Raw genomic sequence first — 101,988 nt, forward strand, 5'->3', positions numbered from 1 at the left:
GGACCTTGAGCAATATCTGGAAACCATTGAACGCCAGGCCATTGAGAAGGCCCTTGAGGCGACACGATGGAACAAGACCGCGGCCGCGAAGCGACTGGGAATCAGTTTCCGGGCTTTGCGGTATCGGTTGAAGAAGTTGGGGATGGAGTAACTGCGAGATTTCTCACAGGCAGGATAGCCGGACTCTTATAGGCAAACAGGCCACCTAAACCGAGAATCATCAAGACTGGAAACACTGACAAAATCGCAGGAACAGGCAGGTAGCGTTCAGGATGAACACGCTAAAAGCCCGCATGGGCTATACACTTCTCGAAATACTGATAGTCGTCATTCTGCTGGCCATATTGACAACCTGGGCTCTGAACTCATGGTCGTCCCTGGTTGGCAACGCCCGTCAGAAAACAATGGTTAACGACTATCACACGTTATTCAGCTTTGCCCGATGGCAAGCGGCCAGCATCAGTGGAATAGTAACCATTTGCCCGCTGAATCACAGCAACCGTTGCACCGATGACTGGTCGCTACCCGTTCAGGTCTTTGCCGATATGGACCGGGATGGCAGACCTGACGACGGCATATACAGAACCATGCCGTCTCCTGGCGATTACATCACGGTTCGATCAAGAACCGCTGACACAGGCTATCTTCGATTTTCCGCCAACGGCATGGTGCATGGGCGAACCGGTGGCCTGATTCTCTGCACCAGGGGCGCTACAACCGAGTTGGTCTACGTTGCTGTTAACAAAGGAGGCCGCTTCCGTGCGGAGTATGACCGGGATGGAGACGGTCAAATTATTACCGCCTCCGGTGATGCATTAAGCTGCTGATTCGCGGGCAGCCCACCAGAATGTCCTGTCCTACTCTTCCCAGGTGTTTTCCCCGGCGTCAATCGCGCCATTGTCGTTCTGGTCCCACCTCCTGACGCCTGTCGAAGTCAGCTCCAGGTAGCCGTCTCCAGCGTGCACACCTTTGGGGTCGGCCCGCAGTGTAAAAGACGTTGCATCGGCAGCTTCAATCGTGAGGTCGTAGAATTTGTTACTGCTATCAAGAGGAGCCTCATCCGGGAAAATCTCTGGAGAGCCTGTATCTCCCCCACCGGTTGCGGCGCCTTCATAACTGCTGTTCGTGGTGTAATGCCTTTCCATAGCCCCAGCCAAGCCCGACAAAGCCGACTTGCCGTCGGTCCTGCGGGACTTGTCCACGGAGTTTTGATAGCTGGGATAAGCTATGGCGGCCAGAATGCCGATTACCGCAACCACAATCATCAACTCGATAAGGGTAAAACCGCTTTCCCTCTTAGCAATTGATGCCATGGGAATCATTCCTCATACCAATAGGTTTCGACGACACCGGTCAGGGAGTCCACAGTCATACACTCAGCGCCGACACAGACAATGTCTGTATCATCGACACGCATGCGCTGAGCATCCGGCGGAAGGCCAATGGTGCTGAGCTCTTTTTCACGGTCTTCAGATGTCAGATTTTCATCGTCTGAATTGTCAGCGGTATAGTAATTCCTGACTGCCCGGCCGTCCGCAGCCGAAATGTGATACAGACGGGAGGTACCGGCAGCCGGCGTACAGGGGTTTTCACTTGGGGTTGGTTCATAGGTCGTGATAAATACTTCATTGTTGATCGTCTGACTGGTCGACAGCACCTTCTCACCATCACGCTCAAGGCGAATAAACCAACCTTTACTGTCTCTCAGAGCGTCGGCTGCATCGGAACGCTCAGTTTCAGTGCCCTGCTGTATGAGATTGTCGGTTGCATCATACAGATCCGCCTCAGTAATGGCGGTATAGGAGGGATCGCCATCCGCATCGAGCGGGGGAGCAGTGACATCCGGCATTCGCATCATGTAAATACGGTCTTCAATGGTTTCGTTCAACGGATGAGCCTGGTAGCCAGAGCCGATAATAAGGCCCAAGTAACGTTTTCCGCCGACTTTCATGCCGAACAGGTCCGGCGCATGATAGAACCTGCGTGTCTCAGCCGGGTCGTTATCCTCAGCAAAATCAGCAATGCGTCCGCCAGTCACCAGATCTTCGGCCTTCTTGGCACCGTTGACGACATCAAAGCGGAAAAGCTGTCCGCCCATATCTCCAATGTAAATCTGGTCGATCCAGCCATTACCAGTGACGTCCAGAATTTTGGGCGCGGACGGAACACTGTAATGCATCTCATCAATCTCAAGGTCTGCACCGCTGTCTTTCGGGCCAGCCCACCAAAGCAGATCACCTGTCTCTGCGTCTACGATATATAACGCCCTGCCAGAGGTGTCACGGGTGGCTTCTTTTCGTTCCTCTACAGTGTCCTGGTTGGTGTCATAGCCACCTCCAAATACCAGCACATCATAGATCTTGTTATTGATCTTGATCTTCGACTTGGCCGGGGTCGACCAGGTTTGCGCCAACTCTTCAAAGTCAGAGCCATCCACACCGCCTTGAATCTTCCAGAGCAAACCTGGAGAGGCAGGATTAGTCACATCCAGTGCATAGTAGCCTTTGCCACCACGTCGCATTCCGGCATAGATATAAGCGTGGTCATTGGCGCCACTTATCTCGCCATCGCTGTTGTCATCGTAAACCCAGCTGGTAACTTTCCCGTCCATGCCGTAACGCTTTGGCTCTGAAGTGGAACCACCCATTAAGACAGCCTGGTTCGCCAGAAACTTTTCAGGCATGAAGGAGAAATAGGTTTCACCGCTTGAGCCATTGATACCGTGGATGAACCCTTGATTATCTCCAAAGTAAATAGCTGTATCCGGTGATGCTTCCGTGCCCCCATACACAATCAGGTGTGGTACTGAATGAAGGGGATCAGAAACAAACTTGCGCGACCGGGCCGGGTCTTCGCCATCGATATCTGCGCCCCTTATCCAGTTAATCAGGTCTTTATGATCGTCATCGCTCATTGCAGCATCGCCAAGCAGTGTCTTGGACAGATTGCCAATATTGGCGACGGAGATTTCATTGTCCTCATCGGTAAGGTCGGTATCCGACCCCAGGTAGGTGTACACCTCACGGTTGGCGTGGTAAGTGTCATGCTGAGAAGCAGCTCCCCCTTCCTTTACATTTTTGCCATCAGCACTGGGACTCCACCAGCTACGTGCACCATCCTTAAAAAAGCCCGTCGACGGATCGACCGCTTCGTCCCCGTCCTGATCCAGTATGACCGCCTGTCTATTGCCGTCAGCGTCAACATTGACACCAAGCTTGTAGCGCTTCAGGTTGCCAGCCCACTGAGGTGTAGCCGCTGGTTGAAAAACCGCAAAATACAGGGAGTCAAGGTGATTCAGGCGATCAAAGGTGTTTACTGCGATACCGGGTGCAGAAAAGGTTGTGGATTGCGCCAGAACCTGGTCAAAAAGTTCACTGAACGCATCTTCCAATGAGCTTGCATCGTTAGCCTGAACGTAAGAACCGTTACCGTTGGAAGCGGTGTTCTCCAGGAGTGTTTGGCTGGTTTGAAATCCTACCGTATGAGTGACGATCTTCTGGTCACCGGAAAAGCCGGTGTGCATATCACCAGACCACATATAATCTGCGATTTCATCCAGGCAATTACCGCTGCACGTAGTGCCAATCTCACTCTCTATAGTGGATTTGTAATTAGTATCCGAAGTAGGTTCGCCATCGGTCAACAATACCACATTATTAGGCTGGCATTCGTATTTTATCGGGCTTATAAAACTACCTCCGGAACTTACGCCGTCCACATCGGACTGAGGTAACCTTGCGTAATCAGGCCACGCAACGTAGTCTCCTCCATCTTTGTCCCGGATGAAGATATCTTCTCCCTGATAATACCTCATGGCTTCAAACAGGGATTCAGAAAGTGGCGTATTACCTCCCCCACTCATTTCGTCTACTTTATTCTTTAGAAACGTTCGATGCGCGTCGTCCATTGGCTTAATAGGAGCCTTGAAATACGCACCATCATTACCTCCAAAAAACATCAGTCCGACATTGGCATCAGAAACCGAATCCAAAAGGTTCTTGGTGGCTTCCTGCATGACCGCCAGACGTGTCTCATCACCGATCTTGTTGGATGTCATACTCCCCGACGCGTCCAGTACCAGCATAACATTGGGCTTTACAACTGCGTCTACATCAGTAAAGAAAATCTCAGTATCATCTGCTATCGCGGCAGAGCCGAGCATGGTAAAAAAGGCCGTGGATAGCGAGATTCGCGTAACCTTGCTGAATATGTTCATCGGTTATTCTCCGTCGACCGGGCGCCCCAATAGTAAACCCCAAAAACCATGTAATCCTTCTCGTTATACACGATTGAACCAGGCCTTCCGCTGTATACAGAGAAGTCTTCCTCTGAGATGTCTTCTCCTGAAATCTCAACCTCAAGATCGCGTCGGGGCAAATACGAGGTGCGATCACAAAGCTCGCAATCAGCGACCCTGACCTCAACAACACTGCCGCTGTCGTTCTGAACTAACTCGACTAACCCTGCCTCCAGACTTCGTTCAGCCGGATCACCAAACTTCTGAGTGGGTTCATCAGCATGGCTCACCCCAGCAGTGGCGAGGAACACCCCGATCAATGCTGCAACGGCCCTATAAACGATTAATCTGCCCATCATTTGTTCCTTAACCATCATTCAGTAGTATTCAATGCCCTTGAACACGGTCGATGCGGCGCCCGTGTTATCCATGGTCGCGGATCCCCGCAGCTCGTATCGATAACCTTTCAGCAGTGTTGAGCTTTCATTAGCATCCATGGAACTACCGCTGGTAATGATAATCTCGCCCAGATAACGTGCCTGATAGGTGCCATTAATGCCTTCACCGGGATCAACAGAAAAGCTCTGTTCGGGGCTGAGGTCATTGGCATCCTGCATGGCATCACGGAGCATGCTGAGGTTGCTGTTATAAAGTTGATCCAGCAGGGCGCCAATGCTACTTTCCGCAGCCTGGAACGTCCGGTTAGCGTTCTGGGCATTAGCGGCCATGCGTTCCTGCATCACGGAAGAGTTCATTCCTGCCACACCGATCAGTGTGATAACCAGCAGTATGACCAAGCTGATCACCAGCACAGCACCCCTTTGTTGACAGAAGTTCGCTTTAAGTCTGAATCTGGATACGCGTCGGTTCATAGGGTTAATCCCGGTTACGCAAAGTCACTGTTGTCTCGAATGTCCGCCGGAGCCTACGATCCTCGGGATGCGTTACGCCCCCGCCGGAGGCAGGACCAATGGTCTCTCCCGGCAAGGAGTAGGACCCTGTATCCGAATCGTCCCGGACTTCTTCCGCATCACTCAGCAGCAAACCAAGCTGCACCGCCGCCACGGCTGTGAAATCAAGGCCTGCCTGGTCTGCGGTACGGTACCGCAGGTTGCCGCCAGGGAGCTTTTCGCCCAGCAGGACTTGCATGTTTTCGACACCTTCAACCAGCTCATCAATCTGGAAATTAGGCGTTCCTGAGTTCAGCAGATTATTGCGGGCCCGATACAATGCGCGGATCGGATTTCCAAAATTGTCAACCCGGCCCGTATCGCGGACGAAGTAAACGTTGGAAGAAAACCGAAAGATATTCGCCTTTTCGTTATAAGCCTGACTCAGCCGGTTATCGCTGTTGACACCCTCTGCATGAGCCCAGGTATCTGACTCCGGTTGGCTCGAAATCCGAAACAGGTCAGCATTTTCACAGTCAGAAATGAGCACGATATCATTCTGGTTGAAAAGTTCGGTCTGACCCGTAACCTGAATATTGGCGTTACTGGTTTCCATGTTACCGGTGATCTCGATCGGAACCGTTTCACCACGCTGAACGGCGATTACGTCGCTACCGACGACCGCATCCGATGCAATAGAGGTGCCCTCAAACTCTGTACCGTCCGCCCAGTTCGCGCCATCGACTTCCCAGACCCGGAGCGTGCTCTGCAGAAAGTCTCCGGTTGGCGGATTATCCGCGATGATGTTCATACTAACGGCATAGGGATCTGCACATCCCTGAAATCCGACCATGCGAAGATCTCTTGCCAGAATGTCGACAGCAATCCGGCTAGACTCCTGAATTCTTGCCAGGGAATTACTGAGCCGTCCCGTTTTGCTTGAGTCCAGATAAACCGTGAAAATGCCCAGAATCAATGCCGAGCTTAACGCCAATGTGATCATCAGCTCGACAAGCGATAACCCCTTTTGAGCCAGGTGAGACCGGAGTGATGTCAATGAAAGACTTGCCATGACCTTTCCTTTTAAAGTGTAAATCGCACGGTATAACTTCCATCACCGGCAATATCCTCACCAGCATCCCCGTCCCTGGAGCGTTCCTGCCAGCTCACCGTGATAACAAATGCATTATTCGCCGCGTCATAATCGATCTCCCCCTCGCCACCCGGCAACAGTGGTATTCCACTCCCTACGCCCTGAATCTGCCGGGTCCACTGAACCTTGTCCACGGTCACCTGTTGTTCGGGCGTACAGCCAGCACTGGCGGTATAGCAGTTGGGAAGTGTGGTACTGGCACCGTCCGTCGAGAAGCCATCATAATCTCCACCATTTTCGGCCCGCTCCTTGTTGAGCCGAATCCGGTCCGCCATATCGTAGGCAAGTGTACTGGCCTGGGTCCTCAGGTACGCGCCCTGATTATTTCGCATTCCATCAACCACTAATGCCGCCAGGCCCAGAAGGCCTATGGCGAGGATGAACATGGTTACCATAATTTCGATTAGCGTGAAGCCTGCAGTACGGTTGCGACTTGCCGCGAGGTTAAGTGGTCTGTTTTTTGGTTCATGGTTCACGGGCATGTCACGTCCAGCTGGTCATGGTCATTTAAAATACCGTTGTTATCGAGATCCCTCGCAAGGCGAGTTTGGCCTGAAACATTCACAACAACCGCCCGGGCGCTACCGTCACCGCGGTCATCACACACAGTTATCGTTCCCGCCGCCGAGGCGCCCAACGAGGGCGGCACCGGAAAACCATTGCCTTCGAACTGGATCAGTGAGCCATCATTGCTGCTCAGACCAGCGACGGTCATGGTGTTGCCCCCACTCAAAGGCTGGTACAAACGCAGCAACCGGTCCCCATCAGCCGCGTCGATATCGCCGTCGCCATTCACATCCAGAATAACGATCCAGCCAGCAGACCATGCGGTGCCACCACTACAATCCGGATTGGCAGCTTCCGGATCGTCGACCGGGCAAACGGTGATTGTTTCGTCCTGGACCTTCGCTGCTTCGCTGCGGGCGAAGTTAATAACGCTGGAAACCTCGTTCACCTGGGAAGTCAGCCGGTTCTCGGCAATCAACGTCCTGAACGACGGGATGCCAATCAGCATTACGATGGACAAGATGACCACCGTTATAATCAGCTCCAAAAGGGTAAATCCAGAGTTTGCCTTGCGTTGCATAGGACGACTTCCATCATGACTTACTTGAAGATTAACCAGCGTCCATTGTGCCATCTACAGCAACGCGATGAGCGGTTTTAGTTGGCGGATAAGCGGTTGGGGTGATGGTTTGGGCGTGATGGGGATCACAGGTTGGAGGTTTGGGGGTAGGGCCAAGTCGCGCTGAAGGCTGGTTCGGGGAGTCGTTCCCCCCTCTCCCCAACTCCTCTCCCACGATGGAGGGTGTCGCGAAAGGGGTGCGCAGATATACTGGAACCCGAAACGTCAGGGATAACTCGAGGAGACGATGGGATCGACAAACCGCAAGCTCACTAAAGTGACCGGGGGCAAGCGACGTGACTTGTTTGGTGGTGGCAGTGACGCTGACACGCAGGCCAGTCCCCGGATTCGGTCAGGGCAAGGTCGAGTTTTCGTGGCGCCGGAGCCTCGTGATATTTATCTGGGTAGCCAGCCCCTGGAGGTTCACCTTCAGGAAGCCGGCATTGATGAGCCTCTGACGGTACGTCGTTTGCTGCAGGAGCAGGACTGGTCGGCGTTTGAGTCACGGTATGCCACCACGGGGCGGCCCCCCTATGCGCCCAGCGCCATGATGGGGCTGGTGCTTTACGGCATCTTGCAAGGTGTTACGTCACTGCGAGGACTGGAGCGGCTGGCCCGCCGGGATCTCGGTTGTATGTGGGTAACAGTGGTATCTGTCCGGATCATGCCAACATTGGCCGATTCATCGCGCTGCATGATGATCTGATCGCTGGCCCCTTTTTCGAGGCCCTGACCCGCAGCGTACTGCGAGAGACGGGGTCAGCAGGCGAGTGTCTGGCGGGCGATGGCACGGTGGTGGAAGCGGCAGCCTCGCACTATGGCTTGCTCAAGGTGGAGGCGGCACAACAGAAAGCCGAGGACGCTCAGCGACAGGCGCAAGACGATCCGGACGATCTGGACAAGCAAGGCCGGGCAGAACAGGCCCAGCGGGTGCACCATACCCTGGAGCGCCGCAGTCAACGGCGTCAGGCTCGGGGTAAGTCATCCGGACAGTTACGCATCAGCCCTCAGGAGCCCGATGCCCTGGTTCAGCCCCTCAAGCGGGGGCGTGGTATGGCGCCGGCCTACAAGCCCTCGATTCTTGCCAACGAGTCACGGGTTGTAGTTGGCCATGTGGTGGACCCATCGAACGAAGTCGCTGTCTTGCCGGGCCTACTGACGCAGAGTCGGAAGGTGACTGGCGCGATGCCTGGTGAGCTGTTGCTGGATGCGGGCTATTGGGCAGACGCCGTCATCGAGACCAGCCTGACTCATGACATCAGTTTACTGTGTCCTGAAGGACGTACGGGCGGCAAGAGGTCTGCCGGAAGCCGGCTTTATCCGAAAAGTGACTTCTGCTATAGCGAGTTCGATGACAGCTATCGCTGCCCCGCCGGAGCCCGGATGGTCGTTATCGGGCGCTGGGCCGGCAACGAAAAATCACCGGCTTATACCTTGTATGGCACACCCGCCTGCAATGGCTGTGAGCATCGGGCTCAGTGCACCCGCAACAAGAAAGGACGCCGCCTCAAACGTTATGACGGGGATGAGGCCAAGGAAGCGCTGAGACAGGTGATGTGCCACCCTAAAGCCAAACGTCGGTTCAGCCGGCGGCCGGCGATGGTTGAGCCCGTCTTTTCAGTAATGCGGGGCCTTCAGGGTCTGAACCGCTTTCGCCGCAAAGGACTAGCGGCGGTCAGAACAGAGTTCGCCCTGCACGTACTGGCCTACAACCTGGGGCGGGCCCTTGCCTGTCGCCTTTTTGTGGCGCCGTTCTCAGGCCACACGGTCGTGTTGGCGCTGTTGAAGCAGTATTTTGCGCACCACCAATTTATTGCAATGATGATGAACATAAACAACCCCAACCCCGGGAAGGTCGCTCACGCCGAGCTGAACCTGTTGCTGGCGTGAGCAAAGTTGCTTTTGCAACACCCTCACGATGGGGAGAGGGGCTTTACTTGGGGGCAGGTGATACTTCGGGCTTTTAAACGTTTACGGCGTCGATTCTCAGCTCTTTGGGCATGGAGAACACGATATTCTCCTCGCGCCCCGCGATTTCTTCGGGTGCTGTGCCGCCCAGGTCCTGAAGGCGTTTGATAACGTCGTTGACCAGCACTTCCGGAGCGGAGGCGCCGGCGGTTACGCCGACCACGTTGCAGTTTTCCAGCCACGTCGGGTCGATCTGGGCGGCCTCGTCGATGAGGTAAGCCGGTGTGCCCATGCGTTCAGCCAGTTCCCGCAGGCGGTTGGAGTTGGAACTGTTGGGGGAGCCCACCACCAGCATGAGGTCGCAGTCACCGGCCAGCTGTTTGACGGCGTCCTGACGGTTCTGGGTGGCGTAGCAGATGTCGTCCTTGCGGGGGCCTTCGATCTGCGGGAACTTGTCCCGGAGGGCATCGATGACCCGGGCGGTGTCATCCATGGACAGGGTGGTCTGGGTGACGAAGGACAGTCGCCCGGGGTCTCTGACCTCGAGGCTGGCCACGTCTGCCTCGTTTTCCACCAGGTAGATGTCGCCACCGTTGCTGCGATCATACTGGCCCATGGTGCCCTCCACTTCCGGGTGGCCCTGATGACCGATGAGGATGCACTCGCGGCCGTCACGGCTGTAGCGCATGACTTCCATGTGGACCTTGGTAACCAGGGGGCAGGTGGCGTCGAAGACTTTGAGGCCACGGTCGGCAGCTTCTTTCTGGACCGCCTGGGAGACGCCATGGGCGCTGAATATGACCAGGGTGTCGTCGGGAACTTCTTCGAGCTCGTCCACGAAGATAGCACCACGGTTGCGGAGGTCGTCCACCACGTACTTGTTGTGGACCACTTCGTGACGTACGTAGATGGGGGCACCGAAGACTTCGAGGGCCCGGTTGACGATTTCTATGGCTCGGTCTACCCCGGCGCAGAAGCCGCGGGGATTGGCTAGTCTGATTTGCATATCGTTTAGTTACTCGGGCCTTCAGGCTTTTGGAGTCAGGCTCCGCTGCGGGATGTCTTTCGCCGGGACACGCCGTGAATCCATCCATGGAGGCTCTTCAAAAACGTCCCTGTTTTTGAAGGTCCCGGCGAAAGACATCCCACACCGGATCCCCCAGCTTTATGCTGGCCTCAGCTCAATGAGTGGTCGCAACCGGCTCAACATCAATGATTTCCACTTCAAACACCAGTGTACGCCCCGCCAGCGGGTGATTGAAGTCCACGTCCACCTGGTCACCTTCCACGCGGCTGACCACACCGGGCAACTCGCTCTGGCGGGCGTCGGCGAAGGAGATCATTACGCCGGGTTCAAGCACCATGTCGGCGCTGAACTCATGGCGCTTGAAGGTCTGCACGTTGCTGGGGTTGTGCTGGCCGAAGGCTTTTTCCGGGGGGACCTCGAAGGTTTCCCGGTCGCCGGCCTTGAGACCCATCAGGTAGGCCTCGAAATTCTCCGGCAGGTTTTCGTCGCCGATTTCCAGCTTGGCCGGCTCTTTTTCAAAGGTGGAGTCGATGACCTGGCCGTCGGTGAACTTGAGGGCGAAGTTAAGGGTCACCCGGGTTCCCTGGTCGATGGGCAGTTCTTTCATGTCTATCAGTTGCTCCCGTCCGCCGCCTTGTCGTCGGGCTTGCGGAACATATCGAGGATCATCATGCCGGCACCGATGGTGATGGCGGTGTCGGCCAGGTTGAAGGCCGGGAAGTGCCAGTCCTGCCAATAGAAGTGGAGGAAGTCCACTACGTAGCCGTGGACTACCCGGTCATAGACATTGCCGATGGCTCCGCCGAGGATCAGGGCGATGGCTATAGCCGTCCAGGTCTCGTGGCGCTTGAGACCTTTCAGCCAATAGGTCAGCACTCCGCTGACTACCACCGCCAGCGCCACGAAAAACCAGCGTTGCCAACCGGCCGCGTCTGCCAGGAAGCTGAACGCGGCACCCGTGTTATGCAGCAGGGTCAGGTTGAACATGGGCACCACCGGCACCGGCTGACCGTAGGTCAGCATGGCTGTGGCCATGGCCTTGGTGCCCAGATCGATAGCAATCACTGCCACGGCGAGCCATAGCCACTTCAGTTTGGTGCCGGTCTGTTCCCGGGTCATGGCAGCGTCCATCAGGTATTGGCTCCGTCAGGCAAAGGAGCGGGTTTCACCCGGGCCTTCCACGTTGGTGACACAACGGCCGCAAAGATCAGTGTACTTCTCGTGCTGGCCAACGTCTTCCCGGTGGTGCCAGCAGCGTTCGCACTTGGCGCAGGCCGCCGGGGTTACCTTGACCATCAGGCCTTCGTGGCCAGTCTGCTCGGCGCCATCGGCCTCGGAGATCGGACGTACGGTGGCTTCGGAGGTGATCAGCACAAAGCGAAGCTCGTCACCCAGATGCTTCAGCCGGTCAGCCAGTTCGCCTTCACAGTACAGGGTGACTTCTGCACTGAGGGAGCCCTTGATTTCTCCCCGACCCCTTGCCTCTTCCAGGCACTTGTTTACGGCTTCCTTGACGCTATAGATTTCACGCCAGTAGTCGCGGCCCAGCTCAGCATTGTCCGGCAGCGCGGTGAGGCCTTCGTACCAGGTTTCATAGAACACGGTCTCGCTCCGCTCACCCGGCAGGTGCTGCCAGATCTCATCGGCGGTGAAGCTGAGGATCGGCGCGATCCAGCGCACCAGGGCTTCGGCCACGTGGTAGAGCGCGGTCTGACAGGAACGGCGGGCCAGGCTGTCAGCCGGGGTGGTGTACTGACGGTCCTTGATGATGTCCAGGTAGAAGCCACCCAGGGTAGCCTCACAGAAGTTATAGACCTTCTGGTAGATTCGCAGGAATGCGTAGTTGCCATAGTCCTCGTTCAGCTCATTCTGCAGCTGCAGGGCGCGGTCTACCATCCAGCGATCCAGGGCTATCATGTCCGCCGGCGCCACCATGTGCTCCGCCGGATCGAAGCCGGTGAGGTTGCTCAGCAGGAAGCGGGCGGTGTTGCGGATACGACGATAACCGTCAGCGGTCTGCTTGAGGATGTCCTTGGACACCGTCATCTCGCCGCTGTAGTCAGTGGCAGACACCCACAGGCGCAGGATATCGGCGCCCAGCTCGTTCATGACCTCCTGGGGCGCAATGACATTGCCCAGGGACTTGGACATCTTGCGACCCTTGCCGTCCACGGTGAAGCCGTGGGTGAGCACCTGCCTGTAAGGCGCCACGCCGTTCATGGCGATGGAGGTCTTCAGGGAGGACTGGAACCAGCCCCGGTGCTGGTCGGAGCCTTCCAGGTACATGTCCGCCGGGAACTGGCCCAGCTCCGGCCGTGGCCGCAGGACGGATTCGTGGGTGACACCGGAGTCGAACCAGACATCGAGGGTGTCGGTGACCTTCTCATAACGGTCGGCGTCGGCACCCAGCATGTCGTTGATATCCAGGTCATACCAGGCATCGATACCGTCCTTCTCGATGGCCTGGGCGGCCTTTTCGATCAGGGCCTGGGTGTCCGGATGCAATTCCTGGGTTTCCTTGTTCACGAACAGGGTGATAGGCACACCCCAGGTACGCTGACGGGAGATACACCAATCCGGGCTCTGCTCGAACATGGCTTCGATACGGTTCTGGCCCCAGGCGGGCACCCAGCGTACTCCCTTGATGGCTTCCAGGGCATCCGCGCGAAGGTTTTCCTTCTCCATGCTGATAAACCACTGGGGGGTGGCCCGGTAGATCAGCGGGGTCTTGGTCCGCCAGCAATGGGGGTAGCTGTGCTGGAACTTTTCGGAGCGCACCAGCTTGCCTTCCCGCTCCAGTGCGGCGCAGACCGGCTCATCAGCCTTGTACACGTGCACACCGGCAAATTCGCCGGCGGCTTCGGTGTAGGTGCCATCGGCACGGACCAGGTTGATGGTGCCGATGCCGTAGGCCTTGCCCACTTCAAAGTCTTCCATACCGTGATCCGGCGCGGTATGGACCGCGCCAGTACCTGCGTCGGTAGAGACGTGGTCACCCAGCACAACAGGCACCTGCTTGTCGTAGATTGGGTGGTGCAACTCAAGCCGCTCCAGGGCCTCGCCCTTGCAGGTGGCCAGCACTTCAAACTGCTCCACACCCCAGCGGCTCATGATGCCCTCGACCATTTCAGCGGCCAGGATCATCCGCTCCGGGCCATGGCCCACATCGGTCTGTACCAGGGCGTACTCCAGCTCGGCGTGAAGGGACACCGCCTGGTTGGCCGGGATGGTCCAGGGGGTAGTGGTCCAGATCACGACTGAGACATCGCCCTGCCCCTGGTCGGTCCCGAAGGCCGACAACGCCTCGCTCTGATCCACGGCGGTGAAGCGTACGTCGATCTGGGTGGAGGTCTTGTCCTGGTACTCGACTTCCGCCTCGGCCAGCGCGGACTGACCGACCACGCTCCAGTAGACCGGCTTGAAGCCACGAACCAGGTGACCCTTGGCCACGATCTTGCCCAGGGCACGGACGATACCCGCTTCCACCTTCGGGTCCATGGTCAGGTAGGGCTTGTCCCACTCACCCATGACACCCAGGCGGATAAAGTCCGCCTTCTGGCCTTCAATCTGTTTGGCAGCGTAGTCACGACAGGCCTGGCGGAAGGTCTTGTAGTCCACCTTGACCCCGGCCTTGCCGATTTCCTGCTCCACCTTGTGCTCGATGGGCAGGCCATGACAGTCCCAGCCGGGCACGTAGGGCGCGTCGTAGCCCATGAAGCTGCGGGACTTGACGATCATGTCCTTGAGAATCTTGTTGACCGCGTGACCGATATGAATACTGCCGTTGGCGTAGGGAGGGCCATCGTGGAGGATGAACTTGTCCCGGCCTTCCCGCTGCTGGCGCAGGGTGCCGTACACATCCAGGTCCTGCCAGCGCTTGAGCATGTCCGGCTCGCGTTTGGCCAGGTTACCGCGCATGGGGAAGGCGGTTTCAGGCAGATTCAGCGTGTGCTTGTAGTCGCTCATAATCTCTCGGTCAGTGTTGGTTGGCGACCGTGCCGTGGTCGGCGATCCACGCCCGGGCATTCTCGAAATCCCGGGCGATCTGGTCTTTGAGTTCGTCAATGGAATCAAACTTGGTCTCGTCCCGCAGCGGGTGGCGGAACGTGACAGCAATACGCTGGCCATAAAGTGTGCCAGCAAAGTCCAGCAGGTGCACTTCCAGCGACGGCTGACGCCCGTCTACCGTGGGCCGCAGGCCGATATTGGCCACGCCATCACAGCGGGAGCCATCCGGCAGCGCCACGTCAACCACGTACACACCCCGCAGGGGGGCCAGCCGGCCCAGCATGATGTTGACGGTGGGTGCGCCGATGGTACGCCCCAGCTGCCGGCCATATACCACCTTGCCACGAATCGTGTAAGGGTGGCCAAGCAGGCGCCCGGCCAGCTCAAGCTGGTTTTCCTGCAGGGCGTTGCGTATACGAGTGCTGCTGACCCGCTCACCGTCGATGGTGACGGTTCGGGTATTCTCCACAGAGAAGCCTTCCTTCTCCCCCACCTCGCGAAGCAGTTGGAAGTCTCCGGCCCGGTCGCAACCAAAGCGGAAATCGTCCCCGACGACCAGATGGTGAACTTTGAGGCCGTCGATCAGCACGTCTTCGATAAAGCCCATACCGGAATAGCTGCGGAAGTTCTCGTCAAACTTCAGGCACAGCACACAGTCCACCCCGTGGGACAGGATGGCTTCGAACTTCTGGCGAAACCCGGTCAGCCTGGGCGGGGCATCATCCCCCTGGAAGAACTCCCGGGGCTGGGGCTCGAACACCATGGCGACCGACGGTACGCCGAGTTCGGTGGCCTTGTCCTTGACCTGGTCAAGGATGGTCTGATGCCCCAGGTGCACACCATCAAAGTTGCCCACGGTGGCCACACAGCCCCGGGACAGAAAGGTATTCTCCTGGTGTGACAGTAGCTTGAGGTTGGTCAGCCCCCGGATCAGACGCATGCGTACTGCGAACCCTCTGTTGAATGCCTGCCAGCGACCCGATGGTGCTGGTGAGAAAACGCGCGATTATAACCTATCGACGGCGGAAATGTCTTACCCTCACGCCGACCAGGGCAAGCGCCAGGAAGTAGGCTGCCACACCAGCAACCACCAGCACGGCCATCTCAAACGCACGATCCATACCGCCATACGCCAGCCAGGTGGGTACCGGCTCATTGAGCAGCAGGATGACTGCCGCCAGAACGCCGTTGGCCGCCGCCAGCTGAAGCAGGAACTTCATGGCCCCCGCCTGGGCCTTCCACGCCCCCTCCTTCGCCAGCCCACGCCATAACAGGAAGGCGTTCAACCAGGCGGACAATGAGGTGGCCAGGGCCAGGCCGGCGTGGGCCAGGGGCAGGATTAACGCGAGATTCAGGATCATATTGGCCACCATGGCAATCACACCGATCTTGACCGGGGTTTTGGTATCTTCCCGGGCGAAGAAGCCCGGTGCCAGCACCTTGATCAGCATGAAGGCCAGCAAGCCCAGGGAATAGGCCCGCAGGCTCTGGGCCGACATGGCCACGTCCCGGTCAGTCACCTCGCCGTAATGGAACAGGGTGGCAATCAGCGGCTCGGCCAGCAGCACCAGTGCGACCGCTGCCGGCAGACCAATCAGCAGTACCGCCCTTACTGCCCAGTCCACAGTGGCAGCAAAGTCATCGCGGGACTCAGCGGCATGCTTGCGGGACAGGTTGGGCAGGATAACCGTACCGATCGCAATGCCGAAAACCCCGAGAGGCAACTCCGACAGCCGGTCGGAATAATACAGCCAGGACACACTGCCGGTCTGGAGAAACGAGGCCAGTACAGTATCCAGCAACAGATTGATCTGACTGACGGATACGCCAAACAGTGCCGGCGCCATCAGTTTGAGAATCCGCCGGACACCCTCATGACGGTAATCCACCCGCGGCCTGGGCATCAGCCCGAGGCGCATCAGAAACGGCAACTGGAAGAACAGCTGCAACGCACCGGCGATGAACACGCCCCAGGCCAGGGCCATCACCGGCTCGTCCATCAGGGGAGTCATGAAGATAGCCGCACCGATCATGGCCAGGTTCAGGAGCACCGGCGTGAACGCAGGCACCGCAAACCGGTCATAGCTGTTGAGAATGGCACCGGCGAACGCCGTCAGAGAGATCAGTAATAAATAAGGAAAGGTGATGCGCAGCATATCGCTGGCAAGGCCGAACTTGACCGCGTCATCCGTAAAACCCGGTGCGAAGATGGCTGTCAGCACCGGTGAGCCGGCCATGGCCACCACCGTGACCGCCAGCAGCACAAGCCCAAGGGAGCCGGCCACCGCATTGATCAGCCGCCGCACCTCGGTAATATCGCCCTGCTCACGGTAGGAGGACAGCACCGGCACGAACGCCTGGGAGAAAGCCCCTTCGGCGAACAGGCGGCGCAGAAAGTTGGGAATCTTGAAGGCTACAAAGAAGGCGTCCGCCCCGGCGCCCGCCCCGAAATAGCGGGCAATCACCATATCCCGTACCAGCCCCAGCACCCGGGAAAGCATGGTCATCACGCCCACCACGCCAGAGGATCGCAACAGGCCGGGCACTTTAGGGGGTTGTGGCGGGGCTTCCCGGGACTCCGACTGGCTCATTCAGACCGCTTCCTGTGGTAATGGTGGCCGGAGTTTATCACAGGCCTCCCGGGCGTCGGGAGGTACGCCCTGCCCTTGACATTGGCGGCATCTGAAGGCATGATTCCGCGTCATTTATTTTGACGCGTCGAATGCAGTGGGCGCGACTACGATTGTCGGGGCGACTTCCGCGAAGGCGCTCTCAGCGAATTCAGATTTTCACACAGATTTTTCAGGAGTTACACGGTGGCAAATACCCCGCAAGCCAAGAAGCGCGCACGTCAGAACGAGAAAAACCGCAAGCACAACGCCAGTCTGCGGTCCATGGCGCGCACTTACATGAAGAAGGTTCAGGCCAAGATCGACGCCGGCAACTACGAAGAAGCCCAGAAGGCCTTCCAGGAAGCCCAGCCGATCATGGACAGCATGGTCAACAAGGGCATCTTCGCCAAGAACAAGGTTGCTCGCCACAAGAGCCGTCTGACCACCAAGATCAAGGCGCTTAAAGCCTGATGGGTCAGATCGACTGAAAAACCCCGCCACGGCGGGGTTTTTTATTGGCCGCAATCCGCCCCCATACTGGCCACTGATACCACCCAAAGGGTTATGATGCTCACACCCATCCAATAACAAGGTGCGAGCTATGGCCGACAATATTCACTTCTATGAACCCGCCAATGGGCACGGACTGGCCCACGATCCGTTCAACGCCCTGGTGGCACCCCGTCCCATCGGCTGGATCTCCTCCCGGGATGGCCGCGGTAACCTGAACCTTGCGCCCTACAGCTTCTTCAATGCCTTCAATTACCACCCGCCTATCGTTGGATTCGCCAGCATCGGCTACAAGGATTCTGTACGAAATGCCCAGGAAACCGGTGAGTTCTGCTGGAACCTGGTTACCCGCCCGTTAAGTGAAGCCATGAACGAGACCTGCGCACCTGTCGGTCCGGAGGAGGACGAATTCACCCTCTCAGGCCTGACGCCGAGGCCATCGCGGGTCATTTCAGCGCCCCATGTGGCCGAGAGCCCGGTTGCCCTGGAGTGCCGGGTGTCGCAGATCCTTCAGCTTACGGGGGCCGATGGCCAGGCGGTGGAAACCTGGATGGTGTACGGCGAAGTGGTCGGGGTGCATATCGCAAAACACCTGTTAAAGGACGGCATCTACGACACCGGCGCCGCCGAACCGGTGATGCGTGGCGGTGGGCCTGCGGACTATTTCAGCGTCGGGCCGGAGCAGAAATTCCGGATGCATCGCCCGGGCTGAGATGGCGGGACTGCGCGGCGCCCCACCGTGCAATGGCGGGGGGCTATAGCTCTTCTATATCCGGACGGCGCCCGATGGAGACATCCCTGATGCGCTCGGAGGCAAATCCTCGTAGCAAGGCAAACATCATGGCGAACACCAGGATGAACATGGGCAGGCCAACCACCGTAATGACCTCCTGAAGTGCCGTCAGCCCGGCATCCCCGGCAAGAACAATCAGCATGACCGCGAGCAGACCCTCTGACACACCCCAGAATACCCGTTGATGCCAGGGGCCCGGGTCCGGGGTGCCGGTGCACAGCATGTCCACTACCAGCGAGGCGGAGTCCGATGAAGTGGCAAAGAAGATTGCCACGATCACCACCGCCAGCCCCTGGATCAGGGTTGCGAACGGATAGTTCTCGAAGAAGGCGAACATGGCCAGCGGAATACTCTCTTCCACCGCCGCCGACAGTGAGCCGGCCTGGGCCCCCAGCGCCGCCCTCGCCTGCTCACCGATACCATCAATTTCCATGGCAGACCAGCCATAGATGGCAAACCAGATCAGGGTGAAGATGGACGGCGCAAACAGTACACCCAGCACGAACTCCCGGATGGTACGCCCCCGGGAGATACGGGCCACAAAAATACCGATGAAAGGCGACCAGGTCACCGTCCAGGCCCAGTAGAATACGGTCCAGCTACCCTGCCAGCCCCAGCCACCCTCCTGGTGAGTGTATTGCGCCAGCGCGTCGTTCCAGAATGCCATGGGCAGCAGATTGGTGATGTAGATGCCGAAGGTTTCAACGATGGCCCGCAGAAGAAAGACAGTGGAGCCGGCAAACAGCACGAACAGCATCAGGCCTACCGCCATCCCTATGTTCAGGTTTGACAGGAACTTGATGCCCTTGTCGAGGCCCGCCACGATGGAAGTCACGGCAACCGTGGTCAGCACCAGAATGATGGACACCTTGGTTGTGACATCATCCGGAAGCCCCAGCAGCTCACTGAGCCCCGCATTGATCTGCTGGGTACCCAGGCCTATGGAGACGGCCACCCCGAACAGGGTTCCGAGAATGGCAAAGATATCGAGCGCCTTGCCAAGCGGGCCATAGATACGGTCACCGATGAGCGGGTAGAACACCGAGCTGAAACGCATGGGCAGGTCGTACCGGTAGATAAAGTACGCGAACGCGAGTCCCGGAAGGGTGAAGATAGCCCAGGTATGAAGCCCCAGGTGGTAGATCGCGAAGCCCATGGCATCGTCCGCCGCATCCACGGTGAACGGCTCAACCTCCGGGCGCGGTGGATTGGCAAAGTGGGAGATGGGCTCGGCAACACCCCAGAACATGAGTACGGTACCGATACCGCCAGCGAACAACATGGTGAACCAGGAAATATTTCCGTAATCCGGCCGGGCATTGTTGCCGCCAAGGCGAATGGAACCATGGCGACTCAACGCCGCCCACAGGAGAAAGGCCACCCAGCTGGTCACGCCGAAGATAAAGAACCAGCCCAGGTTGGTGACGACCCATTCCCGGCCACGGCCGAAAGCAGTTCCAATCGGCTCAGGGGCCACCAGCAACGCGACCAGGAAGACTACCATGATACCGGCTGACCAGAAGAATATGGTGGTATCAGTCCGTAGCCTCAGGGTTCTTGCCAGCTTTTCCATCATAGTGTCGTCCTCCCTGCCTGAAAGGTAGGAGCAAACGACAGGCCCGGCCAACGTATTGCAAATATTTCATGCGCGAAACAGCCGTGGCCGGGTTCCTTTTACCTGCCAGCGCCAGAGCCACTCAAGGGGCCCCTGGGTGAACAGTCGGAGCCACGCTGCGCTGACCATCAGCTGAACCATGAACAAGGCCAGCGAAAACACCATAAGTGCCGCCAGCGAGAGGGACGCAAACCGGTCCCCGCCGAAGCCGTAGAAAATACTGATGCACACCACCGACTGCAGTATATAGTTGGTCATGGCCATACGACCTGCAGGGGCAAACGCTGAGCGCACCGAGCGCGCAAGAAGGCCGTCACCCCGCCACCACAACAGCAGGAGAGCACCGTACCCTATGGCAACCAGAGGCGGTGCAGCCACTTCTGCTGACAGGGCAAGCATCTCCTGGCGGGCAGTCTCCGCATCAACGCTTACCTCCACCCAGGCCAAGCCTGTCCCGATAACCAGCCCGACAAGTGCTGCGGCCACCAGCAGACCGATGTGCCCACTGCCCCGCTCAGCCAGCCGCAACCGCGCCGCCGCAGCCCCGAGAAGAAACATCGCCAGCACCCGCAAGGGCCGCAGGTTTTCAATCCGGTCCAGAAACACACTGACGCTCAGCCTGATGTTGGCATTCACCACCTCGGCGTAGCTGCCCCCGCTCAGAGCGGGAACGTTCTCCTGCAACAGCCGGCCACCCAGACCATTGTCCAGCCCCGCCAGCCCCAGCTGCGGCGAGAACCAGAGCGCCACGCCAGTGATCACCAACAGACCGAAGCCCCCGGCAGCCAGTATGGAGGCGCTGACGTTCAGAAGCGCTCCCAGGCACATCCCCATGACCGCATACAGCATCAGGATGTCCCAGGGAGAAAACAGCACCGAGTGCGCCGTACCCACCACCAGTAGACCGACCATTCGCCGGAGATGATAACGCACGGGGTTCTGCTCCACCCGCTGCACCAGCATCATGAAACTGTAACCGAACAGCAGCGAGAACAGACTGTAGAACTTGGCGCGGACCAGAATGTCCAGCCAGGTGGCCACAGTCTGGTCCCACTCAGACCAGGGCAACTGCTGCCTTGTCTCCAGGGCCACAAAGCCCCAGCCGGAGAAGACCTGAATGTTGATCAGAAGAATGCCGAAGATCGCAAAACCCCGGAGTGCATCCAGGCTGTCGATCCGGCCGCCGCCTGTGCTCGTCATTGTCCGCTTCCTGTGGTTGGGTATGACCAGAACTTAGCCGCAACCGAGAAGAATCGCTACAAAGCTAACGCCTTGTAATGTGGGCCTCATTGACACCTCGGCCGGGAGAACCACAGCATGGCAGCTGGTACATTCCCAGCCTGAAGCCAAAGGAAGAGGCCATGAGAAAGCGACATGCCCTGCGTCATATACTTCCCCTGACGTTCGGTCTCCTGATACTGGGCAGTCACGCGATCGCCGGCGGGCAGTGGCGCACCGATCTGAAAAATGACATCGAAAGCATAGACAAGGTGTTTTCGGGGGAGCTGGGCGTCTATGTCCGCCCACTTGCCGGCAAAGAGGCGGTCACCCACAACGCCGAGCAGGACTGGTACCTTGCCTCCACCATCAAGGTTCCCCTGGCCATCGTGCTGATGCAACGCGCAGAAACAGAAGGGCTGGACCTGGAGCAAAAGCTGACCCTGCGCGCCTCGGATTACGTCGACGGCACCGGGGACCTGCTCTGGGTGACACCCGGCGCCCGTTACAGCCTCAACGAACTCAACAGACGGTCCATCGTCGACAGCGACAGCACCGCAACCGACATGCTGATACGCTTTCTCGGCGAGGAAGCTTTCAATCAGGAGGTTTCCGGCATGGTACCGGAAGGGCTCGGCCCCATTACCACTATCCTGCAGGTTCGTTATGACGCCTACCGCGAAATCCATCCCGGCGTTTCGGAGCTGACCAACCGGGACTTCATCGAGCTCAAGACCGCCGATACCCATAAGGCAAGATATGACATGTTGCTGAAGAAGCTCGACATCAGCCCCGACGAGGCCGATGCCGCCAGCGTCACTGAAGCGTTTGACCGCTATTACCAGAGAGGCCTCAACACCGGCAGCCTGGAAGCGTTTGGCACACTGCTTGAGAAGCTGGTACGGGGAGAACTGCTGAACGAACCCCATACTGACCAGTTGCTGGGCTATCTGTCCGCGATCACCACGGGTGACCGCCGTATCGCGGCCGGGCTGCCGCAGGATACGGATTTCGCCCACAAGACCGGCACCCAGGTCGCCCGATCCTGTGACATCGGGGTGCTCAACCCCCGCACTCCGGAAGATGCAGTGATTGTCGCCGTATGTGCCCGCAACTACGAGCGCCTGGGCGAAGCAGAAAAAGCCTACCAGGCGATCGGCAGGGCCTTGAACCGCACCGTGCTGTAACACCCGACCCGCGCCAGCTTCAATCAAGGCGCCGGAGGTGTACTCCCTGAACGTCTGAAACGGCCAAACGTTTAACAGTCAGCGGCCAGGCAGAGTCACCTCAACAGTCTCTCCTCCGTAGCCGTACTGTTGGTCCCTGCCCTGAACGACAACCCTGGAAACACCCTCTGGCACCGCAACATTCGGAAGGCTACGGGTAAACGGTTGCTCGTTGGCATGATGATGAAGCAGCTCTCGAACGCCCAGAGAGTCCCCCTCCGGGGTACTTATCCGAAAAGCGTCCGCGTAACGCTCATGGGTGTCATAAGGCGATGAAAGAGTCACGTCGAAACGATAGCGGCCGTCACCTTCTTCAGTCACGGCGACATCGACCACATCGGGATATTTCTGGGTTTCAGCCGCCTGGGCTGTCGCAAAAGCGGCCAATATCAATAGTAATGACAGAGGGGCGGTCGGGTAACGCATGGTTCTCCTCCTGAAAACGGTCTCCGAAGAAAGATATTCTCCGGCAGTACCAGCTTAGCAGGCAGAACACCCGGCTGATGCCATTCCAGCGTCAGAAAATGGCTCCAAAGTTACCCAATCAGGAGCCGCACCACGGCTGCTGCGAGAATACCTGCTGCTATAGCCGGCAGGGCTCGCCGTGTGACGAGCATGGTTATGGCCGTGGTTGCCAGAGCCGCCAGCGCGCCAGCATCACCGCTGAAGGCCATTGGCACGATAATAGCAATCAGTACCGAACTCGCCATGGTATTGATGAAGCTTTCAATACGAGGGCTGATCCGCACAAAAGACATGACGAAAGCGCCGCCGTAGCGGGTAGCCAGTGTCACCAAAGCCATTAGCACAATAATGAAGAGGATCCCTGCCGGTGTGGTCTCGACACTCATGACACCTCCTGATCACGACGGGATTGACCACCCTGCCCCGGCTCCAGCCAGAAGAAGCCAACGACCCCGCCAGCGAGAGCGCCCACCACTACATGAATATTGGGCGGCAGCCAGCGCCAGGCCGCCAGCGCAGCAACCGACGCGACAGCCCAGGCCACCAGGGTGCGAGTGGACTTCCTGCCCCCCAGGGCCATGGCCAGCAAAAAGCAACCCAGCACCATGTCCAGGCCCAATGCCTGGGGATCCTTCAGCAGGCCGCCGAAGTAAACCCCCAGGATGGTGCCGATCACCCAGGCCAGCCACAGCACCAGGCCGCCACCAACGATCACTTCCAGGTTCTTGCGGCCGTTCTGGTAATCCTGGGCGGCAACCGCCCAGTTCGCATCCGTTAACAGCAACAGCACGCCATAGCGCTTTACCGGCGGCAGCTCCCGTAGCACCGGGTACAACGAGGCCCCCATCAGCAGATGCCGGGAATTGATGGCAAAGACCACGGCCAGTAACGGCACCAGCGACACTTCTGTTCCCCACATATCCACCGCGGCAAACTGGGAGGCACCTGCAAAGACGGTGACGCTCATTAGCAGAGCCTGCAGCGGCTCCAGCCCTTCCTGCACCGCAGCCAGACCGAAGGCCGCCCCAAAAGCGACGACAAACAGAGAGATTGGTAGCAGCCGGAAGAATTCTGCACGGACTCTGGCCGGCTGCCACTGGTAGGGATAGGGAGTGGCAGACATGAAAGGAACCTAACAGAATTTGCGGCCTCTGGCACGCGATTCAGGCGTCACCAGTCCTCACGACCCGAGTACCCGCTTTTCCTTCGAGGATCGCCAGTGCATCCTCCAGCCTCCCGATACCGCTGAGGCCTCCCCCTTCTGCAAAGACCCGGGCGGCGGCCAGCTTGGGTCCCATGGAGCCGGCCGGCAGGTTGAGGCTGTCAGCCTCAGCGATGGTCAGCCGATGAAGGGGAGTGGCAGTGTCCTTACCGAAGTCACGGTAGACAGCCTCCACGTCAGTGAGCAGCAGGAGCACATCGGCCTCCAGCTCGGTGGCCAGGAGCGCGCTGGCGGCGTCCTTGTCGATGACCGCCTCCACCCCGACCAGACTGCCGTCGTCACGGCGCAGCACCGGAATACCGCCGCCCCCCGCACAAATAACCACAACGCCCTGGTCCAGCAGCAGTTTCAGTACCCGCATGTCCGGGATTTCCAGGGGCTTCGGCGAGGGCACGACCCGGCGCCATTTGTCCCCGTCACGGGCAATCTGCCAACCGGCAGCTTCCGCCCTCGCTTCGGCCTCCGCCTTTTCATACACCGGACCGACAAACTTGGTGGGGTTGCGAAACGCCGGGTCGTCCCTGTCCACCCGGACCTGGGTCAGCAGGGTAGCGACCGGGCGATCGTGGCCGAGGGCATTTTCCAGTTCCTGCTCGATGATGTAACCGATCATGCCTTCGGTTTCCGCCCCCAGTACATCGAGGGGGTAAGCTTCGTCGGGCTTGTAGGCGGCACCCTGGAGGGCCAGCAGGCCAACCTGGGGCCCGTTGCCGTGGGTGATGACCAGTTGGTGCCCGGCACGGACGATGTCGGCCAGGGACTCCGCCGCAGTCTTTACGTTGGCCCGCTGGGCCTCGGCGGTCAGGGGCTCGCCGCGCCGCAACAGGGCATTGCCACCAAGGGCTGCAACCACACGCATGGCAGACTCCATTTGTCAGGACCCGAGGGTGGCGACGAGTACCGCCTTGATGGTGTGCATCCGGTTCTCCGCCTGGTCGAAAACGATCGAAGCCGGGCTTTCAAAGACCTCTTCGGTGACTTCCATGGCCTCGATACCGAACTCCGCCTGTACCTCCTTACCCACGGTGGTTTCTGCATTGTGGAAGGCCGGCAGGCAATGCATGAACCGGACCCGGGGGTTGCCCGTTTTCTCCATCATCGCCGCGTTCACCTGGTAGGGTTGCAGCAAGCGGATTCGTTCTGCCCACTTTTCCTTTGGTTCGCCCATGGATACCCAAACGTCCGTATAGACAAAATCCACGCCGGCCACCGCCGCGTCGATGTCGTCGGTGACCATGATCCTCGCGCCCGTTATGCCGGCAATCTCCGTGGCTTCCTGCTGGATCGATTGGCCGGGCCAGCAGGCTTGCGGGGCGCACAGGCGAACATCCATGCCCATCTTGGCGCCGCCGATCAGCAAACTGTCGCCCATATTGTTGGCGGCATCGCCCACGAACACGAACGAGACTTCCCGCAGGGGCTTCTCCACGTTCTCCTGCATGGTCAGGAAATCGGCCAGGATCTGCGTGGGGTGGAATTCGTCGGTGAGACCGTTGTAGACCGGCACGCCCGCATACTCCGCCAGTTCCTCCACCACCGCCTGGCCAAACCCGCGGTACTCAATGGCATCGTATACCCGGCCCAGCACCCGGGCCGTATCCCTCACCGATTCCTTGTGGCCGATGTGGGTGCCGGTGGGCCCCAGGTAAGTGACCCTGGCACCCTGATCGAACGCAGCGACTTCGAAGCCCACCCGGGTGCGGGTGGAGTTCTTCTCAAAGATCAGGGCAATGTCTTTCCCCACCAGGCGAGGCACCTCTGTGCCGGCGTACTTGGCTGCTTTCAGGTCGGCGGCCAGTTTAAGCAGAAACGTGATCTCCCTGGGGGAGTAGTCCCGCAGTGTCAGAAAACTGCGGTTCTTGAGATTGAAGGCCATGGTTGAACTCCTTGCCTGTCAGACGGCGTCGCGGATGGTCGGACAACTCATGCAGCGCCCGCCACCCCGGCCCCGGCCCAGCTCTGCGCCGGGAATGGCCAGCACCTTAATTCCGGCCGCTGTCAGCGCTGCATTGGTGTCATCGTTACGGTCGTAGCCGATAACCACTCCGGGGCTCAGGGCGAGCACGTTATTGCCGTCGTTCCACTGTTCGCGTTCCCGCTCCGCCGGGGTATCACCGCCGGTGGCAATCACCTCCAGTGAGGAATAGCCAAGCACTTCCGCAACCACATCGAACAGCGGTCGCCGATCCTGGCGGAAGGCCAGGTGCTTGCTGCCCTCCCCCGGGCGGAGGTCGTAGCAGACCACTTCATCGGCAACCTCCTTGAAGGCGGTAACCACATTGCCGCCACAGAAGGTGAATACGGTATCCAGATGCATGACAGAGCGGGCTCGGGGCAGCTGGCAGGCAATGACCCGCTGAGCCGCTCCCCGTTCGAACAGGGCACTGGCCAGCTGACCGATAGCCTGGGGGGAAGATCGCTCGCCCATACCCACCAGCACCACACCGTTACCCACGGGCATGATGTCTCCGCCTTCCAGGGACGCCAGGCCATGGTCTTCCAGAGGGTCGCCCCAATAAACATCGACCTTGCCCGCGAATGCCGGGTGGAACCGGTAAATAGCAGTGGTGAGCAGGGTTTCCGGCCGGCGTGCGGCCCAGTACATGGGGTTCAGGCTGACGCCACCATAGATCCACGCGCTGTTGTCCCTGGTGAACAGGAAGTTTGGCAAGGGGGGCAGCACGAACCCCTGGGAACCAAGGTGATTTCCGAAGAGCCCTGTCGGGTCGAAAGGCAGGTCGCTGACCTGCAGCCCGCCGATCAGAAACTCCGCCAGGATGGCTCCTGGCAGCTCGTCCATCCAGGCCCGGAGGTCGGATACCATGCCCACGCCGATGTGGTTCCAGGTAATCCGGTGGTCCAGAATCCACCGCCGGGCGTCCGGGATGTCGAGAGTCTGCGCAAGGAGCTCGTTCATATCCAGTACATCCACCCCCCGGTTCCGCATAACCCCGGCAAAGACATCGTGGTCCTTCTGGGCCTGCTTCACCCAGAACACGTCGTCAAACAACAGCTCATCGCAGTTCGACGGGGTCAGCCGGCGATGGGCAAGCCCCGGCCGGCAGACGATCACCTGTCGCAGGGTGCCTGTTTCGGAGTGTACCCCGAGAGCATGTTCAGTCATGTGGATTCCCCTTTACCGATGGGTCACAGAAGCGCGCCGATGCTGATTACGACCGAAATGAATACGGTGAGAATCAGCAGCAGGGGCCAGATAAAGGCGAGCCAGCGGTCATAGGAAACACGACCTATGGCCAGGCCACCCACCACCACCGCGAAGGTCGGGTTGATCAGGTTAACCAGGCCATTGGCTGACTGGTAGGCAGTAACCACCAGATCCCTGCCCACATCCGCAAAATCCGCCAGCGGTGCAAGAATCGGCATGGACAGCACGGCCAGGCCGGACGAGGATGGCACGAAGAAACTCATGCCGACTTCCAGCCAGAACATCACATTGATAAACGCCAGCTCCGGCAGGCCACCCAGGGTGGTTTCGGCACTATGAAGGATGGTGTCGGCAATCATGCCCTGCTCCATGATCACCACAATTCCCCGGGCCAAACCCACCACCAGAGCGACGCCCAGCAAATCCCGGGCGCCGTCCACAAAGCTGCCGGTCAGCTGTTTCTCACCCAGACGGGCGATCAGGCCGATGATGATGGCCGAACCAAGGAACAGCGCGCCCATCTGAGCCATCCACCAACCCTGGGAGGACACGCCCCAGATCATTACCAGAAAGGTTAGCGCAAAAATGACCAGGGCGATTTTCTGGATGCCGGTCAGCGTAAAGTCATCCATCTCGTCATGGCCGCGCAAAAACAGACGTCGGTGAGCATCCCATTGGCCGGCGACAACGGAACGGGACGGGTCAGCCTTGACCCGCCTGGCATAACGCATCACATAAGCGGCGCAGATCACCAGCCCGCCAACCAGCAGCACCAGCCGCAAGGCCAGCCCGTCGGTGAAAGGAATGTCGGCAGCGTTAGCCGCAATGACTGTCGCGAAGGGGTTGATGGTGGAACCCAGAACACCAATGCCGGCACCCACCAGAATAATTGCAACACCAGTGACCGCGTCATAGCCGGCCGACAGCATCACCGGAATCAGGATGGCATAGAAAGCCAGCGTCTCCTCGGCCATACCGTAGGTGGTGCCACCCAGAGCAAACAGGGTCATCAGGATAGGGATCATCCAGATCTCCCGCCCCTCCAGCCGGTGCATGGCACTGCGTATGCCGGTATCGATGGCCCCGGTGGCGTTCATTACGCCCAGGAAGCCACCCAGAAAGAGAATGAACAGGGCCACGTCGATGGCGTTGGCGGCGTAGCTGTCAGGGTCATAGAAGCCGGCAGTCGGCGCCAGCATCACATCGACAAAACCCTGTGGGTTCGGGTCGACAGTTTCATAGGTTCCGGGCACCGCCACCTCACGGCCGACGTCGTCGTTCATGGCCCGTTCGTACTGGCCGGCAGGAACGATCCAGGTCATCGCTGCCATCAGGATGATCAGCAGGAACAAAATGGTATAGGCGGTGGGGAATCGGGTTTGCAGCTCTGATTCGGGGTTTGAGGTGGGCTGATCTTCAGACATGGGGCATCTCCTGTCCCTGGTGACGAATAATCGAGCTTTACGTGAAACCGAGTATCCCGCCTATCCCCAGTATAAAAATTGACCAAAAGCAATAAAATCGCGTTTTGCTGTCACACCAATCAGACGCTGCACAGAAAGAAAAGTGCGCTCAGAAAGGGACGGTACGCGGGGAACTGATCACTTTCTATGCGCTGTGCGCAAACCATCCGTCCCTGGCTGCGGTTGCTACGTAGTCCATGAACTGTCGCATGCGCGCCACACGCCGAAAGTCGGGGTGGGTCAGAAGCCAGAGTTCGGTCGTCAGCTCCCGGATCGGTGTGGTTAGCCGGAGTAGCCGGTCGTCCCCCTCAGCCAGATAACATGGTAGCGCCGCAACACCAGCGCCATCCCGCACTGCCTGCTGAATAGCAAGGATCGAGTCCAGCCGATAGTGGGTGTTTGAACGGCGGTTGCTCACCGCCATCCAGTTTTCCAGCGCAACGTCGCCCATATAAGGATCCGGTCCGATCCACTGGGCGCCGGACAGCGCATCTGGGGGCAGCGGGAAAGTTGCCGCTCGCCATTGTTCAGCCTGGCCGTAGACCGCCTGGATAATATCTCCGACACGGCGCCCGACGAGCGTTTCCGGTGGTTTTCGGGTCGGACGAATGGCGACGTCAGCCTCCCGGCGGGACAGACTGTGGAGCTGGTTGGAGATGACAAGCTCCAGCTCGATGTCCGGAAACTGCTGACGAAATCCGGCAAGAATCGGCGACAGCAGCCCGGCGTACAAGGTGTCTGTCGTCGTCACGCGGATCGTGCCGGAAAGTTTCAGATCCTGGCCGGCCAGACGACGCTCAGCGCCCTTTACTTCAACATCAACCCTCGCCGCAGCCGCTGCCAGGTCTTACCCGGCCGTCGTTTGTACGTACCCGCTTCGCGTACGGTGAAACAGGGCCACCCCCAGCCGCTGCTCCATATCCGCCAGCCGGCGATAAACCGTGGCATGGCTCGTTCGAAGACGCCGCCCAGCTCCCGATAGCGAGCCAGTCTCCGCTATAGCCAGCACGATCTGCAGATCGTCCCACCGAACCCTCTGTTCATTCATGCAAACGTTGTTATCGATAATTGGGAATATTTGTGACTCTACGAACAGGATAGCCTGAGTTTGATCCGATTCGTAGAGGAGAAGAAGCATGAATATTCTGTTAGTGCTGGCACATCCCGAGCGTGCCTCTTTCAACGGGGCCCTGGCCGATGTGGCCGGGCAGGCCCTTCGGGAGGCCGGGCATCGCGTTCAGGTGGATGACCTTTACCGGGAATAGTTCGACCCGGTCGAACGGCCTGCTCACTATAGCCAACGCCTGGAAAATGACTACTTCGCCCCCCTTACCGAGCAGCGGTCCCATCACCATGCAGGCGCCCTTCCCCGAGACGTCCAGCGGGAGATCGCCCGACTGGAATGGGCGGACCTGGTTATGTTTCAGTTCCCACTCTGGTGGCATGGCCAACCGGCCATCCTCAAGGGCTGGTTTGACCGGGTACTAGTCTACGGCGGGCTCTATTCCGGCAACATGCGTTACGACCGGGGTTACTTTCGCGGCAAACGGGCCATGGTCTCTGTCACCACCGGCTCCCCCGAAACCGCCTTCATGCCCTTTGGCCGCGCCGGCAGTATGGTGGAATGGCTGTGGCCCATTCACGCTTCGCTCTACTACGTCGGCTATGACGTGCTGTCACCACAGATCAGCTATGGTATTCAGGGCGGCGGTATACGTTACCAGGAGGAAGGCGCCTTCCGGGATCATCTCGAAGAACGCAAAGCAAGCTGGGCAGAACGACTGTCCAACCTGTTTACCGAATCTCCCATTCCGTTTACAGGCTGGGATGACTGGGATGAACGAGGAGTGTTGCGCCAGGAGCATCCCATGCGATGGCGACCATAAATGGTGAAACAGCTTCACTGGGGCGGGCAGCCCATCTGTAAACCGTTAGTGCGACCGGCCCGCCTTTAACTGATTGAACCAACGCGACAAATTGTCCCACGAACTTCGAAGTGCCTCGACATAGACTTACCGTTTTTTAACGAAGTCCAGAACGAGGAAGATGCCCGCGTGACCATCAGATCCACTCCCTTCGCCATAACTCTCGCCGTTGCCGGCATGGTGCCGGGTGTTCCCGCTGCAGAGACAGACACTCCCGATTCTTTGGAGATTCTTGTATCAAAGCCGGTAACCGGTGAGGCCTCGCGGCTTTCGGCTTCGGCGATGACGCCAGAACCCGTCTCAAAGCTGCAGGAAAATACCGCCGTGAGCCTGTCCCGCATGGGCGGCCGCGGCCTTGACCCGGTCGTTCACGGTCAGAGCCAGGAGCGGGTGGACGTGCTGCTGGATGGCATCCGTGTCGAAGGTGCCTGCCCCAACCGGATGGATCCCCCTACCAGTCGCCTGAGCACTTCACTACCCCAGACACTTCAGGTCGTTACCACAAACCGCACACTCCGCTGGGGCCCGGTCACCGGAGGCCAGGTTTCCGCTACCACTGCAGCACCGGATTTCGATGACCGCCTCACCACCGGCCACCTGACCATCGGCGGGTCCGATAATGGCGATGGCACCCTGGTCAATGCCAGCGCCGCCGCCGGTGACGACCAGGCGTGGGTCCGGCTAGCGGGCGGGCATGATGAAGCGTCAGATTACGAGGATGGTGACGGGGAGCGGGTCCGAAGCGCCTACGAAAACACCGAGGGCCGGCTCGACGGTTTCTGGCAGGCAGACAGCGGACTGATGTTTCGGGCACTGGTCAGCCGACAGGAAGAGCGGGACGTCAAGTTCGCCGGTGCCGGTATGGACGCACCGAAAACCGATACCGACCTTTACCGTCTGGAAACCGGAGCGCCTGTCGCGAACGGTCAATGGCGCCTGATGGCCTGGCAAGCCGATGTGGATCATGTGATGGACAACTTCAGCCTGCGGCCCGCCACCATGGAAATGCAAACCCTGTCCGAGACCCGGGTGCAGGGCGTCAGGCTGACCCTGGACCAGAGTCCGGACATCTATACCGAGTGGGCAACAGGTATCGACTTCGAGTCCACCAACTGGGATGCAGCCCGATACGGTGGCATGAGCCTCGCCATGGTCAACGCCCTGATGTGGCCGGATGTGGAGCGGGAACGCATCGGTGTGTTCGTGGAGCGTTTCCACCAGCTTACACCTGACCTGAAAGCAGGCGCGGGCGTACGGTATGACCGGGTGGAAATGGAAGCCCAAAAGGCTGACGTTCCCTTTGCCGGCACATCCGCTGCCGAAATCTACCTGCAGCAATATGGCACCACAGCCACTGATGTCCGCGATGACAACGTCAGCGGCTTCGTAGATGGTGAGTTGCGACTCAACACCTATAACCGGCTAAAGGCCACCGCCAGTTACAGCGTTCGCAGCCCGGGCGTATCAGAACGCTATATCGCCAGCTGGAGCCCAATGCCAGGCAAACGTTGGATCGGCAACCCTGGGCTGGACACCGAAAAGCACAAAAAACTGGAGCTAAGTCTGGTGGGCAATGCTGACGACTGGACCTGGCAACCCGCCATCTGGGTCGACCAGGTAGACGACTTCGTCTACCGCACCAAAGCGGATGACGGCGCCAGCGTGCACCGGAATATCGATGCGCGCCTGATGGGCGCCGACCTTGCGCTGGGCTGGAGCAATGGTCGGTGGAGCACCAGTGGCAGTCTCTCGCTGGTGCGGGGCGAAAACCGTGATGATGACCGGTCACTACCACAGATCCCGCCACTTCAGTATACCCAGACCCTTGGGTGGCGCTACCAGGGGCATACCGTGGAAGCGCAGTGGATGCTGGCACGCCGGCAGGAACGGGTTGATGTGGAGTCCGGCCTCGATGCCGGCACCTCACCAGGCCATGGCATTGTCAACCTGACCGGCACGCACCCGTTGAGGGATAACCTGTCTCTGAGCTGGTCACTGGATAACCTGTTCGACAAGACCTGGGCCGCCCACGTGAGCCGTGCCAACACCGATCCGTTCAATCCCGATGCGGTCCGTGTCAATGAGCCAGGAAGAACCCTGCGAGCCGCCCTGACGGCGAGCTGGTAAAACCTCAGCAACTTGTTAACCCATACTGCTAAACTGGGGGAATCCAAGCCCCCTTTCGGAGAATCCGACCATGAAAACGTTGCTGCAAATCGATTTTCCCTTTGATGGCCCCTTCGGAGACGAGATGACCGACGCCATGAAAGGCCTGGCCGAATCCATTGCCCAGGAACCGGGCTTGATCTGGAAAGTCTGGACAGAGAACGCCGCTACCCGCGAAGCCGGCGGCATCTATCTGTTCGAGGACGAAGCCAGCGCCCGGGCTTACCTGGACATGCACACCCGCAGGCTGAAGGAGTTTGGCGTGCCGGAGGTCAATGCAAAGGTCTTTGGCGTAAATGAGGCTCTGTCCGCCATCGATCACGGCCCGGTCTGAAGCCTGACCAGGTTGTGACAGGCAAGGAACCTACCATCCTTATCACGCGCCCGGGTTACCTGTCCCCGACTCGACGATCTGCCTCGGCGGTGGCCTCTTGCCCGGGCAGGTCGCCGAGCTCTTCCCGAAGGATACGGGCGTTGCGCAGGTTGGCCTTGTAAACGAAGTCGAAGGCATCACCAAGCACGGGTACGGACCCGACCGCGGCATCCAGCAGCATGTTCTTCAGGATGTGGGCCCGCGCCCGCCGACTGGCACCGGCCCGCTGCGCCTCCACCAGAATATACCCGGACAATAACATCCCGGTCATATCACCGATTACCGGCACCAGTCCCAGAAGGCCATCCAGCCCGACCGAAAAGCGGGTACCCGGAATGCGAATGGCGCTGTCCATCAGGCGGCTGAACCGCTCGACCCGGCGTAATGCCTGTGTCCGTTGTCTGGTCATCTTTGATCCCTCGTGACAGCAGGAAGTCTATGGCTGCACTCCTACCTTAACCTCCATTACAACTTGATACATATCCTTCCAGCACCCGGAGGTCTGACCAGCACCGCCTGTCGTAAACAGCACGATAAAATCGAAACAACCTGTCGTTATCGGCCGCGATCTCCGAACGCCGACCTGACGACCGCGATCAAGGGTTTACAAAGCGATGCTCCTTTTCCTGTCCCGCCTACTGTTCAACTCATCCACTGCCGGCGATATTCTGGAGAACGCACCACAAGCGGTGCTCAGTATCGACCGGCAAGGCGTCACCCGCTTTATGAACCTAGCGGCAGAGCGGCTCTGGGGCTGCCCGCGTGATCACGCTATCGGCCAACCGGCGTCCCGTCTGCTTGGCCAGTCCGCAGTCCCCTTGCTTAACGGCCAGCAGAGTGAAGCCGAGCTGTCCCTGACCTCAAAGGATGGACGCGCTTTCTGGGCCCACCTTGCGGTTGCCGGCCATGTGAGATCCCGCAACCCGGAAACCACCCTCTTCATCCGGGACATCAGTGAGCAGCGCTATGCCCGGGAGCTGATGCACCAGACCCTCGAGCAAGCCATGGATGCCGTGGTTTCCATCGATGAGAACAACTGCGTCAGCGTTTTCAACGCCACAGCCGAGAGCCTCTGGGGATACCGCAGAGAAGAAGTGCTCGGCCGCAACGTCAAGATGCTGGTTCCTGAAGCGTTCCGTGCCCGCCACGATGAGTACGTTAACCGCAACCGCACCACCGGCGAGAACCGGATAGTCGGCAGTTACCGTGAATTACATATACAGCGCAAGGACGGCTCGTGGTTCTGGGGGCAGGCGGCCATCAGCAAGACCGAGTTCGACGGAAGAATCACCTACACCGCGTTCATCAAGGATGTCACCGAAGAAGTCGAAAAGCGGGAACAGATGGAAATGCTTTCCATGGTCGCCGACAGGGCCAACAGCGGCATTGTGATTACCAGCAGGGACGGTGCCATTGAGTACATCAATGCCGGTTTCGAGCACCTCACCGGCTACCACCTGGAGGAAATCCGGGGTAAAAAGCCCGGTACCTTCCTGCAGGGCCCGGGCACGGACCCGGGAACGGTCAGGGAAATCCGATCAAAGCTTGACCGCGCCGAGCCGTTTTACACGGAAATCCTCAACTACCACAAGAATGGCACCCCATACTGGGTTTCCTTGTCTATTGCGCCCGTGTTCGGTGACAACGGCCAGGTGGAGCGCTTTATCTCAGTGGAAGCGGACATCACAGCCAGCAAACAGCAGACGGTGGATTTCACCCGCCGTATGAGTGCCATAGAAAATGCCATGGCAATTGTCGAGTACAGTCCGGAGGGCAACTACATAAGCGCCAATCAGCTGGTACAGGACAAGTGCAGGGGTAGCGATGGTGCCGCCAGGGCGGCAGCGGCGCTCTGGTCCCAACTGCCACCCGATGCCCGGACACAGCTGAAACAAGTGGGTGAGTTCAGCGGCAAGGCTTCCGTCGAGATCCAGGGAATTTCCGCCCTGGCACTGGATTATCAGATCGTGGCGTTAAAGGACTTCAACGGCGATATACGTCGTTATGTCCTCTTCGGCATTGATATTACCGACCGCCACATGGCCCTGCTGGAAACTCAGGAAGCCATGGACTCAGTACTGCAGGGGAGCAAACAGATCAGCGGTTTTGTATCGACCATCAACGACATCGCAGACCAGACCAACCTGCTGGCCCTGAACGCCGCCATCGAAGCTGCGCGGGCCGGTGATGCCGGCCGCGGGTTCGCGGTCGTGGCTGAGGAGGTCCGCTCACTGGCTCGCAAATCCAGTACATCCGCCAGTGAGATTGACGCCCTGGTGGAAGAGACCCACCAGAAAGTGACTGCGCTGGCCTCATCCCTCAGCCGAATCGACGGCTAACACACCTGCAGGGACCTCTGCGCTGGCCGCTCTGCCTGGCGGAGATCCCGCCAGGAAAAGCTCAGGCCGGCTCGAGCACCTGGCGGTCCAGTTCCTTCGTCAGGGTGGGCGGCAGCTTCAGTGCATTGGCAAGCTGGTCAAGCCAGGCCCGTTCCATGGGGTTCTGGTCGTCAACAATGACGGCACTGACCAGGTAGATTTCCCGCGCCGCCTGGGGAGAGTCCGCCTGCAGGGCCAGCACATCGGCATCCAGCGGGGCCTCGAACTGTTGCTGAACCCATGCCTGTAACTCGTCGTCGGCACCCAGCTTCTCGATTTCCCGGGTCAGCACGGCACGCTCGTTGGCGTCGATATGACCATCGGCACGGGCTGCCATGATCATTGCCTGCAGGATTTCCAGGCCCCGCCGTTCCCTGGCCTGCCCCTGAAGCTGCTCCAGGGGCTGACCTTGCGAAGCGTCTGCTCCGGCACCGCCCTGATAATTCTGGTAGGCCTTCCAGGCCAGTACGCCGATACCTGCGAGGGCGCCGTACTTGAGCGCCTTGCCGCCCATTTTCCGACCGCGCTTTGACCCCACCATCAGGCCCAGGGCGCCGCCGCCCAGCAGGCTTTTCAGGTCAACGCCACCACCCGAGCTAGCCGAGCCCTTAAGTTGCGAGGAAAAGCTGTCGACCATCCGGCTGACATCCATGCCACTACCGGAGGAGCCTGTGCTACCGGACTGACCGGATGCCTGGTTAAGCAACTGATTCAGGATTGACGTGACATTCATGCAGACAACTCCTTGCTGGCGGAACGCCGGTGAATAAGGACCTACTTCAGACCAGTCTAACGAAAGGATGGTTCCCTTCGCCCGAGATTGTTACAGCCGGGACGTGAAGCTTGTGTTAGGTTTAAAGGGGTATTTCGAGTGCTATACAGGCTTTCACAGACAACCGTTGACAAGGGATACCTGACCAGCGACAGCCCTGTAAGGAAGGCCACCATGACTGATGCACTAGCCGCCCCGGAGCAGAACCATCTGCTGGCGGCCTTGCCGGATACGATTAAGAAGCGACTGTTTCCCCACCTCAAGCCGGTCGAACTCAAGCTGGGCGATGTGATCTACGAGTCCGGCCAGCCTATTGATTTTGTCTATTTTCCGACCAACTGCATCATTTCGTTGCTGTATGTGATGCTGGACGGCGCCTCTGCGGAGATATCGGTGGTGGGTAATGAGGGCCTGGTTGGCGTTACCGTGTTCATGGGCGGGGAAAGCACTCCCAGCCGGGCGATTGTCCAGAGCCGGGGTCTCGCCTACCGACTGCCCGCTCAGGACCTCAGGACGGAATTCAATAATCATGCGGAGGTACGGGTGTTAATGCTGCGCTACACCCAGGCGCTGATCACCCAGATGTCCCAGACCGCAGTCTGTAACCGCCACCATACCATCGACCAGCAACTGTGCCGATGGCTGCTGCTGTCCCTCGACCGCCTACAGGACAACCGCCTGACAATGACCCAGGAGCTGATTGCAAACATGCTGGGTGTACGTCGGGAAGGCGTGACCGAGGCGGCCGGAAAACTTCAGAAACTGGGTATTATCGAGTACCACCGTGGCCACATAACCATCATCGACCGGCCACGACTCGAAACCCTTTGCTGTGAGTGCTATGCCGTGGTTAAACGTGAGACGGACCGATTGGCTTCATCACCCCGTTGACGGGAACCCGGTTGAGGGTTTTCACCCGGTACATGGAAGAGTCCGCCTGTTTCAGCAGTTCTCCGGCGTCCTCCCCGTTATCGGGGTAGACACTTACCCCGATACTCAGTTGCAGAGTCACCTGATGTCCATCGATAACCATTGGGGTTGCCACTGCCTCCCGTATCTTGTCAGCCACGGCAAACGCATGGTCTGGCCTGGAGATTTCACTCAGCAACACCACGAACTCGTCACCCCCATACCGGCTGACGGTGTCCGTCGCCCTGACACAGGTTTTCAGTTTGCCGGCCAGCGCCGAGAGGATGATATCGCCGCTGTCGTGGCCAAGCAGGTCATTGACACCCTTGAAATTATCAAGATCAACAAACAGCAGGCCCATCTGTTTACCGTGCCGCCTGGCCAGTGCCAGGGCCTGCTCGAACCGGTCATGGAACGCGGTACGATTGTACAGGCCGGTGAGTGCATCATGTTGTGCCAGGTAGGCCATGCGGGCAGTGGTCTCCCGGGAGAAGCGGGCATCGTGAAAGACGATGACCGCGCCGATAACCAGGCCATGGCGGTTATGGATCGGAGCAGCCGAGTCTTCGATCGCCAGCTCCAGCCCGTCCCTGGCGATCAGCAATGCATTCGCCTCCAGGGCCACAATACTGTCTGACTGGATGGCCCGCCGGGCCGGGTCGGTGGTCGGTTTGTGGGTATTTGCGTCCACCACATTGAAAACCTCACTCAGGGGCCGGCCTATGGCCTCCTGGCGACTGAACCCGGTCAGGGTTTCCGCCACCAAATTCATGTAGGAAACCCGCCCGTCAATATCGGTACTCAAAACCGCATCGCCGATCGAGTCGAGGGTGACCTGGGCACGCTCCTTTTCATCAAACAACTGCTCCTCGGCGGCCAGCCGGGCGATCTCGTGAGCCTTGTAGGTGCTGATATCTTCAACGGTGTGCACATATCCCTGTCCGGGCAGGTTATCCGCAAGCTCGGCAGCATTTCGACGGGTCCAGATAACCTCGCCGCTTGATGATTTCAGGCGCGCCTCACAGAGGAAGGGCTTGCGTCCCTGCACCGCCATATCCCAGTGCTTCAGTGTCCGGTCATGGTCATCCGGATGAATGGTTGCACTCCAGTGAGATCCGATCAGCTCGTCGGCCGTCCAGCCGCAAAGTTTCTGGTATGCGGCATTGCTGTACAGGCATTTACCCTCCCGGTCAGTGACCAGTATACCCAGGGGCATTGAGTCACTGAGCGGCAGGCCCTTGTTGAGGCCAGCCCCGAGGCCCGGGTCCTCAGCCATCGGGAAAAAATCTCGATAACGCAGCATGCCGTTACTCCCCGTTTTCGATAACAACTTCAACCCTGCGATTCTGCTGACGCCCCATGCTGGTGGCGTTGTTGGCTACCGGGCGCTCGAAACCAAAGCCAGATACCTGGAGCCTGCGGCCGTCGATACCGCGATCCACGAGGAAGCGCCGCACAGACTCGGCGCGCTGGCGCGACAGGGTCTGGTTGAAGGCCGCACTGCCCACATTATCGGTATGGCCCTCGATGAGTACCTGGCGATCCGGATACTGTTTCAGGAAGTCCACGAGCTTCTCCAGGTTCTGGTTGGTCCCCCCCTGGATTTCCGCGCTGCCAGTAGCGAACAAAACATCGCCCAGGGTCAGTACCAGGCCTCTTTCGGTGGCCTTGGCCTCGAGGGTGTCAATCTGCCTTTGCAGTTCTTCAGCCTCACGCGTTGAGCGGGCGGAAGCTTCGTCCTGGGACCTGCGGGCACTTGTGGCATCGGCGTGGGCCTGGTCCGCTTCCCGGGTTCGTGCTGCCAGCCGGGCGGCATCCCTTTGCTCACCCAACTGTTCACGCTGTGCCTCCAGCAGCCGTGCCTGTCCCTTGGCCCGGGCTATTTCCACCATGCGGTCAGCCATGTAGACACGGTGAGCGACAAGCGCCTGATCGCTGGATCCCGGTTGTTCGGCAAGTCGCACCGCGGCCTCGGCATTACGTAACTCAACCCGGGCATTACTGGCCATGTCAGGGTTCTGTTGCAGCTCGGTGAGTTTCGCGCGAACATCCTCCGATCCATCGGGGCTGGCAGGTGTCGTCGCGCAGGCAGTCAGCAAGGCAGATGAAAGCACGATCGCGATTCCAGCCTTACGGCCGGGAACGGATTTCAGAATCGTTAAGGTATTCATTGCTGGTCTCCCTGACGCTGCATTTCCTCATCCAGGGCCTCGGCACCGCGGCCCATCTCCCGATTGATTTCCGCGGCCTTCGCAGCTTCCGTCCTTGCGATAGCCAGTTCAGCGGCAACGCGAGCCTGGCGGGCCAGTCGCTCGGCCTCAACCATCCGCTCATCCTCAACGGCCTTATTGGCTGCCATCAGATGCTGGTTCGCTTCTTCCAGTTCAGCACCGGCGTACTGCCGGGCCTGGGCCTGTTCCGCATTTTCAATGGCGTCTCGGGCGGCGTTCAGGGCCTCTGTGGGCGGCAGCTGGGCAGTTGCGCATGCGGTGAGGATGAGTGTTGCAATTAACAGGGTGATAACCTGGCGGGCGTTTACAGCAGCCCACCCCATAGCGTCGGTCTTCATGCGCTGGCTCCTTATGCCACAGAGCTGACCCGTGACACTTGTCTGGCCCCGGGCCCTGCCGGACCCGAACGGTTCGGCGACACTCCTTACCACCCACGCTACGGTGCGCACCGAGGGCTGTCCGTTCGATACCGCACATTGGCGACCTCCCGCTGACAAAGACCACACTACCCCGCTATTCCGGTGCCACAAGGTGGAGTAGTATCAGGGGACGTAAACAGCACGCCGGCGTTGGGAGACAACATGACCGATACACACGGAGACCCGAACGCCGGCCCCCAGGACCGGCTGCGCCGCAGCGCCAGGAGCCTGCTGGACCAGGGGGCGGCGCCCCGAAATGGCGGGGGTACACTCGGGGTGGACGCACTGCAGCTGCTTTTCCAGCGTGCCAGCAACCCGGAAACCGCCGCCGACGCCCTGCAGCTGCTCCATGAGCTGCAGACCTACCAGGTTGAACTGGACCTGCTCCATGAGCAGCTTCAGGCCAACGAGCAGGAAATCTCCGAGGAGCTGACACACTACAAGGCACTTTTTGAGCGTGCCCCAGCCGCCTACCTGACCGTAACCCTCGGCGGCACAATTACTGAAGGCAATCATGCCGCAGGGATGCTGTTCGGGGAATCTCCCGAGGCTCTGGTTGGTATGAACCTGAACAGCCTTGTTGCACCGGGCCGGGGCAATATAATGGCCTCCGTGGCGTCTAGTGCCGGGGTTCTTCAGGGTGCAGGCGAACCAGGCACAGCGGAGACGGAGGTGGATCTCCCGGACCACCGGCGCATCATCATCCGGGCGAGCCGCGCTCCCTCGGCTGACAGTTTTCTGATGATCCTCACCGAAACGACGACCCACGCAAACGTGTCCTGATGCGTATTGTTGGGATTGGCGCATCCGCCGGCGGCCTGGCTTCCCTCGAGGACTTTTTCCGCCATACACCACCCGATACTGGCATGGCATTTCTGGTGGTGCAGCATCTGGACCCGACCCAGAAGGCGCTGTTGCCGGAACTTCTGCAACGCTATACCGACATGCCGGTACGGGAGGCCGAGCAGAACATGCCCGTGCAGGCCGACGCTGTCTATGTCATTCCGCCGAACCGCGAACTGCGGGTGCAAAATGGCACCCTCAGACTGGCCCAGCCGGCACGGCCGAGGGGCCTGCGCCTGCCGGTCAATGTGTTGTTCTCGTCCCTGGCCAGCGCGCAGAATGACCGCGCCATTGCCGTTGTACTCTCGGGCATGGGGTCTGATGGCACGCTGGGGCTGCAGGCGATAAAGGCCACTGGCGGACTGACCGTCGTGCAGGACCCCGCCTCGGCCCAGTTCGATGCCATGCCGAAAAGTGCCATTGCAGCCGGCTGTGCGGATATCGTGGCCCCCGCTGCTGAACTGCCGTCCCGCATACTGGCGTATGTACGGCGGGTTCCGGAGCATGAGCGGTCCAGGCCGTCCGCTACCGCGACAAACGAACTGGAACCGCTACTCCAATTGCTCCAACAAAAGACACGCCACGACTTTTCCCTTTATAAGCCCACCACCCTGAACCGTCGTATCGAGCGCCGCATGGCCATCCACGGGCTGGCCGACCTGGCCGGTTACACCCGCTTGCTGACCGACAACGACCAGGAAGTCCAGCTGTTGTTCCGGGAACTGTTGATTGGCGTTACCCGTTTTTTCCGGGACCCGGATACCTGGGATTACCTGATTGATACCGCTCTGCCCGAGTTGTTTGAAGGACTCCCCGACGATTACACCTTGCGGGCCTGGGTTGTGGGCTGCTCAACGGGGGAAGAAGCCTATTCCCTGGCCATGGCCTTCAGCGAAGCACTCGAGCGCAGTGAGCCCCACCGGAGGCTGGACCTGCAGATTTTTGCCTCCGACATCAGTCCGGACGCCATCACCGAGGCTCGCCGGGGCCGGTATCCACTCAGTGTTGAAGAGACCGTGTCCGAAAAGCGGCTGGAGCGCTTTTTCATCCGGCACACCGACCATTACCAGATACGACCGGACATCCGGGACAAGGTCCTGTTTGCCCATCACGATGTGATCCTGGACCCACCGTTCACCAAACTGGACCTGATCACCTGTCGCAACCTCCTGATTTATTTCGACGTAACACTGCAGCGTCGGATTCTGCCTCTCTTCCATTACAGCCTCCGCCCGAACGGGTTACTGATGCTGGGCAGTTCCGAGACCATTGGCCGACTGAGTCACCTGTTCACGCCGTTGAAGCCGAAATTGCGCCTGTACCGCTGCAAGCCCTGCGAATCCGTCCGCCACTCGGAATTCCTGCTGGAATCCTTTCCTCCCATGTCCACACTGCCCAAGGAGCACGCCGTGCCATCGAACCAGGCTCCCGCCAAGGAGGCGCTCGACAACCTGCAATCGGCAGCAGACCATGTGCTGTTGCAGTCTTATTCACCCGCTGCCGTCGTGCTTAACGCCGATGCGGACATTGTGTACATCAGTGGCCGCACCGGCAGGTACCTGGAGCCGGCCGCCGGGAAGGCCAACTGGAACATCCATGCCATGGCCCGCGAAGGGCTGCGCGAACCCTTGTACACTGCGCTGAAACAGGCGGCGAGCCAGTCAGAGCCGGTTGAGCTCAGCGGGTTAACGGTCCAGACCGGGGCGGGTTCCCAGGTGGTTAATGTATCCATACAGGCATTCAGCGAGCCCGCCGCCCTGAAGGGCATGACGATGGTGGTATTCCGGGACATGCCTGCCAGGGCTGAGTCACGGCGCCGCAAATCAGCTACGAACACAGGCCTGGATTACCCGGCACAGGTGCAGCGCTATGAGCAGGAAATCGCCCAGCTGCGGGAGCAGGCCAAACGCTCCAGGGAGGAGTTGCAGGCGTCCAATGAAGAGCTTCAGTCCACCAACGAAGAGTTGCAGTCCGCCAATGAGGAGCTGACCACGTCGAAAGAAGAAATGCAGTCCATGAACGAGGAACTGCAAACCATCAACACCGAACTGCAGGCCAAGCTGGACGACCTTGCGCTCGCCCAAAGTGACATGCAGAACGTGCTGAACAGCATCGAGATTGCGGTGCTTTTCCTGGACCAGGATCTGAATGTGCGTCGCTACACCGAACGGGCCGCCAGCATTATCAGTCTGCGGGAGAGTGATATTGGCCGCCCGCTCAGCGACCTGACCACCAGCCTCCGGTATCCGGAACTGCAGGAAGACGCCCGGCGGACCCTGGACACCCTGGCAGTGGGCGAAAAGCAGATTACCACCAACGACGGGCGCTGGTTTTCCGTAAGAATCATTCCCTATCGCCGGCTGGACAATGTGATTGACGGTGTTGTCATCACCTTGGTCGACATAACTGACACCAAGAACCTGGAGTCTTCCCTGCGAAAGAAAACGCCCTCCTGAACCGACGCTGCTATCCAGCAAACCGGCCCTATGCCGGTTTGTACTCCGGCTCTGGCCGTTCCGCTCGACCGTCATCGCGCGGAGGCCACGGGCTCCGGTGCGGGGTCTTTCCATCGACCGGCTTGCCGGCCTCCGCAAACGGGCCGTTGATGACCGAATCATCCCGCACCTGAATAAGCTCCATTGGTTCTGAAGCGGATTTCCCGGGCACTAACTTGAACATACAGGCACCTCTCTACACGTTTGGCACTTACCGGATGGTAGCCAGCCTGGTCAGCTCCAACGACAGTATTGGGCGCTGCCCTGACAGTTCTTACTTCCTGGCCTCTTTCTCGAAATCCTCGATCTGCTTCTCGGCTTCATCGCGGGTGACGCCGTAACTTTCCTGTATATGCCCGGCCAGCTTCTCCCGCTCACCGGCGATAACATCCAGCTGATCATCGGTGAGCTTGCCCCAGCGGGACCGGATCTCACCCTTGAACTGCTTCCAGTTACCCTTGACCGTATCCCAGTTCATAGTCCTTTCCTTCTGATTGCTTGCGGACGGTTGCACGTCCTCTTGGACCACCTCGGCGGTTGTCGCAGCAAGGATGGAACAGCGACAAAGGGGCGTCTGTACGGTAGGGCACACTGCATTCTCAAGCATATAAAAATGTTATAACATAACTAACGGAAATCCTGATTCAGAGCACAGCCCATGGCGCACCCTCAACTGAACACCATCCCTACCAACATCATTACCGGCTTCCTGGGCGTTGGAAAAACCACCGCCATTCGCCATCTGCTCAGCCAGAAACCCGATGATGAGCGCTGGGCTGTGCTGGTCAACGAGTTTGGTGAAATCGGCGTGGATGGCGCCCTGGTTCAGGGCACCCGTACCGAAGAGGATGGCATTTATGTTCGCGAGGTGCCCGGAGGCTGCATGTGCTGTACGGCCGGACTGCCAATGCAGATTGCCCTTAACCAGCTGCTGACAAGGGCCAGGCCCCACCGGCTGCTGATCGAGCCCACCGGCCTTGGCCATCCGGCAGAAGTGCTGCAATCCCTGTCAGCGGAGCACTACCGGAATGTACTTTCTGTCCAGAAGACCATCACCCTGGTGGATGCGCGTAAGCTGACGGATCCCCGTTACACCAGCCACGACACCTTCAACCAGCAGATTGCGGTTGCTGACCTGGTGGTAGGGAACAAACAGGACCTCTATGGAGACGAGGACCGGGCGCGCCTGGCGGCCTACGTCGCGAGTAATGGCTCACCGGAAACCCGTGTCGAATATGTGACCCATGGGGCTATCGCCCCCCAATGGCTGGAAGGACCAGCGTCGCCGGCAACGCCGGCATATCGCCCTGATCCTGTCGTGGCTGGGCAGGCATCGAAAAACGGCCTGTTACTCAACAGCGGTAGCACCCGGACATCCAGCGAGACGGAAGGTTACCAAAGCATCGGCTGGCGCTTTGATGCCGGACAGGTATTCGATTACGGCAAGCTGCTCGCCTTTCTGACCGGTCTGGAAGCGGAACGGATGAAAGCCGCCTTTATCACCGACCAGGGCGTATTTGGATACAACCTGACCCGAGACGGCCTGACCGAAATTGAGCTGGATGACGTTGCAGAAAGCCGGTTCGAAATTATCGCGACGACCCTGGATACCCGCTGGGAAGCACAGTTACAGGCTTGCCTTCGCACCTGAGTCTGAATCGGCCCGGGTATATCTGATCAACGCCCGGCCCGACCTCGCCCTGGCTAGAAACTTGCCATGGCGTCCTGCAGGTCTCCCTTGAGCTCCTCCGGCCCAGTGATCCAGAGCTCCCCGTCTTCACCGGGAAGCACACCAACCTGCAGCCCATCCTTGCTGAGCCCCGGTACCCATTTCCGGAAAAAGTCGGGGAGGGAGATGCTTTTGGGCAGGAGGTCGCCCGATGCCTCGGCATAGTCCAGGGCAAACTCGGCACCCGGCCAGACCGGCAGGTACGCCACACCGTCCTCTTCCGAAACAATCTTCAGGAACTGGTTGTCGGCATTGACCAGAATCCAGATCTCGCGCTCCTCGGCCACTTCGCTCAGGAAGTAGTCGTAGCGCTCTTCGCCGTCCATCTGGAGAATTTGCGTTAACGGGTTATCACTCATAGCAGACCCACAGTTCATCTGAAATTTGGAGGATTCTATCGCAAAAACCTGAACGACCGGGTGGAAAAGCGATATCAGCTGCCCGGGCTGGCAGGTTCACTTTCCCCGGGCTTGAACCAGCGATACACGCGCATCGGGGGAATGTTCAGCAGTTCCAGTGACGTGCTGGCTGCAGGCCCCATTACCGGACAGGTGATTCGCGCCACATCCCCCAGAAACTGGTAGGCGACGAAGCGACCACCTCCGGCCAGGCAACCCTGTACAGCCTGCGCCACCGCCGTACCCACCGGTTCCGGCATTTTCGAGAAGGGTATACCAGAGATCACCACATCCGGCTGCCCCAGGTGATGCAGCGCCAGAATCTCCGCAAGATCTTCGGCACTGCCCAGGTGGTTGATGAAGCGTGGATCATCAATCTCACCAAGCAGCTCATGAAACCAGGGACTCAGTTCAATGGACAGCAGACGCGCATCGGGACCGAGGTGCCGGAGGAAGGTACGGGTGGTACCACCGGTACCGGGTCCCAGCTCCACCACCAGCCGGGCGGACGACAGGTCCGCGGTATCGACAATCCGGTTCTCCAGGAAGCGTGAACTGGGAATAACCGAGCCCACCTGGGCCGGTTCCCGCAGGAACCCCCTGAAGAAAGCCAACGGACTGGTTCTGCGGGTGGCGTCGTACTTGGGACTGCTGCTTTCTCCATCCATGCTGCTCTCTCAATCTGACTGTGGGACATGTCTGTTGAGCTTAGCAGTGAAAGCTGTATCCGGCAGTCCGCCTGCCACAAGCAAATAACAACGCGCTCTTCGCTTTCCGGTGCCCGCTATCCCTGACGCCAACGAAGTGCCGCTGACTTCCTGCACCAAAATAAACCACCAGACTATTGGCATGCCCCTGGTTGAGGCGAGCTCATTTTGCCAACTGACCGTCGACTGCCAGTTCTCTGACCGAGTCTGTCGCATAACCCGTTGTCAGGAAGCTATTTTTTATCACCTCAACGGGTTTTGGCACAGTTTCCGCTTTAACCCAGTGAAAGGCTGACCCCGGTTCTCCGGGTTCCGCCCTCTCCTTCCGGGACGACCCGGACGGCGTTGCTCGCCGCCTTCCTGTCTGGACGACCAGATGACCTGTCGATAACAAAGAGGTTATCCGTATGTCATCCGCCAGCCCCGAAACCACTGCCCACAGCGCATTCCAGTCTTTACCCGTTATCGACGTGTCCGGCCTTCAGTCCGGGGACCCGCGGCAGCGTCAGAAGAGCGCTGAGGCACTGGGAAAAGCCGCTCGCGAAGCTGGCTTCCTTTACGTGACGGGCCACGGCATCCCGTCGGAGCTGGTAGACCGTTTCAGGGAACGGGTGCGGGAGTATTTTCAGCAAAGTCACGAAGAGAAAATGCGTAACTACATAGGTTACTCGGTGAACCATAGCGGTTACGTTCCTGAAGGCGAGGAGCAGTTCTACGGAGCGAAAGCGCCGGACCGAAAGGAGGCTTACGATGTCAACTTCGACATGCTTGAGCCAGAACATGCCCGTCCCATGCTCGGCCCCAACCAGTGGCCCGAACTGGACGGGTTCAAGACGGACGTCAAAGCCTACTACGACGAAGTCTTCCAGTTGGGCAACCTGCTGTTCCGGGGCTTTGCCCTGGCTCTGGGGCTTTCCGAGGACAGTTTCACACGCCACGTTAACCGTCCACCCAGCCAGTTGCGCCTGATTCACTACCCGTACAACCCGGACGTGCCGACTGACAGGCCGGGTATCGGTGCTCACACGGATTACGAGTGTTTCACCATCCTCAAACCTACCGCCCCCGGACTGGAAGTGATGAACGGTGCGGGCGAATGGATCGATGTTCCGGTGATGGACGACGCTTTCGTCATCAACATCGGCGATATGATGGAAATTCTCAGCAACGGCCTTTATGTCGCCACTTCACACCGGGTGCGCAAGGTTGCCGAGGAGCGATATTCCTTTCCCATGTTCTGCAACCTGGATTACGACGTGCGGATAGAGCCACTGCCGCAACTGGTCAGCGAAGAGCGCCCTGCCCGCTATGAGCCCCAGGTCTGCGGGGAGCACCTTTTCGCCCAGACCGCCCAGACCTTCCAGTATCTGAAAAAGCGTCTGGAGAGCGGTGAGCTGGCGTTGCCGAACGGCAGCAAGGGCCTCTCTTCCTTTGGCCGGGAAGCCGGAGGCCAGAAATGACACTGGAAGAGCTCGTCAACCGCGTCAACGTTTCGCCTGACCAAAGCGTACCGGACTGGATGCTCGGTTGCTTCCGGCGTCGCTGTATCAGCTTCGCTAACGGCGAATCAGACAACCAGACCATCGTGTACTGGCTCCAGAGCCGGAACTTCACCATCGACCTGCGCCTGCCCCGGGTTGCTGACCAGGTACGCCCTGCCCCGCTAGAGGATTACCGGGCGGGAGACCTTGACGTTCTGGCCGGTTATGAAGGATGGATGGCGCCTTGCGAGTGGGCCGACAGGAAACTGAGCTGGTACGGCGGTACGGCCTTACAGTTGACGAACCGCTGGCCAGAACCCGCCGAACTTCGACGCGTTGGCAATTGCATGGTCGAATTCGCCCCCAGTGGCGCCTATGTGGAGGATTGGCGATTGCAGCCGTCCAGCCCGGGACCACTGGTCGGTCTCCGGCTACTGGAAGAATATGATCCGCAAACGGGGCAGCGCTTCGCCAGGGGCGGTGGGTTGATCATTTGCGGTGACTATGCCGCCCGGGTGCTGGGCCGACCCGCGCCGCTAACTGAGAGCCACTCGTCGTTGGCAGAGATGGCGGTCTCTGCCGAAGGCAGCCGGGAGCACCTCACGGCTCTGTTCGATTTCGAAACGTCGGTGGCATCCGGGTCACTCGCGCAGGGATACACCGTAGAGCACTCGACACAGCCCGGGCGGGTGGGGCTTCCGCTGCTCGAGGAAGGGTCGTTCCGCTGGGATGAGGACCTGGGGCGTGTGGAGCAGACGTTTTCCCACGACGATCAGAACCGGATTCGGATATTTGAAGTGGATGTGATCGAGCCAAACCGGGAGTTCGCCCTGAACACACCAGCCAGTGCAGCGGCCGAAGCCTGGTTCCTGGGCGAATCCGATACCCTGCGCCGCTACACCGGGGTGATGACATGACGATGACCAAACTCTATGACAAACGCTTCCATCCACTACCGGTGACCAACTTCCCGGTGCCGGCACAATGGTCTGGCAAGCATGTACTGCTGGTTCCCGCGGGTCGTGAGTGGGTTAGCGTGGACTACCCGGCAGTGATGGAAAGTCGCAGCAAGCTCAAACACCTCTTCGGTCCACGGGACCAATGGCCCCCGGACGACCTCACGCGGGAAATGGACGAAGCCGACCTGGCTTGGCATGCCCGGGAATTTGCAAGCCGCCGGTCATTCGCCTATCACCTGCTCAGTCATGACCAGCAACGGTGCCTTGGCTGTCTTTACCTGTATCCGACCGCCAGCAGAGAACATGACGCCGAAGCCTATCTGTGGACCCACATCGGGCTCAACGCCTCACAGGCAACCCTGATCGAAGACGAGGTCATTCACTGGGTCAGCCGGGACTGGCCTCTCAGGTCCGTCGCCTGGCCCGGACGATTCATACCGTTTAACCAGTGGGACGAATCCGGCCTACCCAATTACTACGCCAGTACCCGGATGGCTGCAGAGTCATCCGCTGACGGAGACTGACATCCAGTTACTTCGGGCGTTTGCGCTCAAACCGTTTGTGCTATCAACGCGAAAGCAGGAGTTGAACCATGACATCACTGAACAGAACCATCGCTACCGCTGCTCTCTCTGGCCTGTTGTTACTGAGTGTCCCAGCCGTTCAGGCCGAAGAGAATCGGAAACAGTTCTCTCTCGCCTGGTCGATTTACGTGGGTTTTATGCCCTGGGCCTACATGGATGAATCCGGGATCATGGACAAGTGGGCCGACAAGTACGACATTGAGGTCGACCTGGTCAAGGTTAATGACTACATCGAAGCCATCAACCTGTACACCGCCGGGGAATTTGATGGCGCCACCATGACCAACATGGACATGCTCACCATCCCTTCCGCATCCGGTGTGGATACCACTGCCCTGATAACCGGTGACTTTTCCGACGGTAACGACGCGGTCGTCCTGAAAGGACGCGACAGCATGGACGATATCAAGGGAATGGACGTTTACCTGCTGGAGCTTTCGGTCTCCCACTATGCACTCGCCCGGGCTCTCGAGATGGCGGGGCTGAGTGAGCGTGACATCAACGTGATCAACACCTCGGATGCCGACATCGCCACGGCCTTCACAACCGACAAGGTTCAGGCTGCCACGCTCTGGAATCCGCAACTTCAGACCGCCATGCAGGAACCCGATGCGGTCAAGGTGTTCGACTCCACCCAAATCCCAGGTGAAATCCTCGACATTATGGGCGTTAACTCTGAAACCCTGGAAAAGTATCCGGAACTTGGCAAGGCAGTGACGGGGGCCTGGTTCGAGGCCATGAGTATCATTCATGGGGAGGGCGAGGAGGCGATCGCCGCCAGAACCTACATGGGGGAGGAATCGGGTACCGACCTGGAGGGTTTTGAACTGCAACTGGCCGCCACTCACATGTTCAGGACACCACAGGAAAAACTCGACTACCTCACAACCGACCGCTTGCGGGAAACCATGGATTTCGTGACACAGTTTTCCTACAAACACGGACTGCTGGGGGCGGGAGCCCAGTCACCGGACGCCATTGGTATCGAGTTGCCGGACGGTTCTGTCTGGGGTAACGCCGATTACGTTAAAATGCGATTCGACCACAGCTTCCTGAAAATGGCTACAGATGGAGATCTATAATCCTCCCATCTGGACAGTCGGTGGCCAGGAGGATACCGTTTAACCAGCCGATAAACAGGAGGTCCACGATGGCAGAAGAGACACTCAGGGAACAGCTGGGCAATGCGGTAAAAAACGCGATGCGGAACAAGGACAAGACACGGCTTGGCACGTTGCGCATGGCCCAGTCCGCAATCAAGCAGATCGAGATAGACGAGCGCCGCGAGCTGGGTGACGAAGATGTCCTTAAAGTACTGGACAAGATGCTCAAGCAGCGCCGGGATGCGGCGGCTCAATACGATGAGGCTGGCAGACCCGAGCTGGGCGACAAGGAGCGGGCGGAAATGGTGGTGATCGAGGAATTCATGCCCGCCGCTCTGTCCGAAGATGACCTGGACGCCCTTATTCGCACCACCATCAATTCAACCGGCGCCCAGGGCATGCAGGACATGGGGCGAGTGATGAACGAGCTGAAGCCGCAGGTGCTGGGCCGGGTAGACATGGGACATCTGAGCAAGCGGGTTCGCGAGCAACTGGCCGGCTGAAACCATTCGCCGTGCGGCCCCCTGTCAGACCTGACCCCTTACCCCAAGCCGGGATAAGTGCGTGTGGCCGTCGGCGTCATGGTCATCCTCTTCGGATGAGTCGCGTATACTCATTCACTCCCATTAACCACCTGCCCCGCGAGGCTCTGTTATGACTGACGACGATACCCTCCATGCCCTCAAAACCGCCTTCACGTTCATGCCCCAGCCGGTCGAAATCAACCGGTTCGAGTACGGCGACGACGCTGACAGGATTCTCGCCCAGGTAAATTTTGTGCGGGAGGTCCTGCTCAGCCACGGCATTGACCCGGACGAGGTAGCTGGTGACATCAACCCGGCTTCGTCACCCAACTCCTGCTACTGACTTCTAACACACTCTCTAGGAAGGAGCCTTGGGCATCAATGATGCCCGCCCGGTCCATGCACGTGGCCGTGGGCTATTTCTTCCGCATCAGCGGCACGTACTTCGATGATCTCGATATCGAAGGTCAGGGTTCTGCCGGCCATTGGATGGTTGGTGTCCACATCGGCAAACTTGTGGCCGACCTTGGCAACAAGCACGTGACGAGGACCATGCTCGGTTTGTACCTGGGCGATCATGCCCGGCTTCCAGCGTTTGGCTCCCATCAAGTGCTTGATCGGCACCCGCTGGATGGCATCGTCCTTGCGCGGCCCGTAGCCCTTGTCCGGAGTGACCGTAACCGTGAAGCTTTCGCCAGCGTCACGCCCCTCCAGGGCTTCTTCCAGACCCCGGATAATACCGCCATGGCCATGGAGGTAGGCGTTCGGCTCGCCACCACGGGAGTCTTCAACAACATTGCCCTGTTCGTCACTGACGCTGTAGTGAAACAGGACCACCTGGTTCTTTTCGATGGGCATAGGGTTCTCTGCAAAAGTTAAAGGTACGCCATTATAGCTGGTTCATAGGTATCAGGATGACTGCCCGAGTTTTCGGGAGGCCCAGGTCTGCCAATGTTCCCCCGGCATGTCCACGGTTTATGATAACGTTCCATGCAAAGGAGGCACACTTTAATGACCACCAACCTGCCCTATTCCCAGGCCTGCGAAAACAACAAGGGCCCGATTCTGGAAAGACTGCGCGAGATATTTGCCGCGCCGGGCAAGGTCCTGGAAGTGGGAACCGGTACAGGCCAGCATGCCGTGTATTTCGCAAGTGCCATGCCCCATTTACAGTGGCAACCGACAGACCACCCCAACGCTGCACACACGGCGCTCGACCGGCTGGAACAGGCCGCGCTACCCAATATCCTGCCGATGCTTGAGCTGGACGTGGGGCGTACGCCGTGGCCGGTTGATTCCTTCCGGTGGGTGTTCTCGGCAAATACCGCCCATATCATGGCCTGGAGTGAAGTCGAACAGATGTTTCACCACGTTGGTGGGCAACTGCCTGAAGACGGGGCGTTTTGCCTGTACGGGCCGTTCAGCCACCACGGCCGGTATTCCAGTGAGAGCAACCGGGATTTTGACCAGTTTCTGAAATCCAGGGCACCCCATATGGGCATCCGCGACACCGATGACCTGTCTGGGCTGGCAGAGGCAGCGGGTCTTAGCCTGGAGAAAAGCTACGCCATGCCCGCCAACAACGAACTGCTGGTATTTATCCGTGACTGCGCAGCTAAAGCCAACCACTGACCCGGAGGCCGTGTTTCCGGTGCTGGCGCTTAACACCGCCAGAAGCCGATTATCTGCCCCAAGGTCCTACGCCTCATTCGCTTTACGATAGCTGCCCTGGTAATCGAAAATCCGTTCCTGCACCTGCCAGTAGTGCTTCTGCTTGCGGGCAACGACAAAATCGGGTGCCGGCAGCAAGGCTTGTAACCCGAGCACCTCATCGATGCTACTGAATGATCTCGGGGCCTGACCCTTTGCAAAGCGACGCCCGAACAGTCTATTGAAAATGGTTCGCTGCGCCGGCTTGCTGAAATCGAATGACTCGCCGAGCTCCTCCCCATCCTCACCGTGATAGGTGATCCTCAGTTTGCTGCCAGCAACACCCAGGGCAATCCCGGCGCAACGGAGCACCATGGCGTCCTTGAGTTGCAAGGCATCCTTCAACTGATCATCCGGATCGATGATAGCTTCGTGGCACTGCCCGCAGTTACGGGCCGCAATATCATTCTCGCCACCGCAGTGCGGGCATTCCTTGAAACGGAAACGGTACTCGCATTGTTGCGGGCGCCCGTTCGGCCCGGCAGGCTTGTCCCCATCAGCTGGTTCCAGCAGCCCCTGGCAGCGGCGGCCGTAATGCTCAATAACACGGCCTTCAGCGTCTGTCTTGCCCCAGAAGATATTGGCAAAACCGCAGCCCGGGCAGAATACTTGCACCGGCTCGCTGTCCGGGTTCGGTTTCGGCTCCCCCACCTCCGGGTGGTACAAGTTCACATGATTGCCCGCATAGTCAATCACCAGGCAATCCTGCTTGCCTTCGGCCAGCCGAAGACCGCGGCCGACAATCTGCTGATACAGACTGACCGACTGGGTAGGCCGAAGAATGGCGATAAAGTCCACATGGGGCGCATCGAAGCCCGTGGTGAGTACGGACACATTTACCAGGTACTTCAACTGCCGCTGCTTGAAGCGCTGGATCAGCCGATCCCGGTCCGTCAGATCCGTTGCACCGGTAATCAGCGCGGCCTGGTCTTCCGGAAGGTAACCGGTAATCTCCCTTGCATGGTCTACCGTTGCCGCAAAGATCATCACTCCCCGGCGATCAGCGGCCAGCTCAATCACCTGCTCGATGATGGCTCGGGTCACACGCTGATGTTTCCCCAGCAGCTGGTTGACGTCCCTCTCGGCGTATTCGCCAAAGCGGTCTCGCGGCAACGCGGAAAAATCGTATTGCGCCACTGCTGCGTTAACCAGCTCCGGCCGGGTGAGATAACCCTGGTTGATCATATAGCTCAACGGCAGTTCGTAAATGCAGTGCTGAAAGGGCTTGTCCTGCGCTTCTTCGGAACCACGAACAAAGCCCCGGTAGTGATACTGATAGATCCAGCCCATGGCCAGACGGTAGGGCGTGGCCGTCAGTCCGAGCACCTTGAGGGAAGCATTCTGTTGCTGTAGCAGCTTAATGATTTGTTGATACTGACTGGTTTCCTCACCACTGACCCGGTGACACTCGTCGATGATGACCAACGAGTATTCGTCCCGGAACTGATCCAGGTTCGCCGATACCGACTGCACACTGGCGAACGTCACCTGATGGTGGTTTTCCCTACGCTTCAGCCCGGCAGAGAAAATGCCAGCGGTTAGCCCATAGCTTTCGTACTTGGCGTGATTCTGCTCCACCAACTCCTTGACGTGGGTAAGCACCAGGATCCTGCGGCGGGCAAGGCGGGCCAGCTCGGCGATGACCAGGCTTTTACCGGCCCCGGTGGGTAGCACAATCACGGCTGACTCATCGGATTTGCGGAAGTGACTCAGCGTGGCGTCGACCGCTTCCTGCTGGTAGGGCCGCAGTTTGAAAGGGATGTTCATTTGCAGTGATCGTTCGCTGTCTGGATGGAAAGGCGGCCATACTAACAAATACGGTTGCTATTACCTGCGACCTGGAAAATCCGTTCCAGTATACCCAGCTTACTGCGTGGCCAGCGTTGCCGGACGATGAGTTGGTTTTCCCCGATATTTTGTTACGTTTATACAGACATGCGCCCAATAAGACCGGAGGTGGGTTGTGGCCAAACCGCTCAGGAAACCGGAGGACAAGTCTGACGGCCCCGGTTTCCTTCACGCCCAAGCTTAAGCTGCCAAACTATCAGTCATACTACCTGTCGGTAGACGTCTCAAACTCTCTGATCTGCTTTTCGGCCTCATCGCGACCGACGCCATAACTTTCCTGGATCTGCCCAACCAGCTTCTCACGGTTGCCCGATATAACATCCAGTTGATCGTCAGTTAGCTTGCCCCAGCGGGCTTTAACGTCACCCTCTATCTGCTTCCAGTTGCCTTCCATAATATCCCGGTTCATAGCTATATCCTCCTTTGAGCGTAGGCCTCCGGGCGGGGGTCCGGTGTCAACCCATACACTGATAAGACTATCACCGGATCCGGGAAGTGGGGCGCTAACCAAATTACTATGCGGCAATGCCAGGAGTGTTCATACCCGGCCAATGCCGCATCACATCGGCAGCCAGACGTTAAGAATCGCCAACGGGTGCTTGGCGGTCAGGTGGCCTTGCGTCGCCAGTGATGTCGTGCTGACTGGTGACAATCACTTCCCTCGGCCACCATTCCGGGTGGTTGTCGCGGATGAAGCCCAACAACTTCTCACGGACATTCATTTCTGCTGCCCAGCCAGCGAAGGGTTCCGAGGTCATGAGGTAGAAAGAAACCGTCTGGGCCGAGGCAGTCTGCGCAGTGACATAGCAGCAGAGTTTGTGGTGCTCGATGACGTTTTCCTCTGCCTCAGCGAACTCCTTGAACTTCTCCCTCAGGCATTCGACGTCGGCATTCAGGTGAAGCGCCAGCTCTATCATTCTGTACATCTTGGCGGTCTTGACTGAGAGGTTCTCGAACGGCTTGGAGACGAAGTACTGGACCGGTACGACCAGGCGTCGTTCATCCCAGGTTCTCAACCGAATGAACGTATAAAAGATGCCTTCCACGTAGCACCATTGATCCTCGAAGATGATCAGGTCCCCAATCCGTATCGGCTTGGCGAGCGACACCTGGAATGAAGAGAGGATGTTGCCCAGTACGGCCTGACCAGCGATGCCGAGCAGGACGGTCAGAATACTGGCAGACGCCAGGAGGGTCAGGCCCAAGGTCTCGAAGAGTTCGATCTGCGACAGTATGTAGATGGAAACCGCGACGATCGTCACCAGGATGATGCCCCGGCGCACCGCATAAAGTGAGGTCAGAAAGTGGCGTTCATCCCGGGATTTGGTGTCGTCGATTTCGCCCACGAGACGTCGCTTCACGTTGAGCAGTATGACGTCCACGAAACGCAGCGCGATCAAACCGACGCCCCAGGCCGTAATGGTAATCAGCAGTATGCGAAAAGAGGTCGTCGCCACCGCCGAGAAGGAAACCACGTAATTCAGCAGAAACTGCGCGACAATCGTCATGACGACCAGCGCCATGGGTACCTTGATCTGGCCGGCGTAAATGCTCGGAGCGCCGGAAGGTAGCCATCGCGCAATCACGCCGACCAAACGGATAACGAGCCACCCCACCAGTCCTGTCACCAGCAGGAAAACCGGAATCGCGATCCATTCCCAGACCTGGAGCCTGCCGAACGTTGATTTGAATCTTTGCGGTATATGCTCTTCCAGCCAGGAAGGGCCATATTTTTCATACAGGAGAGGCACCGGGGAGAGACTGTCCGGCGTGAACAGCCAGACGGCATCCTCGTCGCCCACCCGATAACGGGCCAGACGAATATCATAGGCTTGCCCGTCAGCACGCAGGGAGGCGATCTGGAGGTTGCGTCTTGGCTGCCCTGCCTGTGGGTTCTGCCCCGCCGGATCTTCAATAACGGCATCCTGTCGCGCCGGCAGGTCGGAGGTATCGATCCACTCACCACGCCTGAGCACTGCGGCCAGCTGCCTGGCTAACTCGGGCCCCTTCTCCCGCTGTTCTGCAGCGCTCAAATCGGACAGGTTGAGAAGGTGCGCCGCTGCCGAAAAGTTCTGCTGTTTGGTGAGTTCGAGAAAGCTGCGGATCGAGTCACGAGGTGTCAGGCGACTGACCTCCTCCGGGGGCTCATCAAGTCCTGCATTCAATGAATCGATGGAAAACCATCGCATCTCTTTGTCGTCGTCCGACGTCTGCGCCACGCACAAACTGGAAAACAGGAGAACAACGGCCAACAGCCCCCATGTCGTATGTTTTTTCATCCACGCCTCCCTGACATTCGCAACCCTGCCCACGTCCTACACATCAGTATGGCCGTCGCTTTTACTGGTAAAGCATAGGAGGCAAGGCGGGACAGGGCCAATGGCGGATGCCAACCGCGGGTATATTGGCTTTCCGGAAAAAGAGCTGACTACGGCTACGTCCGCACTTGAAGCTGAGCTCTCCGGTTCAGAGCGGGAGACGTGTCACGAGGCCTGAAATGCCTGCGTCACTGGTGACCACCAGGATCAGGCTCGCGTCGTCCAATGCAAGGGCGCACGAGGATCGGGTTCATAGGCAAAGTAGATACCGGTGCGCACGGTCCGCACGAGGTGCTCGCCAAGACTGGGATGATGCCGGGCAATCCGATTGATGGCATAACGCAGGGAACGGGTCGCGCCGGTGCGCGCACGTTCGACACCATCGCCCACGGTCCGGGCCCGGTTATTCAGGCCAACGCCGCGGCGCAGTTCATCGACCAGAAACTCGCGATCAGCACGTGCCAGCTCGGCGCGGCGGAAATCGTTCTGGCTCTCCGCTTCCTCGATGTCTTCTTCCACCTCGGTCAGCCTTTGCCGGTAGGCCTCACGGGCCTTCGAATCGAAAACCTCCAACCCGCACTGGGCATCAATACGGGATGGGTCCACTGAGACGTTGACCGGGAGCGCCCCACGTTCCACCGAAACCAGGTCGAGCACATGGAATTCCCGCCCGGGCTCGGCCAGCATTCGTTCCAGATAACGCATACCCTTGAGGTCCTTCAGGCGCACGGTGGCGCCACCGAAGGTGGCCGTTCGCATTTCACCCTCGCATTGAAACAGGCAATATTCAGTTTCTCCACCCGGGCGCGTCGCGGATGCCGGTTCCCGTTGGCGAGCCAGTTCCGCCCAGGGTTTGGCATTGAGGTCGTCAAGGGCCCGGCAGGCTGCATCCAGTTCCATCTCTGCGATGCGGTCGTCCCCCACCTGCCGGTGAGCGGCCGCCAGCACTATCCGCAAATCTGCCGCATCGAAGGGCATTCGCAACTCGGCCCATTCCATGACCGCTTCGGTGAGCAGCGGGATGGCGTCATTTGGCCGCCCGTCACGGAGTGCCAGGCGACCGGCTGCTGCCAGAGACGAGTTTTTCAGCGTACGGCTTTGGTATTTTTCCGCGATGGCAGCCAGTTCCGTTGCCGCGGCACGGGCATCGTCGTCCTTGCCCGCTGCCAGGGCGATAACGACCTGAGCTTCGAGCAGAGGCGCCCGTTGCAGGCTGCCCGAGGGTGGCCGTTCCTTCGACGGGATATCAAACGGATGCTCGAGCGCCGTTTCGATCATTGAAGTGGCTTCGTCTATTCGTCCCTGAGCCAGTCGCAGTAATGCGAGCCCGGGTTGGGGCAGCCAGGCGTTCTGGTGCGCCGCCAGGTAGGCTTCCTCGGCGCCCACAAAGTCACCCTTGCGCAGCCGCGCATTGCCGAGTTCAGTCAGCGGCCAGCCAAATTCCCGACGCATCCAGGGCCGTAATTCTTCACATGCCTGGAGCGCTTCCTGCTCGGCAGCATCGCAGGGCCCTCTCAAACGCATGATCTCCGCCCGGTGCACCCGACAGCGGCCACTGAGCCCTCCAAATGCCGCCCCCTCGCGCCATCGCTCCATGGCCTCGGTCCATTCCTCAGCGCGATCATGGTGGCCGATCCACTGCATCGCGCAAATCACCTCACACCACATCTGCCCCGTCGTCAGGGGGTCGAGATTCCCGGCACTCAGCTCCACCGCCACATCATCGAGTGAGCGGAGCCCTTCATCGACGTCACCGTTATAAATCCATACCCTTGCCTGGGCCACCTGTCCGATAATGGACGGCGGGGCCAGACCGTGCCTCTGGCCTAAGTCCATCGCCCTCCGGGCCCATTCTCCGGTACCCGGCATATCGCCGCACATCAGTCGCTCGTAGGTCCGTACGGCCGCCAGCCACGCCCAGACCGGGCTGTCAGGTACATCCTCGATCAGGTGTTCGGCCCGGGACAGCCAGGCCCGCACAGTGGCCATCAGCCCCGTATCCATCATCAGATACATGCCCACCATCACCGCCGCGAATGCCGCCTCGTGGGCATCGCCGGCGTCAAGGTGAAAACGGTAGAGCTCACCGTAGGCGGTCAGGGTTTCTTCCAGATCTCCGCTGCCATACGCAGCCATGGCCCGAAGCTCCAATAACTCGGCAGACCGCTCAACAGGCAGTGAGGTAATCAGTCCCTTCGCCCTGGCGAAGTCGCCGGCATCGAGTGCCTCGCGAATCCGCGAAAGGTCCGCCTCGTCCATTGCTCAGCCCTCCCTGTTCCGATGTAACAAGGATTGTTACGCCTCATTGGGTAGGTGCCTGGTGCACCTGTCGAACACCCTGTGAAAAAGGAGTTTTTGTTATGAACAACATCCTTACGAGCGACACCCTTTACAACAGACTCGGCGGCAAGGACGGTATCGATAAGCTTGTAGACCGCATTGTCGACCTCCACCTCCAGAACGATGTTGCCGGCCCCAGATACCAGGCGCTGTCCGAGGAGGCCACTGCCAGGGCCCGCGAGAAGGTCAAGGAGTTCCTCGCAGCCGGCTCCGGCGGCCCCGTAGAGTACACCGGCCGGTCGATGCTGGAGACCCATACCGGCATGAACGTCAGCTCAGCCGAATTCCTGGCTGTGGTTGACGATATAATGCAGGCCATGAACGAGATGGACTACCCGCGCCCGGTGTGTGATGAAGTCCTCGGTATCGCCTACTCCCTGAAGGAGGAAATCGTTCACAAATAAAGGACAGAGTGGTTTGTCCACCTGCCGCAGAAGGGGGAATGGGAGATGCTCCGTTGTCCACCAGACCCCATTCCCGCTTCCAACGCCAAGCCCTATCCCCTCATGATAGTAAACATCCCGGAGACGGAAAGCCGTAACACGCACCTTTCCCGGATCGTAGCCAGGCACTGGCCAACCAGTCTGCTAACCTGTTCATTCCATTGACGCAAACGGAGCACCTGTATGATCACAGTCCACCACCTGAACAATTCCCGCTCACAACGGGTTCTCTGGATGCTGGAAGAACTGGACGTGCCCTACGAGATCCGGTTCTACGAACGCGATCCCGAGACCATGCAGGCTCCGGAAAGCCTCAAGAAGGTACACCCGCTGGGTAAATCGCCGGTCATCACCGACGGCGACCTGGTGGTGGCGGAGTCCGGCCTTATCATCGACTACCTGGCCCGCACCTACGGCAAGGACACCATGCCCCCACCCGACAGTGGCCAGGCGTGGCTGGACTACAACTACTGGCTGCACTACGCCGAAGGCTCACTGATGCCACCGCTGTTGATACGCCTGGTGTTCGAAAAGGTCAAAACCAGCCCGATGCCGTTCTTTATCAAACCCGTGGCCAAGGGCATCGCCAACAAAACCAACCAGTCCTTCATCGGCCCGATGATCCACACCCACATGGACTTTGTGGAAGCCCACCTGGCGAAGAACACCTGGTTCCTGGGTGACAACCTCAGCGCGGCGGATTTCCAGATGAGCTTCCCCCTGGAAGCCTCCGTCGCCCGGGGCATCGTCGGCAACAACCGGCCCAACATCACCGCCTGGGTGGAGCGGGTGCATGCCCGGCCGGCTTATCAGCGGGGGCTTGAGAAGGGTGGGGAGTATGATTTTGCCTGATCGAGAATGGGGGGACGACTACCTCACCCCGGATGATAAGGCATCCGAAGAGGCGGCGGCTCCGGACAAGGACAATCCGCGGCATTAAGGGAGATGAGCCGATCCGCATCAATAGCGGGGCCGTACACTCTGTACACAATAAGGAGACGGACCATGAGTAACCCTATCATTGCAGACAACAAGCCCAGGAAAGTCACGCTCGAGCAGGGTAAAAAGTATATGTTCTGCGCTTGCGGGCGTTCCAATGATCAACCCTTCTGCGATGGTTCCCACAAGGGTACCGGCCTCAGCCCCAAAAGCTTCGTTGCTGAAGATGACGGCCAGGCGTTTCTCTGCCAGTGCAAACATACCAGCGATGCGCCCTACTGCGACGGCACCCACGCGCAATTCGACAAGGGTCAGGTGGGTACAGAGGGTCCCGGCTGACACTCCAGGAGACGGGCTGCTTCCGGAGCGATCGGAATGCAGCCATTTAACACTGGGCAGTTTGAGGAAGTCGTCGGTGTCCGCTAACGGGCCCTGTTTTCGGGCTTTGACGTTAACAGGTACAGAGGAAAAACCGCGCGGCCAATACGAGTGGCCAAGGCCGCAACGCATCAAACCGGCAGTTCGATGATTTCTCCAACTACGCCATCTTCACTCACGTCCAGCCGACCTACGGTAATGGGCAGCGTAAAACGTCGCGGCCCTGAACCACCCGGATTGAAGTAAAGCACGTCACCGATCCACTCGTTACGGGGTTTATGGGAATGGCCGGCAATAACCACCCGGTAGCGGCCTTGCGGTTCAATGTCGAGGGTTTTGACGTCGTGGAGCATGTAAAACGCGTGGCCAAGGAATGCCAGATCCTGCACATCAGGAAGATCCGCGGCTCGGCCTGTCTTGTCGATATTGCCGCGAATCGCCACCACGGGCGCAATGGCTTCCAGCGCGTCCAGCACCTCATCCCGACCCACGTCACCGGCGTGCAGGATCAGGTCTGAGCCTTTCAACGCGTCCAGGGCTTCGGGACGCATTTTGCTGTGGGTGTCTGCTATTACGCCGATTTGCATGTTTCAGCCTTTTATCGATGCCTGCTCGTCAACAGGTGTCGACTATGTCGGCAGGGAGGCGATACCTGTCAGCCCCCGCCGCCGCGATCGAAAAGTCGAGGCGGATCTAGTTTGATAATCCGTCTATGGGCCACTCAACGCAAAGTAACCAACTCCCCCTCGACTTCAATACAGTTATGAGCCGCAGGAAGTCCAAAGAAGCTACCTGGCTTATTCTTCTGCACCTGATCAATCCGCACGTTCACCAGCAGGTCGCCAGTAACGCCCTGATCCTGCCCGTTCTGAATGGCATCATCCATTGCTCGCTGAAGGCGTGAGTCGTTCGGCGGTTGTCCGACTTGATGACAATCCTCTCCCTGAACCCGGGTCGCACTGGTTGAATCGTAATCCAGATTCCTGACGTTGAAACTCGATGCGGCCGTAAACTGGCCAAGCCGATACTCAGGGGTTTGGGCTGCACAACCCACCAACAATGAACTCATGGCAACCGCGATAATACCTTTGTTCACTACGACTCCTTATCTTCGATTATTGGCTTTTTCACTTTTCAATCTGGCCGAAGGTGCAGGACTCCACGACACTTCGGAAATGCGCCACAACCCCAAAAATCTTTACCGGCATTCTCCCCACGCTTACCAACCCGCCGAACCATCTCCCCACCACACTTCGGGCAAGCAACAGCATTCGACTTTGCCTCCACGATGGCCTTAACGTGTCTCACGTGCTCACGACTGGTCCTAAACGAGGCCTCCAACCGCCCTGAGCCAACCCGCTCAATCACGTCCTGAATCTGCTCTGGAGTCAGTACCTCGTCCCGGTGCGACTTAATAAACCCAAGATACCCACCACCCTGAGTCACATTCGCCGGCATAGGCGTCTTGAAAGTCGAGTCCCCTACAAACACCACTAGGGAATGCACCTGCTGATCCCCCAGCCCAAGAAGGTTCTGCACGCTCTTCACATGTTTGTAGTTCTGGTGCAGCGGGTTCTGCAACTTCTGAGAATGCCGATAGATCTTCTGAGTCCAATACCGCTGCCTCTCCTCACCATAAATCCACCCCTTCATATTCTTGGTCTCCACCACAAACACCCCATAGGGAGACACGATCAGGTGATCAATCTGGGTAGTTCCATCCTCAGTCGGCAGGGTCACATTGCGAATCAGGTGGTAGGTCTTGTGGTCGAGAAGGAATCGAGCGGACAGGTTAACAACAGCCTCACCCACCCAGCCCTTGAATCGGGCGGACTTGAGGACGGCGACCAGCAAAAAGAGGGGAACCAGGAACCAGAGTTTTTCCCACAGGGGCTGCAGGATGACGGTAAAATCCATTTTCTCGTCCAGATTAGCTTTATTACTTTTAGTTCACTCTACTCTAGAACATGACGCCTAACCAGTGTGAAAAAATTTGTTAAAGAGCCCCGCTGTGTCGTTACAGGACAATAAAAAAACCCGCCCCGGCAGAACCAGGACGGGCAAAACCTTAAACCGGTCTTTCAGCGATCACGCTACCATCAGGTAACCACCCACGGCAGACAGACCAGCGCCCACACCACGGGCCACCCGGTTATCCGCCTTCATCAGCAGGCTACCTAGCCCACGACCAGCAAACGTAATCCCCAACGTCGCAATGGAGAACCCGGCCAGGTAAGCCGCCAGCATCGCACCAGAAGGCATTTCCGTACCGTGGGCATGCCCGTGGAACACCATGAACGCCATCACCAGTACCGCGCCGAAGGCCGTTGGCAGCTTGGCCATTGCAGCAATCAGGATGCCTGCGACGATGACGGACAGGACAATGCCGGTTTCAACACCCGGCAGGCCGATGCCTGCGAAGGCCAGGCCTGCGCCCAGGATCATGCCGCCTACCACGAACAGGGGCGTGGCGTTCTTCATGGCATTGTCCTGGCGCACACTCCAGAAGCCGATGGCGGCCATGGCCAGGAGGTGGTCCAGGCCCAGCATGGGGTGCAACAGGCCGCTGGTGAAGCCGCTGGCGCCGTGGTCGTGGCCCGGGTGGGCGACGGCAGCGGTGGCGGTCAGCAGCAGGGCGGCGGTGGTGAGCAGTTTGGTTGTGAGTTTCATGGTGTACTCCTGGTTGTCTGAATTCGTTTCCCGGTTTGGCTTAAGCGCTTTCGGCCTGCTTGTTGGGTCTGCGCTCGGGCAGCATGCCTTTCTCAAGAATGAAGCTGATGATGGTTTCCAGCCCTACGCCGTCGTACAGGTTGGTAAACACAAACGGCCGCTCGCCGCGCATTTTCCTGCTGTCCCGATCCATCACCTCAAGGGAGGCGTGCACCTGTTCGGCGATGTCGATTTTGTTAATGATCAGCAGGTCGGACTTGGTGATGCCGGGGCCGCCCTTGCGGGGGATTTTGTCGCCGGCGGAGACGTCGATGACGTAGAGGGTCAGGTCGCTGAGTTCCGGGCTGAAGGTGGCGCTCAGGTTGTCGCCGCCGGATTCGACCAGGACGAGTTCGAGGTCCGGGTGGCGGCTCTGGAGGTCGTCGATGGCCGCGAGGTTCATGGAGGCGTCTTCGCGGATGGCGGTGTGGGGGCAGCCGCCGGTTTCCACGCCCAGGATGCGGTCGGCTGACAGGGCCTCGTGGCGTAGGAGGAAGTCGGCGTCTTCCCGGGTGTAGATGTCGTTGGTGACGACGGCGATGTTGTAGTGGTCTCGCAGGGCGAGGCACAGTTGGCGCAGCAGTGCGGTTTTGCCGGAGCCCACCGGGCCCCCTACGCCTACTCTCAGGCAGTGTTTCATGATTGTTGCTCCTATCTTCAATGTTCGCTGTTCAGAGTTCGGTGGAGGGAGGTAGTCGGGTAGGGTTTTCCGGGACACGCCGTGAATCCATCCCTGGAGGCTCTTCGAAAACCTTTTTGCTAATTGCTCCTGCGTCGCAAAAAGGTCCAGTGCTGGCCGTCCTTGGCCAGCCCGTGAAACGCTTTCGCGTTCCACCCATGTTTTCGAAGGTCCCGGAAAACCCTACCCGACCACCTCCTGTCATCCGCGCGGCCCTCTTTGGGGTTCAGCTTCTGAAAAGCCGCGAGTACTGTGTTTCGTGTAAGGCACTGGCCAATGCCAGGCCCGGTAAGATTGGTCCGAGTTCTTCGTCGGTTCGCGTCAATGCGTCGTCCACGGCCACCACCAACCGGGGCCGCAACCGTTCTGTCAGTCGTTGCGCAGCCGTGTGACCCAGAGGTAATGCTTTGCAGGCCACCGCCAGTTGGTTTTCCAGCCAGGCCCAGGCGAAGCCCAGCAGGGTCTGGCGGACCGGGACGTTGCGCTTGTGGGCGGCCCAGGCGAACAGGGTGACGTAGCCCGGAATGGCCGGTAGCAGGTCGCTGGTCGGGGCCAGGTCCAGGCTTTTGAGCAGGGTCAGCAGTGCCGCGCCCAGGCGGGTGTCTTCGTCCACCAGTTCGGCGGTTTCCCGGGTGGCGTGCAGCCACTGGTTCCAGTGATTGACCGTCTCTGCGTCCCCTTCAGCCCAGCCTGCCTGTAAGCGGACGAGCAAGGGCAGTTCACAGCGGCTGAGGCCGTCGTCGAGAACGCCTTCCAGCCATTCGCCCAGCTCTGCCTCGTTGTTGACCCAGCCAAGTTCAAAAGCGCTTTCCAGGCCCTGGGACCAGGCGAAGGCGCCGATGGGCAGGGCCGGGCTGACCAGTTGCATCAGGCCCAGCAGGGCCAGGTCGGCCTGTGGGTCGGTGTCAGTGTGCATGGCTATGGTCGTGTTCATGGCTGTGGTCGTGGTTATGGCCATGGTTGTGACCGTCGCGGCCGGCCTTGTCGTAGGCGCCGGGCTCGGGGTCAAAGGGGGCCCGGTGGTGTTCGAGTGTGGCGCCCAGGCGTTCGGCCAGTTCTTCCAGTACGTGGTCCGGTGGGAAGCGGACCCAGCCTTTACCCTGCCCTTCCATACCAATGCTCAGTTGCACGTGGCGGTTGCCCAGGTGATAGCAGAGTTTTGCCAGGGGCAGGCCTGCGTCGATGTGAGCGGTTACTACCGGCTCGTCGGCGGCTTTTACGCGGATGATCTCGCCGGTGTTGGCCTGCAGGCAGTCGCCGTCGCGCAGCACCGGGCCCCGGTCGAGGAACAGGCCGACGTCGTGGCCGGTGTCACTTGTGGCCCGCAGGCGGCCGCGGATTCGCAGTTCCAGGGGCAAGGTCAGGATGTCGTGGATTTCCGCCTGTTCCATGGGTTCGATGCGTTGTGTCAGTTCCAGCATGTCGTTAATCCTCAGAACAGGTGGTAGCGCTGGGCCAGGGGCAATTCCGTGGCCGGCTCGCAGGTGAGCAGTTCGCCATCGGCATGCACTTCGTAGGTCTGCGGGTCTACGGTGAGGTGCGGGCAGGCGTCGTTGAGTTTGAGGTCGCCCTTGCGCACGTTTCGCACGTTCTTGCAGGCGGAGAGTGTGCTGCGCAGGCCCAGTTCCTTGCCGATGCCGGCATCGAAAGCGGCCTGGCTGACAAAACTAAGCCGGGTCTGGCTGGCAGCACGGCCAAAGGCGCCGAACATGGGGCGGTAGTGGACTGGCTGCGGTGTGGGTATGGAGGCGTTGGGGTCGCCCATGGGTGCAGCCGCAATCATGCCGCCCTTGATGATGGTGGAGGGCTTGGTGCCGAAGAAGGCCGGTTTCCATAGCACCAGGTCCGCCAGCTTGCCCACTTCGATGGAGCCGACATCGTGGGCGATGCCGTGGGTGATGGCGGGGTTGATGGTGTACTTGGCGATGTAGCGCTTGGCGCGGAAGTTGTCGGCGCCTCTTTCTTCATCTTCCGGGAGCAGGCCGCGCTGTACTTTCATCTTGTGGGCGGTCTGCCAGGTGCGGCAGATAACCTCGCCCACCCGGCCCATGGCCTGGGAGTCGGAGGCGATCATGGAGATCACGCCCATGTCCTGGAGGATGTCTTCCGCTGCGATGGTCTCGCGGCGGATGCGGCTGTCGGCGAAGGCCACGTCTTCCGGGATGTTGGGGTCCAGGTGGTGGCAGACCATGAGCATGTCCAGGTGCTCGTCGATGGTGTTGACGGTGTAGGGCCGTGTGGGGTTGGTAGACGACGGCAGCACATAGTCTTTGGAGCACGCGGTGATGATGTCCGGGGCGTGACCGCCGCCGGCGCCTTCGGTGTGGTAGGTGTGGATGCATCGTTCCTTGAAGGCGGCCAGGGTGTCTTCCACAAAGCCGGACTCGTTGAGAGTGTCGGTGTGGATGGCGATCTGGACGTCGTATTTGTCGGCGACGGTCAGGCAGTTGTCGATGGACGCGGGTGTGGTGCCCCAGTCTTCGTGGAGCTTCAGGCCCATGGCGCCGTATTTGAGCTGCAGCTCCAGGGACTCGGGCAGGCTGGCGTTGCCCTTGCCGAGGAAGCCGATGTTCATGGGCATGTCGTCGACGGCCTGGAGCATTTTGCCAATGTGCCAGGGGCCCGGGGTGCAGGTGGTGGCGTTGGTGCCAGTGGCCGGGCCGGTGCCGCCGCCGAGCATGGTGGTGATGCCGCTCATCAGCGCTTCATCGATCTGCTGGGGGCAGATGAAGTGGATGTGGGCGTCAAGGCCGCCGGCGGTGAGGATTTTGCCTTCTCCGGCGATGACTTCGGTGCCGGGGCCGATGACGATCTGGACGTCAGGTTGGGTATCGGGGTTGCCGGCTTTGCCGATGGCGGCGATGCGGCCCTGCTGGATACCGACGTCGGCTTTGACGATGCCCCACCAGTCGAGGATCAATGCGTTGGTGATGACGGTGTCCATGACGGTGTGGTCAGCCCGCTGGCTTTGGCCCATGCCATCGCGAATGACTTTGCCGCCGCCGAATTTCACTTCGTCGCCGTAGTGGGTGGCATCGCTTTCCACTTCGATCCACAGTTCGGTGTCGCCCAGGCGGACGCGGTCCCCGGTGGTGGGGCCGTACATGTCGGCGTAGGCCTGTCTGCTGATTTTCATGTTCTTTGCCTCGCTTTTTAGATTCGGTGCCTGGGAGCCGATCGGGTGAGTCTTTCCGGGACACGCCGTGAATCCGTCCATGGAGGCTCTTCAAAAACGTCCCTGTTTTTGAAGGTCCCGGAAAGACCCACCCGACCGTCTCCTGTCAACTTGGTTGCAGCCCTCAAAGCTTTCCCATGACCTCTGCTCGGAAACCGTAGATCTCTCTTCCGCCGGAATATGGGACAAGTATCACTTCGCGAGTCTGACCCGGCTCAAAGCGGATGGCCGTGCCAGCCGCCACGTCGAGTCGATAGCCGCGCGTCTTCTTCCGGTCAAACCGCAGGGCCGGGTTGGTTTCGGCAAAGTGGTAGTGGGAGCCGACCTGGATCGGTCGGTCGCCGGTGTTGGCCACTTCCACGGTGATGCGTTCGCGGCCGGCGCAGAGTTCGATGTCGCCGTCCTGAAGTTGGTATTCGCCGGGTATCATCTGCATCTCCTTAAACGATCGGGTTATGGACCGTTACGAGTTTTGTTCCGTCCGGGAAGGTGGCTTCCACCTGGACTTCGTCCACCATTTCCGCCACGCCGTCCATGACGTCGTCTCGGGTGAGCACTTCGCGGCCGGCGCTCATCATGTCGGCGACGGTGCGACCTTCCCGGGCGCCTTCCATGATTTCGGCGCTGATGAGGGCGACGGCTTCCGGGTAGTTGAGTTTCAGGCCCTTTGCCTTGCGGCGTTCCGCCAGCAGGGCGGCGGTGAATAGCATGAGCTTGTCTTTGTCTCTGGGGGTCAGTTCCATGGTGTTCTCCGCATGTCTGTTAGGCGGTCAGGTCAGCCAGATTCTTGGTACATGGGCCCGTTGGCCGGTCAGTTCGGGTCTCAGTATTTCCCAGGCCTGCTGGCAGATGGCCCAGGCTTCGTTGCGTTCGTTGCCCAGGTAGCGCAGCAGGAGGACGCCGCCCCGCCGGGTGACGGCCCAGCGGGGGTTGTCCGGGAGTTCTTCGCGCAGGTGTTCGATGGCGTCGGCTTCGTCTTCCAGGCCCACGGTCCACAGGGTGGCCTGTACGGTGTGGCCGCCCTGCCCCCATTTGCCTTTGAAGCGGCGGTGTTTGGGATCCAGGGTCTGGCGTTCCTGCCACAAGGGGATGCCGTCGCGGGTCAGGTGGAAGCGCTGTTGCAGCTGGCCGGTGGCGAAGGGCAGTTCGCTGGCCGGGCGGCCGAGGGCGAGCACTTCCCAGCCGATGCAGCGGCTGCGGCTACCCATTTCAATGGTGGTGGTCTGGGTGCCACGGGAGCCGTCGAAGGCGAGGGTTTCCTGGGGCAGGTATTCCAGGGTGCCGCCCTCGTCTACTGTCAGCTTGGTATGCTGGGCCCAGGCGACGCCGTGGCTGTCGGCCTTGTAGAGTTTGGCGGCGGCCGGTGTTGTCAGCAGGGCATGGGCGCCGGTGCCGACAGTGGCGCTGATTTGTAACGCATCGCCGCTGACCAGTCCCCCCGGTGGGTGCAGCAGGTAGACGTGGCAACAGCCATGGCGACCTTCCGGGTAGAAGGGACGCTGGACCCGCAACGGGCCGTGATGACGGGCGGTGGTCATGCGGGTGACCGGGCGGCCGTCCTGTTGGCGGCCCTCGAAGCCCAGGGTCAGGGTGGCGGCCCAGTGACGCCCCTGGTCGAAGCGGTGGCCGGAGTCGGCCATCTCTGGCACGGGCTGGTAGATGGTCATACCGTCAGGTACTGCTTGATGAGTTCATCGGACAGCTCGCCGATTTCGCCTTCGGCCATGCGGCGGCCCCGGTCGAGGATGGCGAAGCGGTCGGCGTATTTGCGGGCGAAGGGCAGTTTCTGCTCCACCAGCAGCACGGTCAGGCCGTCCTCTGCAATGAGCTTGCGGATGACCTCGCCGATCTGGGCGACGATGTTGGGCTGGATACCCTCCCCCGGCTCATCCAGTATCAGAAGGCGCGGCTCGATAACCAGGGCGCGGCCGATGGCCAGTTGTTGTTGCTGACCGCCGGAGAGATCACCACCGCGGCGGTTTCTCATTTCCCTGAGCACCGGGAACAGTTCGTAGATGCGCTCGGGGATGGTTTTCTGGCCGTCACTCCGGGCAGCCAGTCCGGTTCGCAGATTTTCCTCAACGGTCATTAACGGGAAGATCTGCCGGCCCTGGGGCACGTAGCCGATGCCCAGGCGGGCCCGCTGTTCCAGTGGTTGCTTGATAAGGTCCAGTTCATCGGCAAAGCGGATGCTGCCGCTTGCAACCTTTTCCTCGCCCATAATGCATTTCATCAGCGTGGTCTTGCCCACGCCGTTGCGGCCCATCACGCAGGTGCACTGGCCCCGGGGTACGTCCAGGTCCAGGTCCCAGAGGGTGTGACTCTCACCGTAGTACTGGTTGAGTTTCTCGATCTGCAGCATTCAAGCTTCCTCCCCCAGGTAAACCTTGATCACTTCCGGGTCGTTGGAGACCTGGTCCATGGAGCCTTCCGCCAGCACACTGCCCTGGTGCAGCACGGTGACCTTGCGGGCGATGGAGCGGACAAAGCCCATGTCATGCTCGACCACCACCACCGACTGCTTGCCCGCCAGACTCGTCAACAGGTCAGCGGTGCGCTCCATTTCCTGTTCGGTCATGCCGGCGACGGGTTCATCCACCAGCAGCAGGCGCGGGCGCTGCATCAGCAGCATGCCGATCTCCAGCCACTGCTTCTGGCCGTGGGAGAGGATGCCGGCGGACCGATCACGCAGGTCTTTCAGGTGGATGGTTTCCAGCACTTCGTTAATACGTTCCCGGTGTTCCGGTTTCATGGTTGCGGTCAGCGTGGGAAACACCCGCTTGTCCGCTGCCATGGCCAGTTCCAGGTTCTCGAATACGTTGAGGGCCTCAAATACCGAGGGTTTCTGGAACTTTCGGCCGATGCCCAGGCTGGCGATGTCCGGCTCGTTCATCTGCAGCAGGTTGTGGCGACTGCCGAACCAGACAGATCCCGTATCGGGCCGGGTTTTGCCCGTAATGATGTCCATCATGGTGGTCTTGCCGGCGCCGTTGGGGCCGATAATGCAGCGCAGCTCACCGTCATCGATGGTCATGTTCAGGTTGTTGATGGCCCTGAAGCCGTCAAAGCTGACGTTGACGTCTTCCAGATACAGGATCGGGCCATGGCGCACGTCCACCGGGGATTCAGTGGGCGTGAGGAAGTTGAAGACCTGATCCCGGTTGGCCAGTTCAGTCATGATGCTCATGCTGGGGCCTCCGCGCTGGTAGCAGGTTGTGACGACCCCGGGTCGCCGCCGGTGGACTTGCGACGCTTTTTCAGCAGGCCGGCGATGCCCTGGGGCAGGAACACGGTGACCAGCACGAACAGGGCGCCGAGGGCGAACAGCCAGGCGTCTGGCATGACACCGGTGAATACAGTCTTGGCGTAGTTCACCAGGATGGCGCCGATAACGGCACCGTAGAGCGTCGCGCGCCCGCCCAGGGCAACCCACACCACGATCTCAATGGAGAAGATGGGAGAGAACTCGCTGGGGTTGATGATGCCCACCTGGGGCACGTAGAGCGCGCCAGCCACCCCAGCCAGCATGGCGGAGACCACGAACACGAACAGCTGCACCCGCTCCACCCGGTAACCCAGGAAGCGGGTGCGGGCCTCGGCATCCCGGCAGGCCACGCTGACCCTGCCCAGTTTGCTGGTGACGATACCCCGGCACACCAGGTAGCCGATGGCCAGGGCGATGCCGGTGGCGATGAACAGGCCCAGTCGGGTTGCATCGGTACGCAGGTTGAAGCCCAGGATATCGCGGAAGTCGGTCAGGCCGTTGTTGCCACCAAAGCCCATTTCGTTACGGAAGAAGGCCAGCATCAGGGCGAAGGTCAGCGCCTGGGTGATGATGGACAGGTAGACGCCGGTCACCCGGGAGCGGAACGCCAGCCAGCCGAACACCAGTGCCAGGGCGCCTGGCACCAGCAGCACCATGGCGAACGCAAACCAGGCCATGTCGAAGCCATACCAGTACCAGGGCAGCTCCTGCCAGTTCAGGAACACCATGAAATCCGGCAGGATGGGATCACCATAGGTGCCCCGGTCGCCGATCTGGCGCATCAGGTACATGCCCATGGCGTAGCCGCCCAGGGCAAAGAAGGCGCCGTGGCCCAGGCTGAGAATGCCCAGGTAACCCCATACCAGGTCCACGGCCACGGCCAGCAGGGCGTAGCACAGGTACTTGCCCAACAGGGTGACGGTATAGGCGCTGACATGCAGCGGGTGCCCTTGCGGCAGGGCCAGGTGCAACACGCTGACCACCAGCAGTGCCATGAAGAGAATGCCCAGGAACAACTGTGTGGAGCGTTCCTGCAGAGGTCTGGTTAGCCACATAACAGGTGTCCTGTCTTGCTGATTATTTGATTGGCGCGGATATAAGTGGTCATAACGGGCGCCCTATGCCTCTGCCGCTCGGCCTTTCTGAGGGAACAGTCCCCTCGGCCGTTTCTGGATAAACAGGATGATGAACACCAGCACGATGATCTTGGCCAGAACCGCTCCCGCCCAGGGCTCGAGTAGCTGGTTGATGGTGCCCAGGGTCAGGCCCGCTACCAGGGTTCCCCAGAGATTGCCGACACCGCCGAACACCACCACCATGAAGGAGTCGATGATGTAGTTCTGTCCCAGGTTCGGCCCCACGTTGGTAAGCTGGGACAGGGCCACGCCCGCCAGCCCGGCAACGCCGGAGCCCAGGGCGAAGGTCATGATGTCCACCCGGGTGGCCCTGATGCCCATGGATCGGGCCATGGCCCGGTTCTGGGTGACAGCGCGAACCTCCAGGCCCAGGCGGGTACGGCGCATGATGAGCATGAGGGCTGCGAACACCACCAGGGCGAAACCCAGCACATACATGCGGTTGAGGGTCAGAGACAGGGCGTCGTTGATCACCAGTGAGCCACTCATCCACTCCGGACTGACCACGGTGCGGTTCTGTGGCGATATAACGGTTCGCACCAGCTGCTGCAGGATCAGGCTGATGCCGAAGGTGGCCAGCAGGGTTTCCAGCGGGCGCCCTTTCAGGAACTGGATCACGCTGCGCTCAATGGCGATGCCTGCCAGCGCAGCCACCAGGAAACCGGCCGGAATGGAGAGGATCAGCGCCAGGCCCGGCTGGCCCGGCAGCAACTGCTGCATGCCCCAGGTGGTATAGGCACCCAGCATGATCAGTTCGCCGTGGGCCATGTTGATCACGCCCATCACACCGAAGGTGATGGCCAGGCCAATGGCGGCAAGCACCAGCACGGACCCCAGGGAAAGGCCGAAGTAGAGAGTCTCCGCCGCCTTGTTCATTCTGAGTTTCTGTTCGATAGAGCCAAGGGCCTGCGCGGCCGACGCCCTGAGCGCCGGATCTTCAGAGGCCGCGGCGCTGTTGAGGGCTGCGCGGGCCCGCGAGTGGAGGCTGCCGGCCAGCACGTCGACGGCCTCCAGGCTGCCCTGCTCCTCCACCTGGTAGATCGCCACAGCCTGTTCCAGGCGGTTGCGAACATCCGCGTCCGGTTCTTCATCAATTCGGGCGATGACGTTCCCGGCCACCGCATCGTTCACCTTGCCCAGCATGTCCAGGGCGGCACGCTCCCGTACCTTCACATCGTCCGAGTAGAGATCCAGCATGGCCAGCACCCCGGCCAGTTGCTGGCGCACAGCATTATTGACAGCAATCCGGTCCAGGTCCCGGCGGGACATTTCCCCCAGCACCTCGCCGGTGACGGCGTCCGCCACTTCCCAGTCGCGGCCACGGTTGTTGAGTACGATGACAATCTGGCCGCTGTCCTTCACCTGGCTCAGGCGGTTACTCCCGTATGCATCGAGCCAGCTCCGTGCCCGCTCCTGGCCACTGGTGGCGATGGCAGTGATAGCCGCTTCAGTATCCCGGGGGGAGGCTTCGGCCAGTTGTTCCAGAAGTGCCTCGGCCGAGTCGCCCTCCTGCGCCGTCGCCATGCCCGGGGCCATCAGCAAGGCAATAAGGAAGAAGGTGAGCCATCTGGGGATGCCCATGGTGTCGTCCTGTCCGGTGTCTGGTGGGTAAAAGGTCGTTGAAACCGGCCGGGGCAGCCACGCCACCCCGGTCCGGAAACGGCTTACTCCGCGGCTGCGGCCTGCTCACCGGCAGACGCACCACACTTGCCTTCCTTGACGTTGAAGTTGCCGCAGCGCATGGGGGCGCGCCAGTCAGCAATCAGGTCCCGGGAGCCGGGCAGGTAGTCCGACCAGGCATCGCCAGCGACGGTGGACGGCGTTTGCCAGACAATGGCGAACTGGCCGTTGTCCTGGATCTCACCGATCAGCACCGGCTTGGTGATGTGATGGTTGGGCATCATGGTGGCGTAGCCGCCGGTCAGGTTGGGTACGGTGACACCGATGATGGCGTCCTTGACCGCATCCACCTCAGTGGTCTCGGCTTTCTGCACCGCTTCAACCCACATGTTGAAACCAATGTAGTGGGCTTCCATGGGGTCGTTGGTGACGGCTTCTTCGTCGCCGGTGTACTCGATCCACTCGTCGATGAAGTCGTAGTTGGCGTCGGAGTCCACACTCATGAAGTAGTTCCACGCGGCCAGGTGACCCACCAGCGGACCTGTGTCGATACCGGACAGTTCCTGCTCACCCACGGAGAAGGCAACCACCGGGATGTCGGTGGCTGAAATACCCTGATTGCCCAGCTCGCGGTAAAAGGGCACATTGGCATCACCGTTGATGGTGGACACCACGGCGGTCTTCTTGCCGGCGGAACCGAAGTCCTTGATGTCCGAAACGATGTTCTGCCAGTCCGAATGGCCGAAGGGGGTATAGTTGATCATGATGTCTTCGGCGGCCACGCCCTGGTCCTTGAGGTAGGTCTCAAGGATCTTGTTGGTGGTGCGCGGGTAGACGTAATCGGTGCCGGCCAGTACCCAGCGCTCAACGCCGAGTTCGTTCATCAGGTAATCAACAGCCGGGATGGCCTGCTGGTTGGGAGCGGCGCCGGTGTAGAAGACGTTTTCGGAAGACTCTTCACCCTCGTACTGGACCGGGTAGAACAACAGGCCGTTTAGCTCCTCAACCACCGGCAGCACTGACTTGCGGGAGACCGATGTCCAGTTGCCGAAGATGACGTCCACTTCTTCCTGGGCCAGCAGCTCCCGGGCCTTCTCGGCAAACAGCGGCCAGTTGGAGGCAGGGTCCACCACCACCGCCTCCAGCTCACGGCCCAGCAGACCGCCCTCGGCATTCTGCTTTTCAATCAGCATTTCGACGGTATCTTTCAGCACCGTCTCACTGATGGCCATGGTGCCGGAGAGGGAGTGAAGGATGCCCACCTTGATGGGATCTTCCTCGGCATGGGCCAGTGTGATTCCTGTTCCCAGTGCAGTAGCCAATGCAACGCTGGCCAGACGCTTCTTGAATGTTGTCACGTGCCTATCCTCGCTGTTTCAGTTGTTTGTGCGCTTCTTTGGCGCGGGGCGGATTTCACTCCTCCACCTTGTGCACTGAGAACTGCAAGCGATATGCCAGTAAAATCAATCCAGATTTTTAATTTATAGAACAATCGGTTAGAAAACCCTGAAGTCAAAGCTCCAGGACTGAGGGCACGCTTATAGTGCGCCAGGTTCAGAGTTATGCACCATGTTAATCCTGCCCATGGACGCAATGTTCACATTTGGTGCGTGGCGCAGGCGGGCTGGCTTGCCGCTACTCGACGGATTTCCCATAGCTACTACGCTTTTTTCGAACTTTTACCGGAACCAATGATCCATTCACTCTGTCATCCTGTAAATAAATCTGATTAACAACTAAACCCATAGGGTGCCAGCACATTATGCTGTTAGCGGTATTGTCCGGTTTTCTGCTTGCGGTACTGACACCATTTCTTCATCGCCTGTCCGGCCACGCGCTTGGATGGGTGCTGGCGCTGCTTCCCGCCAGCCTGGCAATCTATTTTGCCTCCCTGACTCCCCTGGTCAGCGATGGTGGCGCGGTGGTCATGGAGTATCCGTGGCTGCCGGGGCTCGACATCACCCTGAACTTTCTGGTGGACGGCCTCTCACTCACGTTTGCCCTGTTGATCAGTGTTATCGGGACCTTTGTACTGATCTACGCGGGTGCCTACCTCAGGGGCCATCCTTATCTGGGTCGTTTCTTCGTCATCATGCTGGCTTTCATGGCTTCCATGCTGGGGCTGGTGCTGTCCGATAACCTTCTGACCCTTTTCATCTTCTGGGAGCTGACCAGCATCACCTCCTATTTGCTGATCGGCTTCGACCATGACAAGCCAGAGGCCCGCAAGAGCGCCCTACAGGGGCTCTTTGTCACCACGGCCGGCGGCCTGGCACTGATGGCCGGACTAATCCTTCTGGCGGTAATGACAGGCAGCTATTCCCTCAGCGGCATACTGGCGTCAACCGACCCCCTTCACGAACACGCACTCTATGTGGGCATGGTCATCTGTATCCTGTTGGGGGCAATGACCAAATCCGCCCAGGTGCCATTCCATTTCTGGCTTCCCAACGCCATGGCGGCACCGACGCCGGTCTCGGCCTACCTTCACTCCGCCACCATGGTCAAGGCAGGAATCTATCTGATGGCCCGGCTCAACCCGGCGCTCGGGGACGGTGCCCTGTGGAGCACGGTGCTGATGCTTTTCGGCGCTGCCACCATGGTGACCGGTGCCTGGATGGCGTTCAGCAGCACTGGCATAAAGAGGGTCCTGGCCTATTCCACGGTGATGAGCCTTGGCACGCTGACGATGCTTATCGGCGTGGGCACTGAGCTGGCCCTGACCGCCTTTATCTGCATACTGGTCGCCCACTCCCTGTACAAGGGAGCGCTGTTCATGGTGGCCGGCATTATTGACCATGGCACTGGAACCAAGGACCTCCGTCAGCTGGGCGGGCTGCGAAGGGCCATGCCCTTTACCGCGCTGTTTGCCGGACTGGCGGCCCTTTCCATGGCCGGTTTCCCGCCGTTGTTCGGGTTTATCGCAAAGGAACTGGCCCTGGAGGCCCTGCTCAAGGCTCCGCTCTGGTCGATCGGACTGACACTGGCCACAGTGCTTTCGTTCATGCTGGTTGTGGGGCTCGCTGGCCTGGTGGCGATCAAGCCGTTCTTCGGCGACCCCGTGAAGACGCCGCAGCACCCCCATGAGGCCCCGCCAGGCATGTTGGCAGGACCGGCATTCCTGTCGCTCGCGGCGCTGGGGTTCGGTCTGGTGCCCTTCCTGCCGGAAGCCGCCATTCTGCAGGCGGCCATGACACGGGTTGCCGGCTCCCCGGTCGATTCATACCTGGCCCTGTGGCACGGGGTGAATGCCCCCCTGCTGCTTTCAGCCGCCAGCTTCGCCGTCGGTATAGTCCTGTATCGCCTGTGGCCAAAACTGCAGCCCAACCTGTTCGCCATGAACAGTGCCGGCGCCCGTGTAGGCCCGGAAACCGGCTACTTCAGGTTCATGGAAGGCATCAGCCAGGTGGCCGGCTGGCAGACCCGGCTTCTGCAGAATGGGGTTCTGGGACACTACCTTCTGGTGCTGGTGGCCGTTACCTTTGGCCTCGCGGGCTTCACCCTGTTCGCCCGCCACGATGTCCACCTTGCCCTGGACCTGGGCGGAAGCCGCTTCTATGAATGGGGCATTGCCGCCCTGCTGGTTGCCTCCGCCGTCTTTTCCTGCTCCACCCATTCGCGTCTGGGGTCGGTGGCGTCCCTGGGCGTGCTGGGGTTTGCAGTGGCACTCATTTTCATTCTTTTCAGCGCTCCGGACCTGGGTATCACCCAGCTCCTGGTGGAAACCCTGACCGTGGTCCTGCTGGTTCTGGTGCTGTTCAAACTACCGGAGTTCGTCAATCTGTCTTCGCCCTTTGAACGATACCGCGACCTTGCCGTTGCCATACTCGCTGGCGTGGTTGTGACCTTGATGATTCTGGCCGGGCTGGAGACCCGTTATTTCGAGTCTATCTCGGCCTACTACAGCGAGAACTCAGCCCCGCTGGCCCAGGGCCGCAATATCGTCAACGTCATTCTGGTGGATTTCCGGGCCCTGGATACCCTTGGCGAGATCTTCGTACTCGCCCTCGCGGCGGTCGGCATCCACAGCATGCTGAAACTCAAGGCGGAGGACCAGCACAAACCATGAAGTCGAATACGCTGATCCTTCACACCGCAGCCCTGTTCATCATGCCTCTGCAGCTGATGTTTTCCGTCTTTCTGCTGCTGCGGGGACATGATGATCCCGGCGGTGGCTTTATCGGGGGCCTGGTGGCAGCCAGCGCCTTTGTCATCCATGCATTTGCCTTTGGCCAGGACGCCACCCGGCGGGTGATGCGGATCTGGCCAGGGGACTTCCTGGCAGTTGGTTTGCTGCTTGCCCTGGCGTCCACCATACCAGCGCTTCTTGCCGGCGATCCGATGCTCACCGCTCACTGGTGGGAGATTCCCCTGCCGGGAGACGATTATTTCAAGATGTCGTCCGTCCTGGTCTTTGATGTCGGGGTCTATCTGGCCGTGCTGGGCACCCTGTCGATTATTGTCATCGGACTGATGGAGGCAGAAGAGTGAAAACACGATACCGGAGAGGTCAGCGGCAGGTCAGGCAGCCTGTCCACCAGTATGGGAGGGAGACGTTGTGGAAAGTCTGATGGCCTATGTGGTGGGCATTCTGTTCGCCGCCGCCATTTACATGATGCTGCGTCGTTCGATTGTAAAGCTGGTTATCGGGCTCATCCTGCTGAGCAACGGGGCCAACCTGCTCATCTTCGTGATGGCGGGTATGACCCGGGGCGCGCCCCCCCTGATTCCGGAAGGCGCCCTGGCCCCATCATCGGCGGTTGCCGATCCGTTGCCCCAGGCACTGATTCTGACAGCCATTGTTATTGCCTTTGGTGTTCTGGCGTTCTCCGTCGTACTGATTCGCCGGGCATACGAGGTGGTCAAAACGGATGACCTGGACCAGATGAAGGATACCGACACTTGATCCCTGAGCTCGCACTTCCCATCCTGATCCCCCTGCTGGCCGGTGCCCTTTCACTGGCCCTGTGGCGGTCAGTCCGCGCTCAGCGGATACTGGCAGTACTGGCAACCCTCGCCATGCTGGCCAGCGGTATCTGGTTGCTGGGCAGCGCCCTGGATCAGGGTTTCGTGGTGATGGAAATGGGCAGCTGGCCGGCGCCCTTCAGTATCGTGCTGGTGGCCGACGTGTTTTCCGCCATCATGGTGGTACTCAATGGCATTATCGGGCTGGCCATTGCCGTCTATTCGCTGGCGTCAACACCCCGTGGCCACGAGAAATTCGGGTATTACCCCCTGATGCACCTGTTGCTGGCCGGGGTCGGCGGCGCCTTTCTCACTGGCGACATCTTTAACCTGTTCGTCTGGTTCGAGGTGATGCTGCTGGCCTCTTTTGCCCTGCTGACCCTGGGGGGCGAGAAGGCGCAAATGGAAGGGGCCATCAAGTACGTGACCCTGAACCTGTTTTCCTCCGCCATTTTCCTTTCTGCGGTGGGACTGCTCTACGGCACGATCGGCACCCTCAATATGGCCGATATCGCCCAGAAAGTGGCTGCGCTCGACGAGCCCGGCATGATTACCGTCATCTCCATGATGTTCATGGTGTCGTTCGGCATCAAGGCGGCCGCCTTTCCCCTTTTTTTCTGGTTGCCGGCGTCCTACCACACGCCGCAGGTGGCCGTATCGGCACTGTTTGCCGGCCTGCTGACCAAGGTCGGTGTATACGCCCTGTTCCGTGTCTTCACGCTGATTTTCACCCAGGATATCGGCTACACCCACACCATCCTGCTTTGGGCTGCGGCGCTGACAATGGTTACCGGAGTGCTGGGAGCGGCGGCGCAGTTCGAGTTCCGGCGCATCCTGTCGTTCCACATTGTCAGCCAGATCGGTTACATGATCCTGGGGCTGGCGCTGTTCACGCCGCTGGCAATAATCGGTGGCATCTTCTACGTCATGCACCACATTATCGTTAAGACCAACCTGTTTCTGGTAAGCGGCATCGTCTACCGAATGCTCGGCAGTTATGAACTCAGGGACCTGGGCGGCGTCTACCGCTACAAACCCCTGCTGGCCGTTCTGTTCCTGATTCCGGCCCTCTCACTGGCCGGTGTCCCGCCTCTCTCGGGCTTCTTCGGCAAGGTCATCCTTATCCGTGCCAGCCTGGAGACCGGGGCCTGGGTGATCTCCGGCATCACTCTCGCAGTGGGCCTGCTGACGCTCTATTCAATGGTCAAGATCTGGGCCGAGGTGTTCTGGAAGCCGGTGCCGGAGCATGTTACTGATACCGGCAGGCTGTCCGGTTCGGAAAAACTCTCCAGACATGCCTGGGCCTACTACCTGCCAGTGGCCAGCCTGGCCACCTGTACCGTGCTGATCGGCATCTGGGGCCAGCCCATCTATGAACTGGCGGAAGTGGCCGCAAATCAGCTCATGAACCCTGATCAGTATATCAACGCGGTGCTCGGCGAACGCTCATTGATTGAGGTAACGCAGCCATGATCGGTTTCTTCTGTAACGTCATGCTGGCACTGGCCTGGGTGGCGCTGAGCGGATCCTTCACTGCAATGAATTTCTTCGTCGGTTTCGGATTCGGCTTTCTGGCGCTGATGGCCCTGCAGGGCCAGGTATCGGTTCTGGATGGTTATGCGAAGCGCATCGGCCGCTGCATTGCCTTCGTCGGGTATTTCGTGATTGCCCTGTTCAAGGCCAATTTCCGCGTGGCCTACGACGTTGCCACGCCGGTCTGGTATATGAAGCCGGGGGTTATAGGATTGCCACTGGAGGCTCGCACCGACACTGAGATCATGTTTCTTTCCAGCCTGATCTCGCTGACGCCCGGCACTCTGAGCCTGGACGTCTCCGACGACCGTAAGGTGCTGTATATCCATGCCATGTTTCTGCAGGATGAGGAAGCCCTGCGTAACGAGTTGAAAGATCTCGAAGCACGACTGCTGGGAATTATGCGCTAAGGAGGCCGGCATTGCTGACCATTGCAATCAAAATCGTCTATTTAATGCTGTCACTCTCTCTGTTGATGGCTTTTATTCGCCTGAGTCGCGGCCCTTCACTGCCAGACAGAGTGGTGTCCCTGGAGCTGATTGCGTCCATTGTTGTCGCCTTCGTGGGTGTACACGCCATTGATTCCGGAGTGGCGAGCCTGCTGGATGTGGCCATCGTTATAGCCCTGACTTCCTTTCTGGCGGCTGTGGGTTTTGCCCGCTTCCTCGAAAGAGGGGCGCAAGGATGACCGACTGGCTGATCGCGATTTTCCTGCTTACGGGAAGTACATTCGTGCTTCTTGCGGCGGTGGGTATTGTCCGCCTGCCGGACCTGGCGACCCGTATGCACGCCTCAACGAAGGCCGGAGCACTCGGCGCCATGATGATCATGGGAGCCGTGATGATTGCCTTCCATGAGCAGCCGGAGGTAATTACACGGGCTGCTGCCATTATCATATTCATCCTGATCACCGCTCCGATCGCAGCGCATGTTATCGGGCGGGCAGGATACTTTCTCGGCACACCCCTATGGAAAGGCACCATCAAGGATGAACTTCGGGATCGTTACGATCAGCAAACCCACGTCCTCAAAAGCGGGCCTGGCGAACAACCCGCGGCTCCGTCCTCACCAGACCGTAGCGAGAAAAAGCGCCAGCCCCGCAAGGACTGATCACAGGCTGGAACGCTGCGGCCACCTGCACCTCTGTTATTTTGCCTGACTCTCCCGCCACCAATAGTCCGTCCCCGGATCTTCTCATTTGAGGGGCAGAAAACTTGACCTATGGAAGGCGCCACGTATGATCGGGGGCGGTCGTTTTCTTATGGAGTAAAAATGTTTTCAAGGCCCCGTTCTGCCGATTCCTGTGCTATAGGCGTGAACCAGGCTCTGTCGCACGTGCCGGCCTTGCATCTCAGCGGCCGCCTGCCCTACTTTCCTGATCCACCAGCCCGTGGGCTAAGGGCTATTGGTGCACAGGTACCACGGCCGTAGTACTGATCCAGGGTCCCGGCACGGGGACACCGGGGCGTCGCAAGGTCGCTGCCCCATCACAAATCAGAAAACACGGAAAACGAGGTTGCGATGACACTGTCGCTGGTGGTGCTACTACCTTTTCTCGGGGCCATTGCGGCGCCCCTGTTCGCCCAGGGCGGGCGAACTGCGATTGCCATTGCCTCATCGGTGCCGGCACTGCTGGCATTAGCCACATTGTTCCCCATGTGGGGCACACTGGCGGAAGGTGGCACCATCGTACAAAGCCTGGAATGGCTGCCCCAGCTGGGCATCAACCTGAGCTTCCGGCTGGATGGTCTGTCCCTGATGTTCGCTCTGCTGATCCTGCTGATCGGCCTGTTGATCATCCTTTACGCCCGCTATTACCTGAAACCCCAGGAGAATGTGGGCAAGTTCTACGCCCTGCTGCTGTGCTTCAAGGGCTCCATGCTGGGCATTGTGCTGTCCAGCAACCTGCTGCTGATGATGGTTTTCTGGGAACTGACCAGCCTGACGTCGTTCCTGCTGATCAGCTTCTGGAACCATAAGCAGGACGCCCGCCGGGGCGCCCGTATGGCCCTGGCCATCACCGGGGGCGGTGGCCTGGCACTGCTGGCCGGCATATTGCTGATCGGCCGCATTGTCGGCTCCTTCGAACTGGACGATGTACTCGCCGCCGGTGACCAGATCAAGGCCCATGCCCTCTACCCGTACGCTCTCACGCTGGTGCTGCTGGGGGCCTTCACCAAGTCGGCCCAGTTCCCGTTCCATTTCTGGTTGCCCCACGCCATGCAGGCGCCGACACCGGTCTCCGCCTACCTGCATTCAGCCACCATGGTAAAGGCGGGCATCTTCCTGATGGCCCGGCTGTACCCGGCCCTGGCCGGTACCGAACAGTGGTTCTTCATGGTCAGCTTTACCGGCATGATCACCCTGCTGATCGGGGCTTATGTGGCGCTGTTCAAACATGACCTGAAGGGCCTGCTGGCCCACTCCACCGTCAGTCACCTGGGCCTGATCACCCTGCTGCTGGGCATGGGCACAGAACTGGCGGCGGTGGCTGCCCTGTTCCACATCATCAACCACGCCACCTTCAAGGCCTCACTGTTCATGGCCGCCGGTATCATCGACCATGAGACCGGCACCCGGGATATGCGGCAGATCAACGGCCTGTGGCGGTATATGCCCCATACTGCCACCCTGGCCATGGTCGCCGCAGCCTCCATGGCCGGGGTGCCGCTGCTCAATGGCTTCCTGTCCAAGGAGATGTTCTTTGCCGAGGCCCTTAGCCTGAACCTGCCCGGTATCTGGGCGTGGATTCCACCCATTGTCGCCACTCTGGCAGGCATTTTTGCCGTGGCCTACTCCGCCCGGTTCATTCACGACGTCTTCTTTAACGGCAAACCCCGCAACCTGCCGATCTATCCGCCCCACGAGCCACCCCGGTACATGAAGATTCCGGTGGAGATCCTGGTGGTCGCCTGCATCATGGTGGGGGTGTTCCCGGCCTTTTCCGTAGGTCCGCTGCTGCAGGCGGCGGCGTCTGCAACCCTGGCCGGCGAAGTGCCCGACTACGGGCTGGCGGTATTCCATGGTTTCAACCTGCCACTGATGATGAGTCTTGCGGCGTTTGTTGGCGGCCTGATCATGTACTCCCAGCGCCAGAAGTTCTTTGATTTCCACGCCCGTTTCCGGGAAGTGGACGAAAAGGCCGTATTCGAGGCAGTGGTGTCCTGGCTGGTTGAGAAGGCCCGCGGATTTACCGCGCTGCTCGAGAACGGCTCACTGCAGCGCTACACCATGCTGCTGATGGTGAGCGCCATTGCGGTTGCCGTGGTTCCACTGAGCGGCATGGCCCTGATTGGCAGCAACGGCCTGACGGCCATTGATCCGCCGACTGCCCTGGGTGCCGCTATCCTTGTCTTTTGCACACTGGGCACCGTCTATATCCACCGGGAGCGGCTGACTTCCCTGATCATGCTGAGTGTGGTGGGGCTGCTGGTATCGCTGACCTTTGCCCGTTTGTCCGCACCGGACCTGGCCATGACCCAGATTTCGGTGGAAGTGGTCACTATCATCCTGCTGATGCTGGCCCTTTACTATCTGCCCTCCTGGACGCCCACCGAAGCATCCGCCGGGCGCCGGAACCGCGATCTGATCATTGCCGGTGTGGCCGGCGTGGGCATGACTCTCGTCACCCTGGCCATGCTGACCAGTCCGTTCAGCTCCATCTCCGATTATTTCCTCGAGAACAGCAAGCCCGGTGGCGGGGGCACCAATGTGGTCAATGTGATTCTGGTGGATTTCCGGGGCTTTGATACCCTCGGTGAAATCACGGTGCTGGCCATTGCCGCCCTGGGCATCTTCGCCATGCTGCGCGGCCGGGAACTCTCGGCGCCGCCCACCGACGGCCAGGGACACCCCTGGGCATTCGATGCCCACCCCACCATGCTCAAGCAGATGTCGCGGCCACTGCTGCCACTGGCGCTGATGGTGTCGGTGTATATCTTCCTGCGGGGGCACAACCTCCCGGGCGGCGGCTTTATCGCCGGCCTGGTGACAGCGGTGGCCCTGCTGGTCCAGTACATCGCCAGCGGCGTCAACTGGACCCAGGCCAGAGTCAGCATGCGCTACCACAATGTGCTTGCCCTCGGGCTGTTCTTCGCCACTGCAACCGGTGCCGGCAGCCTGGCCTATGGCTATCCGTTCCTGACAACCACCTTCACGTACCTGGACTGGCCCGTAGTTGGCAAGTTTGAGGTGGCATCGGCACTGGTGTTTGACCTGGGCGTCTACCTGACCGTTGTTGGTGCCACTCTGTTGGCGCTGGTCAGTCTGGGCAAGCTCACGCCCGCCGGTCGCCCCCTGACCCGCACTGAAGCACGGAAGGAGTCATAACCATGGAACTCGCCTTCGCTCTCATTATCGGGTCACTCACCTTTGCCGGCGTCTACCTGGTGCTGCGTGCCCGGACGTTTCCCGTGGTGGTGGGGCTGACCCTGCTTTCCTACGGCGTCAACCTGTTCCTGTTTTCCACGGGGCGCCTGATGTCCGGAGCGCAACCCATTATCGGCAGCACCGACACCTATTCGGACCCGCTTCCGCAGGCGCTGGTGCTCACAGCTATCGTTATCGGCTTCGCCATGACCGCGTTCGTGGTCGTGCTGTCCCTGCGTACCCGGGCAGACACTGGTGATGACCATGTCGATGGCACATCCGAAACCGAGAGAACCCAAGACCAGAGCACCACCGACCTGCCCCGGGAGGAGACCGGCCAATGAATCACTGGCTTACCGCGCCTGTCCTGATCCCGCTGATTGGTGCCTTCCTGCAGGTCTTTATGGGGTACGCGCCCCTGAGCTTGCGTCGCACCCTGGGGCTTGCCACAACCGGCCTGTTACTGGTCAGCACGGTCTTCCTGCTGATGATGGCTGATGATGGCAGCTACCGGGCCTACGCGTTTGGCAACTGGGCGCCGCCCTTCGGCATTGTCCTGGTGCTGGATCGCCTGGCAGCCCTGATGCTGTTTATCACCGCGTTGCTGGCTCTGTTCTGCCACCTGTTCTCTCTGGGGCGGACCGATGTCAGCAGTCGGCAGTTCCATGCCCTGTTTCTGTTCCAGTTGATGGGGCTGAACATGGCCTTTCTCACCGGAGACCTGTTCAACCTCTTTGTCGCCTTCGAGGTATTGCTGATCGCCTCCTACGGACTGCTGCTCCATGGGGAGGGCACGGCCCGTACCGTTCCCGGGCTGCATTACGTGGTTCTCAACCTGGCCGGTTCGGCACTGTTTCTGATCAGCGTGGGCATGATCTACAGCGTCACAGGCACACTCAATATGGCCGATCTGGCCCGGATCATCCCGACGCTGAACAGTGGCGACCTGCCCCTCGTGGAGGCCGGTGGCATGATCCTGCTGGTGGTCTTCGCCCTCAAGGCTGCCCTGCTGCCACTGACATTCTGGTTACCCAAGGCCTATGCCAGCGCGACGGCTCCTGTGGCGGCCCTGTTCGCGGTGATGACCAAGGTGGGCGTCTACGCCATAATCCGGGTGTATACTCTGATCTTCGGTGAAAACGCCGGGGCCCTGGCCAACCTGGGTATGGACTGGGTGTTCCCCCTGGCCCTGCTGACCATGGTCGTGGGTGTCATCGGCATGATGGGCTCCAGTGGCCTGCGCACCATGGTGGCCTGGCAGGTTGTGGTCTCTGTGGGCACCATACTGGCGGCTTTCTCTCTGGTCAGCGAGGCCGGTCTGTCCTCCGCCCTGTTTTACACGGTGCACACGACCTGGGTAGCCGCCGGGCTCTTCCTGGTGGTAGACCTGATCGCCGCCCAGCGGGGCTCTGCCGGTGACAAGATTGTTACCGCCCCCAGGATGCGCAACCGCACGTTTATCAGCGTCATGTTCATGCTCGGCGCGGTCTCGGCGGCCGGACTGCCTCCCCTGAGCGGGTTCTTTGCCAAGCTGCTGATCATGAGTGCCGCAGTACCCGGACTGCAGATGGCTGCGCTCTGGGCGGTTATCCTGCTGGCAGGGTTCCTTTCCCTGGTGGCCTACAGCCGGGCTGGCAGTATCGTATTCTGGCGCAATGTGGATGGCCACATCGGACAGCCAGAACGTCTGAACTTTCCCCATACCGTAGGTGCAGGTGCCCTGATTGCCATGAGCATCGCCATCGTGTTCGCTGCCGGACCGCTGAGCGACTATACCGATGCCACCGCTGAGCAGTTGCGGGACACTTCCGCCTACATCGGTATCCTGGACACCCCTATGGTCGGGGAGGATGAGTCATGACCGCAGAACGTTTGGGCTTTCCGCAACCGTGGCTGACGGTTGCACTGTTTGTTGTCTGGCAGTTCCTGGCCGATAGTGTGACGGGCGCCAGCGTAGTGATGGGGCTGATCCTCGGTGTTGTGATTCCCCAGATCACCCACCGGTTCTGGCCGGACAGCCCCAGCATGAAGAAACCCTGGGTTCTGGTACGTTACCTGACAGTGGTTCTGTACGACATTATCGTGGCCAGCATTTCCGTGACCATTCTGATTCTGAGCCCCCGTCAGCCACGCTCGGCATTCGTTTCCTACCCGCTGCAGCTGCATGACCCGCTGGGCATCACCATTCTGGCCAATACCATATCCCTGACCCCGGGCACGGTGAGCGCAGATGTGAGTGATGATGGCACCCTGCTGCTGATTCATGCCCTGGACGTGGACGACGATGCGGAACTGATACGCGCGATCCACCAGCGTTATGAGAAGCCCTTGCTGGAGATGTTCCGATGATTACCATCGCCCTCTACATCACCCTGACCCTGGTTGGCCTGGCGGCCCTGCTGAACGTATACCGGCTGGTTCAGGGCCCGGATGCCCCGGACCGCATCCTCGCGCTGGATACCCTCTACATCAACGGAATCGCCCTGATCATCCTGCTTGACCTGGTACTTGGCACCCGTCTCTACCTGGAAGTAGCGCTGCTTATGGCTGTGACGGGGTTTGTGGGTACGGTCGCCATGGCCAAATATCTCAAGCGCGGCAGCGTTATCGAATAAGGAGCCACGATCATGGAAAACCTGCCCTTCTTTGCTGAATTGATTATCAGCTTCCTGCTGGTCTCCGGTGGTTTCTTCAGCCTGATTGGAGCGCTGGGGCTGACGCGGCTGCCGGACTTCTATGGACGCCTGCATGGCCCCACCAAGGCCACGACCCTGGGCGTGGGCAGTGTGGTGATCGCCTCCATGGTGTACTTCACCCTGAGGACCGGCGAACTGGCCATCGCCGAGGTACTGGTGACAGTGTTCCTGTTCCTGACGGCACCGGTCAGCGCCAATATCCTCGCCAAGGCTGCCATGCACCAGCAGGTCAGGTGCATGAAAGGCACACGGGGAAAACCCTGGAGCCAGTGAAGGCGCACCAGCCCCCGACAATGATCCGATAGCCATGACAACACGATAAATTGACATGACCGGTTCCCGTCAGGGGCCTGTTATGGCAGATTATTGCCCCCTGATTTCCACAATAATGCCAAGCAAGAGGTCGAATCGATGGCAAATACAAAGATAATTCCCTCCGCCCAGAATGCTTACGAATACCCGCTGCTGATCAAGAATCTGTTGGCTTCCGGCCCGCGCTATAACCCGGACCAGGAGATCGTCTACGCCAATCGCAGCAAGTACACCTACACCGACCTGGTGGACCGGATCCACCGCCTGGCCAACGCCCTGACCGACGCCGGCGTCGGCCCCGGTGATGTGGTTGCGGTGATGGACTGGGACACCCCCCGGTACCTGGAGTGCTTCTTCGCCATTCCCATGATCGGCGCGGTACTGCATACGGTGAACGTGCGCCTGTCGCCGGAGCAGATTGTCTACACCATGAACCACGCTGAAGACCATACGGTGCTGGTGCATGATGACTTCGTACCTCTGCTGGAGCAGGTCAGTGACCAGCTCACCACCGTCAAGGGTTACATCCAGCTGACGGACGAGAGCGAGGCCCGCGCCACGTCCCTGAACACCGTTGGTGAGTACGAAACCCTGCTGGCGAAGGCAGACAACCACTTCGACTTCCCGGACTTCGACGAGAACAGCGTCGCCACCACCTTCTACACCACCGGCACCACCGGCAACCCCAAGGGCGTGTTCTTCAGCCATCGCCAGCTGGTACTACACACCATGGCCCAGCTCGGCAGTCTCGCGGCCAGCGATGAAATGCCCTTTATGCGGTCCAATACCGTTTACATGCCAGTGACCCCCATGTTCCACGTTCACGCCTGGGGCGTGCCCTATGCCGCCACCATGCTGGGCATCAAGCAGGTCTACCCGGGCCGCTACGAGCCGGAACTGCTGGTAGACCTGATCAAGGAACACAAGGTCACCTTCTCTCACTGTGTGCCCACCATTATGCAGATGATGCTGGCAACCGAATCCATCAAGACCGCTGACCTGAGTAACTGGCACGTACTGATCGGCGGCAGTGCCATGACCGAAGGCCTGTGCCGCGCCGGCGCCAAACTGGGCATTCGCATGTACACCGGCTATGGCATGTCAGAGACCTGCCCGCTGCTGGCCTCCACCCACCTGAAACCGGAAGACCTGGAGCTGCCCCTGGAAGACCAGGCTCCCCGGCGCATCCGTACCGGCGTCGCGGTACCCATGGTGCACATCGAGATTGTGGACGCGGAAGGCAACCCCCTGCCCCACGATGGCGAAACCAAGGGCGAGCTTGTCTGCCGCGCCCCCTGGCTGACCCAGGGCTACTTCAAGGAGCCTGAGAAGGGCGAGGCCCTTTGGGAAGGCGGCTGGCTGCACACCGGCGACGTGGCCAGCATTGACCCGGACTCCACCATCCAGATCAGGGACCGCATCAAGGACGTGATCAAGACCGGTGGTGAGTGGCTGTCGTCCCTGGACCTGGAGAACATGATCAGCCAGCATCCGGCGGTTAATGCCGCTGCCGTGGTCGGGGTTCCGGACGAGAAATGGGGTGAGCGCCCCCACGCCCTGGTACAGCTGATTCCTGGGCATGAAGCCACCCTGGAAGATCTCCAGAATCACCTGAGGCAGTTCGTAGACTCCGGTGAAATCAACAAGTGGGCGATTCCGGAGCAGATCGACTTTGTCGACGACATTCCGAAAACCAGTGTCGGCAAGATCAACAAGAAACTGATCCGGGATCAGTTGGAAGCCTGATCTTTCGCCAACAACTGGCAAGGCAAAGCCCGCCCTCGGTAACGACGGCGGGCTTTCTGTTTCAGTCCAGCAGGTCCCGCCCGTGGGGCCCGTCGAGGGACAGCTCCGGTCCCACCGGAACGATCTGGGTGGGATTGATGGTACGCTGGCTGACGTAGTAATGACGCTTGATCTGGTCGATATCCACCGTCTCCGCCACACCCGGCACCTGGTAGAGGTCCTTCAGATAATCCGACAGCACCGGGAAGTCCGCGATGCGTTGCCGGTTGCACTTGAAGTGGCTGTAATAAACGGCGTCGAAGCGGATCAGGGTGGTGAACAGGCGCCAGTCCGCCTCGGTAAGGCGGCTGCCCGCCAGGTAACGCTGCCCGGCCAACCGCTCCTCCAGCCAGTCCAGTGAATCAAACAGCTCGCCATAGGCCTGCTCGTACTTGTCCTGCGCCGTAGCAAACCCGGCCTTGTATACACCGTTGTTGACCGTGTGATAGACCCGCTCGTTAACCGAATCGATTTCTTCCCTGAGACCTTGCGGATAGAAATCAAGGTCTGCCCGCACGCCGTCGAGATCATCGAACGCACTGTTGAGCATGCGGATGATGTCCGCCGACTCGTTGCTGACAATGGTTTCCCGCTTGCGATCCCACAGAGTGGGAACTGTCACCCGGCCACTATAGTCCGGCGCCGCCCGGGTATAGACCTGGTGGAGAAAGCGCGCGCCGTTGACATGGTCCCGGTGCTGTTCGATGTCAGGACGAAATTCCCAGCCATTCTCCACCATGTCCGGGTGGACTACGGACACGGAAATATGCGCCTCCAGTCCCTTCAATATCCGGAAGATCAGCGTCCGGTGAGCCCACGGGCAGGCCATGGATACATACAGGTGGTAACGACCGGATTCTGCCGGGAACCCGCCTTCACCCTCAGGCCCGGGCGAACCGTCGGCGGTGACCCAGTTGCGGAACCGGGCGGCTTCCCGCTCGAATTTGCCGCCAGTGCTGTCAGTGTCGTACCACTGATCGTGCCATTTGCCGTCTACCAGCAATCCCATCGTTGCTACCCCTTTTTCAGTTTTACCCACGCAATCCACTCCCCTTCGACAGGCGCCTGTCGAAGGGCCACAGATTCCGTAGCAAAAAAGATACTTATCAACAGAAGACAGCTTAGCCATCGCCCTGCTACGCTCCAAGCAAGCAATTCTGGCCATCACCTTCAGATAATTCGATCATGCATACAGCCATTACCATCGACGCCCTGAAAGTCCTCGACGCCATTGACCGCAAGGGCAGCTTTGCCGGCGCGGCCGGTGAGTTGTTCCGTGTGCCTTCCGCCATCAGTTACACCGTCCAGAAGCTGGAGGAAGATCTCGACGTTGAAATATTTGATCGCAGCGGCCATCGCGCCACTCTGACGCCGGCGGGGCGTTACTTACTGAACGAGGGGCGGGCGTTGCTGGAGGCTACCGAGGCCCTGGCCCATACGACGCGTCAGGTGGCCCAGGGCTGGGAGACGCGGCTGCGGATCGGGTTCAACTCCCTGCTGCCGGCGCAGGCGCTGTTTCCGGCCATCCGGGAGTTTTACGATCTGGGGCTGCCGGTGGAAGTACAGCTGGTGGAAGAGGTGTTTGCCGGCACCTGGGATGCCCTGCAGAGCCGCAGGATTGACCTGGCCATCGGTGCCGACCAGGTCAGCCGCCCCGCCGGCGCCTTTACCACCCGGAGCCTCGGGCGCGTGCCGTTCGTGTTCGCGGTTGCCGCCCACCATCCGCTGGCCAGCCGCCAAGGACCACTGACCGAGCAGGACATCGCCAGTTTCCCTGCCGCCGTCGCAGCGGACAGCTCAAGAAACCTGGCACCGGGCAGCGCCGGTATCTTCCGGCGTCAGCAGACCCTCACGGTGTCCAATATTGATCAGAAAATTGCTCTGCAGGAGGCAGGCCTGGGGGTGGGCTGGTTGCCATTACACCGCATCCACAGACAGTTGCAGGAGGGCTTGCTGGTAGCCTGTGATGTTGAGCTGCCCCGGGATCCGATCCCGGTGCACATTGCCCGCCGCAGCGATGAACAGGGCAAGGCCCTGGAATGGTTCTGGGAGAGGCTCAGCCAGCCCGGCGCTTACCAGGGCTGGCTGGATGCGGAGCAACCGCGGGAGGGTTAATCGAAGGCCCAGCGCAGGAACTCACGTTTCTCGTCGCCGCTGGCCCGTTCCCAGAGCATCTTGAGGGCTTCCAGGGTTTCCACGCGGGAGCCCGCCCCGCCCTGACCTTCCTGGTAAGCCGCCGCTCCCTGACCGTCCGGCGACTGGGACGACTGCGCCGGCACAGGGGTGACCACCTGGGCAGCGCCAGCGGTTTGTTGCTCCTGGGGATAGCCTTCAAAAGGCTGGGAGCGAGCCACTGTGCCGCCGCCCCCGGCAACCACCGCAACGCTGAAGTCGGCAGCGAAACGCTCGGCTTCCCGGCGATTGTTCACCTTCGGAATGTCAAAGCGATACTCTTCACCGGCACGTGCGTCGATGACCACCTGCTGGGGCTCTGTCTCTACCACATGAACCGCCGATTCACCGTCACGGACCACGCCGGTCTTGGCCCAGATGGTCTTGTGGGTAAACACAACGATGTTGCGCCCAGGCTGCAGTTCATAGTCAAGCGCCAGGTCTTCCAGCAGGAAGTTACCCACTTTCCGGCCATTCACTTCCTGGACCTTGATGGTCGAGGGTGCCTTCAGTACCGCTACCCCGCCGGCGGATGAACCGCCATCGTAGGTTTTGACCCGGGACACCCCGGTACTGCTGCAGCCTGCAATCACCATAACGGCCAGCAGGACGATAAGCTGTTTCAGCCCGACGGGTGAAACCTTGTTCAGCCTTGCAAACATTCAGTCATTCTCCATGGGTGGCTTTCCGGCATGGGGCACTGGTCGCCTTCCCGGCCCCTGTCACTATCGATGCAGGCATTCTGACCACTGCTCCGGTCTTGCGCAAGTGGGTGATCCGTAACGGGACCGGGGGCGAATTGTAAAAAAGTGTTGAATTTGGCAGAAATTGGTTTAGTTTTATGCAATGCGCCTTCCAAAAGCTGTTTGCCATGGTTGTCGACGAACCAGGTCACGAACCGGGTAATTCCCTCGGCGCATTGCCAAACATGGGCAAGTAGTAGGAGGCAATGATGGATACCAACATCCGGGCTGGTGAAGCCGGTCCAACGCCGTTTCGTAGCAGCCGTTTTTTCTGCGTGGGGGGCAAGTGGTATTTCACCACCCGCGAAGGCTTCGACAGTGGCCCCTTTGCCACCCGGGAAAGGGCCGAAATCGGTCTGAAACGGTTCCTGCATGTGATCAATATGCTGCCCGCCGAATCCCGCGAATTCCGGGTTCACTAGTATCCCGTTTGGTTACTTCGCAAATCCACTGAGCCACTCAAAGCCTTCAAGGCAAGGCGCGCCGGGAGGTTTTGTCGGTTCCAGATCGGGTTCGGCTCAACGGGGCTTTCAAGGGTCTCGGTGGCGTCCGGAGGGCGCGATCTAGAGCAGGCCGGGCATCAGCCACAGCTCGGCCCCCCAGATAACCACCAGTGCCATCAGTGCGGCCAGCACGTCATCAATCATGATTCCCAGGCCGCCGGGCGCCCGTGAATCCACCCAACTGATTGGCCAGGGTTTCCACACATCAAACAGTCGAAACGCCACAAAACACAGCAACACGCCGTACCAGGTCTCCGGAAAAAATCCCAGCACGATCCACATACCCACAAACTCATCCCAGACGATTCCTCCGTGGTCATGCACCTTCAGCGACCGTGAAGTGTACCCGCACAGCCAGACGCCGAGAAGGAATGCCATCAGCACCACGCTCCAGTAGACCGGTTCCGGCAGCTGGGCGATGGGATACCACAAGAATATCGCCGCGAGACTTCCCCATGTACCCGGCGCTCTCGGTACGGCGCCGCTGCCAAAGCCAAAGGCGGCAAGGTGCACGGGATTGCGTAAAAAGCCGGGAGGCAGGATCAGAACCGGCTCCTGTTCCGGCTCCTGGTAATACTCGCTCATGACAGCGTCCGATTATTGGTATTTGAAGTGATCGTAGCCGGTGCCGGGTACCAGACTTTCTCGCGGTCCATCAGCATGTTGCAGGTAAAGACCTTCGGCACGGCAAATTTCCCCGATGACGTGAAGCTTGCTCGCGACATCCCAGGGTAACCGGGCCAGTTCCCCGGCAGGTAGTGTGACGCAAAGCTGATAATCGTCACCACCGTACAGCGCCTGTTCGAGGGTGGCTTCGGCAACGCCATGTTGCCGGGGTATCGCGGCAGCCTCCAGCCTGGCCCCCACACCGGAGGCCGCCAGGATGTGCCCCAGATCCGCCGCCAGGCCATCCGAGATATCAATGGCCGCCGAAACAACACCGCGAAGCTGCCGCCCCAAATCGACCTGTGGTATCGGGTGATGATAACAGTCGAGCAACGGCTTAGCCGACTCGGGCGGGTAAGGGGCATCCAGCCAGTCCAGGGCCGCGGCCGCTCCCCCCAGGGGGCCAGTCACTGCCACCAGGTCGCCTGGGCGAGCACCGCTTCGCAGAATTCCCTGCCCCTGCGGTACGGTTCCATGAACCTGCAGTGTCAGGGTCAGTGGCCCCCGGGTAATATCGCCTCCGGCCAGGGCAATGCCAAACGACAGGGATGCTTCCTGCAATCCGCTAACCAGGGCACCGACCCGGGCCTCATCGGCTTCCGGCAGCGTCAGGGCCAGGGTATAACAGACAGGGTCAGCGCCCATGGCCGCCAGATCGCTGACCGCCACGGCCAGAGCCCGCCAGCCCAGGAGTTCGGGATCGTATCGCAGGGGGAAATGGATACCCTCTACCAGGGTATCCACGGAGAAGACCAGGTCCTGCCCGGGGGGCACTCGCTGGATAGCACAGTCATCGCCGGGCCCGAGCAGAAGGCCGTCCTGCCGGGTGGCCTCAGCCAGGGGCCGGAACAGACGACGGATCAGCTCGAACTCACCCATAACAGGGCATCATCCCTGCCGGGAGCGGGTTTCGGCCAGGCGCAGGCGCTGGCTGAGCTTGTCCAGCAGGCTGTTGACGAACTTGTGTCCCTCGGTGCCACCAAATCGCTTGGCCAGCTCGATGCCCTCATTGATCACCACCCGGTAGGGTACATCAATGCGGCTTTTCAGTTCGTAGGTCCCCAGGCGGACAATCGCCAGCTCGATGGGATCCACCTCGTCCAGCGAGCGGTCCAGGAACGGCTCAATCAACCGGTCCAGTTCCGCCTGCTCCCGATGCACGCCACGAATCAGGTCTCGGAAATAGGCCGAATCCACCTTGCTCATGTCATTGTCCACCATGAACTCGGCTTCAATGTCGTTGATCGGGCTCTTGCTGAAATGCCTGTGGTACAGGGCCTGCAAGGCAAGTGCCCGGGCCCGGCGGCGGTCACCGGCCCGTGGCTGCCCGGAGGGCGCCGCGTCGGACGGGTTGGCAGTATCCTGTTCGCTCATCACTCACCCAGCTTGTTGAACAGGCTGACCATCTCCAGCGCGGTGATGGCCGCTTCGGCGCCCTTGTTGCCCGCCTTGGTGCCGGAGCGCTCAATGGCCTGCTCGATAGAGTCCACGGTCAGTACACCGAAGGTCACCGGCACGTCGGTTTCCAGGCTGACGGCACCGATACCACTGGAGGCCTCACCGGCCACATACTCAAAGTGCGGGGTGCCGCCACGAATAACCGCGCCCAGGGCGATGATCGCACTGTAGTCCCCGGTTTCAGCCACCCGCTTCACCGCCAGTGGCATTTCATAGGCACCCGGCACACGGACGATGGTAATGTCATCATCGGCGATGCCGTGACGGCGCAGGGTATCCACTGCACCTTCCACCAGGCTTTCCACCACAAAACCGTTGAACCGGCCTACAACCAGCGCATAGCGACCGCTGCACTGCCGGAAATCCCCTTCAATTACCTTGATATCTGCCATTCTCTGTCCCGTACCGGGGCCAGTGCCCCGCTGTCTGTTGATTCGTTTCCCGGGGACCTTCAGTCACCGGTATAGGGTACGTATTCCACCACTTCCAGGTCGAAGCCGGAAATGGCAGAGAACTTGATCGGCGCACTCAGCAGGCGCATCTGGCCAACGCCGCAATCCCGCAGGATCTGCGAACCGGTGCCAACGGTGAAATAGACGCCGGAGCTTCCCCCCTTGCCCGCCTTCGCAGGACCTTCCCCAAAGAACTCGTGGATACGGTCTTCCAGGTTGTAGCTGTCTTCGGCGCTGTTCAGCAGCACCACGACGCCCTTTCCTTCTTCCGCCACCTTCTCCATCGCGTGATGCAGCGGCCAGCTGTGGGAATCCTTACGGCGCGCGCCCAGCAGATCCCGGAGGGTGTCAGTGACATGCACCCGGACCAGGGTGGGCTCATCCGCCTTCACCTCACCCATCACCAGGGCCAGGTGTGTGGCCCCCTGGATGTTGTCCTTGTAGGTACGCAGACTGAAGACACCGTACTCGGTGTCCAGGTCATACTCTTCCACACACTCGATGGTGCGCTCGTTCATGGTGCGATAGTGGATCAGGTCGGCAATGGTACCGATCCTGAGCCCGTGTTGCTCCGCGAATTTCTCCAGGTCCTGGCGACGGGCCATGGAGCCGTCATCGTTCATGATCTCGCAGATCACGCCGGCGGGCTCGCAACCGGCCAGCGCTGCCAGGTCACAGGAGGCCTCGGTATGGCCGGCCCGACTGAGCACACCGCCCGGATCCGACATCAGCGGGAAGATATGCCCTGGCTGCACCAGGTCGGATGCCTTCGCATTACGGGCTACTGCAGCCTGCACGGTACGCGCCCGGTCCGCAGCGGAGATACCGGTGGTTACCCCCACCGCTGCCTCAATGGACAGGGTGAACTTGGTACCAAACCCGGAATGGTTGCTCTGAACCATCAGGGGCAGCCCCAGTTGCTCACAACGCTGCCGGGTCATGGGCATGCAGATCAGGCCACGGCCGAAACGGGCCATGAAGTTGATGGCTTCCGGCGTGCAGTGCTCCGCTGCCATGACCAGGTCGCCTTCGTTCTCCCGGTCCTCGTCATCCATCAGGATGACCATCTTGCCCTGACGAATATCCTCGATGATCTCTTCAACGCTGTTCAGTGCCATAGTCTTCCACAACCTCCCGGCGGGCCTGTCGGATCGCCGTGGTGTTAATGCATGGGCCTGCCGACAGATTCATTCAACGGCAGAGAGATTCGGCGCGAGCACCTTGGGCGTCAGTATCAGTCGGGTATCCACCCCGAACTGGCGACGATCGGTGACCAGCCATTCGATTTTTTCACACATGTCGCTAAAGGGCAGCCGCGCAGTGGGCCGTCCTTCACTGCCCAGGAAAATGGGCGCCTGGTAGAGCCAGAGCTCGTCCACCAGCCCTTCAACAATAAAGCCCCCGGCGAGGGTCGGACCCGCCTCCACGAGCAGTTCGTTAACGCCAAGCTCGCCCAGCCGGTCCAGCAACTGCCCCAGGTTAACGCCGCTGTCCTGCCAGCCTACGCCATTGAGGGTAACGCCAAGGGCGGAAAGGTCCTGGGCAGGGCCCGTGGACAGCGCTTCCTCTGAGCAGAACAGGTGTACATCACCACCCTGGAGGATCTTCGCTGTCGAGGGCGTGCGGGCGTCCCGGTCGGCGATCAAGCGCAGGGGCTGCCGCGACGGCTCGGTAGCCTGGCCGATATCCCCCAGCTCATTGCGCCGCACAGTCAGGGAGGGATCGTCCACCAGCACCGTGTTTACCCCGGTGAGTATGGCGTCACTCATAGCCCGCAAACGCTGAACATCACTGCGGGATTCCGGCCCGGTAATCCATTTGCTCTCGCCGGAAGCCATGGCGGTGCGACCATCCAGGCTGGAGGCAATCTTGATACGAACCCAGGGGCGTCCCGATCGCATGCGTTTGAGAAACCCCGGATTCAGCTTTGCCGCTTCTTCCCGCAGCACTCCTTCCTTGACCCGGATACCCGCATCCCGCAACTGCTGCAGTCCCCGACCGGAAACACTGGGATTGGGGTCCTCACTGGCCACCACCACCCGGGCCACGCCGGCGTCAATCAGCGCCCGGGAGCAGGGTGGCGTGCGACCGAAGTGACTGCAGGGTTCCAGGGTGACATAAGCGGTGGCGCCCCGGGCGTCGGGGCCAGCCTGGCTCAGGGCCCTGACCTCGGCATGGGCCTCACCGGCGCGCTCGTGCCAGCCTTCACCCAAAACCACATCACCACGGGCGATGACACACCCCACACGGGGGTTGGGATGGGTGGAATAACGACCGCGCCAGGCCAGCTGTATGGCCCGGGCCATCAGGGCTGTATCCTGAACGGGTGTCATGAGGAACCTTTCGATGTGTCCCGGTCAGCCAGTGCCCTGGCCACATCCGCCGGGTCGGCACCATCGGACAACCGCTCGATTTCCTCCTTGAACTCGTTTACGTCCTGGAAGCTCCGGTACACGGACGCAAACCTTACGTATGCCACCTTGTCCAGCTGGCGCAGCTCGGTCATAACCTCTTCACCCAGCTTCATGGACTTCACTTCCCGCTCGCCGGTGGCCCGCAGGCGATACTTGATGCGGTTCAGGGCCGCATCGATCTGCTCGATACTGACCGGGCGTTTTTCCAGGGCTTTCATCAAACCGGCACGCAGCTTTTCCTCGTCAAAAGGCTGACGAGTGCCGTCCTGCTTCACCACCCGGGGCATCACCAGCTCCGCGCTCTCGAAGGTGGTGAACCGTTCCCGGCAGGACAGGCACTCCCTGCGGCGACGCACCTGATCCCCCTCGGCCACCAGCCGGGAGTCGATCACCTTGGTATCGGCTTCACCACAGAAAGGACAATGCATAGTCGGACGCTCCGAAACAAACAGGCCGCCGGATCAACCAGCGGCCGTGGCAGGGACCTGCCGTTATTAACCGGCGTAGACCGGGAACCGGGCACACACCGCTTCAACCTGCTCACGAACCCGCGTGATGGTGGCTTCGTCTTCCAGGTTGTCGAGGATATCGCACATCCAGCCTGCCAGGTCCCTACACTCGCTTTCACCGAAGCCGCGGGTGGTCACCGCCGGGGTGCCGATCCGCAGGCCGGAAGTGACAAACGGCGAACGCGGGTCATTGGGCACTGCGTTCTTGTTAACAGTGATGTGGGCGCGACCCAGGGCGGCGTCCGCGTCCTTGCCGGTAATGTCCTGTTTGATCAGGCTGACCAGGAACAGGTGGTTCTTTGTGCCACCAGACACCACATCATAGCCGCGCTCGATGAAGACTTCGGCCATGGCGGAGGCATTCTTGACTACCTGCTGCTGATAGCTCTTGAACTCATCACTCATGGCTTCCTTGAAGCACACGGCCTTGGCGGCAATCACGTGCATCAGCGGACCGCCCTGGCCTCCCGGGAACACGGCCGAGTTCAGCTTCTTCTGCAGGCCTTCATCATCGCAGGCCAGGATCAGGCCACCACGGGGACCGCGCAGGGTCTTGTGGGTGGTGGTTGCCACCACGTGGGCGTGGGGAACCGGGTCCGGATAGACGCCGGCGGCTACCAGGCCGGCCACGTGGGCCATGTCCACAAACAGGTAGGCACCCACCTTGTCGGCGATCGCACGGAAACGGGCGAAGTCCAGCTCCTGGGAATAGGCGGAGAAGCCGGCAATGATCATCTTCGGCTTGTGCTCGACCGCCATCGCCTCGACCTCATCGTAATCGATCAGGCCGGTTTCGTTGTTGATGCCATACTGCACGGCGTTGTAGATCTTGCCGGAGAAGTTAACGGTAGCACCGTGGGTCAGGTGGCCGCCGTGGGCCAGGCTCATGCCCAGTACCGTGTCACCCGGCTTGAGCAGGGCCATGAATACGGCGGAGTTGGCCTGAGAACCGGAATGGGGCTGCACGTTGGCGTAGGCGGCGCCGAACAGCTCTTTGGCGCGGGCAATCGCCAGGTCCTCGGCGATATCAACAAACTCGCAGCCACCGTAGTAGCGCTTGCCGGGATAGCCTTCGGCATACTTGTTGGTCAGCACACTGCCCTGGGCTTCCATCACCCGCGGGCTGGTGTAGTTCTCGGACGCGATCAGCTCGATGTGCGCTTCCTGGCGCTGCTCTTCCGCCTGCATGGCGTTCCACAGTTCGTCATCGAAACCGGCGATTTTCATATCACGATTAAACATGGATGTGCTGCCCCTGTCTGTATGGCTGGCCCTGGAAGCACGTCCGCGCCCCCCCGGAACCCCTGAAAAATTGGGCCGCTATTCTATCCCGAAAGCGGGTGAAAAATCATCCTTTATACCGTCCGCAGATACCGGCACGCGGGCCTGTTCCGCTCTGCGTCAATTGCTATCCCCAATCGGTTTAGATACCTTACGGGGTTCTGATTTCAGGCAGGCAACTACCCGGTCTGCCCTAAAGAATTTTTTGCCACGGAATCCACGGAAGGACACGGAAAGAAAAGAACGAAAAGATTGTAGCCACGAAATCCACTAAACCCACGAAATAAAACGGGCGGGTCAAACAAAGTTTTATAGAGCCTCGGGCCTGCCGTTTCGTGGATTTAGTGGGTTTCGTGGCCAACAAGGCCTTCTTCTTTTTGGTTTTTCCGTGTTCTTCAGTGGATTCCGTGGCAATACCTGCATAAAGAGGACACAGCCAACATGGCCCAATACGTTTATACCATGAACCGCGTGGGCAAGGTGGTTCCGCCCAAGCGCGAGATTCTCAAAGACATTTCCCTGAGCTTCTTCCCGGGCGCCAAGATCGGCGTGCTGGGTCTGAACGGCGCAGGTAAGTCCACCCTGCTGCGTATTATGGCCGGCGTGGACCAGGATTACATCGGCGAAGCCCGTCCTCAGCCTGGCATCAAGGTGGGCTACCTGCCTCAGGAACCGGAGCTGGACGAAGAAAAAACCGTCAAGGAGATCGTGGACGAGTCCGTATCCCACGTGCATGAAGCCCTGGCCGAACTGGACAAGGTATACGCCGCCTATGCGGAGCCAGACGCGGATTTCGATGAGCTGGCCAAAAAGCAGGGTGAGCTTGAAGCCATTGTGCAGGCCACCGACGGCCACGACATCGAGCGCAAGATGGAAGTGGCAGCCGACGCCCTGCGTCTTCCAGCCTGGGACCAGAAGGTCAAGGTGCTCTCCGGTGGTGAGCGCCGCCGGGTAGCCCTGTGCCGACTGCTGCTCTCCGGCCCGGACATGCTGCTGCTGGACGAGCCCACAAACCACCTGGACGCGGAATCCGTGGCCTGGCTGGAGCGCTTCCTGCACGACTACGACGGCACCGTGGTAGCCATCACCCACGACCGCTACTTCCTCGACAACGTCGCCGGCTGGATCCTGGAACTGGACCGTGGCCACGGCATTCCGTTCGAAGGCAACTACAGCCAGTGGCTGGAGAATAAGGAAAAACGCCTGGAAATGGAGTCCAAGCAGGAGGCTTCCCACCAGAAGGCCATCAAGCAGGAGCTGGAATGGGTGCGCAGCAACGCCAAGGGCCGTCAGTCCAAGAGCAAAGCCCGCCTGGCCCGGTTCGAGGAGATGAGCTCCCAGGAGTTCCAGAAGCGCAACGAGACCAACGAGCTGTACATTCCGCCCGGTCCCCGCCTGGGCAACAAGGTCATCGAGGTCAACGGCATCAGCAAATCCTTCGGCGATCGCCTGCTATACGAGGACGTGTCCTTCAGCGTGCCGCCGGGAGCCATTGTGGGCATTATCGGTGGCAACGGTGCCGGTAAATCCACCCTGTTCAAGATGATTGGCGGTTACGACAAGCCCGATTCCGGTGAGATCGAGATTGGCGAAACCGTGGAACTGGCCTACGTGGACCAGATGCGGGACCTGGAAGGCAGCAACACTGTGTGGGAAGAGCTGTCCGACGGCCAGGACATCATCAAGGTAGGCAACTACGAGACCCCGTCGCGGGCGTATGTCGGTCGCTTCAACTTCAAGGGCACCGACCAGCAGAAGCGGGTTGGCGATCTGTCCGGTGGTGAGCGTAACCGCCTGCACCTGGCCAAGCTGCTGAAACAGGGCGGCAACGTGCTGCTGCTGGACGAACCCACAAACGACCTGGACGTGGAAACCCTGCGGGCCCTGGAAGAAGCCCTGCTGAACTTCCCCGGCTCCGCGCTGGTGATCTCCCACGACCGCTGGTTCCTGGACCGGGTGGCCACCCACATCCTGGCGTTCGAGGACGACGGCGATGTGGTGTACTTCGAAGGCAACTTCACCGAGTACGACGAAGACTTCAAGAAGCGCAAGGGGGACTCTGCCATGCAGCCCAAGCGCATGAAGTACAAGAAGCTGGCGTAATGGCCAAGGCGAAAACTGCCTTCGTCTGCACCGAGTGCGGTGCTGACTATTCCAAGTGGCAGGGCCAGTGTGGCGCCTGCCATGGCTGGAACACCATCAGCGAAGTTCGCGGCGTGGGCGGCAGCAGCAAGGGTGCCCGTGGTGCCCGCTTCGAAGGCTTCGCCGGCAGCCTGTCGGCGGTGCAAAGCCTGGATGAAGTCAGCCTCGCGGAACAGCCCCGCATCAGCACGGGTATGCAGGAGTTCGACCGGGTGCTGGGCGGCGGTCTGGTGGAGGGCTCTGCCGTGCTGATGGGCGGCCACCCCGGTGCCGGTAAAAGTACGTTGTTGCTGCAGGCGGTCTGCCACCTGGCGGAGAAGACGCCGGCACTGTATGTCACCGGCGAGGAATCCCTGCAACAGGTCGCCATGCGCGCCAAGCGCCTGGGAGTACCGACGAAAGACCTCAAAATGCTGTCGGAAACCAGCGTGGAACGGCTCCTGCAGGTGGCGGAAGCCGAGAAGCCGAAGATCCTGGTAGTGGACAGTATTCAGGTGATGCACGTGGCGGACATCGAATCTGCCCCCGGCTCCGTCTCACAGGTCCGGGAAAGCGCCGCTTACCTGACCCGCTTTGCCAAGCAGACCGGCACGATTCTGTTTCTGGTTGGCCACGTCACCAAGGATGGCAGCCTGGCCGGCCCCAAGGTGCTGGAGCATATGATCGACTGCTCCATCCTTCTGGAAGGCTCCAGTGACAGCCGCTACCGCACCCTGCGGGGCATCAAGAATCGCTTCGGCGCGGTCAACGAACTGGGCGTGTTTGCCATGCTGGAGCAGGGCCTGAAAGAGGTA

Annotated in this window: 104 protein-coding genes and 2 pseudogenes; 43 read left to right on the forward strand and 63 right to left on the reverse strand. The window is 59.8% G+C overall.

Features of this window, described 5'->3' with window-relative positions:
- Together ACESMZ_RS11005 and ACESMZ_RS11010 are read left to right on the forward strand one after the other, a co-directional pair.
- Window positions 1-151 (forward strand): helix-turn-helix domain-containing protein (locus tag ACESMZ_RS11005; protein ID WP_372972639.1); only part of this gene is annotated, 151 nt, incomplete at its 5' end.
- Between the two features lie 121 nt (window positions 152-272).
- The gene (locus tag ACESMZ_RS11010) at window positions 273-827 is read left to right on the forward strand and encodes a GspH/FimT family pseudopilin (RefSeq protein ID WP_372972602.1); all 555 of its coding nucleotides are present in this window, start codon (window positions 273-275) and stop codon (window positions 825-827) included.
- A 30-nt stretch (window positions 828-857) separates the two neighbouring features.
- On the opposite strand, the gene ACESMZ_RS11015 is transcribed toward ACESMZ_RS11010, so the two are convergent.
- Genes ACESMZ_RS11015 through ACESMZ_RS11045 form a run of 7 tightly spaced genes read right to left on the reverse strand, consistent with a single transcriptional unit; the run spans window position 858 to window position 7,367 of the window.
- A complete protein-coding gene (locus tag ACESMZ_RS11015; RefSeq protein WP_372972603.1) occupies window positions 858-1,313 on the reverse strand; it encodes a type IV pilin protein in 456 nt (151 codons plus the stop codon).
- Between the two features lie 5 nt (window positions 1,314-1,318).
- On the reverse strand, window positions 1,319-4,216 hold the full coding sequence (locus tag ACESMZ_RS11020; RefSeq protein ID WP_372972604.1) for a pilus assembly protein: 2,898 nt from the start codon (window positions 4,214-4,216) through the stop codon (window positions 1,319-1,321).
- The gene (locus tag ACESMZ_RS11025; protein WP_372972605.1) at window positions 4,213-4,614 is read right to left on the reverse strand and encodes a hypothetical protein; all 402 of its coding nucleotides are present in this window, start codon (window positions 4,612-4,614) and stop codon (window positions 4,213-4,215) included. The genes ACESMZ_RS11020 and ACESMZ_RS11025 overlap by 4 nt, the downstream gene beginning before the upstream one ends.
- Window positions 4,615-5,109, reverse strand: coding sequence for a PilX N-terminal domain-containing pilus assembly protein (locus tag ACESMZ_RS11030; RefSeq protein ID WP_372972606.1), 495 nt, complete (start codon window positions 5,107-5,109; stop codon window positions 4,615-4,617). It abuts the gene before it with no gap.
- A 4-nt stretch (window positions 5,110-5,113) separates the two neighbouring features.
- Entirely contained in the window at window positions 5,114-6,199 is a 1,086-nt protein-coding gene (locus ACESMZ_RS11035; protein WP_372972607.1) for a PilW family protein, read from the reverse strand.
- Window positions 6,200-6,210: 11 nt separating this feature from the next.
- Window positions 6,211-6,762, reverse strand: coding sequence for a type IV pilus modification protein PilV (pilV, locus tag ACESMZ_RS11040; RefSeq protein ID WP_372972608.1), 552 nt, complete (start codon window positions 6,760-6,762; stop codon window positions 6,211-6,213).
- On the reverse strand, window positions 6,753-7,367 hold the full coding sequence (locus ACESMZ_RS11045; RefSeq protein WP_372972609.1) for a GspH/FimT family pseudopilin: 615 nt from the start codon (window positions 7,365-7,367) through the stop codon (window positions 6,753-6,755). Before ACESMZ_RS11045 ends, pilV begins: the two co-directional genes overlap by 10 nt.
- 286 nt (window positions 7,368-7,653) lie before the next feature.
- Here ACESMZ_RS11045 and ACESMZ_RS11050 point away from each other — a divergent pair, with 286 nt between their 5' ends.
- Window positions 7,654-8,112 (forward strand): transposase, encoded by a 459-nt coding sequence (locus tag ACESMZ_RS11050; protein WP_372972610.1) that lies wholly within the window; start codon window positions 7,654-7,656, stop codon window positions 8,110-8,112.
- Complete coding sequence (locus ACESMZ_RS11055; protein ID WP_372972611.1) at window positions 8,043-9,296, forward strand: transposase; 1,254 nt, start codon at window positions 8,043-8,045, stop codon at window positions 9,294-9,296. Before ACESMZ_RS11050 ends, ACESMZ_RS11055 begins: the two co-directional genes overlap by 70 nt.
- A gap of 73 nt (window positions 9,297-9,369) precedes the next feature.
- Here the strand turns inward: ACESMZ_RS11055 and ispH are convergent, their stop codons facing one another.
- From ispH to murJ, 6 genes are all read right to left on the reverse strand, one after another.
- On the reverse strand, window positions 9,370-10,320 hold the full coding sequence (gene ispH, locus ACESMZ_RS11060; protein WP_372972612.1) for a 4-hydroxy-3-methylbut-2-enyl diphosphate reductase: 951 nt from the start codon (window positions 10,318-10,320) through the stop codon (window positions 9,370-9,372).
- Window positions 10,321-10,495: 175 nt separating this feature from the next.
- Window positions 10,496-10,948, reverse strand: a complete 453-nt coding sequence (gene fkpB, locus ACESMZ_RS11065; RefSeq protein ID WP_372972613.1) for an FKBP-type peptidyl-prolyl cis-trans isomerase — start codon at window positions 10,946-10,948, stop codon at window positions 10,496-10,498.
- A gap of 5 nt (window positions 10,949-10,953) precedes the next feature.
- Window positions 10,954-11,472 carry a signal peptidase II gene (lspA, locus tag ACESMZ_RS11070; RefSeq protein WP_372972614.1) on the reverse strand — a complete coding sequence of 173 codons (519 nt, stop codon included), beginning with the start codon at window positions 11,470-11,472 and terminating at the stop codon, window positions 10,954-10,956.
- Between the two features lie 15 nt (window positions 11,473-11,487).
- On the reverse strand, window positions 11,488-14,307 hold the full coding sequence (gene ileS / locus ACESMZ_RS11075) for an isoleucine--tRNA ligase (protein ID WP_372972615.1): 2,820 nt from the start codon (window positions 14,305-14,307) through the stop codon (window positions 11,488-11,490).
- A gap of 10 nt (window positions 14,308-14,317) precedes the next feature.
- Entirely contained in the window at window positions 14,318-15,289 is a 972-nt protein-coding gene (gene ribF, locus ACESMZ_RS11080; RefSeq protein WP_372972616.1) for a bifunctional riboflavin kinase/FAD synthetase, read from the reverse strand.
- A 73-nt stretch (window positions 15,290-15,362) separates the two neighbouring features.
- The gene (gene murJ / locus ACESMZ_RS11085; protein ID WP_372958181.1) at window positions 15,363-16,940 is read right to left on the reverse strand and encodes a murein biosynthesis integral membrane protein MurJ; all 1,578 of its coding nucleotides are present in this window, start codon (window positions 16,938-16,940) and stop codon (window positions 15,363-15,365) included.
- 225 nt (window positions 16,941-17,165) lie between these two features.
- Here murJ and rpsT point away from each other — a divergent pair, with 225 nt between their 5' ends.
- Window positions 17,166-17,432 (forward strand): 30S ribosomal protein S20, encoded by a 267-nt coding sequence (rpsT, locus tag ACESMZ_RS11090; RefSeq protein ID WP_372958182.1) that lies wholly within the window; start codon window positions 17,166-17,168, stop codon window positions 17,430-17,432.
- 130 nt (window positions 17,433-17,562) lie between these two features.
- Complete coding sequence (locus ACESMZ_RS11095; RefSeq protein ID WP_372972617.1) at window positions 17,563-18,183, forward strand: flavin reductase family protein; 621 nt, start codon at window positions 17,563-17,565, stop codon at window positions 18,181-18,183.
- 43 nt (window positions 18,184-18,226) lie between these two features.
- Here ACESMZ_RS11095 and ACESMZ_RS11100 read toward each other — a convergent pair whose 3' ends face one another.
- Together ACESMZ_RS11100 and ACESMZ_RS11105 are read right to left on the reverse strand one after the other, a co-directional pair.
- On the reverse strand, window positions 18,227-19,840 hold the full coding sequence (locus tag ACESMZ_RS11100; protein WP_372958184.1) for a BCCT family transporter: 1,614 nt from the start codon (window positions 19,838-19,840) through the stop codon (window positions 18,227-18,229).
- Window positions 19,841-19,906: 66 nt separating this feature from the next.
- Complete coding sequence (locus ACESMZ_RS11105; protein WP_372958185.1) at window positions 19,907-21,079, reverse strand: DUF418 domain-containing protein; 1,173 nt, start codon at window positions 21,077-21,079, stop codon at window positions 19,907-19,909.
- 161 nt (window positions 21,080-21,240) lie between these two features.
- Between ACESMZ_RS11105 and ACESMZ_RS11110 the strand changes: the two genes are divergently transcribed.
- On the forward strand, window positions 21,241-22,284 hold the full coding sequence (locus tag ACESMZ_RS11110) for a serine hydrolase (protein ID WP_372958186.1): 1,044 nt from the start codon (window positions 21,241-21,243) through the stop codon (window positions 22,282-22,284).
- Window positions 22,285-22,362: 78 nt separating this feature from the next.
- On the opposite strand, the gene ACESMZ_RS11115 is transcribed toward ACESMZ_RS11110, so the two are convergent.
- The 9 genes from ACESMZ_RS11115 to ACESMZ_RS11155 all read right to left on the reverse strand — a co-directional run bounded on the left by ACESMZ_RS11115 (window position 22,363) and on the right by ACESMZ_RS11155 (window position 29,777).
- On the reverse strand, window positions 22,363-22,749 hold the full coding sequence (locus ACESMZ_RS11115; RefSeq protein ID WP_372958187.1) for a hypothetical protein: 387 nt from the start codon (window positions 22,747-22,749) through the stop codon (window positions 22,363-22,365).
- A 110-nt stretch (window positions 22,750-22,859) separates the two neighbouring features.
- Entirely contained in the window at window positions 22,860-23,174 is a 315-nt protein-coding gene (locus ACESMZ_RS11120; RefSeq protein WP_372958188.1) for an AzlD family protein, read from the reverse strand.
- Window positions 23,171-23,911 (reverse strand): AzlC family ABC transporter permease, encoded by a 741-nt coding sequence (locus ACESMZ_RS11125; RefSeq protein WP_372958189.1) that lies wholly within the window; start codon window positions 23,909-23,911, stop codon window positions 23,171-23,173. Before ACESMZ_RS11125 ends, ACESMZ_RS11120 begins: the two co-directional genes overlap by 4 nt.
- A gap of 40 nt (window positions 23,912-23,951) precedes the next feature.
- Window positions 23,952-24,869: a carbamate kinase gene (gene arcC, locus ACESMZ_RS11130; RefSeq protein ID WP_372958190.1), complete on the reverse strand. Its 918-nt coding sequence runs from the start codon at window positions 24,867-24,869 to the stop codon at window positions 23,952-23,954.
- A gap of 15 nt (window positions 24,870-24,884) precedes the next feature.
- On the reverse strand, window positions 24,885-25,886 hold the full coding sequence (gene argF / locus ACESMZ_RS11135; protein ID WP_372958191.1) for an ornithine carbamoyltransferase: 1,002 nt from the start codon (window positions 25,884-25,886) through the stop codon (window positions 24,885-24,887).
- An 18-nt stretch (window positions 25,887-25,904) separates the two neighbouring features.
- Window positions 25,905-27,134 (reverse strand): arginine deiminase, encoded by a 1,230-nt coding sequence (locus tag ACESMZ_RS11140; protein ID WP_372958192.1) that lies wholly within the window; start codon window positions 27,132-27,134, stop codon window positions 25,905-25,907.
- Between the two features lie 23 nt (window positions 27,135-27,157).
- Window positions 27,158-28,600, reverse strand: a complete 1,443-nt coding sequence (locus tag ACESMZ_RS11145; protein ID WP_372958193.1) for a YfcC family protein — start codon at window positions 28,598-28,600, stop codon at window positions 27,158-27,160.
- A 184-nt stretch (window positions 28,601-28,784) separates the two neighbouring features.
- Complete coding sequence (locus tag ACESMZ_RS11150; RefSeq protein ID WP_372972640.1) at window positions 28,785-29,483, reverse strand: substrate-binding domain-containing protein; 699 nt, start codon at window positions 29,481-29,483, stop codon at window positions 28,785-28,787.
- A gap of 3 nt (window positions 29,484-29,486) precedes the next feature.
- Window positions 29,487-29,777, reverse strand: a complete 291-nt coding sequence (locus tag ACESMZ_RS11155; RefSeq protein WP_372972618.1) for a LysR family transcriptional regulator — start codon at window positions 29,775-29,777, stop codon at window positions 29,487-29,489.
- Between ACESMZ_RS11155 and ACESMZ_RS11160 the strand changes: the two are divergent.
- The 3 genes and pseudogenes from ACESMZ_RS11160 (at window position 29,776) to ACESMZ_RS11170 (ending at window position 33,064) form a co-directional block, all read left to right on the forward strand.
- Window positions 29,776-30,525: pseudogene (locus ACESMZ_RS11160) on the forward strand (NAD(P)H-dependent oxidoreductase). The gene ACESMZ_RS11155 and the pseudogene ACESMZ_RS11160 overlap by 2 nt on opposite strands.
- A gap of 168 nt (window positions 30,526-30,693) precedes the next feature.
- Window positions 30,694-32,691: a TonB-dependent receptor domain-containing protein gene (locus tag ACESMZ_RS11165; protein ID WP_372972619.1), complete on the forward strand. Its 1,998-nt coding sequence runs from the start codon at window positions 30,694-30,696 to the stop codon at window positions 32,689-32,691.
- 70 nt (window positions 32,692-32,761) lie between these two features.
- A complete protein-coding gene (locus ACESMZ_RS11170; protein WP_372958196.1) occupies window positions 32,762-33,064 on the forward strand; it encodes a monooxygenase in 303 nt (100 codons plus the stop codon).
- A gap of 55 nt (window positions 33,065-33,119) precedes the next feature.
- On the opposite strand, the gene ACESMZ_RS11175 is transcribed toward ACESMZ_RS11170, so the two are convergent.
- Window positions 33,120-33,512 (reverse strand): DUF4112 domain-containing protein, encoded by a 393-nt coding sequence (locus ACESMZ_RS11175; protein WP_372958197.1) that lies wholly within the window; start codon window positions 33,510-33,512, stop codon window positions 33,120-33,122.
- 205 nt (window positions 33,513-33,717) lie between these two features.
- On the opposite strand from ACESMZ_RS11175, the pseudogene ACESMZ_RS11180 reads away from it, so the two are divergent.
- Window positions 33,718-35,364, forward strand: a pseudogene (locus tag ACESMZ_RS11180) (PAS domain S-box protein); the annotation flags it as partial.
- Between the two features lie 139 nt (window positions 35,365-35,503).
- Here the strand turns inward: ACESMZ_RS11180 and ACESMZ_RS11185 are convergent.
- The gene (locus ACESMZ_RS11185; protein ID WP_372958198.1) at window positions 35,504-36,214 is read right to left on the reverse strand and encodes a tellurite resistance TerB family protein; all 711 of its coding nucleotides are present in this window, start codon (window positions 36,212-36,214) and stop codon (window positions 35,504-35,506) included.
- A 213-nt stretch (window positions 36,215-36,427) separates the two neighbouring features.
- Here ACESMZ_RS11185 and ACESMZ_RS11190 point away from each other — a divergent pair, with 213 nt between their 5' ends.
- Window positions 36,428-37,144: a Crp/Fnr family transcriptional regulator gene (locus tag ACESMZ_RS11190; RefSeq protein WP_372958199.1), complete on the forward strand. Its 717-nt coding sequence runs from the start codon at window positions 36,428-36,430 to the stop codon at window positions 37,142-37,144.
- On the opposite strand, the gene ACESMZ_RS11195 is transcribed toward ACESMZ_RS11190, so the two are convergent.
- From ACESMZ_RS11195 to ACESMZ_RS11205, 3 genes are read right to left on the reverse strand one after another with little or no spacing between them, the layout of a single operon-like run.
- Window positions 37,104-38,465, reverse strand: coding sequence for a diguanylate cyclase domain-containing protein (locus tag ACESMZ_RS11195; protein ID WP_372958200.1), 1,362 nt, complete (start codon window positions 38,463-38,465; stop codon window positions 37,104-37,106). The two genes, ACESMZ_RS11190 and ACESMZ_RS11195, sit on opposite strands and share 41 nt — an antisense overlap.
- A gap of 4 nt (window positions 38,466-38,469) precedes the next feature.
- On the reverse strand, window positions 38,470-39,333 hold the full coding sequence (locus tag ACESMZ_RS11200; protein ID WP_372972620.1) for an OmpA family protein: 864 nt from the start codon (window positions 39,331-39,333) through the stop codon (window positions 38,470-38,472).
- Complete coding sequence (locus ACESMZ_RS11205) at window positions 39,330-39,731, reverse strand: DUF4398 domain-containing protein (protein ID WP_372958202.1); 402 nt, start codon at window positions 39,729-39,731, stop codon at window positions 39,330-39,332. The genes ACESMZ_RS11200 and ACESMZ_RS11205 overlap by 4 nt, the downstream gene beginning before the upstream one ends.
- 243 nt (window positions 39,732-39,974) lie before the next feature.
- Between ACESMZ_RS11205 and ACESMZ_RS11210 the strand changes: the two genes are divergently transcribed.
- Both ACESMZ_RS11210 and ACESMZ_RS11215 read left to right on the forward strand, forming a co-directional pair.
- Window positions 39,975-40,595 carry a PAS domain S-box protein gene (locus ACESMZ_RS11210; protein WP_372958203.1) on the forward strand — a complete coding sequence of 207 codons (621 nt, stop codon included), beginning with the start codon at window positions 39,975-39,977 and terminating at the stop codon, window positions 40,593-40,595.
- Window positions 40,595-43,111, forward strand: a complete 2,517-nt coding sequence (locus ACESMZ_RS11215; protein ID WP_372958204.1) for a chemotaxis protein CheB — start codon at window positions 40,595-40,597, stop codon at window positions 43,109-43,111. The genes ACESMZ_RS11210 and ACESMZ_RS11215 overlap by 1 nt, the downstream gene beginning before the upstream one ends.
- Before the next feature lie 313 nt (window positions 43,112-43,424).
- Here ACESMZ_RS11215 and ACESMZ_RS11220 read toward each other — a convergent pair whose 3' ends face one another.
- Window positions 43,425-43,628 carry a CsbD family protein gene (locus ACESMZ_RS11220; RefSeq protein ID WP_372958205.1) on the reverse strand — a complete coding sequence of 68 codons (204 nt, stop codon included), beginning with the start codon at window positions 43,626-43,628 and terminating at the stop codon, window positions 43,425-43,427.
- A 180-nt stretch (window positions 43,629-43,808) separates the two neighbouring features.
- Here ACESMZ_RS11220 and ACESMZ_RS11225 point away from each other — a divergent pair, with 180 nt between their 5' ends.
- Entirely contained in the window at window positions 43,809-44,801 is a 993-nt protein-coding gene (locus ACESMZ_RS11225) for a CobW family GTP-binding protein (RefSeq protein WP_372958206.1), read from the forward strand.
- Between the two features lie 53 nt (window positions 44,802-44,854).
- Here the strand turns inward: ACESMZ_RS11225 and ACESMZ_RS11230 are convergent, their stop codons facing one another.
- Together ACESMZ_RS11230 and ACESMZ_RS11235 are read right to left on the reverse strand one after the other, a co-directional pair.
- Window positions 44,855-45,238: a DUF2750 domain-containing protein gene (locus ACESMZ_RS11230; protein WP_372958207.1), complete on the reverse strand. Its 384-nt coding sequence runs from the start codon at window positions 45,236-45,238 to the stop codon at window positions 44,855-44,857.
- A 74-nt stretch (window positions 45,239-45,312) separates the two neighbouring features.
- Window positions 45,313-45,945, reverse strand: coding sequence for a class I SAM-dependent methyltransferase (locus tag ACESMZ_RS11235; protein WP_372958208.1), 633 nt, complete (start codon window positions 45,943-45,945; stop codon window positions 45,313-45,315).
- Window positions 45,946-46,391: 446 nt separating this feature from the next.
- Between ACESMZ_RS11235 and ACESMZ_RS11240 the strand changes: the two genes are divergently transcribed.
- The 6 genes from ACESMZ_RS11240 (at window position 46,392) to ACESMZ_RS11265 (ending at window position 50,978) form a co-directional block, all read left to right on the forward strand.
- Window positions 46,392-47,444, forward strand: coding sequence for an isopenicillin N synthase family dioxygenase (locus ACESMZ_RS11240; RefSeq protein WP_372958209.1), 1,053 nt, complete (start codon window positions 46,392-46,394; stop codon window positions 47,442-47,444).
- On the forward strand, window positions 47,441-48,382 hold the full coding sequence (locus tag ACESMZ_RS11245; RefSeq protein WP_372958210.1) for a hypothetical protein: 942 nt from the start codon (window positions 47,441-47,443) through the stop codon (window positions 48,380-48,382). Before ACESMZ_RS11240 ends, ACESMZ_RS11245 begins: the two co-directional genes overlap by 4 nt.
- Complete coding sequence (locus ACESMZ_RS11250; RefSeq protein ID WP_372958211.1) at window positions 48,379-48,948, forward strand: hypothetical protein; 570 nt, start codon at window positions 48,379-48,381, stop codon at window positions 48,946-48,948. Before ACESMZ_RS11245 ends, ACESMZ_RS11250 begins: the two co-directional genes overlap by 4 nt.
- 68 nt (window positions 48,949-49,016) lie before the next feature.
- Entirely contained in the window at window positions 49,017-50,090 is a 1,074-nt protein-coding gene (locus tag ACESMZ_RS11255; RefSeq protein WP_372958212.1) for a putative urea ABC transporter substrate-binding protein, read from the forward strand.
- Window positions 50,091-50,158: 68 nt separating this feature from the next.
- Window positions 50,159-50,614, forward strand: a complete 456-nt coding sequence (locus tag ACESMZ_RS11260) for a GatB/YqeY domain-containing protein (RefSeq protein WP_372958213.1) — start codon at window positions 50,159-50,161, stop codon at window positions 50,612-50,614.
- Window positions 50,615-50,765: 151 nt separating this feature from the next.
- On the forward strand, window positions 50,766-50,978 hold the full coding sequence (locus ACESMZ_RS11265) for a penicillin-binding protein (RefSeq protein ID WP_372958214.1): 213 nt from the start codon (window positions 50,766-50,768) through the stop codon (window positions 50,976-50,978).
- Window positions 50,979-51,013: 35 nt separating this feature from the next.
- Here the strand turns inward: ACESMZ_RS11265 and ACESMZ_RS11270 are convergent, their stop codons facing one another.
- Complete coding sequence (locus ACESMZ_RS11270) at window positions 51,014-51,493, reverse strand: peptidylprolyl isomerase (protein ID WP_372958215.1); 480 nt, start codon at window positions 51,491-51,493, stop codon at window positions 51,014-51,016.
- Window positions 51,494-51,646: 153 nt separating this feature from the next.
- On the opposite strand from ACESMZ_RS11270, the gene ACESMZ_RS11275 reads away from it, so the two are divergent.
- Complete coding sequence (locus tag ACESMZ_RS11275; RefSeq protein ID WP_372958216.1) at window positions 51,647-52,267, forward strand: DUF938 domain-containing protein; 621 nt, start codon at window positions 51,647-51,649, stop codon at window positions 52,265-52,267.
- A gap of 66 nt (window positions 52,268-52,333) precedes the next feature.
- On the opposite strand, the gene ACESMZ_RS11280 is transcribed toward ACESMZ_RS11275, so the two are convergent.
- The 4 genes from ACESMZ_RS11280 to ACESMZ_RS11295 all read right to left on the reverse strand — a co-directional run bounded on the left by ACESMZ_RS11280 (window position 52,334) and on the right by ACESMZ_RS11295 (window position 58,770).
- Window positions 52,334-54,112 (reverse strand): DEAD/DEAH box helicase family protein, encoded by a 1,779-nt coding sequence (locus ACESMZ_RS11280; protein WP_372972621.1) that lies wholly within the window; start codon window positions 54,110-54,112, stop codon window positions 52,334-52,336.
- Window positions 54,113-54,398: 286 nt separating this feature from the next.
- Complete coding sequence (locus ACESMZ_RS11285) at window positions 54,399-54,602, reverse strand: CsbD family protein (RefSeq protein WP_372972622.1); 204 nt, start codon at window positions 54,600-54,602, stop codon at window positions 54,399-54,401.
- A gap of 169 nt (window positions 54,603-54,771) precedes the next feature.
- Window positions 54,772-56,472 carry a mechanosensitive ion channel family protein gene (locus ACESMZ_RS11290; RefSeq protein ID WP_372972623.1) on the reverse strand — a complete coding sequence of 567 codons (1,701 nt, stop codon included), beginning with the start codon at window positions 56,470-56,472 and terminating at the stop codon, window positions 54,772-54,774.
- Between the two features lie 246 nt (window positions 56,473-56,718).
- Entirely contained in the window at window positions 56,719-58,770 is a 2,052-nt protein-coding gene (locus tag ACESMZ_RS11295; RefSeq protein WP_372972624.1) for a hypothetical protein, read from the reverse strand.
- Between the two features lie 101 nt (window positions 58,771-58,871).
- Between ACESMZ_RS11295 and ACESMZ_RS11300 the strand changes: the two genes are divergently transcribed.
- The 3 genes from ACESMZ_RS11300 (at window position 58,872) to ACESMZ_RS11310 (ending at window position 60,572) form a co-directional block, all read left to right on the forward strand.
- Window positions 58,872-59,255, forward strand: coding sequence for a truncated hemoglobin (locus ACESMZ_RS11300; protein WP_372958322.1), 384 nt, complete (start codon window positions 58,872-58,874; stop codon window positions 59,253-59,255).
- A gap of 222 nt (window positions 59,256-59,477) precedes the next feature.
- The gene (locus tag ACESMZ_RS11305; protein WP_372972625.1) at window positions 59,478-60,146 is read left to right on the forward strand and encodes a glutathione S-transferase; all 669 of its coding nucleotides are present in this window, start codon (window positions 59,478-59,480) and stop codon (window positions 60,144-60,146) included.
- Window positions 60,147-60,299: 153 nt separating this feature from the next.
- On the forward strand, window positions 60,300-60,572 hold the full coding sequence (locus tag ACESMZ_RS11310; RefSeq protein WP_372958324.1) for a CDGSH iron-sulfur domain-containing protein: 273 nt from the start codon (window positions 60,300-60,302) through the stop codon (window positions 60,570-60,572).
- A gap of 170 nt (window positions 60,573-60,742) precedes the next feature.
- Here ACESMZ_RS11310 and ACESMZ_RS11315 read toward each other — a convergent pair whose 3' ends face one another.
- The 16 genes from ACESMZ_RS11315 to urtA all read right to left on the reverse strand — a co-directional run bounded on the left by ACESMZ_RS11315 (window position 60,743) and on the right by urtA (window position 74,532).
- On the reverse strand, window positions 60,743-61,198 hold the full coding sequence (locus ACESMZ_RS11315; protein WP_372958325.1) for a metallophosphoesterase family protein: 456 nt from the start codon (window positions 61,196-61,198) through the stop codon (window positions 60,743-60,745).
- Between the two features lie 134 nt (window positions 61,199-61,332).
- Window positions 61,333-61,707 (reverse strand): hypothetical protein, encoded by a 375-nt coding sequence (locus tag ACESMZ_RS11320; protein WP_372972626.1) that lies wholly within the window; start codon window positions 61,705-61,707, stop codon window positions 61,333-61,335.
- A 38-nt stretch (window positions 61,708-61,745) separates the two neighbouring features.
- Window positions 61,746-62,528 carry a nuclease-related domain-containing protein gene (locus ACESMZ_RS11325; protein ID WP_372972627.1) on the reverse strand — a complete coding sequence of 261 codons (783 nt, stop codon included), beginning with the start codon at window positions 62,526-62,528 and terminating at the stop codon, window positions 61,746-61,748.
- Window positions 62,529-62,699: 171 nt separating this feature from the next.
- Window positions 62,700-63,281, reverse strand: coding sequence for a HupE/UreJ family protein (locus tag ACESMZ_RS11330; protein WP_372972628.1), 582 nt, complete (start codon window positions 63,279-63,281; stop codon window positions 62,700-62,702).
- Window positions 63,282-63,321: 40 nt separating this feature from the next.
- Window positions 63,322-63,960 carry an urease accessory protein UreG gene (gene ureG, locus ACESMZ_RS11335; protein WP_372958329.1) on the reverse strand — a complete coding sequence of 213 codons (639 nt, stop codon included), beginning with the start codon at window positions 63,958-63,960 and terminating at the stop codon, window positions 63,322-63,324.
- A gap of 265 nt (window positions 63,961-64,225) precedes the next feature.
- Window positions 64,226-64,933, reverse strand: a complete 708-nt coding sequence (locus ACESMZ_RS11340; protein WP_372972629.1) for an urease accessory protein UreF — start codon at window positions 64,931-64,933, stop codon at window positions 64,226-64,228.
- Window positions 64,905-65,420 carry an urease accessory protein UreE gene (gene ureE / locus ACESMZ_RS11345; protein ID WP_372972630.1) on the reverse strand — a complete coding sequence of 172 codons (516 nt, stop codon included), beginning with the start codon at window positions 65,418-65,420 and terminating at the stop codon, window positions 64,905-64,907. Before ureE ends, ACESMZ_RS11340 begins: the two co-directional genes overlap by 29 nt.
- A gap of 11 nt (window positions 65,421-65,431) precedes the next feature.
- Window positions 65,432-67,135 carry an urease subunit alpha gene (gene ureC / locus ACESMZ_RS11350; protein WP_372958332.1) on the reverse strand — a complete coding sequence of 568 codons (1,704 nt, stop codon included), beginning with the start codon at window positions 67,133-67,135 and terminating at the stop codon, window positions 65,432-65,434.
- Window positions 67,136-67,298: 163 nt separating this feature from the next.
- Window positions 67,299-67,604 (reverse strand): urease subunit beta, encoded by a 306-nt coding sequence (locus ACESMZ_RS11355; protein WP_372958333.1) that lies wholly within the window; start codon window positions 67,602-67,604, stop codon window positions 67,299-67,301.
- Window positions 67,605-67,614: 10 nt separating this feature from the next.
- Window positions 67,615-67,917, reverse strand: a complete 303-nt coding sequence (gene ureA, locus ACESMZ_RS11360) for an urease subunit gamma (protein WP_372958334.1) — start codon at window positions 67,915-67,917, stop codon at window positions 67,615-67,617.
- A gap of 27 nt (window positions 67,918-67,944) precedes the next feature.
- Entirely contained in the window at window positions 67,945-68,841 is an 897-nt protein-coding gene (locus ACESMZ_RS11365) for an urease accessory protein UreD (RefSeq protein ID WP_372958335.1), read from the reverse strand.
- A complete protein-coding gene (gene urtE / locus ACESMZ_RS11370; protein ID WP_372958336.1) occupies window positions 68,838-69,536 on the reverse strand; it encodes an urea ABC transporter ATP-binding subunit UrtE in 699 nt (232 codons plus the stop codon). The genes ACESMZ_RS11365 and urtE overlap by 4 nt, the downstream gene beginning before the upstream one ends.
- Window positions 69,537-70,361 (reverse strand): urea ABC transporter ATP-binding protein UrtD, encoded by an 825-nt coding sequence (gene urtD / locus ACESMZ_RS11375; protein ID WP_372958337.1) that lies wholly within the window; start codon window positions 70,359-70,361, stop codon window positions 69,537-69,539.
- A complete protein-coding gene (gene urtC / locus ACESMZ_RS11380) occupies window positions 70,358-71,494 on the reverse strand; it encodes an urea ABC transporter permease subunit UrtC (RefSeq protein ID WP_372958338.1) in 1,137 nt (378 codons plus the stop codon). The genes urtD and urtC overlap by 4 nt, the downstream gene beginning before the upstream one ends.
- Window positions 71,495-71,557: 63 nt before the next feature.
- Entirely contained in the window at window positions 71,558-73,156 is a 1,599-nt protein-coding gene (gene urtB / locus ACESMZ_RS11385) for an urea ABC transporter permease subunit UrtB (protein ID WP_372958339.1), read from the reverse strand.
- 83 nt (window positions 73,157-73,239) lie between these two features.
- A complete protein-coding gene (gene urtA / locus ACESMZ_RS11390) occupies window positions 73,240-74,532 on the reverse strand; it encodes an urea ABC transporter substrate-binding protein (RefSeq protein ID WP_372958352.1) in 1,293 nt (430 codons plus the stop codon).
- Between the two features lie 425 nt (window positions 74,533-74,957).
- On the opposite strand from urtA, the gene ACESMZ_RS11395 reads away from it, so the two are divergent.
- The 14 genes from ACESMZ_RS11395 (at window position 74,958) to ACESMZ_RS11460 (ending at window position 88,815) form a co-directional block, all read left to right on the forward strand.
- Window positions 74,958-77,264, forward strand: a complete 2,307-nt coding sequence (locus ACESMZ_RS11395; protein ID WP_372972631.1) for a putative monovalent cation/H+ antiporter subunit A — start codon at window positions 74,958-74,960, stop codon at window positions 77,262-77,264.
- Window positions 77,261-77,686 (forward strand): Na+/H+ antiporter subunit B, encoded by a 426-nt coding sequence (locus ACESMZ_RS11400; RefSeq protein WP_372958341.1) that lies wholly within the window; start codon window positions 77,261-77,263, stop codon window positions 77,684-77,686. Before ACESMZ_RS11395 ends, ACESMZ_RS11400 begins: the two co-directional genes overlap by 4 nt.
- Window positions 77,687-77,753: 67 nt before the next feature.
- A complete protein-coding gene (locus tag ACESMZ_RS11405) occupies window positions 77,754-78,101 on the forward strand; it encodes a Na+/H+ antiporter subunit C (RefSeq protein ID WP_372958342.1) in 348 nt (115 codons plus the stop codon).
- Window positions 78,098-79,633 (forward strand): Na+/H+ antiporter subunit D, encoded by a 1,536-nt coding sequence (locus ACESMZ_RS11410; protein ID WP_372958343.1) that lies wholly within the window; start codon window positions 78,098-78,100, stop codon window positions 79,631-79,633. Before ACESMZ_RS11405 ends, ACESMZ_RS11410 begins: the two co-directional genes overlap by 4 nt.
- Complete coding sequence (locus ACESMZ_RS11415) at window positions 79,630-80,103, forward strand: Na+/H+ antiporter subunit E (protein ID WP_372958344.1); 474 nt, start codon at window positions 79,630-79,632, stop codon at window positions 80,101-80,103. Before ACESMZ_RS11410 ends, ACESMZ_RS11415 begins: the two co-directional genes overlap by 4 nt.
- An 11-nt stretch (window positions 80,104-80,114) precedes the next feature.
- A complete protein-coding gene (locus ACESMZ_RS11420) occupies window positions 80,115-80,381 on the forward strand; it encodes a monovalent cation/H+ antiporter complex subunit F (protein ID WP_372958345.1) in 267 nt (88 codons plus the stop codon).
- The gene (gene mnhG, locus ACESMZ_RS11425) at window positions 80,378-80,803 is read left to right on the forward strand and encodes a monovalent cation/H(+) antiporter subunit G (RefSeq protein ID WP_372958346.1); all 426 of its coding nucleotides are present in this window, start codon (window positions 80,378-80,380) and stop codon (window positions 80,801-80,803) included. The genes ACESMZ_RS11420 and mnhG overlap by 4 nt, the downstream gene beginning before the upstream one ends.
- 411 nt (window positions 80,804-81,214) lie before the next feature.
- Window positions 81,215-84,022: a monovalent cation/H+ antiporter subunit A gene (locus ACESMZ_RS11430; RefSeq protein ID WP_372958347.1), complete on the forward strand. Its 2,808-nt coding sequence runs from the start codon at window positions 81,215-81,217 to the stop codon at window positions 84,020-84,022.
- Between the two features lie 2 nt (window positions 84,023-84,024).
- The gene (locus ACESMZ_RS11435; protein ID WP_372958348.1) at window positions 84,025-84,405 is read left to right on the forward strand and encodes a Na+/H+ antiporter subunit C; all 381 of its coding nucleotides are present in this window, start codon (window positions 84,025-84,027) and stop codon (window positions 84,403-84,405) included.
- Window positions 84,402-85,922 (forward strand): monovalent cation/H+ antiporter subunit D, encoded by a 1,521-nt coding sequence (locus ACESMZ_RS11440; protein ID WP_372958349.1) that lies wholly within the window; start codon window positions 84,402-84,404, stop codon window positions 85,920-85,922. The genes ACESMZ_RS11435 and ACESMZ_RS11440 overlap by 4 nt, the downstream gene beginning before the upstream one ends.
- Window positions 85,919-86,410 carry a Na+/H+ antiporter subunit E gene (locus ACESMZ_RS11445; RefSeq protein ID WP_372958350.1) on the forward strand — a complete coding sequence of 164 codons (492 nt, stop codon included), beginning with the start codon at window positions 85,919-85,921 and terminating at the stop codon, window positions 86,408-86,410. Before ACESMZ_RS11440 ends, ACESMZ_RS11445 begins: the two co-directional genes overlap by 4 nt.
- On the forward strand, window positions 86,407-86,676 hold the full coding sequence (locus tag ACESMZ_RS11450) for a K+/H+ antiporter subunit F (RefSeq protein WP_372958351.1): 270 nt from the start codon (window positions 86,407-86,409) through the stop codon (window positions 86,674-86,676). The genes ACESMZ_RS11445 and ACESMZ_RS11450 overlap by 4 nt, the downstream gene beginning before the upstream one ends.
- Window positions 86,677-86,697: 21 nt before the next feature.
- Window positions 86,698-87,030 carry a Na+/H+ antiporter subunit G gene (locus ACESMZ_RS11455; protein ID WP_372958353.1) on the forward strand — a complete coding sequence of 111 codons (333 nt, stop codon included), beginning with the start codon at window positions 86,698-86,700 and terminating at the stop codon, window positions 87,028-87,030.
- A gap of 138 nt (window positions 87,031-87,168) precedes the next feature.
- The gene (locus tag ACESMZ_RS11460) at window positions 87,169-88,815 is read left to right on the forward strand and encodes a fatty acid--CoA ligase (RefSeq protein WP_372972632.1); all 1,647 of its coding nucleotides are present in this window, start codon (window positions 87,169-87,171) and stop codon (window positions 88,813-88,815) included.
- Between the two features lie 61 nt (window positions 88,816-88,876).
- Here the strand turns inward: ACESMZ_RS11460 and ACESMZ_RS11465 are convergent, their stop codons facing one another.
- Window positions 88,877-89,863, reverse strand: a complete 987-nt coding sequence (locus ACESMZ_RS11465) for a glutathione S-transferase family protein (protein WP_372972641.1) — start codon at window positions 89,861-89,863, stop codon at window positions 88,877-88,879.
- 176 nt (window positions 89,864-90,039) lie between these two features.
- On the opposite strand from ACESMZ_RS11465, the gene ACESMZ_RS11470 reads away from it, so the two are divergent.
- Entirely contained in the window at window positions 90,040-90,969 is a 930-nt protein-coding gene (locus ACESMZ_RS11470) for a LysR family transcriptional regulator (protein ID WP_372958651.1), read from the forward strand.
- Here ACESMZ_RS11470 and ACESMZ_RS11475 read toward each other — a convergent pair.
- Window positions 90,966-91,688 carry a DUF2057 family protein gene (locus ACESMZ_RS11475; protein WP_372958652.1) on the reverse strand — a complete coding sequence of 241 codons (723 nt, stop codon included), beginning with the start codon at window positions 91,686-91,688 and terminating at the stop codon, window positions 90,966-90,968. The two genes, ACESMZ_RS11470 and ACESMZ_RS11475, sit on opposite strands and share 4 nt — an antisense overlap.
- A gap of 287 nt (window positions 91,689-91,975) precedes the next feature.
- Between ACESMZ_RS11475 and ACESMZ_RS11480 the strand changes: the two genes are divergently transcribed.
- Complete coding sequence (locus ACESMZ_RS11480) at window positions 91,976-92,191, forward strand: DUF6316 family protein (protein WP_372958653.1); 216 nt, start codon at window positions 91,976-91,978, stop codon at window positions 92,189-92,191.
- Window positions 92,192-92,332: 141 nt separating this feature from the next.
- Here the strand turns inward: ACESMZ_RS11480 and ACESMZ_RS11485 are convergent, their stop codons facing one another.
- The 8 genes from ACESMZ_RS11485 to glyA form a co-directional block, all read right to left on the reverse strand.
- Window positions 92,333-92,857, reverse strand: coding sequence for a phosphatidylglycerophosphatase A (locus tag ACESMZ_RS11485; protein WP_372972633.1), 525 nt, complete (start codon window positions 92,855-92,857; stop codon window positions 92,333-92,335).
- A 12-nt stretch (window positions 92,858-92,869) separates the two neighbouring features.
- Window positions 92,870-93,817: a thiamine-phosphate kinase gene (gene thiL, locus ACESMZ_RS11490; RefSeq protein ID WP_372972634.1), complete on the reverse strand. Its 948-nt coding sequence runs from the start codon at window positions 93,815-93,817 to the stop codon at window positions 92,870-92,872.
- 9 nt (window positions 93,818-93,826) lie between these two features.
- Window positions 93,827-94,312, reverse strand: a complete 486-nt coding sequence (gene nusB, locus ACESMZ_RS11495; protein WP_372958656.1) for a transcription antitermination factor NusB — start codon at window positions 94,310-94,312, stop codon at window positions 93,827-93,829.
- Window positions 94,312-94,788 (reverse strand): 6,7-dimethyl-8-ribityllumazine synthase, encoded by a 477-nt coding sequence (gene ribE, locus ACESMZ_RS11500; protein WP_372958657.1) that lies wholly within the window; start codon window positions 94,786-94,788, stop codon window positions 94,312-94,314. The genes nusB and ribE overlap by 1 nt, the downstream gene beginning before the upstream one ends.
- A 59-nt stretch (window positions 94,789-94,847) precedes the next feature.
- Complete coding sequence (gene ribBA / locus ACESMZ_RS11505; RefSeq protein WP_372972635.1) at window positions 94,848-95,966, reverse strand: bifunctional 3,4-dihydroxy-2-butanone-4-phosphate synthase/GTP cyclohydrolase II; 1,119 nt, start codon at window positions 95,964-95,966, stop codon at window positions 94,848-94,850.
- Between the two features lie 69 nt (window positions 95,967-96,035).
- The gene (gene ribD, locus ACESMZ_RS11510; RefSeq protein ID WP_372958659.1) at window positions 96,036-97,181 is read right to left on the reverse strand and encodes a bifunctional diaminohydroxyphosphoribosylaminopyrimidine deaminase/5-amino-6-(5-phosphoribosylamino)uracil reductase RibD; all 1,146 of its coding nucleotides are present in this window, start codon (window positions 97,179-97,181) and stop codon (window positions 96,036-96,038) included.
- On the reverse strand, window positions 97,178-97,690 hold the full coding sequence (gene nrdR / locus ACESMZ_RS11515; protein WP_372958660.1) for a transcriptional regulator NrdR: 513 nt from the start codon (window positions 97,688-97,690) through the stop codon (window positions 97,178-97,180). The genes ribD and nrdR overlap by 4 nt, the downstream gene beginning before the upstream one ends.
- A gap of 66 nt (window positions 97,691-97,756) precedes the next feature.
- Entirely contained in the window at window positions 97,757-99,013 is a 1,257-nt protein-coding gene (glyA, locus tag ACESMZ_RS11520; protein WP_372958661.1) for a serine hydroxymethyltransferase, read from the reverse strand.
- Window positions 99,014-99,493: 480 nt separating this feature from the next.
- Between glyA and ettA the strand changes: the two genes are divergently transcribed.
- Window positions 99,494-101,155, forward strand: coding sequence for an energy-dependent translational throttle protein EttA (gene ettA, locus ACESMZ_RS11525; RefSeq protein WP_372958668.1), 1,662 nt, complete (start codon window positions 99,494-99,496; stop codon window positions 101,153-101,155).
- On the forward strand, window positions 101,155-101,988 hold an 834-nt coding region (gene radA / locus ACESMZ_RS11530), incomplete at its 3' end, for a DNA repair protein RadA (RefSeq protein WP_372972636.1). The genes ettA and radA, both read left to right, overlap by 1 nt.

This window comes from Marinobacter sp. (assembly GCF_041690615.1).
In the GTDB taxonomy this organism is placed as follows: domain Bacteria; phylum Pseudomonadota; class Gammaproteobacteria; order Pseudomonadales; family Oleiphilaceae; genus Marinobacter.

Coding starts and splice junctions, on each gene's coding strand:
- ACESMZ_RS11010 (WP_372972602.1), top strand. CDS start 273: ATGAACACGCTAAAAGCCCGCATGGGCTATACACTTCTCGAAATACTG.
- ACESMZ_RS11015 (WP_372972603.1), bottom strand. CDS start 1,313: ATGGCATCAATTGCTAAGAGGGAAAGCGGTTTTACCCTTATCGAGTTG.
- ACESMZ_RS11020 (WP_372972604.1), bottom strand. CDS start 4,216: ATGAACATATTCAGCAAGGTTACGCGAATCTCGCTATCCACGGCCTTT.
- ACESMZ_RS11025 (WP_372972605.1), bottom strand. CDS start 4,614: ATGATGGTTAAGGAACAAATGATGGGCAGATTAATCGTTTATAGGGCC.
- ACESMZ_RS11030 (WP_372972606.1), bottom strand. CDS start 5,109: ATGAACCGACGCGTATCCAGATTCAGACTTAAAGCGAACTTCTGTCAA.
- ACESMZ_RS11035 (WP_372972607.1), bottom strand. CDS start 6,199: ATGGCAAGTCTTTCATTGACATCACTCCGGTCTCACCTGGCTCAAAAG.
- pilV (WP_372972608.1), bottom strand. CDS start 6,762: ATGCCCGTGAACCATGAACCAAAAAACAGACCACTTAACCTCGCGGCA.
- ACESMZ_RS11045 (WP_372972609.1), bottom strand. CDS start 7,367: ATGCAACGCAAGGCAAACTCTGGATTTACCCTTTTGGAGCTGATTATA.
- ACESMZ_RS11050 (WP_372972610.1), top strand. CDS start 7,654: ATGGGATCGACAAACCGCAAGCTCACTAAAGTGACCGGGGGCAAGCGA.
- ispH (WP_372972612.1), bottom strand. CDS start 10,320: ATGCAAATCAGACTAGCCAATCCCCGCGGCTTCTGCGCCGGGGTAGAC.
- fkpB (WP_372972613.1), bottom strand. CDS start 10,948: ATGAAAGAACTGCCCATCGACCAGGGAACCCGGGTGACCCTTAACTTC.
- lspA (WP_372972614.1), bottom strand. CDS start 11,472: ATGGACGCTGCCATGACCCGGGAACAGACCGGCACCAAACTGAAGTGG.
- ileS (WP_372972615.1), bottom strand. CDS start 14,307: ATGAGCGACTACAAGCACACGCTGAATCTGCCTGAAACCGCCTTCCCC.
- ribF (WP_372972616.1), bottom strand. CDS start 15,289: ATGCGTCTGATCCGGGGGCTGACCAACCTCAAGCTACTGTCACACCAG.
- murJ (WP_372958181.1), bottom strand. CDS start 16,940: ATGAGCCAGTCGGAGTCCCGGGAAGCCCCGCCACAACCCCCTAAAGTG.
- ACESMZ_RS11095 (WP_372972617.1), top strand. CDS start 17,563: ATGGCCGACAATATTCACTTCTATGAACCCGCCAATGGGCACGGACTG.
- ACESMZ_RS11100 (WP_372958184.1), bottom strand. CDS start 19,840: ATGATGGAAAAGCTGGCAAGAACCCTGAGGCTACGGACTGATACCACC.
- ACESMZ_RS11105 (WP_372958185.1), bottom strand. CDS start 21,079: ATGACGAGCACAGGCGGCGGCCGGATCGACAGCCTGGATGCACTCCGG.
- ACESMZ_RS11110 (WP_372958186.1), top strand. CDS start 21,241: ATGAGAAAGCGACATGCCCTGCGTCATATACTTCCCCTGACGTTCGGT.
- ACESMZ_RS11115 (WP_372958187.1), bottom strand. CDS start 22,749: ATGCGTTACCCGACCGCCCCTCTGTCATTACTATTGATATTGGCCGCT.
- ACESMZ_RS11120 (WP_372958188.1), bottom strand. CDS start 23,174: ATGAGTGTCGAGACCACACCGGCAGGGATCCTCTTCATTATTGTGCTA.
- ACESMZ_RS11125 (WP_372958189.1), bottom strand. CDS start 23,911: ATGTCTGCCACTCCCTATCCCTACCAGTGGCAGCCGGCCAGAGTCCGT.
- arcC (WP_372958190.1), bottom strand. CDS start 24,869: ATGCGTGTGGTTGCAGCCCTTGGTGGCAATGCCCTGTTGCGGCGCGGC.
- argF (WP_372958191.1), bottom strand. CDS start 25,886: ATGGCCTTCAATCTCAAGAACCGCAGTTTTCTGACACTGCGGGACTAC.
- ACESMZ_RS11140 (WP_372958192.1), bottom strand. CDS start 27,134: ATGACTGAACATGCTCTCGGGGTACACTCCGAAACAGGCACCCTGCGA.
- ACESMZ_RS11145 (WP_372958193.1), bottom strand. CDS start 28,600: ATGTCTGAAGATCAGCCCACCTCAAACCCCGAATCAGAGCTGCAAACC.
- ACESMZ_RS11155 (WP_372972618.1), bottom strand. CDS start 29,777: ATGCTTCTTCTCCTCTACGAATCGGATCAAACTCAGGCTATCCTGTTC.
- ACESMZ_RS11170 (WP_372958196.1), top strand. CDS start 32,762: ATGAAAACGTTGCTGCAAATCGATTTTCCCTTTGATGGCCCCTTCGGA.
- ACESMZ_RS11175 (WP_372958197.1), bottom strand. CDS start 33,512: ATGACCAGACAACGGACACAGGCATTACGCCGGGTCGAGCGGTTCAGC.
- ACESMZ_RS11185 (WP_372958198.1), bottom strand. CDS start 36,214: ATGAATGTCACGTCAATCCTGAATCAGTTGCTTAACCAGGCATCCGGT.
- ACESMZ_RS11190 (WP_372958199.1), top strand. CDS start 36,428: ATGACTGATGCACTAGCCGCCCCGGAGCAGAACCATCTGCTGGCGGCC.
- ACESMZ_RS11195 (WP_372958200.1), bottom strand. CDS start 38,465: ATGCTGCGTTATCGAGATTTTTTCCCGATGGCTGAGGACCCGGGCCTC.
- ACESMZ_RS11200 (WP_372972620.1), bottom strand. CDS start 39,333: ATGAATACCTTAACGATTCTGAAATCCGTTCCCGGCCGTAAGGCTGGA.
- ACESMZ_RS11205 (WP_372958202.1), bottom strand. CDS start 39,731: ATGAAGACCGACGCTATGGGGTGGGCTGCTGTAAACGCCCGCCAGGTT.
- ACESMZ_RS11210 (WP_372958203.1), top strand. CDS start 39,975: ATGACCGATACACACGGAGACCCGAACGCCGGCCCCCAGGACCGGCTG.
- ACESMZ_RS11215 (WP_372958204.1), top strand. CDS start 40,595: ATGCGTATTGTTGGGATTGGCGCATCCGCCGGCGGCCTGGCTTCCCTC.
- ACESMZ_RS11220 (WP_372958205.1), bottom strand. CDS start 43,628: ATGAACTGGGATACGGTCAAGGGTAACTGGAAGCAGTTCAAGGGTGAG.
- ACESMZ_RS11225 (WP_372958206.1), top strand. CDS start 43,809: ATGGCGCACCCTCAACTGAACACCATCCCTACCAACATCATTACCGGC.
- ACESMZ_RS11230 (WP_372958207.1), bottom strand. CDS start 45,238: ATGAGTGATAACCCGTTAACGCAAATTCTCCAGATGGACGGCGAAGAG.
- ACESMZ_RS11235 (WP_372958208.1), bottom strand. CDS start 45,945: ATGGATGGAGAAAGCAGCAGTCCCAAGTACGACGCCACCCGCAGAACC.
- ACESMZ_RS11240 (WP_372958209.1), top strand. CDS start 46,392: ATGTCATCCGCCAGCCCCGAAACCACTGCCCACAGCGCATTCCAGTCT.
- ACESMZ_RS11245 (WP_372958210.1), top strand. CDS start 47,441: ATGACACTGGAAGAGCTCGTCAACCGCGTCAACGTTTCGCCTGACCAA.
- ACESMZ_RS11250 (WP_372958211.1), top strand. CDS start 48,379: ATGACGATGACCAAACTCTATGACAAACGCTTCCATCCACTACCGGTG.
- ACESMZ_RS11255 (WP_372958212.1), top strand. CDS start 49,017: ATGACATCACTGAACAGAACCATCGCTACCGCTGCTCTCTCTGGCCTG.
- ACESMZ_RS11260 (WP_372958213.1), top strand. CDS start 50,159: ATGGCAGAAGAGACACTCAGGGAACAGCTGGGCAATGCGGTAAAAAAC.
- ACESMZ_RS11265 (WP_372958214.1), top strand. CDS start 50,766: ATGACTGACGACGATACCCTCCATGCCCTCAAAACCGCCTTCACGTTC.
- ACESMZ_RS11270 (WP_372958215.1), bottom strand. CDS start 51,493: ATGCCCATCGAAAAGAACCAGGTGGTCCTGTTTCACTACAGCGTCAGT.
- ACESMZ_RS11275 (WP_372958216.1), top strand. CDS start 51,647: ATGACCACCAACCTGCCCTATTCCCAGGCCTGCGAAAACAACAAGGGC.
- ACESMZ_RS11280 (WP_372972621.1), bottom strand. CDS start 54,112: ATGAACATCCCTTTCAAACTGCGGCCCTACCAGCAGGAAGCGGTCGAC.
- ACESMZ_RS11285 (WP_372972622.1), bottom strand. CDS start 54,602: ATGAACCGGGATATTATGGAAGGCAACTGGAAGCAGATAGAGGGTGAC.
- ACESMZ_RS11290 (WP_372972623.1), bottom strand. CDS start 56,472: ATGAAAAAACATACGACATGGGGGCTGTTGGCCGTTGTTCTCCTGTTT.
- ACESMZ_RS11295 (WP_372972624.1), bottom strand. CDS start 58,770: ATGGACGAGGCGGACCTTTCGCGGATTCGCGAGGCACTCGATGCCGGC.
- ACESMZ_RS11300 (WP_372958322.1), top strand. CDS start 58,872: ATGAACAACATCCTTACGAGCGACACCCTTTACAACAGACTCGGCGGC.
- ACESMZ_RS11305 (WP_372972625.1), top strand. CDS start 59,478: ATGATCACAGTCCACCACCTGAACAATTCCCGCTCACAACGGGTTCTC.
- ACESMZ_RS11310 (WP_372958324.1), top strand. CDS start 60,300: ATGAGTAACCCTATCATTGCAGACAACAAGCCCAGGAAAGTCACGCTC.
- ACESMZ_RS11315 (WP_372958325.1), bottom strand. CDS start 61,198: ATGCAAATCGGCGTAATAGCAGACACCCACAGCAAAATGCGTCCCGAA.
- ACESMZ_RS11325 (WP_372972627.1), bottom strand. CDS start 62,528: ATGGATTTTACCGTCATCCTGCAGCCCCTGTGGGAAAAACTCTGGTTC.
- ACESMZ_RS11330 (WP_372972628.1), bottom strand. CDS start 63,281: ATGAAACTCACAACCAAACTGCTCACCACCGCCGCCCTGCTGCTGACC.
- ureG (WP_372958329.1), bottom strand. CDS start 63,960: ATGAAACACTGCCTGAGAGTAGGCGTAGGGGGCCCGGTGGGCTCCGGC.
- ACESMZ_RS11340 (WP_372972629.1), bottom strand. CDS start 64,933: ATGAACACGACCATAGCCATGCACACTGACACCGACCCACAGGCCGAC.
- ureE (WP_372972630.1), bottom strand. CDS start 65,420: ATGCTGGAACTGACACAACGCATCGAACCCATGGAACAGGCGGAAATC.
- ureC (WP_372958332.1), bottom strand. CDS start 67,135: ATGAAAATCAGCAGACAGGCCTACGCCGACATGTACGGCCCCACCACC.
- ACESMZ_RS11355 (WP_372958333.1), bottom strand. CDS start 67,604: ATGATACCCGGCGAATACCAACTTCAGGACGGCGACATCGAACTCTGC.
- ureA (WP_372958334.1), bottom strand. CDS start 67,917: ATGGAACTGACCCCCAGAGACAAAGACAAGCTCATGCTATTCACCGCC.
- ACESMZ_RS11365 (WP_372958335.1), bottom strand. CDS start 68,841: ATGACCATCTACCAGCCCGTGCCAGAGATGGCCGACTCCGGCCACCGC.
- urtE (WP_372958336.1), bottom strand. CDS start 69,536: ATGCTGCAGATCGAGAAACTCAACCAGTACTACGGTGAGAGTCACACC.
- urtD (WP_372958337.1), bottom strand. CDS start 70,361: ATGAGCATCATGACTGAACTGGCCAACCGGGATCAGGTCTTCAACTTC.
- urtC (WP_372958338.1), bottom strand. CDS start 71,494: ATGTGGCTAACCAGACCTCTGCAGGAACGCTCCACACAGTTGTTCCTG.
- urtB (WP_372958339.1), bottom strand. CDS start 73,156: ATGGGCATCCCCAGATGGCTCACCTTCTTCCTTATTGCCTTGCTGATG.
- ACESMZ_RS11395 (WP_372972631.1), top strand. CDS start 74,958: ATGCTGTTAGCGGTATTGTCCGGTTTTCTGCTTGCGGTACTGACACCA.
- ACESMZ_RS11400 (WP_372958341.1), top strand. CDS start 77,261: ATGAAGTCGAATACGCTGATCCTTCACACCGCAGCCCTGTTCATCATG.
- ACESMZ_RS11415 (WP_372958344.1), top strand. CDS start 79,630: ATGATCGGTTTCTTCTGTAACGTCATGCTGGCACTGGCCTGGGTGGCG.
- mnhG (WP_372958346.1), top strand. CDS start 80,378: ATGACCGACTGGCTGATCGCGATTTTCCTGCTTACGGGAAGTACATTC.
- ACESMZ_RS11430 (WP_372958347.1), top strand. CDS start 81,215: ATGACACTGTCGCTGGTGGTGCTACTACCTTTTCTCGGGGCCATTGCG.
- ACESMZ_RS11435 (WP_372958348.1), top strand. CDS start 84,025: ATGGAACTCGCCTTCGCTCTCATTATCGGGTCACTCACCTTTGCCGGC.
- ACESMZ_RS11440 (WP_372958349.1), top strand. CDS start 84,402: ATGAATCACTGGCTTACCGCGCCTGTCCTGATCCCGCTGATTGGTGCC.
- ACESMZ_RS11445 (WP_372958350.1), top strand. CDS start 85,919: ATGACCGCAGAACGTTTGGGCTTTCCGCAACCGTGGCTGACGGTTGCA.
- ACESMZ_RS11450 (WP_372958351.1), top strand. CDS start 86,407: ATGATTACCATCGCCCTCTACATCACCCTGACCCTGGTTGGCCTGGCG.
- ACESMZ_RS11460 (WP_372972632.1), top strand. CDS start 87,169: ATGGCAAATACAAAGATAATTCCCTCCGCCCAGAATGCTTACGAATAC.
- ACESMZ_RS11465 (WP_372972641.1), bottom strand. CDS start 89,863: ATGGGATTGCTGGTAGACGGCAAATGGCACGATCAGTGGTACGACACT.
- ACESMZ_RS11470 (WP_372958651.1), top strand. CDS start 90,040: ATGCATACAGCCATTACCATCGACGCCCTGAAAGTCCTCGACGCCATT.
- ACESMZ_RS11475 (WP_372958652.1), bottom strand. CDS start 91,688: ATGTTTGCAAGGCTGAACAAGGTTTCACCCGTCGGGCTGAAACAGCTT.
- ACESMZ_RS11480 (WP_372958653.1), top strand. CDS start 91,976: ATGATGGATACCAACATCCGGGCTGGTGAAGCCGGTCCAACGCCGTTT.
- ACESMZ_RS11485 (WP_372972633.1), bottom strand. CDS start 92,857: ATGAGCGAGTATTACCAGGAGCCGGAACAGGAGCCGGTTCTGATCCTG.
- thiL (WP_372972634.1), bottom strand. CDS start 93,817: ATGGGTGAGTTCGAGCTGATCCGTCGTCTGTTCCGGCCCCTGGCTGAG.
- nusB (WP_372958656.1), bottom strand. CDS start 94,312: ATGAGCGAACAGGATACTGCCAACCCGTCCGACGCGGCGCCCTCCGGG.
- ribE (WP_372958657.1), bottom strand. CDS start 94,788: ATGGCAGATATCAAGGTAATTGAAGGGGATTTCCGGCAGTGCAGCGGT.
- ribBA (WP_372972635.1), bottom strand. CDS start 95,966: ATGGCACTGAACAGCGTTGAAGAGATCATCGAGGATATTCGTCAGGGC.
- ribD (WP_372958659.1), bottom strand. CDS start 97,181: ATGACACCCGTTCAGGATACAGCCCTGATGGCCCGGGCCATACAGCTG.
- nrdR (WP_372958660.1), bottom strand. CDS start 97,690: ATGCATTGTCCTTTCTGTGGTGAAGCCGATACCAAGGTGATCGACTCC.
- glyA (WP_372958661.1), bottom strand. CDS start 99,013: ATGTTTAATCGTGATATGAAAATCGCCGGTTTCGATGACGAACTGTGG.
- ettA (WP_372958668.1), top strand. CDS start 99,494: ATGGCCCAATACGTTTATACCATGAACCGCGTGGGCAAGGTGGTTCCG.